This is a genomic window from Marichromatium sp. AB31 (genome assembly GCF_003718685.1).
GTDB lineage: Bacteria > Pseudomonadota > Gammaproteobacteria > Chromatiales > Chromatiaceae > Marichromatium > Marichromatium gracile.
In genome coordinates this window covers 1-111,693 of record NZ_RHFI01000010.1, presented here as the reverse complement: position 1 = coordinate 111,693, position 111,693 = coordinate 1, and the positions used below count along the sequence as shown (strand labels likewise).

113 protein-coding genes, 5 tRNA genes and 3 pseudogenes (1 of these 121 only partly in view) are annotated in these 111,693 nt (G+C 68.9%); 37 read left to right on the top strand and 84 right to left on the bottom strand.

Going from position 1 to position 111,693, the window contains the following annotated elements; translation table 11 throughout:
- From EBL84_RS09670 to bfr (EBL84_RS09615), 12 genes are all read right to left on the bottom strand, one after another.
- Positions 1–798 carry the 5' portion of a BCD family MFS transporter gene (locus tag EBL84_RS09670; protein WP_123140626.1) on the bottom strand. Its footprint begins 633 nt before the window's first position, so only the first 798 of its 1,431 coding nucleotides appear in the window; the start codon lies at positions 796–798; its stop codon lies off the left edge, out of view.
- A gap of 512 nt (positions 799–1,310) precedes the next feature.
- Complete coding sequence (pufA, locus tag EBL84_RS09665; protein WP_082806268.1) at positions 1,311–1,466, bottom strand: light-harvesting antenna LH1, alpha subunit; 156 nt, start codon at positions 1,464–1,466, stop codon at positions 1,311–1,313.
- A gap of 52 nt (positions 1,467–1,518) precedes the next feature.
- Positions 1,519–1,644, bottom strand: a complete 126-nt coding sequence (gene pufB, locus EBL84_RS09660) for a light-harvesting antenna LH1, beta subunit (protein ID WP_062277669.1) — start codon at positions 1,642–1,644, stop codon at positions 1,519–1,521.
- 100 nt (positions 1,645–1,744) lie between these two features.
- Positions 1,745–1,960, bottom strand: coding sequence for a light-harvesting antenna LH1, alpha subunit (pufA, locus tag EBL84_RS09655; protein WP_062277663.1), 216 nt, complete (start codon positions 1,958–1,960; stop codon positions 1,745–1,747).
- 24 nt (positions 1,961–1,984) lie between these two features.
- Positions 1,985–2,128: a light-harvesting antenna LH1, beta subunit gene (pufB, locus tag EBL84_RS09650; protein ID WP_062277660.1), complete on the bottom strand. Its 144-nt coding sequence runs from the start codon at positions 2,126–2,128 to the stop codon at positions 1,985–1,987.
- 544 nt (positions 2,129–2,672) lie between these two features.
- Complete coding sequence (gene pufA / locus EBL84_RS09645; protein WP_082806268.1) at positions 2,673–2,828, bottom strand: light-harvesting antenna LH1, alpha subunit; 156 nt, start codon at positions 2,826–2,828, stop codon at positions 2,673–2,675.
- A gap of 49 nt (positions 2,829–2,877) precedes the next feature.
- Positions 2,878–3,003 (bottom strand): light-harvesting antenna LH1, beta subunit, encoded by a 126-nt coding sequence (pufB, locus tag EBL84_RS09640; RefSeq protein ID WP_062277666.1) that lies wholly within the window; start codon positions 3,001–3,003, stop codon positions 2,878–2,880.
- 103 nt (positions 3,004–3,106) lie between these two features.
- Positions 3,107–3,322: a light-harvesting antenna LH1, alpha subunit gene (gene pufA / locus EBL84_RS09635; protein ID WP_062277663.1), complete on the bottom strand. Its 216-nt coding sequence runs from the start codon at positions 3,320–3,322 to the stop codon at positions 3,107–3,109.
- Between the two features lie 24 nt (positions 3,323–3,346).
- A complete protein-coding gene (gene pufB, locus EBL84_RS09630; protein WP_062277660.1) occupies positions 3,347–3,490 on the bottom strand; it encodes a light-harvesting antenna LH1, beta subunit in 144 nt (47 codons plus the stop codon).
- A 300-nt stretch (positions 3,491–3,790) separates the two neighbouring features.
- Complete coding sequence (locus tag EBL84_RS09625) at positions 3,791–4,204, bottom strand: hypothetical protein (RefSeq protein ID WP_123140625.1); 414 nt, start codon at positions 4,202–4,204, stop codon at positions 3,791–3,793.
- A gap of 357 nt (positions 4,205–4,561) precedes the next feature.
- The gene (gene bfr, locus EBL84_RS09620) at positions 4,562–5,053 is read right to left on the bottom strand and encodes a bacterioferritin (RefSeq protein WP_062277655.1); all 492 of its coding nucleotides are present in this window, start codon (positions 5,051–5,053) and stop codon (positions 4,562–4,564) included.
- A 27-nt stretch (positions 5,054–5,080) separates the two neighbouring features.
- Entirely contained in the window at positions 5,081–5,545 is a 465-nt protein-coding gene (gene bfr / locus EBL84_RS09615) for a bacterioferritin (RefSeq protein WP_123140624.1), read from the bottom strand.
- 154 nt (positions 5,546–5,699) lie between these two features.
- Here bfr (EBL84_RS09615) and EBL84_RS09610 point away from each other — a divergent pair, with 154 nt between their 5' ends.
- The 6 genes from EBL84_RS09610 (at position 5,700) to EBL84_RS09585 (ending at position 13,490) form a co-directional block, all read left to right on the top strand.
- Positions 5,700–5,906 carry a (2Fe-2S)-binding protein gene (locus tag EBL84_RS09610; RefSeq protein WP_123140623.1) on the top strand — a complete coding sequence of 69 codons (207 nt, stop codon included), beginning with the start codon at positions 5,700–5,702 and terminating at the stop codon, positions 5,904–5,906.
- Between the two features lie 241 nt (positions 5,907–6,147).
- On the top strand, positions 6,148–7,605 hold the full coding sequence (locus tag EBL84_RS09605; protein WP_123140622.1) for an ATP-binding protein: 1,458 nt from the start codon (positions 6,148–6,150) through the stop codon (positions 7,603–7,605).
- Positions 7,602–8,312: a response regulator gene (locus tag EBL84_RS09600; protein WP_123140621.1), complete on the top strand. Its 711-nt coding sequence runs from the start codon at positions 7,602–7,604 to the stop codon at positions 8,310–8,312. Before EBL84_RS09605 ends, EBL84_RS09600 begins: the two co-directional genes overlap by 4 nt.
- 399 nt (positions 8,313–8,711) lie before the next feature.
- On the top strand, positions 8,712–10,283 hold the full coding sequence (locus EBL84_RS09595; protein ID WP_148040288.1) for a glycosyltransferase family 39 protein: 1,572 nt from the start codon (positions 8,712–8,714) through the stop codon (positions 10,281–10,283).
- Positions 10,280–12,910: a glycosyltransferase gene (locus EBL84_RS09590; RefSeq protein WP_123140619.1), complete on the top strand. Its 2,631-nt coding sequence runs from the start codon at positions 10,280–10,282 to the stop codon at positions 12,908–12,910. Before EBL84_RS09595 ends, EBL84_RS09590 begins: the two co-directional genes overlap by 4 nt.
- A 175-nt stretch (positions 12,911–13,085) precedes the next feature.
- Positions 13,086–13,490 carry a septal ring lytic transglycosylase RlpA family protein gene (locus EBL84_RS09585; protein ID WP_123140618.1) on the top strand — a complete coding sequence of 135 codons (405 nt, stop codon included), beginning with the start codon at positions 13,086–13,088 and terminating at the stop codon, positions 13,488–13,490.
- Positions 13,491–13,761: 271 nt separating this feature from the next.
- On the opposite strand, the gene EBL84_RS09580 is transcribed toward EBL84_RS09585, so the two are convergent.
- The 5 genes from EBL84_RS09580 to efp form a co-directional block, all read right to left on the bottom strand.
- Complete coding sequence (locus EBL84_RS09580) at positions 13,762–14,793, bottom strand: ABC transporter permease (RefSeq protein WP_123140648.1); 1,032 nt, start codon at positions 14,791–14,793, stop codon at positions 13,762–13,764.
- 5 nt (positions 14,794–14,798) lie between these two features.
- Positions 14,799–15,686: an ABC transporter ATP-binding protein gene (locus EBL84_RS09575; protein WP_123140617.1), complete on the bottom strand. Its 888-nt coding sequence runs from the start codon at positions 15,684–15,686 to the stop codon at positions 14,799–14,801.
- A 37-nt stretch (positions 15,687–15,723) separates the two neighbouring features.
- Positions 15,724–19,662 carry an ATP-dependent RNA helicase HrpA gene (gene hrpA / locus EBL84_RS09570; protein ID WP_123140616.1) on the bottom strand — a complete coding sequence of 1,313 codons (3,939 nt, stop codon included), beginning with the start codon at positions 19,660–19,662 and terminating at the stop codon, positions 15,724–15,726.
- A 68-nt stretch (positions 19,663–19,730) separates the two neighbouring features.
- Positions 19,731–20,726, bottom strand: coding sequence for an EF-P lysine aminoacylase EpmA (epmA, locus tag EBL84_RS09565; RefSeq protein ID WP_123140615.1), 996 nt, complete (start codon positions 20,724–20,726; stop codon positions 19,731–19,733).
- The gene (efp, locus tag EBL84_RS09560) at positions 20,723–21,295 is read right to left on the bottom strand and encodes an elongation factor P (RefSeq protein ID WP_025275289.1); all 573 of its coding nucleotides are present in this window, start codon (positions 21,293–21,295) and stop codon (positions 20,723–20,725) included. Before efp ends, epmA begins: the two co-directional genes overlap by 4 nt.
- Between efp and epmB the strand changes: the two genes are divergently transcribed.
- Positions 21,294–22,352, top strand: coding sequence for an EF-P beta-lysylation protein EpmB (epmB, locus tag EBL84_RS09555; protein ID WP_123140614.1), 1,059 nt, complete (start codon positions 21,294–21,296; stop codon positions 22,350–22,352). The two genes, efp and epmB, sit on opposite strands and share 2 nt — an antisense overlap.
- Before the next feature lie 104 nt (positions 22,353–22,456).
- Positions 22,457–24,550, top strand: coding sequence for an EAL domain-containing protein (locus EBL84_RS09550; protein ID WP_123140613.1), 2,094 nt, complete (start codon positions 22,457–22,459; stop codon positions 24,548–24,550).
- Here EBL84_RS09550 and EBL84_RS09545 read toward each other — a convergent pair.
- Positions 24,547–25,275, bottom strand: a complete 729-nt coding sequence (locus EBL84_RS09545; protein WP_123140612.1) for a lytic transglycosylase domain-containing protein — start codon at positions 25,273–25,275, stop codon at positions 24,547–24,549. The genes EBL84_RS09550 and EBL84_RS09545 overlap by 4 nt on opposite strands.
- A gap of 284 nt (positions 25,276–25,559) precedes the next feature.
- On the opposite strand from EBL84_RS09545, the gene EBL84_RS09540 reads away from it, so the two are divergent.
- Positions 25,560–26,315 (top strand): hypothetical protein, encoded by a 756-nt coding sequence (locus EBL84_RS09540; RefSeq protein WP_148040287.1) that lies wholly within the window; start codon positions 25,560–25,562, stop codon positions 26,313–26,315.
- Positions 26,316–26,320: 5 nt separating this feature from the next.
- Here EBL84_RS09540 and EBL84_RS09535 read toward each other — a convergent pair whose 3' ends face one another.
- The 7 genes from EBL84_RS09535 to EBL84_RS09505 all read right to left on the bottom strand — a co-directional run bounded on the left by EBL84_RS09535 (position 26,321) and on the right by EBL84_RS09505 (position 35,176).
- On the bottom strand, positions 26,321–27,217 hold the full coding sequence (locus EBL84_RS09535; protein ID WP_123140610.1) for a 5'-nucleotidase: 897 nt from the start codon (positions 27,215–27,217) through the stop codon (positions 26,321–26,323).
- A gap of 24 nt (positions 27,218–27,241) precedes the next feature.
- Entirely contained in the window at positions 27,242–27,772 is a 531-nt protein-coding gene (locus tag EBL84_RS09530) for a hypothetical protein (protein WP_123140609.1), read from the bottom strand.
- Between the two features lie 154 nt (positions 27,773–27,926).
- Complete coding sequence (locus tag EBL84_RS09525) at positions 27,927–28,556, bottom strand: ParA family protein (protein WP_123140608.1); 630 nt, start codon at positions 28,554–28,556, stop codon at positions 27,927–27,929.
- Between the two features lie 77 nt (positions 28,557–28,633).
- A complete protein-coding gene (locus tag EBL84_RS09520) occupies positions 28,634–29,398 on the bottom strand; it encodes a hypothetical protein (protein WP_123140607.1) in 765 nt (254 codons plus the stop codon).
- 56 nt (positions 29,399–29,454) lie between these two features.
- Entirely contained in the window at positions 29,455–29,907 is a 453-nt protein-coding gene (locus EBL84_RS09515; protein WP_123140606.1) for a hypothetical protein, read from the bottom strand.
- A gap of 89 nt (positions 29,908–29,996) precedes the next feature.
- Positions 29,997–33,884: an efflux RND transporter permease subunit gene (locus tag EBL84_RS09510; RefSeq protein ID WP_123140605.1), complete on the bottom strand. Its 3,888-nt coding sequence runs from the start codon at positions 33,882–33,884 to the stop codon at positions 29,997–29,999.
- A 143-nt stretch (positions 33,885–34,027) separates the two neighbouring features.
- Positions 34,028–35,176 (bottom strand): efflux RND transporter periplasmic adaptor subunit, encoded by a 1,149-nt coding sequence (locus tag EBL84_RS09505; protein WP_223806043.1) that lies wholly within the window; start codon positions 35,174–35,176, stop codon positions 34,028–34,030.
- A gap of 452 nt (positions 35,177–35,628) precedes the next feature.
- Here EBL84_RS09505 and EBL84_RS09500 point away from each other — a divergent pair, with 452 nt between their 5' ends.
- Together EBL84_RS09500 and nadA are read left to right on the top strand one after the other, a co-directional pair.
- The gene (locus tag EBL84_RS09500; protein ID WP_123140603.1) at positions 35,629–37,134 is read left to right on the top strand and encodes a dynamin family protein; all 1,506 of its coding nucleotides are present in this window, start codon (positions 35,629–35,631) and stop codon (positions 37,132–37,134) included.
- Between the two features lie 251 nt (positions 37,135–37,385).
- Positions 37,386–38,429 carry a quinolinate synthase NadA gene (nadA, locus tag EBL84_RS09495; RefSeq protein WP_123140602.1) on the top strand — a complete coding sequence of 348 codons (1,044 nt, stop codon included), beginning with the start codon at positions 37,386–37,388 and terminating at the stop codon, positions 38,427–38,429.
- A 282-nt stretch (positions 38,430–38,711) separates the two neighbouring features.
- Here nadA and EBL84_RS09490 read toward each other — a convergent pair whose 3' ends face one another.
- Positions 38,712–39,413, bottom strand: a complete 702-nt coding sequence (locus EBL84_RS09490; protein ID WP_123140647.1) for a glutamine amidotransferase — start codon at positions 39,411–39,413, stop codon at positions 38,712–38,714.
- Positions 39,414–39,451: 38 nt separating this feature from the next.
- A complete protein-coding gene (locus EBL84_RS09485) occupies positions 39,452–39,850 on the bottom strand; it encodes a hypothetical protein (protein ID WP_123140601.1) in 399 nt (132 codons plus the stop codon).
- Between the two features lie 242 nt (positions 39,851–40,092).
- On the opposite strand from EBL84_RS09485, the gene EBL84_RS09480 reads away from it, so the two are divergent.
- The 6 genes from EBL84_RS09480 to EBL84_RS09455 all read left to right on the top strand — a co-directional run bounded on the left by EBL84_RS09480 (position 40,093) and on the right by EBL84_RS09455 (position 45,622).
- Positions 40,093–40,656 (top strand): NapC/NirT family cytochrome c, encoded by a 564-nt coding sequence (locus EBL84_RS09480; protein WP_123140600.1) that lies wholly within the window; start codon positions 40,093–40,095, stop codon positions 40,654–40,656.
- 31 nt (positions 40,657–40,687) lie between these two features.
- Positions 40,688–41,647, top strand: coding sequence for an ankyrin repeat domain-containing protein (locus EBL84_RS09475; RefSeq protein WP_123140599.1), 960 nt, complete (start codon positions 40,688–40,690; stop codon positions 41,645–41,647).
- Positions 41,648–41,785: 138 nt separating this feature from the next.
- Positions 41,786–42,391, top strand: a complete 606-nt coding sequence (locus EBL84_RS09470) for a cytochrome c4 (protein ID WP_123140598.1) — start codon at positions 41,786–41,788, stop codon at positions 42,389–42,391.
- 23 nt (positions 42,392–42,414) lie between these two features.
- The gene (locus EBL84_RS09465) at positions 42,415–43,710 is read left to right on the top strand and encodes an NAD(P)/FAD-dependent oxidoreductase (protein WP_123140597.1); all 1,296 of its coding nucleotides are present in this window, start codon (positions 42,415–42,417) and stop codon (positions 43,708–43,710) included.
- A 162-nt stretch (positions 43,711–43,872) separates the two neighbouring features.
- The gene (locus EBL84_RS09460; RefSeq protein WP_123140596.1) at positions 43,873–44,169 is read left to right on the top strand and encodes a hypothetical protein; all 297 of its coding nucleotides are present in this window, start codon (positions 43,873–43,875) and stop codon (positions 44,167–44,169) included.
- A gap of 94 nt (positions 44,170–44,263) precedes the next feature.
- Positions 44,264–45,622: an HDOD domain-containing protein gene (locus tag EBL84_RS09455; protein WP_123140595.1), complete on the top strand. Its 1,359-nt coding sequence runs from the start codon at positions 44,264–44,266 to the stop codon at positions 45,620–45,622.
- A gap of 6 nt (positions 45,623–45,628) precedes the next feature.
- Here the strand turns inward: EBL84_RS09455 and EBL84_RS09450 are convergent, their stop codons facing one another.
- A complete protein-coding gene (locus EBL84_RS09450; protein WP_123140594.1) occupies positions 45,629–46,753 on the bottom strand; it encodes a glycosyltransferase family 2 protein in 1,125 nt (374 codons plus the stop codon).
- 148 nt (positions 46,754–46,901) lie between these two features.
- On the opposite strand from EBL84_RS09450, the gene EBL84_RS09445 reads away from it, so the two are divergent.
- The gene (locus EBL84_RS09445) at positions 46,902–48,446 is read left to right on the top strand and encodes a glycosyltransferase family 39 protein (RefSeq protein WP_223806990.1); all 1,545 of its coding nucleotides are present in this window, start codon (positions 46,902–46,904) and stop codon (positions 48,444–48,446) included.
- A 7-nt stretch (positions 48,447–48,453) separates the two neighbouring features.
- Here EBL84_RS09445 and EBL84_RS09440 read toward each other — a convergent pair whose 3' ends face one another.
- From EBL84_RS09440 to EBL84_RS09415, 6 genes are all read right to left on the bottom strand, one after another.
- Entirely contained in the window at positions 48,454–49,704 is a 1,251-nt protein-coding gene (locus EBL84_RS09440; RefSeq protein WP_123140592.1) for a bifunctional alpha/beta hydrolase/OsmC family protein, read from the bottom strand.
- A 250-nt stretch (positions 49,705–49,954) separates the two neighbouring features.
- Positions 49,955–50,755, bottom strand: a complete 801-nt coding sequence (locus tag EBL84_RS09435; RefSeq protein ID WP_123140591.1) for a hypothetical protein — start codon at positions 50,753–50,755, stop codon at positions 49,955–49,957.
- A 96-nt stretch (positions 50,756–50,851) separates the two neighbouring features.
- Positions 50,852–50,927 (bottom strand) — tRNA-Glu (locus tag EBL84_RS09430).
- Positions 50,928–50,989: 62 nt separating this feature from the next.
- A tRNA-Ala gene (locus tag EBL84_RS09425) sits at positions 50,990–51,065 on the bottom strand.
- A gap of 54 nt (positions 51,066–51,119) precedes the next feature.
- Positions 51,120–51,195: transfer RNA gene (locus EBL84_RS09420), tRNA-Glu, on the bottom strand.
- A 63-nt stretch (positions 51,196–51,258) separates the two neighbouring features.
- A tRNA-Ala gene (locus EBL84_RS09415) sits at positions 51,259–51,334 on the bottom strand.
- 161 nt (positions 51,335–51,495) lie between these two features.
- On the opposite strand from EBL84_RS09415, the gene htpX reads away from it, so the two are divergent.
- Positions 51,496–52,365 (top strand): protease HtpX, encoded by an 870-nt coding sequence (htpX, locus tag EBL84_RS09410; protein WP_062277569.1) that lies wholly within the window; start codon positions 51,496–51,498, stop codon positions 52,363–52,365.
- A 45-nt stretch (positions 52,366–52,410) separates the two neighbouring features.
- Here htpX and EBL84_RS09405 read toward each other — a convergent pair whose 3' ends face one another.
- Positions 52,411–52,953, bottom strand: a complete 543-nt coding sequence (locus tag EBL84_RS09405) for a glutathione peroxidase (protein WP_062277565.1) — start codon at positions 52,951–52,953, stop codon at positions 52,411–52,413.
- Positions 52,954–53,140: 187 nt separating this feature from the next.
- On the opposite strand from EBL84_RS09405, the gene EBL84_RS09400 reads away from it, so the two are divergent.
- On the top strand, positions 53,141–53,884 hold the full coding sequence (locus EBL84_RS09400; RefSeq protein WP_123140590.1) for a ferredoxin--NADP reductase: 744 nt from the start codon (positions 53,141–53,143) through the stop codon (positions 53,882–53,884).
- Between the two features lie 359 nt (positions 53,885–54,243).
- Here EBL84_RS09400 and EBL84_RS09395 read toward each other — a convergent pair whose 3' ends face one another.
- From EBL84_RS09395 to EBL84_RS09360, 8 genes are all read right to left on the bottom strand, one after another.
- Positions 54,244–55,092 carry a phosphatase PAP2 family protein gene (locus tag EBL84_RS09395; RefSeq protein WP_123140589.1) on the bottom strand — a complete coding sequence of 283 codons (849 nt, stop codon included), beginning with the start codon at positions 55,090–55,092 and terminating at the stop codon, positions 54,244–54,246.
- Positions 55,089–56,705, bottom strand: coding sequence for a glycosyltransferase family 39 protein (locus tag EBL84_RS09390; protein ID WP_123140588.1), 1,617 nt, complete (start codon positions 56,703–56,705; stop codon positions 55,089–55,091). Before EBL84_RS09390 ends, EBL84_RS09395 begins: the two co-directional genes overlap by 4 nt.
- Positions 56,702–57,715, bottom strand: coding sequence for a glycosyltransferase family 2 protein (locus EBL84_RS09385; protein ID WP_123140587.1), 1,014 nt, complete (start codon positions 57,713–57,715; stop codon positions 56,702–56,704). Before EBL84_RS09385 ends, EBL84_RS09390 begins: the two co-directional genes overlap by 4 nt.
- Positions 57,716–57,796: 81 nt before the next feature.
- Positions 57,797–58,327, bottom strand: a complete 531-nt coding sequence (gene yjgA, locus EBL84_RS09380; RefSeq protein WP_123140586.1) for a ribosome biogenesis factor YjgA — start codon at positions 58,325–58,327, stop codon at positions 57,797–57,799.
- A complete protein-coding gene (gene recJ / locus EBL84_RS09375) occupies positions 58,324–60,030 on the bottom strand; it encodes a single-stranded-DNA-specific exonuclease RecJ (protein ID WP_123140585.1) in 1,707 nt (568 codons plus the stop codon). Before recJ ends, yjgA begins: the two co-directional genes overlap by 4 nt.
- A 126-nt stretch (positions 60,031–60,156) precedes the next feature.
- Positions 60,157–61,362, bottom strand: a complete 1,206-nt coding sequence (locus tag EBL84_RS09370; RefSeq protein ID WP_123140584.1) for a 4Fe-4S binding protein — start codon at positions 61,360–61,362, stop codon at positions 60,157–60,159.
- A 402-nt stretch (positions 61,363–61,764) separates the two neighbouring features.
- A complete protein-coding gene (locus tag EBL84_RS09365) occupies positions 61,765–63,717 on the bottom strand; it encodes an HDOD domain-containing protein (RefSeq protein ID WP_123140583.1) in 1,953 nt (650 codons plus the stop codon).
- A 688-nt stretch (positions 63,718–64,405) separates the two neighbouring features.
- Positions 64,406–66,664, bottom strand: a complete 2,259-nt coding sequence (locus EBL84_RS09360; RefSeq protein WP_123140582.1) for a tetratricopeptide repeat protein — start codon at positions 66,662–66,664, stop codon at positions 64,406–64,408.
- A gap of 792 nt (positions 66,665–67,456) precedes the next feature.
- On the opposite strand from EBL84_RS09360, the gene EBL84_RS17310 reads away from it, so the two are divergent.
- Positions 67,457–68,161, top strand: a complete 705-nt coding sequence (locus tag EBL84_RS17310) for an IS4 family transposase (protein ID WP_123140581.1) — start codon at positions 67,457–67,459, stop codon at positions 68,159–68,161.
- A gap of 49 nt (positions 68,162–68,210) precedes the next feature.
- Here the strand turns inward: EBL84_RS17310 and EBL84_RS09350 are convergent, their stop codons facing one another.
- The 31 genes from EBL84_RS09350 to EBL84_RS09205 form a co-directional block, all read right to left on the bottom strand.
- A complete protein-coding gene (locus tag EBL84_RS09350; protein ID WP_062273850.1) occupies positions 68,211–68,438 on the bottom strand; it encodes a hypothetical protein in 228 nt (75 codons plus the stop codon).
- Positions 68,435–70,519 carry a hypothetical protein gene (locus EBL84_RS09345; protein ID WP_148040286.1) on the bottom strand — a complete coding sequence of 695 codons (2,085 nt, stop codon included), beginning with the start codon at positions 70,517–70,519 and terminating at the stop codon, positions 68,435–68,437. The genes EBL84_RS09350 and EBL84_RS09345 overlap by 4 nt, the downstream gene beginning before the upstream one ends.
- Complete coding sequence (locus tag EBL84_RS09340; protein WP_190287928.1) at positions 70,516–71,424, bottom strand: LamG domain-containing protein; 909 nt, start codon at positions 71,422–71,424, stop codon at positions 70,516–70,518. Before EBL84_RS09340 ends, EBL84_RS09345 begins: the two co-directional genes overlap by 4 nt.
- 2 nt (positions 71,425–71,426) lie before the next feature.
- Positions 71,427–71,864, bottom strand: a complete 438-nt coding sequence (locus EBL84_RS16905; RefSeq protein ID WP_148040285.1) for a hypothetical protein — start codon at positions 71,862–71,864, stop codon at positions 71,427–71,429.
- Between the two features lie 7 nt (positions 71,865–71,871).
- Entirely contained in the window at positions 71,872–73,539 is a 1,668-nt protein-coding gene (locus tag EBL84_RS09330; protein WP_223806989.1) for a hypothetical protein, read from the bottom strand.
- Positions 73,540–73,548: 9 nt separating this feature from the next.
- The gene (locus EBL84_RS17305) at positions 73,549–75,318 is read right to left on the bottom strand and encodes a hypothetical protein (RefSeq protein ID WP_223806988.1); all 1,770 of its coding nucleotides are present in this window, start codon (positions 75,316–75,318) and stop codon (positions 73,549–73,551) included.
- Positions 75,319–75,328: 10 nt separating this feature from the next.
- Positions 75,329–78,337, bottom strand: coding sequence for a phage tail tape measure protein (locus tag EBL84_RS09325; protein ID WP_148040284.1), 3,009 nt, complete (start codon positions 78,335–78,337; stop codon positions 75,329–75,331).
- 93 nt (positions 78,338–78,430) lie between these two features.
- Entirely contained in the window at positions 78,431–79,744 is a 1,314-nt protein-coding gene (locus tag EBL84_RS09320; protein ID WP_223806987.1) for a KilA-N domain-containing protein, read from the bottom strand.
- A gap of 40 nt (positions 79,745–79,784) precedes the next feature.
- Positions 79,785–80,288 (bottom strand): superinfection immunity protein, encoded by a 504-nt coding sequence (locus EBL84_RS09315; RefSeq protein WP_223806986.1) that lies wholly within the window; start codon positions 80,286–80,288, stop codon positions 79,785–79,787.
- A gap of 47 nt (positions 80,289–80,335) precedes the next feature.
- Positions 80,336–80,728, bottom strand: a complete 393-nt coding sequence (locus EBL84_RS09310; protein WP_123140575.1) for a hypothetical protein — start codon at positions 80,726–80,728, stop codon at positions 80,336–80,338.
- An 8-nt stretch (positions 80,729–80,736) separates the two neighbouring features.
- The gene (locus EBL84_RS09305) at positions 80,737–81,480 is read right to left on the bottom strand and encodes a hypothetical protein (RefSeq protein ID WP_123140574.1); all 744 of its coding nucleotides are present in this window, start codon (positions 81,478–81,480) and stop codon (positions 80,737–80,739) included.
- Between the two features lie 12 nt (positions 81,481–81,492).
- Complete coding sequence (locus EBL84_RS09300) at positions 81,493–81,933, bottom strand: hypothetical protein (protein ID WP_123140573.1); 441 nt, start codon at positions 81,931–81,933, stop codon at positions 81,493–81,495.
- Positions 81,933–82,421, bottom strand: a complete 489-nt coding sequence (locus tag EBL84_RS09295) for a phage protein Gp36 family protein (RefSeq protein ID WP_123140572.1) — start codon at positions 82,419–82,421, stop codon at positions 81,933–81,935. Before EBL84_RS09295 ends, EBL84_RS09300 begins: the two co-directional genes overlap by 1 nt.
- Positions 82,422–82,434: 13 nt before the next feature.
- Positions 82,435–83,406 (bottom strand): hypothetical protein, encoded by a 972-nt coding sequence (locus EBL84_RS09290; protein WP_123140571.1) that lies wholly within the window; start codon positions 83,404–83,406, stop codon positions 82,435–82,437.
- Positions 83,407–83,419: 13 nt separating this feature from the next.
- On the bottom strand, positions 83,420–84,055 hold the full coding sequence (locus tag EBL84_RS09285) for a capsid cement protein (RefSeq protein ID WP_123140570.1): 636 nt from the start codon (positions 84,053–84,055) through the stop codon (positions 83,420–83,422).
- A 1-nt stretch (position 84,056) separates the two neighbouring features.
- On the bottom strand, positions 84,057–85,046 hold the full coding sequence (locus EBL84_RS09280) for a peptidase (RefSeq protein WP_123140569.1): 990 nt from the start codon (positions 85,044–85,046) through the stop codon (positions 84,057–84,059).
- 46 nt (positions 85,047–85,092) lie between these two features.
- The gene (locus EBL84_RS09275) at positions 85,093–85,563 is read right to left on the bottom strand and encodes a phage virion morphogenesis protein (RefSeq protein ID WP_123140568.1); all 471 of its coding nucleotides are present in this window, start codon (positions 85,561–85,563) and stop codon (positions 85,093–85,095) included.
- Positions 85,564–85,677: 114 nt separating this feature from the next.
- Positions 85,678–86,967, bottom strand: coding sequence for a phage minor head protein (locus EBL84_RS09270; protein ID WP_123140567.1), 1,290 nt, complete (start codon positions 86,965–86,967; stop codon positions 85,678–85,680).
- Positions 86,964–88,517, bottom strand: coding sequence for a DUF935 domain-containing protein (locus EBL84_RS09265; RefSeq protein ID WP_123140566.1), 1,554 nt, complete (start codon positions 88,515–88,517; stop codon positions 86,964–86,966). The genes EBL84_RS09270 and EBL84_RS09265 overlap by 4 nt, the downstream gene beginning before the upstream one ends.
- Positions 88,518–88,519: 2 nt before the next feature.
- The gene (gene terL / locus EBL84_RS09260) at positions 88,520–89,983 is read right to left on the bottom strand and encodes a phage terminase large subunit (protein WP_123140565.1); all 1,464 of its coding nucleotides are present in this window, start codon (positions 89,981–89,983) and stop codon (positions 88,520–88,522) included.
- Positions 89,973–90,452, bottom strand: a complete 480-nt coding sequence (locus EBL84_RS09255) for a hypothetical protein (protein WP_123140564.1) — start codon at positions 90,450–90,452, stop codon at positions 89,973–89,975. Before EBL84_RS09255 ends, terL begins: the two co-directional genes overlap by 11 nt.
- Positions 90,453–90,459: 7 nt before the next feature.
- Positions 90,460–90,801, bottom strand: a complete 342-nt coding sequence (locus tag EBL84_RS09250) for a hypothetical protein (protein WP_123140563.1) — start codon at positions 90,799–90,801, stop codon at positions 90,460–90,462.
- On the bottom strand, positions 90,798–91,181 hold the full coding sequence (locus tag EBL84_RS09245; RefSeq protein ID WP_123140562.1) for a M15 family metallopeptidase: 384 nt from the start codon (positions 91,179–91,181) through the stop codon (positions 90,798–90,800). The genes EBL84_RS09250 and EBL84_RS09245 overlap by 4 nt, the downstream gene beginning before the upstream one ends.
- Position 91,182: 1 nt before the next feature.
- Complete coding sequence (locus tag EBL84_RS09240) at positions 91,183–91,386, bottom strand: hypothetical protein (protein WP_123140561.1); 204 nt, start codon at positions 91,384–91,386, stop codon at positions 91,183–91,185.
- 71 nt (positions 91,387–91,457) lie between these two features.
- Positions 91,458–91,772, bottom strand: a complete 315-nt coding sequence (locus tag EBL84_RS09235) for a Mor transcription activator family protein (RefSeq protein ID WP_160330990.1) — start codon at positions 91,770–91,772, stop codon at positions 91,458–91,460.
- 11 nt (positions 91,773–91,783) lie between these two features.
- On the bottom strand, positions 91,784–92,146 hold the full coding sequence (locus EBL84_RS09230; RefSeq protein ID WP_148040283.1) for a RusA family crossover junction endodeoxyribonuclease: 363 nt from the start codon (positions 92,144–92,146) through the stop codon (positions 91,784–91,786).
- Positions 92,143–92,466, bottom strand: a complete 324-nt coding sequence (locus tag EBL84_RS09225) for a single-stranded DNA-binding protein (RefSeq protein WP_123140559.1) — start codon at positions 92,464–92,466, stop codon at positions 92,143–92,145. Before EBL84_RS09225 ends, EBL84_RS09230 begins: the two co-directional genes overlap by 4 nt.
- A complete protein-coding gene (locus EBL84_RS09220; protein WP_123140558.1) occupies positions 92,463–93,041 on the bottom strand; it encodes a hypothetical protein in 579 nt (192 codons plus the stop codon). Before EBL84_RS09220 ends, EBL84_RS09225 begins: the two co-directional genes overlap by 4 nt.
- Before the next feature lie 13 nt (positions 93,042–93,054).
- The gene (locus EBL84_RS09215) at positions 93,055–93,924 is read right to left on the bottom strand and encodes a hypothetical protein (RefSeq protein ID WP_123140557.1); all 870 of its coding nucleotides are present in this window, start codon (positions 93,922–93,924) and stop codon (positions 93,055–93,057) included.
- Positions 93,902–94,117 (bottom strand): hypothetical protein, encoded by a 216-nt coding sequence (locus tag EBL84_RS09210; RefSeq protein ID WP_123140556.1) that lies wholly within the window; start codon positions 94,115–94,117, stop codon positions 93,902–93,904. Before EBL84_RS09210 ends, EBL84_RS09215 begins: the two co-directional genes overlap by 23 nt.
- Positions 94,117–94,620, bottom strand: a complete 504-nt coding sequence (locus tag EBL84_RS09205) for a phage regulatory CII family protein (protein ID WP_123140555.1) — start codon at positions 94,618–94,620, stop codon at positions 94,117–94,119. The genes EBL84_RS09210 and EBL84_RS09205 overlap by 1 nt, the downstream gene beginning before the upstream one ends.
- A 357-nt stretch (positions 94,621–94,977) precedes the next feature.
- Here EBL84_RS09205 and EBL84_RS09195 point away from each other — a divergent pair, with 357 nt between their 5' ends.
- From EBL84_RS09195 to EBL84_RS09130, 15 genes and pseudogenes are all read left to right on the top strand, one after another.
- Positions 94,978–95,610, top strand: coding sequence for a helix-turn-helix domain-containing protein (locus EBL84_RS09195; RefSeq protein WP_190287927.1), 633 nt, complete (start codon positions 94,978–94,980; stop codon positions 95,608–95,610).
- Between the two features lie 125 nt (positions 95,611–95,735).
- On the top strand, positions 95,736–96,179 hold the full coding sequence (locus EBL84_RS09190) for a hypothetical protein (RefSeq protein WP_123140552.1): 444 nt from the start codon (positions 95,736–95,738) through the stop codon (positions 96,177–96,179).
- The gene (locus EBL84_RS09185) at positions 96,176–96,367 is read left to right on the top strand and encodes a hypothetical protein (protein WP_123140551.1); all 192 of its coding nucleotides are present in this window, start codon (positions 96,176–96,178) and stop codon (positions 96,365–96,367) included. Before EBL84_RS09190 ends, EBL84_RS09185 begins: the two co-directional genes overlap by 4 nt.
- Entirely contained in the window at positions 96,364–96,765 is a 402-nt protein-coding gene (locus EBL84_RS09180; RefSeq protein WP_123140550.1) for a helix-turn-helix domain-containing protein, read from the top strand. Before EBL84_RS09185 ends, EBL84_RS09180 begins: the two co-directional genes overlap by 4 nt.
- A gap of 2 nt (positions 96,766–96,767) precedes the next feature.
- Complete coding sequence (locus EBL84_RS09175; RefSeq protein ID WP_123140549.1) at positions 96,768–97,034, top strand: hypothetical protein; 267 nt, start codon at positions 96,768–96,770, stop codon at positions 97,032–97,034.
- On the top strand, positions 97,031–97,291 hold the full coding sequence (locus EBL84_RS09170) for a hypothetical protein (protein WP_123140548.1): 261 nt from the start codon (positions 97,031–97,033) through the stop codon (positions 97,289–97,291). The genes EBL84_RS09175 and EBL84_RS09170 overlap by 4 nt, the downstream gene beginning before the upstream one ends.
- A gap of 94 nt (positions 97,292–97,385) precedes the next feature.
- Positions 97,386–97,595, top strand: a complete 210-nt coding sequence (locus EBL84_RS09165; protein ID WP_148040282.1) for a hypothetical protein — start codon at positions 97,386–97,388, stop codon at positions 97,593–97,595.
- A gap of 1 nt (position 97,596) precedes the next feature.
- Positions 97,597–97,911 carry a hypothetical protein gene (locus tag EBL84_RS09160; RefSeq protein ID WP_123140546.1) on the top strand — a complete coding sequence of 105 codons (315 nt, stop codon included), beginning with the start codon at positions 97,597–97,599 and terminating at the stop codon, positions 97,909–97,911.
- Between the two features lie 105 nt (positions 97,912–98,016).
- On the top strand, positions 98,017–98,838 hold the full coding sequence (locus EBL84_RS09155; RefSeq protein WP_200189339.1) for a PD-(D/E)XK nuclease-like domain-containing protein: 822 nt from the start codon (positions 98,017–98,019) through the stop codon (positions 98,836–98,838).
- Between the two features lie 9 nt (positions 98,839–98,847).
- On the top strand, positions 98,848–100,071 hold the full coding sequence (gene bet / locus EBL84_RS09150; RefSeq protein WP_123140545.1) for a phage recombination protein Bet: 1,224 nt from the start codon (positions 98,848–98,850) through the stop codon (positions 100,069–100,071).
- Positions 100,072–100,117: 46 nt separating this feature from the next.
- Positions 100,118–100,942 (top strand): annotated as a pseudogene (locus EBL84_RS09145) (recombination-associated protein RdgC); the annotation flags it as partial.
- A gap of 78 nt (positions 100,943–101,020) precedes the next feature.
- Positions 101,021–101,236 (top strand): annotated as a pseudogene (locus EBL84_RS17570) (DNA translocase FtsK); the annotation flags it as partial.
- On the top strand, positions 101,233–101,604 hold the full coding sequence (locus tag EBL84_RS09140) for a hypothetical protein (protein WP_123140543.1): 372 nt from the start codon (positions 101,233–101,235) through the stop codon (positions 101,602–101,604). The pseudogene EBL84_RS17570 and the gene EBL84_RS09140, both read left to right, overlap by 4 nt.
- Before the next feature lie 205 nt (positions 101,605–101,809).
- Positions 101,810–101,953: pseudogene (locus EBL84_RS17565) on the top strand (helix-turn-helix domain-containing protein); the annotation flags it as partial.
- Between the two features lie 50 nt (positions 101,954–102,003).
- On the top strand, positions 102,004–103,065 hold the full coding sequence (locus tag EBL84_RS09130) for a site-specific integrase (RefSeq protein ID WP_123140541.1): 1,062 nt from the start codon (positions 102,004–102,006) through the stop codon (positions 103,063–103,065).
- 51 nt (positions 103,066–103,116) lie between these two features.
- Here EBL84_RS09130 and EBL84_RS09125 read toward each other — a convergent pair.
- From EBL84_RS09125 to ybgC, 8 genes are all read right to left on the bottom strand, one after another.
- Positions 103,117–103,192 (bottom strand) — tRNA-Lys (locus EBL84_RS09125).
- Positions 103,193–103,236: 44 nt separating this feature from the next.
- Positions 103,237–104,079: a tol-pal system protein YbgF gene (ybgF, locus tag EBL84_RS09120; protein WP_123140540.1), complete on the bottom strand. Its 843-nt coding sequence runs from the start codon at positions 104,077–104,079 to the stop codon at positions 103,237–103,239.
- Positions 104,080–104,089: 10 nt separating this feature from the next.
- Positions 104,090–104,626 carry a peptidoglycan-associated lipoprotein Pal gene (pal, locus tag EBL84_RS09115; RefSeq protein ID WP_123140539.1) on the bottom strand — a complete coding sequence of 179 codons (537 nt, stop codon included), beginning with the start codon at positions 104,624–104,626 and terminating at the stop codon, positions 104,090–104,092.
- Positions 104,627–104,638: 12 nt separating this feature from the next.
- Positions 104,639–105,940, bottom strand: coding sequence for a Tol-Pal system beta propeller repeat protein TolB (gene tolB, locus EBL84_RS09110; protein WP_123140538.1), 1,302 nt, complete (start codon positions 105,938–105,940; stop codon positions 104,639–104,641).
- 15 nt (positions 105,941–105,955) lie between these two features.
- Positions 105,956–106,963 carry a cell envelope integrity protein TolA gene (gene tolA, locus EBL84_RS09105; protein WP_123140537.1) on the bottom strand — a complete coding sequence of 336 codons (1,008 nt, stop codon included), beginning with the start codon at positions 106,961–106,963 and terminating at the stop codon, positions 105,956–105,958.
- A 2-nt stretch (positions 106,964–106,965) separates the two neighbouring features.
- Positions 106,966–107,409 (bottom strand): protein TolR, encoded by a 444-nt coding sequence (gene tolR, locus EBL84_RS09100; RefSeq protein WP_005223674.1) that lies wholly within the window; start codon positions 107,407–107,409, stop codon positions 106,966–106,968.
- 20 nt (positions 107,410–107,429) lie between these two features.
- Positions 107,430–108,104 carry a protein TolQ gene (gene tolQ, locus EBL84_RS09095; RefSeq protein ID WP_123140536.1) on the bottom strand — a complete coding sequence of 225 codons (675 nt, stop codon included), beginning with the start codon at positions 108,102–108,104 and terminating at the stop codon, positions 107,430–107,432.
- A gap of 6 nt (positions 108,105–108,110) precedes the next feature.
- Complete coding sequence (ybgC, locus tag EBL84_RS09090) at positions 108,111–108,557, bottom strand: tol-pal system-associated acyl-CoA thioesterase (RefSeq protein ID WP_123140535.1); 447 nt, start codon at positions 108,555–108,557, stop codon at positions 108,111–108,113.
- A gap of 142 nt (positions 108,558–108,699) precedes the next feature.
- On the opposite strand from ybgC, the gene EBL84_RS09085 reads away from it, so the two are divergent.
- Positions 108,700–109,191 carry an isoprenylcysteine carboxylmethyltransferase family protein gene (locus tag EBL84_RS09085; RefSeq protein ID WP_062277524.1) on the top strand — a complete coding sequence of 164 codons (492 nt, stop codon included), beginning with the start codon at positions 108,700–108,702 and terminating at the stop codon, positions 109,189–109,191.
- On the opposite strand, the gene EBL84_RS09080 is transcribed toward EBL84_RS09085, so the two are convergent.
- Together EBL84_RS09080 and EBL84_RS09075 are read right to left on the bottom strand one after the other, a co-directional pair.
- A complete protein-coding gene (locus EBL84_RS09080; RefSeq protein ID WP_123140534.1) occupies positions 109,185–110,075 on the bottom strand; it encodes a cyclopropane-fatty-acyl-phospholipid synthase family protein in 891 nt (296 codons plus the stop codon). The two genes, EBL84_RS09085 and EBL84_RS09080, sit on opposite strands and share 7 nt — an antisense overlap.
- An 86-nt stretch (positions 110,076–110,161) precedes the next feature.
- The coding region (locus EBL84_RS09075; RefSeq protein ID WP_148040281.1) for a thioredoxin domain-containing protein at positions 110,162–111,693 on the bottom strand (1,532 nt) is incomplete at its 5' end.

The following is a 111,693-nucleotide window of genomic DNA, read 5'->3' as shown; positions in this document are numbered from 1 at the left end:
GGCCACCAGCAGGCGACTGGCCCGACCGCCGGAGACGAATTGCTTCCACGAGTCGGCAAAGGGCGGGCGTTCGATCTTCGCCGCGGCGCGCTCCGGATCAACCGCCTCCTGCTTCCACAGAGCGATCACGTTGAGCACCAGGGTCGCAACCGCCGCCCCCTGGATCAACTGGATCAGCAACTGCTGCGAGAAGTTGGTCAGCAACTGACCGAACAGCAGCGCGCTACCGCCCATCCCCACCAGCAGGGTCACATAAAGCAGCGCCACCACGCGCGGGCGCTTGTCCTCGGGCGCGAGGTCGGTGGCCAGCGCGAGCCCGGCGGTCTGCACCGTGTGCAGGCCCGCCCCCACCAACAGGAAGGCCAGGGCACCGCCGATCTGACCCATGACATTGAGACTGTTCTCGGCGTCGGCGAGTAGCAGCAGTGCGAACGGCATGATCGCGAAACCACCGAACTGCAGCATGGTCCCCATCCACATATAGGGGATACGGCGTAGCCCGAAGGCGGAGTGATGATAGTCCGAGCGGTATCCGATCAGCGCGCGCAGCGGTGCGAACACCAGCGGGAGGGCCACCATGGTCGCCACCAGCCAGGTCGAGACGCCGAGTTCGACGACCATCACCCGGTTGAGGGTACCGGTGAGCAGGACCATCGCCATGCCCACGGACACCTGGAACAACGACAGGCGCAGCAGGCGGCGCAGCGGAAGATCCGCCGTCGCCACATCGGCGAAGGGCAGGATCTTGGGCAGCAACTCGCGGAACGCGGCTGCCAAAGGATCATCAGGGCGACTCATGCCAGAATCAGCTCCAAACAGGGGTTGATACAGAGAAACGCGCGGCTCGGCGCAGAAGCGTCATCGCCTCTCCCCCGCTCACCACGCGAAGATGCGACCCGTGCGCGAGACGTGGCATCGCGCCGCTGGGGTCGACACGGTGGAGGCGATGGTACGCTCCTGGCAAGCACGAAGGAAGCCGGCGATTGCGTCGGCCAGCATGCACCGAGGCCTCTTCCGACCGGCCATGAACGCTTGCCAGGCATACGATCGAACCAAGAGGCAGGGGCAAATTCGACGCGCGAGGAAGCCATGCCTGCGTGCGACCGGGACGCGGTGGCGACGACAACATAGCGGCGGTCAAGGAAACGGACGGGAAGGAACACCGATGTGGCGTGGCTCAGTGCGCACCGGGATGGACATCGGTTATCGCTGCGACAGGTGTGGGACCACCTGCGCAAACGCCCGGACATGCGGAGCACATCCGGGCGTCATGGCAACCACCGTGGGCGGTCGCCATCAGGAACTGGTGCTTACCAGCCCAGGCCGATCGAGAACACGACCGCGTGCACGGCCAGTGCGACGACCAGCACGGAGAACAGGATCGGCATCAGCCAAGTGGCAGGATTGACGACCATCCAGATCTTCCAATCGTCTTCCGGGTTCTTCGGCTTTGCGATGTCGCTCATTGTTTTGACCTCGTTGGACTAGGTTAAAGTGCGTTGAACCGGGGCGGTTCGATTACCACCAGGGGTTCGCGGCGATGACGAACAGGTGCGCAAGTGCCGCCAGACCGACGAATGCGGTGTAGGTCACCTTGAACTGCTCGTGAAACTCTTTTGCCTGCTGCTCAGTCAATCCAGACATTGGAATACCCTCTAGCTTAAGGGGTTATAAACATTGCCGCACTCATCGATGTGCGCGACAAACCAGACGGACGCGACCGGATCGGTCGCGACGCCATAAATCACTCTGCCGGAGCAGCCTCTTCGGCCGCGACCGCCTCGACGGCCTCAGGAGCCGGAGCGGACCAGCCCTGATCGGGGAGCGAGAAGGCGTAGACGTGAACAGCCAGTGCCACCACCAGGACGGCAACCAGCGTCGGGATCAGCCAGGTAGCCGGATTCACCACCAGCCAAAAGCGGTAGTCCTGCTCCAGCGGTTTGTAGCCCATGATCTGCATATTCTTATCCTCGACGACGACCGATTACCACCAGGGGTTGGCAGCGATGACGAACAGGTGCGCAAGTGCCGCCAGACCGACGAATGCGGTGTAGGTCACCTTGAACTGCTCGTGGAATTCCTTCGCCTGCTGCTCGGTCAGACCCGACAGACTTTTCTGATCAGCCATGTTGGCCTCCTAATGAAATCGCGCCGTTACAAACGACTTGAATCTTTTCGCGACCCTCTGGCCGCGAAACCAGTGGTTCATGCGCTGCGCGGGACTCCGGTGGATCCAGGGGTCAGCGCAGATCTTGGGTGTCATCTTAGCTTTACATAGGTGAATGTCAAGACTAATAGACAACAGATCGCCGCAGGTTCCTGACAGCCTTTCCGAACAGGCCGCTTCTGAGGCGAAAAGCCGATAAAAAACGGCAAATTGCAGCGAAAGGAGAAAATACCGGATCGCAGAAGGCCGCGACCAGAACGCGCGCGCAGCGGCGATCGGCTGAAGAGCGACCGGTCAGCGATGGAGGAAAGGTTGGGAGGGCGAGGTGTCGAGAGACGTCTCTTCGTCCGAGCCAGGACTCCGCGTGGCTCGGACTCAGTGCTCTACAGTGGCGTTGCACCACTGGGCGACGGCAGACGAGGACAACCTCGTCTGCCGTGTACCGTGCTGTACGAGACAGCCGGTGAGACAGTCGGTTGCGCCGGGCGCAACCGCCGTCAGGCTGTTACCAGCCCAGACCGATCGAGAACACGACCGCGTGCACGGCCAGTGCGACGACCAGCACGGAGAACAGGATGGGCATCAGCCAGGTGGCAGGATTGACAACCATCCAGATCTTCCAATCGTCTTCCGGGTTCTTCGGCTTTGCGATGTCGCTCATTGTTTTGACCTCGTTGAATTAGGTTAGGGTGCGTTGAACCGAGGTTCGATTAGAACCAGGGGTTCGCAGCGATGATGAACAGGTGAACGACCGCCGCCAGGCCGACGAAAGCGGTGTAGGTCACCTTGAACTGCTCGTGGAATTCTTTTGCCTGCTGTTCAGTCAGTCCAGTCATGGAACTACCCTCTCTATGGGGTTTAAAACATTACCGCACTCAACTCATGAGATGCGCGCGGCAAACCAGACGGACGCGATCGACATGATCGCGACGCCATCAATCACTCAGCCGGAGCAGCCTCTTCAGCTGCGACCGCCTCGACGGCCTCAGGAGCCGGAGCGGACCAGCCCTGATCGGGGAGCGAGAAGGCGTAGACGTGAACAGCCAGTGCCACCACCAGGACGGCAACCAGCGTCGGGATCAGCCAAGTAGCCGGATTCACCACCAGCCAAAAGCGGTAGTCCTGCTCCAGCGGCTTGTAGCCCATGATCTGCATGTTCTTATCCTCGACGACGACCGATTACCACCAGGGGTTGGCAGCGATGACGAACAGGTGCGCCAGCGCAGCCAGACCGACGAATGCGGTGTAGGTCACCTTGAACTGCTCGTGGAATTCCTTCGCCTGCTGCTCGGTCAGACCCGACAGACTCTTCTGATCAGCCATTATTAGCCTCCTGTAGAAATCAACGAATACCGTATGCGGCACTCGCAACCTTAGGGATCGGACGAGATCGACCTCGACGATGCATCGCGAGCGATGCGGGGCCGGTCATGTCCTCGTCCTGGACTCTAGGACCCTGCGTGGATCCCGTGTGTCATCTTAGCTTGACATGACCGGATGTCAAGAAGGTTTTACATGACGAGAACAGACTTTTTGCTGCCCCAAAAAAACCAATAAAAACAGACTTCTGACAAAAAACCACTGCGATCGCAAAAGGGCATCGTCGAGGACCGAAACACGACTTTATGCAAGTAAATCCTTGATGTAGCCGATTCCGAAGGCCGCGATGGTGATCACCGCAACGGCGATCACCGCAACCTTGCCCATGTAGACGAGCATCGAGATGGCCGGACGCAGCGCGGAGCTGTAATCCTGCTCCGCGGCCGGCTGCGCGCCCTCGCTCTGACCAGCCTCCGGCGCCGGGGCGCTGCTGCGCGGCTCGGTCTCCTCGACCTGATAGGGGGCGATGGTGACGACGCGGAAGAAGCGCGACTCGGCCTCATCGCTCGACTTATCGATGACGACGAACTCTCCGTCCGCACCCAGCCGCTCGACGGCCGCAAACTCGGTCGCGAACGCCTTGAAACTCTCCGCCTCACCCTCGTGCTCCCAGGACGGGGAGCGCAGGGGCCAGGTTCTCTTTGCCGCATACTTCACGCGCGTTTCCTCTCGACAAGATGGATTGACAACGACGCCCCCGCACCCTGGTGTTCTGGATCCGTCCACTGTGGCGCGGGGCCGGGCGCATCCACTGCACCGACCGGCACGAGCGGACACGCATCGCAGGGCAAGACCGCCTGACGGCGGCCGGCGTCGATCCGGACCGACCAATTGCCCACAAGATTCGAGGGATTGTATTGACGCGACCCGCGCTTGTCATTGACGCGGCACGCCCCTGGCCGACCCGGGAGCGCGAGAAGTCGAGAGCAGAGCAGAAAGGATCGGGTGCGCCCTGAGGCGCACTCCTGAAGCAAGACCGGCACACCCGCTCCCGCGCGGGAGCGGGAGAAGGACTCAGGCGCCCGGGGCCGAGTCGGCGTGGACCTGGGTCTGGAGATAGTTCTCCAGACCCAGGGTATCGATCAGCCCGAGCTGCTGCTCGAGCCAGTAGGCGTGATCCTCCTCGGTATCGGCAAGGATCGAGAGCAGCACCTGGCGCGTCTGGTAATCGCGCTCTTGCTCGCAACAGGCGATGGCCTCCTTGAGCGCGGCGACCACCGCGTACTCGAGCTGCAGATCGTTGGCGAGCATCTCGGGCACGTCGCGCCCCACCCGCAGACCATCACGCTGACTCATGTCCGGGATGGCATCGAGGAACAGCATCCGCTGGATCAGCAACGCCGCGTGACCACGTTCGTCCTCGCTCTCGTGAAGGATGCGCGCCTGCAGCCGCGCATAACCCCAGTCCTCGTACATGTGGCCATGGATGAAGTACTGATCGATCGCCGCCAGCTCGTTGGCGAGCAGCCGCTGCAGGTGCTCGATCACCTTGGGATTGCCTTGCATGGGAAATACCTCGCCTGGATCCGTGGTTCAGACCTGGGTCTCGAGATAACGCTCGAGTCCGAGTTCATCGATCAGGGCGTGCTGGGTCTCGAGCCAGTCGATCTGCTCCTCCACCTCGCCGTTGAGGGACTCACACAGCGCCCGACTGACATAGTCGCCGAGCTGCTCGGCACGGGCCGCGCACTCCCCCAGCGCGGTGCGATAGCGCTGGCCGAGCTCCAGCTCCGCGGCGAGCTGCTCGGGCACGTCCTCGCCGACATGCAGCTTGCCGAGATCCTGCAGGTTGGGCAGCCCCTCGAGAAAGAGCACCCGTTCGATCAGACGGTCGGCCTGACGCATCGCCAGGATCGAGTAGTCATAGAGTCGCTTCTCGATCCCGGGGAATCCCCAGTGACCGAGCATGCGGGCGTGGAGGAAGGACTGGTTGATCGCGGTCAACGCCTCCTTGATGACCGCATTGAGCTGACGGTTCATCGCTGGATCGATCTTCATGCCTGGGCAGCCTCCTTGGATTAAGACACGGCGGTGCCGGGACACCCGCCTCGCCCTGAATTGAGCCTACGAACAGAGGGGTTGCAGGAATCGCGAATAATTCCTATTTTTCTTCTCAACCGCAATTCTCCTCGATCACGGGTCCGATTCCACCATGTACGTCTGCGTCTGCAATGCCGTCACCGACCGCCAGATCCGCGATGCCGCCACCAACGGCATCTCCTCGCTCTCGGAACTGCGCCGAGCCCTGGCCGTCCCGGGCCCGTGCGGACGTTGCGCGCGCTGCGCCCACGAGTTGCTGCGCGCCACGCGTCTCGACGCACCCGACGGCGCAGCCGCGTCACCCTGTGCCTGCGAATGAGCCTGAGGAGAGAGGTATGACCAAACAGCGCCGATTTCACCCCGCTCCCCCCTCCCGGCTACTGAGCCTGGTGCTCGCGCTGGTCCGCTCCCGTCCCCGCAGCCGCCTGCAACAACGCCGCTGGCTGCTGCGACGCCACCTCAAAGAGCACCCTCTCCTCCAGCCCGTCGCCCCGACGGAGTCCTCGCCACACTGAACCTGCGTCCATATTTCTTGCACCCTGGGGCGCGATCATGACGGCATGAGGCTCTCGATCCGCGCCAAACTCTTCCTCACCCTGCTGCTCGCCTGCGTGCTGGTACTGGTCGGCACCCAGGCGTTCATGCACTGGTCGCTCGAGCGCGGTCTGGTCGAGCTGGTCGACGCGCGCGAGCAGGCGCGGCTCGAGCAGGTCGGCGAACGTCTGATCGACAGCTATCGTGAGCACGGCGACTGGCAGGTACTGCGCGACGAGCCCTGGCTGTGGTTCAACGCCATCAGCGGCCGCGGCACGGCACCTGCCGGGCGCCGTCCTCCGATGCACGGCGGCCTCGGCAGCGGTGCCTGGCCGCCACCGCACGCGCTCGAGCGGCTGCGTCATCACGACCGCCCGACCCCACTGGAGCTGCGCCTGATGCTGCTCGACGCCGAGGGCAGCATCGTCTATGGCCGCAGCGAACTGCTCGCCGAGGCCCGCCGCCAGCCACTGCGCCTCGATGGCGAGATCATCGGGACGCTCGCCATCCTCCCCGGGCGCCCGGTGACCGAGGTCGCCGAGCTGCGCTTTCGCGCCCGTCAGGGCGATCGGCTGTGGCTGATCGCGGTGGCGATGCTCGCCCTCTCGGCCGCCCTCGCCTATCCGCTCTCGCGACGTCTGGTGCGCCCGGTGCGCGAGCTGCAGGAGACGGCCCGCCGACTCGCCGCGGGGGATTTCGCCGCACGCGCCGAGCCCCGAGGTGACGACGAACTCGCCCGGCTCGGGCGCGACGTCAACGCCCTGGCCGCCGCGCTCGAGAGCAACGAACAGGCGCGTCGGCGCTGGGTGGCCGACATCTCGCACGAACTGCGCACCCCGATCGCGCTGCTGCGCGCCCAGCTCGAGGCGGTCCAGGACGGGGTCAGACCAATCGATGCCGACACCGTCGATCAACTCCACGCCGACGCGCTGCGACTCGGCCGATTGGTCGACGATCTCTACGAACTCACCACCACCGATCTCGGCGCGCTCGGCTACCGCTTCGAGCCGACCGATCCGGTTGCGCTGCTGCGCGCCGACTGCGAGGCCTTCGCCGAGCGCTACGAACATGCCGGGCTGAGCCTCGCGCTCGTCGCCACGCCGCCGGGCGAGACCATCCTGATGGCCGATGCCCAGCGTCTCTCTCAGCTCTTTCGCAACCTGCTCGCCAACAGCCTGCAGTACACTGACCCCGGTGGACGGCTGGAGATCCGGATCGCACGCACCGCCGCCGGGCTGACCCTCGACCTCCAGGACACCGCCCCCGGCGTCCCCGAGGCGCAGTGCGCACGTCTGTTCGAACGACTCTACCGGGTCGAGGACTCGCGCAACCGCCACACCGGCGGCGCCGGGCTGGGATTGGCGATCGCCGACAACGTGGCGCGCGCGCACGGCGGCACCATCAGCGCCCGCCCCTCGCCGCTCGGCGGGTTGTGGATCCGTCTCGAACTCCCATCCGCCCCCGGACAACGCAGCGACCGATGACCGACAACACCAACGCCCCGCTGATCCTGATCGTCGAGGACGAGCAGCGTCTCGCCGCACTGCTCGCGGACTACCTGCACGCCGGCGGCTATCGCAGCGCCCATCTCGCCGAAGGCACCGAGGTGCTCGAATGGATCCGTGACCACCGGCCCGCACTGGTCCTGCTCGACCTGATGCTGCCGGGACGCGACGGGCTGACCCTGTGCCGCGAGATCCGCGCCGAGAGCCAGATACCGATCATCATCACCACCGCGCGCGTCGAGGAGATCGACCGCCTGCTCGGACTCGAACTCGGCGCCGACGACTATGTCTGCAAGCCCTACAGCCCGCGCGAACTGGTCGCCCGGGTCAAGGCCGTGCTCAGGCGCCAGCAGGTGAGCGCGGAGCCGGTCCGCGCGCTGCCCGGCGCCATCGACCTCGATTCGGCACGTCTGCGGGTCAGCGACGGCGAGCGCACCGTCGAACTCACCGCGGTCGAGTTCGCGCTGCTCGAGACCCTGCACCGCGCGCCAGGACGGATCTACTCGCGCGAACAGCTGATGGAGCGCATCTATCGCGACCGCCGGGTGGTCTCCGACCGCACCATCGACAGTCACGTCAAGAAGCTCCGGCGCAAGCTCGCCGAACTCCTCCCCGACCGAGAACTCATCCACGCCGTCTACGGCGTCGGCTACCGCTACGAGGACCAGCCCGACACGCCTGCCTGACAGGCAGCGGCCGGGGGGATTGAACCGCCAAGAGAAGAAAAGCCTCCAGCCGTCAGCCTCCAGTGAGGGAGGCGCGGTTGGTCTCGCCGCAGTTGAGTGCAAACCAACACTGGAGGCTGGTTGCTGAAGGCTGGTCGCTTTCTTCGCGTCCTTTGAGTCTTTGCGGTTCAATCTCCTGGCGGTTGGCGGTTGGCGGTTGGCGGCTGGCGGCTGGCGGCTGGCGGCTGGCGGCTGGCGGCTGGCGGCTGGCGGCTGGCGGCTGGCGGCTGGGCACAGCCTGACCCGAATCATCGGCGCCGGCGCGCGAACGCGTTATCATTCACCGGCGCACCCGGTGGCAGCCTCGTGCCACGCGCGCCGACCCCTGGCCCGACGAGGCGTCATCAGGACGATCAAGCCTTGCCCCTGCCATCCGCTTCCAGCCCGATGTCCCGCGCCACCCTGCTACGCCTGACCCTGTTGGTCGTGATCCTGCTCGGCAGCGGCGCGCGCGCGCTCGATCTCGCCGGGCTGCCGGTCTGGCACGACGAGACCTTCTCCCTGCTGCGGATCTTCGGTCATCCGTTCGAGGCGCTGCAGGCGGCACTCGAGGCCGCCGAACCGATCAGCGCCGCCGAGCTGCTGCGCTTCCAGCGCCCCGACCCCGCGCTCGGCTGGACGGCGACACTGCGGGCACTGGCCTCGCACCCCGAACACGCCCCGCTTTACTACCTGCTCGGACGCGTCGCCGGCGGCCTCGCCTCCGACCCGGTGGTGGGCCTGCGCGGGCTCGCCGCACTCTTCGGCGTGCTGCTGGTCCCGGCGGTGTTCTGGTTGACACGCGAACTCGGCGGTCGCGGGCTCACGCCCTGGGTCGCCGCGGCCCTGGTCGCCGTCTCCCCGGTGCAACTGCTCTATGCCCAGGAGGCGCGCCAGTACGCGCTCTGGCTGCTGCTCGTCGTCGCCGCCAGCGCGGCCCTGCTGCATGCCTGCCGACACGACCGGCGCGGCGACTGGTGGGGCTACGGTGCGCTGCTCACCCTCGGGCTCTATACCCATCTGCTGTTCGTACTGATGCTGCCGGTACACGCCCTGGTGGTTCTGGCGCGACGCGAGCGGTGGCGACGCTGGTTCATCGCAGTGGTGACGGCAGGCGTGCTGTTCCTGCCCTGGGTGGCGGTGATGGCCTTCGCCCCGGAGCGCATCGATGAGTTCACCGCCTGGATGCAGCGTCCGATCGACGGCGCACGCATCCTCGCCGCCTGGCGCGATCACCTGATGCACACCTTCGTCGATCTCGGCCCGACGCGGCTGCCGGGCTGGGCGGTGGGGCTGTTGCTCATGACCCTCGTCTGGGCGCTGTGGCGCTTCGTCGTCACCGCCCCCGGCGCGGCGGTGAGGCTCCTGCTCGCGACCATCCTGGTCCATCTGGGCATCGTGCTCGGGCCCGACCTGGTCCTCGGCGGCAGCCGCTCGCTGCACCTGCGCTACGCGCTGCCGGCGCTGCTCGCGCTCAGCCTGATCCTCGCCTGGTCGCTGGGACGGGCGCTCGAGGCCGCAGGACCGACAGCTCACGTCGCCGCCCTGGCGCTGCTCCTGCTGCTCGCGCTCGGGCTCGGCTCGCAGCACGCCATCCTCGAGGCCGAGACCTGGCGGACCAAGCAGTTCAGCGCCGACAACGCCGCCATCGCCGAGCGGATCAACCGCCAGGCGACAGGCGTCGAGGTGCTGGCCAGTCCCAGCGGGGTGAGCGCCGGCGAGCTGCTCTCGCTCGCCCACCAGCTCGCCCCCGAGACCCGACTGCGACAGCTCGCCGACCCGGCCGCGATCACGCCCGCGCCGGAGCGCACCTACTACCTGCTCACCCCCTCCGAGTCGCTGCGCGCGCAGCTCGCACCGACCCACCGGATCACCCCGATCGCGCCGACCTGGCAGTGGTTCGTTGCCACGCCCGAGGCCGGCCCAACCCCAGACAGCGGAGCCAGCCGATGAGACGCGCCGGCAACTTCCTCATCCCGATCCTGATCGCCCTGCTCACCATCGCCGCCTGGGCGCTGCTCAACCAGCCCGACGACGAGCCACCCTGGCCCTCTCGCATCCAGGGCTTCTCGTTCGCGCCGATGCACGCCGACGACGACCCCAGCGAGCACATCTACCCCTCGGTCGAGGAGATCGACGCCGATCTGGCGCTGCTCCAGGGCGATGCCTATGCGGTGCGCACCTATACCGTCGAGGACACCCTGGCGGCAGTGCCCCGGCTGGCCGCCGCGCACGATCTCAACGTCACCCTCGGCGCCTGGGTCGGCCCGGACACCGAGGTCAACGAGCGCGAACTCGAACGCCTGCACCAGGTGCTCGCCGAGGGCTATCGCAACGTGGTGCGGGTGATCGTCGGCAACGAGGCAATCCTGCGCCGCGACGTCTCGGTGGCGACGCTGATGGACTATCTCGACCAGGTGCGCAAGACCACCTGGCTGCCGGTGAGCACCGCCGAGCCCTGGCACGTCTGGTTGAAATATCCCAAGCTCGCCGAACACGTCGACTTCATCACCATTCACCTGCTGCCCTACTGGGAGGGCGTGCCCTACGACGAGGCGGTGGATTACGCCATCTCGCGCTACGAACAGGTCAAGGCCGCCTTCCCCGACAAGCAGGTGATCATCGGCGAGGTCGGTTGGCCGAGCAACGGCCGGCGCAACCGCGGCGCCGAGCCCTCGCCGGCCAACCAGACCCGCTTTCTGCGACGTTTCCTCGCCCACGCCGAGGCCGAGGGCTATGTCTATTACGTGATGGAGGCCTTCGATCAACCCTGGAAGATGAAGATCGAGGGCTCGATCGGCACCTACTGGGGCGTCTACGACGTCGAGCGCCAGCCCAAGTTCACCCTCACCCAGCCGGTGGTGCGCATCCCCGACTGGCAGGAGCTGGCCGCGCTCTCGGTGCTGATGGCGGTGCTGTTGCTCGCCTTCCTCTATCGCGACAGCGCCACGCTGTCGAGCAAGGGCAAGGGGTTCCTGGCGATCGTCACCTACGCCATCTCCACCGCCGCGGTGTGGATCGTCTACGACTACACCCGTCAGTACATGACCCCGGCGACTGCGGTCGTCGGCATCCTGCTGCTGCTCGGCGGCGTCGGGGTGATCGTGCTGGTCTCGGCCGAGGCGCACGAGTGGGCCGAATCGCTGTGGCTGCGCCGCTGGCGCCGCGCCTTCCCGCGCCACCAACTGCCCGATGACGCACTGCCGCTGGTCTCGGTCCAGGTCCCGGCCTACAACGAGCCCCCGGAGCTGCTGATCGAGACCCTCGATGCCCTGGCCGCGCTCGACTATCCGCGCTTCGAGGTCCTGGTGATCGACAACAACACCAAGGACGAGGCGGTGTGGCGCCCGGTCGAGGCACACTGCGCACGGCTCGGCGCGCGCTTCCGCTTCTTCCACGTCGCGCCACTCGAGGGCTACAAGGCCGGTGCGCTCAACTTCGCGCTGCGCCACACCCATCCCGACGCCGAGGTGGTGGCGGTGATCGACGCCGACTACATCGTCTCGCCGAACTGGCTGCGCGACCTGGTGCCGGCCTTCGCCGATCCCGAGGTCGGCATCGTCCAGGCCCCGCAGGACTATCGCGACGCCGACCAGAACGCCTTCAAGGCGATGTGCATGGCCGAGTATCGCGGCTTCTTCCACATCGGCATGGTCACCCGCAACGAGCGCAACGCCATCATCCAGCACGGCACCATGACGATGATCCGGCGCGGACCGCTCGAGGACGGCGGCTGGTCGGAGTGGTGCATCACCGAGGACGCCGAGCTCGGGCTGCGGGTGTTCGAGGCCGGCCACAAGGCCCTCTACATCCCCTGCACCTATGGCCGCGGGCTGATGCCCGACACCTTCTCCGACTTCAAGAAACAGCGCTATCGCTGGGCCTACGGCGCGGTGCGCATCCTCATCCACCACTGGCGCGAGCTGTTCGGGCTGCGCAAGACCGCGCTCACCGCCGGGCAGCGCTATCACTTCCTCGCCGGCTGGCTGCCGTGGTTCGCCGACGGCATCAACCTGCTGTTCAACCTCGCCGCGCTCGGCTGGACGGTGGCGATGGTGATGTTCCCGAGCGAGGTCACCCCGCCCTATATCACCGTCGCCCTGGTCCCATTGGTGATGTTCGGCTTCAAGATGTCGAAGAGCTTCTTCCTCTATCGCCGCCGCGTCACCGCCACCCTGCGCCAGAGCCTCGCCGCGGGCCTCGCCGGTCTGGCGCTCTCGCACACCATCTCGCGGGCGATGTTCGGCGCCCTGGCCAGCGGCAGGCTCGGTTTCTTCCGTACCCCCAAGCTCGCCAGCGCGCCGGCCGCGGTGCGCGCCCTGCTCGACGCCCGCGAGGAGGCGCTGTTCGTGGTCGCGCTATGGCTCGGCGCGGTGCTGGTGCTGCTGCGTGACGATGGCTACATGCTCGACGTGCGTATCTGGGCGGCGGTGCTGCTGGTGCAGTCGATCCCCTATCTCGCCTCGGTGGTGGTCTCGCTGATCAGCGCCGCACCGCGACTGCCGGCACGCCTGGTCGGCCCGATGGGGACGATGGAGTGCGAACGACTGCAGCCCTCCGACGACACCTCGGCGACCTGATGGACGGCCCCAGGGACACGGCGGAAGCATCCGCCCGAGCGGATTAAGGGTTTACCCCTAGGTGGTTTCCCTATAGACTCGCGCCAACCTCTGAATCACGGCGCTCACCCGTCCCGCACACCAGCGCGGGACGGGGTGTCCATGCGCCGCAATACAACAGAATCAGGTTGGCCTCATGCACAGAATCCCCGGCATCCTCCGTAGCGGCGCGCTCGCCGCGCTGCTCGTCCTCCCCGCGGCCCAGGTCTCGGCCAAGGTCACCCCCGGCGACGTCCAGAAAGGCATCGCCTCCTACTATCACGACAGCCTCCACGGGCTACCGACGGCCAGCGGCACCCCGTACGACAAGAACCGACTGAGCGCCGCGCACAAGACCCTGCCGCTCGGCACCAAGGTGCGCGTCACCGACACCGCCACCGGCAAGAGCATCGTGGTGCGGATCAACGATCGCGGCCCCTTCATCAAGGGCCGCATCATCGACCTCTCGCGCGCCGCCGCCGCCAAGCTCGACATGCTCCACAAGGGACTGGCGCGGGTCCGCGTCGAGATCCTCAGCGTGCCCGGCCGACGCGGGTCGTAAGAGCGACCAGCGATCAAGGGATTGAACCGCCAAGCCGCGAAGAGCGCGAAGGGGAAAATAGCCTCCAGCGACCAGCCTTCAGCCGCCAGCGGCGCTGCGCTCAACGACCGCTGTCTGGATCATGCGCCACGGCTGACAGCGGGCGGTGCCGTGGTCGAAGGCGCACACCCGCTGGCGACTGAAGGCCGATCGCCCGAAACTTGAATCTTCGCGCTCTTTGCGGCTTTGCGGTTCAAACTTCCTGGCGGCTGGCGGCTGGCGGCTGGCGTCCCTACTCCCAGCGAAACAGCCGGGCGGCGATCGCCAGCAGCGCGGCGGCGAAGGCGAGCAGGATGCCCAGCTCGGGCAGCACCGTGACGACCCCGGCGCCGTCGATCATCACCGCGCGGGCGGCGTCGACCACGTGGGTCAGCGGCAGCAGTGGCGCCACCGCCTGGGCGAGCGCGCTGGTGCCCTCCAGCGAGAACCACACCCCCGAGAGCAGCATCATCGGCCACACCAGCAGGTTGAGCACGCCGTCGGCCAGCTCCTCGGTGCGCAGCCGCGCGGCGACGATCAGCCCCAGGCTGATCATCGCCAACGCGCCACAGGCGAACACCAGCGCCAGGGCGAGATAGGAGCCGTGCATCGGCACGTCGATCAACGCCGACGCGCCGAGATAGACCACCAGGGTCGAGCCGAGCACCACCAGCAGCCGCGACAGCACCTGGGCGACGAGGAACTCGGCGGCGCGCAGCGGGGTCGCGCTGAGTCGGCGCAGCACCCCGTTCTTGCGATAGCGCACGATCACCCAGCCGACACCCCACAGGCTGGAGAACATCAGGTTGAGCGCCAGCACCCCGGGCAGCACCCAGTCGATATAGCGCACCGCCGCGCCGCTGACCGCGCGGCGCTCGACCTCGAGCGCCGGGCCCGCCTCGGCGGGCGCGTCGCCCTGCCCGCCGAGCAGCAGTCGTTCGGCGAGATAGCCGTTCGGCGAGTCGTCGTTGACCCAGTAGCCGGGCGGCTCGCTGGTGAGGTCGACCACCAGGTCGAGCTGATGGCGCTCGACCTTGGCGCGCGCCGCCGCCGGGTCGCTCACCGCCACCTGCTCGACGTGTTCGAGGGTGAGCAGCGGCAGCGACGCGGCGCCCCCCTCGCCCAGCACCCCGACCTTGAACACCGGCTCGGGGCCGGCGCGGAAGATCGCCGCCAGCGCCACCACGATCACCAGCGGCATCACCACGTTCCACCCCAGGCCGGCGCGATCGCGGTAGAACTCGCGATTGCGCGCCACCAGCACGGCAAGGATCCGGTGCCACATCGTCATCACCCCCGCAGTGCGTGACCGGTCAGTTTCAGAAACAGGTCCTCGAGCGTCGGCGCCTTGACCCGCAGCGCATCGAGGTCGGCGCCGCTGGCAGCCAGCTCGGCGAGCACCGGGGCCAGTTGCGCGGTGGCGATCTCCAGGGTCTCGTCGACCCGGCGCGCGCCCTCGGGCAGCGCCAGCCCCGCCGGCCAATCCGCCGCCGGCAGCCGCACCACCGCCGCCGGCAGGTGCGCGCGCAGCAGCGCCGCCGGCGTACCCTCGGCGATCACCCGACCGTGGTCGACGATGGCGATGCGATCACACAGCCGCTCGGCCTCTTCCATGTAGTGGGTGGTCAGCACGATGGTGGTGCCGCGCACGCGCACCCGCTCGATCAGCCGCCAGAAGTTGCGGCGCGCCTGCGGATCGAGCCCGGTGGTGGGCTCGTCGAGGAAGATCAGCTCGGGGTCGTTGACCAGGGCGATGGCGAGCAGCAGGCGCTGACGCTGACCGCCGGAGAGGCGTCGGGTGTCGCGCCCGAGGATGGGCTCGAGGTCGCAGAGTGCGATCAGCTCGTCGCGATCGGCGCTGCGCCGATAGAGCCGCGCGAACATCTCCAGCGCCTCGCCGACGCGCTGGAAGTCCTGCAGCGCGGTGGCCTGGAACTGGATGCCGACCACCTCGCGATAACCGGCGTCGAGCGCCCGGCCACGATAACGCACCTCGCCACCACTCGGTGCCAGCACCCCCTCGAGCATCTCCAGGGTGGTGGTCTTGCCGGCGCCGTTGGGACCGAGCAGGCCGAAGCACTCACCGGCGCCGACGGCGAAGCCGATACCCGCGACGGCGCGCACGCCACCGGGATAGACCTTGACCAGCTCGCACGCCTCGAGTAGTGGCGTCGTCATTGCTCACGCTCCTTCATCGCATCCACGCCCGTCTGTTTCACAACCCGAGTTCGCGCCAGCGCGCGCGGATGCGCTTGACCGAGACCGGGCCGTCGGTGCCGAGCTGCTGGGCGAACAGCGACACCCGCAACTCCTCGAGCAGCCAGCGGATCTCGTCGAGGCGCGGGTCGTCGCGACCGGCGGCGCGCGCCGCCTCCATCCGCTCGCGCCACTGGGACTGCAGCGGGGCCATTTCGTTCATCCACTGGCGATCGCGCGCAGCGCCCAGCGGCAGCTTGTCGAGACGCTGCTCGATCGCCTTGAGATAGCGCGGGTAGTGGCGCAGCCGCTCCGGCGCCACGGCATCGAGGAAACCGCGGAAGACCAGGGCGTCGAGCTGGGCGCGGATGTCGAGCACCGCATGCATCCAGTTGATCTGATTGATCCCGGCGAGCGTCTTGCGCACCCGCTGGTAGACGTCGAGGATCTCGCCGGCGAGCGCGCACACCGCGCGCGTCTCGGCGGCGAGCGCGCCGCGGCGCTCGGCCAGGCGCGCCTCGAAGGCGGCGCGGGTGCGGATCGGCGCGTCGTCCTCGGCGAGGAAGGTACGATCGAGCGCGCGCGCGATCAGCGCCTCGGCGAGATCGGCCTCGCGCAGTCGTCGCGCGCCCTCCTCGCCGTCGGCCGACTCGGGCTGCGGCGCCTTGGCGTACTGCAGCCGCATCCGATCGAGCTGCGGCAACTGACGACGCAACTGGCGCAGCTCCTGGCCGAGATGCAGCGCGAACAACCGTCGCACCCCGTGACGATGCGCCGCGGCGGCGCGCGCCTCGGCGTCGAGCACCCGCACCGCCACCGACTCGCCCTGATCGACCAGCGCCGGGAAACCGCTCAGACGGATCCCGCCGCGCTCCAGCTCGACGCGCTCGGGCAGCGCCTCGAAATCCCAGCGGGTGAGGCCGTCGCGCTCCAGCCCGGGGTCGGGGAGATCGGCGAAGCCCTGCTCGGCGTGCGCGGCAAAGCGTCGGCGCAACCGCGCCAGATCGCTGTCGACGGCCAGGGTCGCGCCCTCGTCGCCGAGCACCCGGATCTTCATCCGCAGGTGCTCGGGGACCGCCGTCGGGTCCCAGGCGTCCTCGGCGACGTGCACCCCCTTGACCGCGCGGATCGCCTCGCCGAGCGCCTGGAGCAGCGGCCGGTCGCCGGGCTGGAGCCGCGCGACCAGTTGCGCGGCGGTGTCCGGGATCGGCACCAGCGAGCGGCGGATGGACTTCGGCAACGCGCGCAGCAGCGCCTCGATGCGCTCACCGAGCAGCCCCGGCACCAGCCACTCCAGGCACTCGGCCGAGACCTGGTTGAGCAGCGCCACCGGTACCGACAGGGTCAGCCCGTCGTCATCGCTGCCGGGCTCGAAGTGATAGGCCAGCGGCAGCCGCGCGGCGCCGACGGCGAGCGCGTCGGGGAAGCGCGCCGCGTCGACCCCGGCGGCATCGTGACACATCAGATCGGCGCGCCCCATGTGCAGCAGCTTGGGGTTGTCGCGGCTGGCCTCGCGCAGCCAGCGCTCGAACTGCGGGCGCGAGTAGATGCCCGAGGGCACGCGCTCGGCATAGAAGGCGTAGATCGCCTCCTCGTCGACGAGGATGTCGCGGCGGCGCGACTTGGCCTCGAGCGCGCGGATCTCCTCGATCAGCGCCTGATTGTGCCGCCAGAAGGGCGCGCGGGTGCTGAAGTCGCCCTCGACCAGCGCAAAGCGCAGGAAGATCTCGCGCGCCTCGCCGGGGTTGATCGGGCCGTAGTTGACGCGCCGGCGCGCCACCAGGGTGACGCCGAACAGGGTGACGCGCTCGAAGGCCGCCACCTGACCGGCGCGCGACTGCCAGTGCGGCTCGCTGTAGCTGCGCTGCAGCAGATGCCGCCCGGCCTCCTCGATCCAGGCCGGCTGCACCCGCGCCACGGTGCGCCCGTACTGGCGCGTGGTCTCGACCCGCTCGGCGACGACGACCCACTTCGGCGGCTGGGCGAAGAGCCCCGAGCTGGGGTGGAGGTGGAAACGGCTGTTGCGCGCGCCGAGATACTCGCGCTGACCATCGCGAAAGCCGATGTTGCCGAGCAGCCCGCTGAGCAGGGCGCGATGGATCTGCTCCTCGCCGCCCTCGGTGCTGTCCTCCTTGTCGCCCATCTCCAGCATCTGCTCGCGCAGCTGGGCGTGAACATCGCGCCACTCCTGCACCCGGGTCGGCGAGAGGAAGTGACGCTGGCAGAGCTTGGTGAACTTGTTGCGCGAGAGCGCATGGCGCTCGCGCTCGAGAAAGGTCCAGAGATTGACGAAGCCGAGGAAGTCGGAATGCTCGTGGGCGAAGGTGGCGTGGATCTCGTCGGCGGCCTGCTGCTGATCGTGGGGGCGCTCGCGCGGGTCCTGCACGCTCAGCGCCGCGGCGATGATCAGCACCTCGCGCAGACAGCGCCGCTCGGCCCCGGCGAGCAGCATCCGGCCGATGCGCGGATCGACCGGCAGCCGCGCCAGCCGTCGTCCCAGCTCGGTGAGTTCGCCCGCAGCGTCGATCGCCGCCAGCTCCTCGAGGGTGCGGTAGCCGTCGCGCACCAGTCGCCCGTCGGGCGGATCGATGAAGGGGAAGCGCTCGATCGCGCCGAAACCGAGCAGCTTCATCTGCAGGATGACCGCAGCGAGGTTGGTGCGCACGATCTCCGGCTCGGTGAAGGCGGCGCGCTCGGCGAAGCTCTCCTCCTCGTAGAGCCGGATACAGATGCCCTCGGCGACACGCCCACAGCGCCCCTTGCGCTGGTCGGCCGAGGCGCGCGAGATGCGCTCGACCGGCAGCCGCTGCACCTTGGTGCGGTGGCTGTAGCGGCTGATACGGGCGAAGCCGGGGTCGATCACATAGCGGATGCCCGGTACCGTCAGCGAGGTCTCGGCGACATTGGTGGCGAGCACCACCCGACGGGTGCTGTGGGGCTGGAACACCCGTGCCTGCTCGCGCGGCCCCTGACGGGCGAACAGCGGCAGGATCTCGGTCGAGGGCGGATGGTGCTTGCGCAGGGTCTCGGCGGTCTCGCGGATCTCGCGCTCGCCAGAGAGGAACACCAGCACGTCGCCCGGACCCTGGGCGGCAAGCTCGCCGACGGCGTCCGAGATCGCCCGTTGCATCGACTCGTCGCGCTCGCCGGCATGCGGCGACTCGGGCGGACGGTAGCGCACCTCGACCGGGTAGGTGCGCCCGGAGATCTCGATCACCGGCGCCGGATTTCCAGCGGCGTCGGCGAAGTGATCGGCGAAGCGCTGCGGGTCGATGGTCGCCGAGGTGACGATCAGCTTGAACTCAGGGCGCCGCGCCAGCACCCCGCGCAGATAGCCGAGCAGGAAGTCGATGTTGAGGCTGCGCTCGTGGGCCTCGTCGATGATCAGGGTGTCGTACTCGCGCAGATCGCGATCCTGCTGCACCTCGGCGAGCAACATGCCGTCGGTCATCAGCTTGATCGCGGTCTCGGGGCGCACGCGGTCGTGGAAACGCACCTTGTAGCCGACCAGGGCGCCGACCTCGCCGCCGAGCTCCTGCGCCACCCGCGCGGCCAGACTGCGCGCGGCGATGCGCCGCGGCTGGGTATGACCGATGCGCCCGAACCGGCCGCGACCGAGATCGAGACAGAGCTTGGGGAGCTGGGTCGACTTGCCCGAACCGGTCTCGCCACAGACCACCACCACCTGATGCTCGCGGATCAGCGCGGCGAGTTCCTCGCGCCGCTCGCTGACCGGCAGGGCCGGCGGATAGTCGATCGCGGGGACCAGCGCGCCACGGCGCTCGCACAGCGCCTGCGAGGCGCGCAGGCGCTGCCACAGCGCGTGCAGACCGCGCTCGAAGGGCTGACCGGCGCGGGCACGGCGGCGCAGCCCCTTGAGACGGCGCCCGAGGGTCGGGCGGTCCTGGAGCAGACAGCGCTCCAGTTCGGAATCGGCGGGGAACGATTGCTCGGTCAAGGCGTTGATGTCGACGGACTTGGCAAGGAAGATGAGGATAACAGCACCGGACGAGCGCCCGGTGCGGCTCAGGCGCGCTCGACCGGGAAGGCGAGCACGGCGTCGATGTCGGGCGCGCCGGTGGCGATCATCAGCAACCGATCGAGCCCGAGGGCGACCCCGGCGCTCTCCGGCAGCCCAGCCTCGAGCGCGGCGAGGAAGTGCACATCGGTCGGCACCTCGGCCTGCCCGTTGGCACGGCGCCAGTCGAGGTCGGCGTCGAAGCGGGCGCGCTGCTCGGCGGCATCGGTCAGCTCCTGGAAGCCGTTGGCCAGCTCCACGCCCTCGACATAGAGCTCGAAGCGCTCGGCCACCGGGGCCGCGCCCGGGCGCACCCGCGCCAGCGCCGCCTGGCTCGGCGGATAATCGTGGACGAAGCTCAACCGACCGCGCCCCAGCCCCGACTCCAGCCGATGACTGAGCAGCAGGTCGAGCCAGCCGTCGCGGTCGAGTTCCAGCCCCTCGACCCCGCCGATCCCGACGCGGCGCGCACAGTCGCGCAGCGCCGCCACCGAGGTCTCCCAAGGGTCGATGCCGAGCCCGTCGCGAAACAGCGCGCGATAGCTCACCCGCTCGACGGCGAGCGCCGGGCGGTCGAGCGCGGCGCGCACCAGCGCGGCGACCTCGTCGATCAGGCGCTGATAGTCCCAGCCCGGGCGATACCATTCGAGCAGGCTGAACTCGGGGTGGTGCCAGCGCCCGCGCTCGTCGTCGCGGAACACCTTGCAGATCTGGTAGATCGGCCCCGAGCCCGCGGCCAGCAGGCGCTTCATCGCGAACTCGGGCGAGGTGTGCAGATAGCCCCCGGCGACCCCGGTACCGGGGCGCACCGCCAGGCTGGTCAGCGCCGGATCGGTGACCGCCGCGCGCGAGAGCAGCGGGGTCTCGACCTCGAGCACCCCGGCGGCGGCGAAGAAGGCGCGGATGCGCGCGAACATCGCCGCGCGCGCCTCGAGCATCTCGCGAGTCGCGCACGGGCGCCACGGCAGCCCTGTCGCGGCCGTGTCCCGGGCGGCGGGGCTCATGCCTCCTTGGCGCGCGAGACGTACTCGCCGGTGCGGGTGTCGACCTTGATCAGCTCGCCGGTCTGCACGAACAGCGGCACGCGCACCACGGCGCCGGTCTCAAGGGTCGCCGGCTTGCCGCCGCCGCCCGAGGTGTCGCCCTTGAGGCCGGGATCGGTCTCGGTGATCTCGAGCACCACGAAGTTCGGCGGCTCGATCGACAGCGGCACGCCGTTCCACAGCGTGACCTTGCAGAGGTCCTGCTCCTTGATCCACTTCGCCGCCTCGCCGACCGCCTGCTCGCTGGCGATCAGCTGCTCGAAGGTGTCGGGGTCCATGAAGTTCCACTCGATGCCATCGTTGTAGAGATACTGCATCTCCGTATCATGGACATCGGCCGCCTCGACCGACTCACCGGACTTGAAGGTCTTCTCCACCACGCGACCGGTCTTGAGATTGCGCACCCGGACGCGGTTGAAGGCCTGCCCCTTGCCGGGCTTGACGAACTCGTTCTCGACGATGGTGTATGGATCACCGTCGAGCATGATCTTGAGCCCGCCCTTGAATTCATTCGTGCTGTAAGTCGCCATGTCATCCTCAATTAATCGAGAGTTAAACCCTACGATCTTACCGCGAAGCGATAGCGGTTGTCAGACCCGCGACTGGAAGCAGGCGCTGCGTCAGGCGATCACCGAGACCGACGTCCTGCTCGACGCGCTCGGCCTCGAGCGCGACCGACTGCCGCCGCTCGATCCCGACCCGCGCCCCTTCGGCCTGCGGGTGCCGCGTGCGTTCGTCGCGCTGATGCGTCCCGGCGACCCCGACGACCCGCTGCTGCGTCAGGTACTGCCGCTCGCCCGCGAGCGCGTGGTGGTGCCCGGCTTCAGCGCCGACCCGGTCGATGACGCCGCCGCCGACCAGGGCGACGGGCTGTTGATGAAGTATCACGGTCGCGCCCTGCTGATCGCCACCGGCGCCTGCGCCCTGCACTGCCGCCACTGCTTCCGCCGTCACTACCCGCACGCCGCCGCGGAGACCGGCCAAACCCGCCTGCGCGCCGCGCTCGCGCGATTGGCGGCCGACGGGTCGATCAACGAGGTGATCCTCAGCGGCGGCGACCCGCTGATGCTCGACGATGATCGTCTCGACGCCCTGCTCGACGGGCTCGAGGCGATCGGCCAGCTACGGCGGGTACGGTTGCACACCCGGATGCCGGTGGTGCTGCCGGCACGGATCACCGAGGCGCTCTGCGCCCGCCTGGCGAGGAGCCGGCTGGAGACGGTGGTGGTGATCCATGCCAACCACGCCAACGAGCTCGGCGAGGCGGCCGCCGCCGCGCTCGCGCGACTGCGCGAGACCGGGACGATGCTGCTCAACCAGGCGGTGTTGCTGCGCGGGGTCAACGACGGCGTCGCGGCACAGTGCGCGCTCAGCGAGCGGCTGCTCGGCTGTGGCGTCCTGCCCTACTATCTGCACCAGCTCGACCGGGTCCAGGGCGGCGCCCATTTCCAGGTCGACGACACCGAGGCGCGCGCCCTGGTCGCGACGCTGCGCGCCCGGCTGCCGGGTTATCTGGTGCCGCGTCTGGTACGCGAGCGCCCCGGCGCCGTCGCCAAGCTGCCGCTGGCCGTCGGCGACGAGATCTGAGGCCGCCGAAGCCATCACTGGGTCGACGGTCGTTTTCATCGGCGGCGCAAACCCCGATAATCGATGCAAGCCTTTTCTTGCGTTCCTGAAACCGGTCGCCCAGCATGCCTGCCCCGAATCCAGCCGTCACACTGCTCATCCTGACCGCCGAGTCCAGCGAGGCCGAGCGCCTCGTCGCCACCCTGCGCGAGGCGGGCATCGCGGCGCGCGGCATGGTCAGCGCCCAGGTGGAGCGACTCGGCGAGTTGCTCGCACGCACCCCCTGCGATCTGGTGCTGTGCTGCGCCCACGACCGCGACATCGATCTCGAAGCGGCCCTCGCCGCCCACCGCAGGCTCGACAGCGACACCCCGCTGATCGTCATCACCGGCCCCGAGAGCGACGCGACCGAATCGCTTCGCGCCCGTCGCGGCGGCGCCCGCGATCTGGTCCGGCGCGACGACCCCGAGCACCTCCAGCTGGTGGCCAAGCGCGAGCTGGCCGATCTCTACCAGCGCCGCGAGGCACGCGCGCTCGCCACCCGGCTGCGCCAGTGCGAGCGCCGCGCGCGCGAGTTCATCGAGGGCAGCCTGGACGCCATCGCCTTCGTCCAGGAGGGGCTGCACCTGCACGCCAATGCCGCCTATCTGTCGCTGTTCGGCTATGCCGACGCCGACGCGCTGGCCGGCGCCACCTTCCTCGACCTGATCCCCGCCGAGCAACGCCCCCGGGTGCGCGAGTTCCTGCGCGCGGTCGAGTACTCCGATCGCGAGGACGGCGCCGAGCTCGACACCCAGTGCCAGGGCGCCGACCGTCGGCCCTTCGCCGCGCGGCTGCGCGCGGCCAGCTCGGAGATCGACGAAGAGCCCTGTCTGCGCATCCTGGTGCGACCGGCGGCGGGCGCGGCGGCGCCGCTCATCGAGAGCGACAACCACAGCGCCGAGGCGATGCCGGGGCGCGCGCAGATGATCGCCGCCATCGCCGCGCGACTCGATGCCGAGCACCGCCCCAGGCATCCCTTCGCGCTCTTCTTCATCCAGATCAAGGGCCGCGCCGAACTGCTGCGCGACCTCGGCCTGACCACCGCACTGACGCTGATCGAGGGCCTGCGCGAACCACTCCAGGGCATCCTCGCCGATCATGCCGGAGGCATGCTGGCGCAGGTCAGCGACGACGGTTTCATGCTGCTGATCGACGGACTCGACACCACCACGGTCGAGCAGATCACCGCCCGGATCGAGCACGAGGCCCGTCTCCAGCGCGGGCGCAATGGCGAGCGTGAGGACGAGGCCGCCGACTGTGTCGTCGCCCACGTGCTGGTGGAGCTACGCGCACGCGAACCCAGCGACATCGTCAACCTCGCTCATCAGCGCTGTCTGCGCCTGCTCGCCGGCGGCCCGGGTCAGGGCGGGATGGGCAAGCCGACCTCGCTCGCCTCGCGCACCAAGCAGAGCGCCGAGGAGGGCGATGAGCAGATCGCCGAACGCATCGAGTACGCCCTCGAGCACGACCAGTTCCGTCTGGTCTATCAGCCGATCATCAGTCTGATGGGCGACAACCAGGAGCACTACAGTGTCCTGGTGCGGCTGTTCGACGAGGACGAGGACATGCTCGAGGCCAAGGACTTCATCGGTCCGGCGATCCGTCGCGGGCTGATCGAGCGCATCGACAAGTGGGCCATCCGCGCCGCCATCCAGTCACTCAGCGAACAGCGCCGCGCCGGTCACAACATCAGCTTCTTCATCAACCTCTCCGAGGATACCTTCCGCGACCCCAGCATCGTGCTGTGGATCTGCGACTGCATGCGCGAGTTCGACGTGCGCGGCAACTGGCTGACCTTCCAGTTCCAGGAGGCGCTGGTCGCGGCCAACCTCGCCGGCCTGAGCAAGCTGGTCGAGGCGCTGCGCAAGATCAAGTGCCGGGTGGCGATCAATCGCTTCGGCATGGCCGAACGCCCGGAGATGCTGCTGCAGGGGCTGGCACTCGACTTCGTGCTGCTGATGCCCGACTTCTCCCAGCGTCTGGCCGACGATCAGCAGAAGCAGAAACGGGTGATGGAGCTGGCCAACCTCGCGCGCGAGTTCAACATCAAGAGCGTGGTCACCGGGGTGGAGGATGCGCGCACCCTGACGGTGCTGTGGACCGCCGGGGTCGATTATGTGCAGGGCAACTTCCTGCAGCGCCCCTCACCGACGCTGGAGGTCTCCAGCGGCGGCTAGCGCGCCGTCGGCGGCGCCCGCAGATAGCCCGGCGGCGCGCGTCTCAGGCGTGGCGCGGAGAGCCGTTGCGCACCGTCCCGACGAGCGGCGAGCGTGGCGCTCGCGGCCGCATGCCGCGCCGCCATCTCGGGACGCAACGCGGTACGCGCGAGCACCGGGCGCAGCGCGCCGCTCGCCCCGCTCCGCTCGCCCCCGGCCCGGGCCATCGCCGGGGACAGCTCGATCCCGAGCAGCGCGCGCGCTGCCTCCGAGTAGGGTGCAACGCCCTTGCGTCCGAGATAGTCGGTGAGCACCCGATGGGTGTAGCGCTGGGTCTCGGGGTAGTCGACCCGCCCGCCGCCTCGCGCCAGGGCCCCCTCGCCGGCGTTGTAGGCCATCACCGCCTGGCCGATGTTGTCGTACTTCTCGAGCAGCCGCTTGAGATGACGCATCCCGGTCGCCAGGTTGGTCGCAGGCTCGGCGAGACGGGCCTGACCCTCGACGCCATAGTCCCGCGCCGTCTCCGGCATCACCTGCATCAAGCCGACCGCACCGACCGGCGAGACCGCGCCCGGGTCATAGGCCGACTCGGCGGCGATCACCGCCTGCACCAGATCCCGGTCGAGTCCGATGCCATCGGCGATGCGCCCGGCCAGCTCGGCATAGCGCGCCGTCTCGTCGGCCACCACGGGCAGCGGCGCCTGGAGCAGCAGGATCAGCAGCACGGCATGGGGGCAGCGGTACATGACACGGGACCTCGTTCGCTAGCGCAGGACGGGGTTCTCGAGCATAGACAGGGCGACAGTGGGGTGTCCAGACAAACGCGGACAAAACTGACAAGAAACGTCAGGATTCTTGTCAAGCGATCATGCCGCCCCGATCATCAAACAATGAAAACAACGACATAAAAACTGGTCCAGTTCATGCTTTGTTGTTTCCGGAGACGCACCGACCAACACCGCATCGCGCCACCGACGACGACATGGCGCGGGCACCCAACGGGCAGGTTGACCTGTCGGAGAGGGCCGAGATGATGCACAACACCACCCTGCTGCTCGCGCTGACCCTGCTGTTCGGCGGAATCGCTCCGGCCACCGCCGGGAGCATCACCACCAGGATCGAGGACTTCACCAACGGCGGCGGCTTCTTCGCCGAGGTACGGGTCAGCGATCTCGGCCCCGACCGCATCCGCATCACCCTCGATGTCTCCGATCCGGTCAATCCGGGGCTGACCCAGGCCGACCTGCTCGCCCTCTGGTTCGATCTCGCCGATCCCGCGCTGGTGCCCACGTTCACCCGTCTCGACACCAGCGGTGTGACCGCGAGCCTCGCCGACGATGCCAGCCAGGTGTTCCCGAGCGGAGGCGTACTCGATGCCTGGTTCGACGCCGACGCGATCGGCAGCCTCGGCGGCGGCAACAACCTCAATGGCGGTGGCGGCGTGGCGACGGGCTTCGATATCGGCCTGCTGCTCGGGCTCAACGGCGGTCGCGACGGCTTCCAGCAGCAGCGTACCTTCGACCTGGTGCTGCCCGGACTGAGCAGCGCGGCGCTGATCGATCAACGCATCGGGCTGCGGGTCCAGAGCATCGCCGGCGGGGTCTTCGACGGTATCGGCTCGTCGAAGCTGCTCGGCGAGCTGACCGGCACCACGCCGCCGCTGATCGCTACCGGTTTCGCGACCTTTGCAGCGCCATCGGGCAGCATCCCGACCCCTGCCCCCTGGGTGCTGATCGGGCTCGGTCTCGCCGCACTGACCCCCTGGTCACGGCGGCGCACCGGCTGAGCAGCTCAACCGTTGGCCACGCCGTGCGGGACGTGCCCGGTGGCCACCCGCAACCGCGCCGCCTCGCAGTGCTCGGCCTGATCGTCGAAGAAGATGTCGGCGTCGAAGGCCTCGAGGAAGGGTGACTTGCCGAGCCCACCGAGGAACAGCGACTCGTCGAGCCGAATCCCCCAGGCGCGCAGGGTGCGGATCACCCGCTCGTGCGAGGGCGCGCCGCGCGAGGTCACCAGGGCGGTACGCAGCGGCGCTGCAGCGGCCGGGAAAAGCCGCTGCAGCCGATGCAGCGCGACCAGAAACCCCTTGAAGGGCCCGCCCGGCAGCGGATCGTGGGCGGCGGCCGACTCGCTGGCGTTGAACACCGCCAGCCCCTGCTGGCGATAGAGTCGCTCGGCCTCGTCGGAGAACAGTACGGCGTCGCCGTCGAAGGCGATGCGCAACTGGGCGTCGTCGTCGCCGTGCGCGGGTGCGCTGCTCGGCAGCACGGTCGCGGCGGCGCAACCGGCATCGAGCGCCAGACGCACATCGGTGGGATCGGCCGAGAGGAACAGATGGGCGCCGAAGGCGGCGACATAGCGATAGGGGCTCTCGCCCCCGGTGAAGGCGGCGCGCTCGATATCGAGCCCATGCTGGTGAGCGGAGGTGAGCACCCGCAGCCCGGTATCGGAGCTGTTGCGCGAGAGCAGGATCACCTCCACCCGGCCACGATCACCGAGCAGGTCGTTGAGGCTCATCAGCTTGCGCACCAGGGTGAAGGCCACGCCGGGCTCGAGGATCTCCTGCTCGTGGGCAATCTGGTAGGCATGGTAGGCGTCAACGCCCTCCTCCTCGAAGACCCGGTGCGAGGCGCTGAGATCGAACAGCGCGCGCGAGGAGATCGCCACCACCAGCCGCACCTCATCCATCTCCGTCATCATCCCGACAGCCCGCTACCAGGGCATGAACCAGTTCATGAACTGCATCGGTCGGCTGATGCTCTGGTTCATCACCGCCATGTCGTTGCGCATCGACGAGGTCGAGTAGGTCATGTGCTGCATCGCGCGGTCCATCGACTGCAGGCTGTCGAGCATCGGCTCGAGGGTGTTGACGTCATGGGCGAGCGAGTCGACGCCGATGCCCATGTTGCGCATGGTGGCGGTCATCTGGCCCATGTTGTCGGAGATCGACTGCATGTTGCTGGCCAGTACCGTCATGTTGGTGTCGACGCTGATCGCCAGATAGTGCACGTCCTTGGCAAGGCTGAACACCAGATAGAAGCCGTAGGCGGCGAGGATGATGAAGGCGAAGAGGGTCGGGTAGACGATCAGCTCCCAGCGCTTGGCGCTGGTCTCGAAGGCCTGGGAGAGGCGCTCGATCGCGTAGGCGTTGAGGTGCGACTCGGCGGCGACCTCGTCGATGGTCTCGTTGCCGGCGCGTCCCCGCGCCTCCTCCTCGCCCGCTGGGTTCTGATGATCGGCCATGATGAGACAGACTGCTCGTTGTGATTGTCCACCGGCCAGGGCCGGACGACCGGCTCGGAACGCTGATCTTCGAGATTAACAGAATTGCCGCGACGGGCAACACGGACGATCCCAGTGGAAACGGCCAAGTACCGTACGAAGCCGGTCGGCTGGCTCAGACGAGCTCGGGGTAGAGCGCCGCGGCCAGCGCCAGGAACTCGCGCGCGCCCTTGCCCCGGGGCTCGAGCTCGAACACCGCCAGCCCCTCGCTGAAGGAGCGTCGGAACAGGGTGCGCTGCGACAGGCGCGGGCGGATGAAACGGAGACCGGGGAGCGCGACCAGCGCGGCGGCGGCCTCGGCGGTCTCGCGCACCGCGTGATGGGTATCACCGCGGTTGATGAAACCGAGGATCTCGGGCGTGCGCGCGAGCCCCTCCTCGGCGATCAGCCGAATGTAGCGCTGTGCCGACCAGATGTCGGCCTGCGACGGCTGCACCGGCACCAGCACCCGGTCGCACACCGCCAGCGCCCGGCGCATCGCCGCCATGTCGGCGGTGCCGACATCGATCAGCACCTCATCGGCCTCGCCCAGCGCGGGATCATCGAGCGCGGCCAGCGGCTCGACCGCCAGCGCCGGATCGAACCCCTCCTCCCGGCGCACCTCGAGCACGTCGCTGAGGGTGGCCTGGGGGTCGGCATCGATCAGCCGCACCCGGCGCTCGGCCATGGCCAGCCACACCGCAAGATTGAAGGTGACGGTGCTCTTGCCCGAGCCACCCTTGAGACTGCCGACGATGGTGATCATGCTGCACAACTCCTCAACGACTGCTCCCCGGGCGGACCGGGCGGGGCTGCGCCGCCACGCCCGGCGGCGCCTCCTCCCTAGCGCTGCTGCTGTGGCTCGGCGCGGCTATAGCCCTCGGGGACGCTGAACAGGTGATCGGGCTGCGGACCGACGCGGATGGCGTCGAGTTCGCGTACGTAACCCCCGGGGAACTCCTCGCGCACCGCCAGCCCCAGCTCGGGATCGAACCACTGGAAGGTCCGGGTCGGCTGCTGGTTCGGTGCGCTGGCGGTCACCTCCCATTTCTCGACCTGCCGCCCGTCGAGCCGCTCCTCGCCGACCAGATGCAGCTCCATGCGCCGACCATCGGGCATCTCGTACTTCAGCGGCAGTCCGCGCTCGACATCGAGCCACTGGGCGCCGGTGAGGGTCTGGCCGTCGCGGCTGATCGTCATCTCCCACTTGACCGCGGCACGACCGCCGACGGTCTCCTCGCCGGCGCGCCGGCAGTTCATCTCCGGCAGCCCGGCACAGGGATTGCGCTCGGCCGAGGGCGCGGGCAGCGGATCATTGCCCGCCTGGGGCGGGAGGCTGCGCTCCATGTAGACGCGCTGCGCCGGCAGCAGCAACCACTCGCGCCCCTGGTCACGATCGACGATGCGCACCATCTCCCGCCCCTCGCGGGTCATCTCGACGCGCATCCGTCCGTCGCCGACATACATCCGCCCCGAGGTCGTCTGCCCGTCCGGGGCGCGACTGAGCATCTCGGCGGAGAACTCGGTCGCCGCCGAGGCCCCCTGGGCCATCGCGGCCAGACCGGCGCCGAGGGCGACGGCCGTCTGCATCCATTGTTTCAACCGCATGACGTCAGCTCCTCCTGATGGTGTGTGGGATGGTGATCGGGACCACGCCGCCGAGGTCAGTCCACGGACCAGGGTGCGGGCCAACCGAGGGGTGGCGGCGCCTGGCCGTCACTCGAACGCTGTGGTCGCGGCCGCCAGTCGCGATTCCTTGTCTCATCACGCTGCATGCGTTCGCGCTCGGTCAGCGGTCGGAAGCGATACTCGATCCCCTCCCCCGGCACCACCAATGGCGCATCGGCGCGACGCCCGGGCTCACGGAAGCGATAGCCCGGAACCTCATCCGTCCTCGCCTCCTCAGCGCCCCAGGGGCGGAAGCGATAGCCGTCGTCGCGAGCGCGCGGCGGCGCTGACCAGACAGGCGGTGCGGCCTGCTGCTCGAGCCCCTGCTCGAAGCCCTGGCGATAGGGTGAATCCGCCCCATCGGGGGCCGACCACAGCGATTGGGCGGCCCCGGGGGCCGCGCACCAGAGCGCGCACACCAGGGTGGCGGCCGACAACCGACGCATCATGAACGTGACTCCTTGCGCACGCTCATGCGGCGACGTGCAACGCAGCGACCTTAGCAGACCGCCCCGGCAGGCGACCAGACGGAGACGACTCAGTCATCGCTCGGCGGCTCCTGGGCGTCATCCTTCAACTGGATGCCACGCCGCCCGCTGCGCTTGGCGGTCTTGCGCGTCGTGGTCGACTTCGCGGTGGTCTTGCGCGCCGTCGTCTTCTTCGCGGTGGCCTTCTTCGCCGTCGTCTTCTTCGCGGTCGTCCTCTTCGCCGGCGACTCGGACTCGGACTCAGGCTCAGGTTTCGGTTCCGGTTCCGGTTCCGGTTCGGCGGCACGCGTCGTGGGCGAGGTATCCGCTGCCGGAGTGTCGCTCGGCGTCGGCGCCGTGGTCCGCGTCGGCGCCGGGCGCTGCGGACGGCGCCGCTCGCGCCAACGCCCGAGCATCCCCTTGAGCGCCTCGAACAGCAGCACGAAGATCGCGCGCACCGCATAGAACACCATCACCAGGATCTCACCGGCCTGGGCGGCGATCCGGCGCATCCGCCCCGCGCCTGGCGCGGCATCGGGACGCGCGCGCTCTGCGGCCTCGGCGGCCTCCTCGCGCTCGGCGAGACAGGGCACCCGCACCCCGGGCGGCGCGCTCGCCGCCGCGACCTCGCACATGGCCTCGCTCGCGGCGACACAGCCGAGCGGGATCACGATCAGGGTGAGCAGGGTCGAGACCACCACGCCCGAGAGCAGCGAGATCGCCATGCCCTGGAAGATCGGGTCGGTGATGATCACGCTGGAGCCGGCGACCAGCGCCAGCGCGGTGATGAGGATCGGGCGCGTGCGGATCTTGCAGGCGCGGATCATCGCCTCGGCCACCGGCACGCCCTTCTGGATCTCGTGGATGGCGAAATCCACCAGCAGGATGGAGTTGCGCACGATGATCCCGGCCAGGGCGATCCAGCCGATCATCGAGGTGGCGGTGAACTCGCCGCCCATGCCCATCGCGAACACCAGCGCGTGGGTGGGGATGATGCCGAGCAGGGTCAGCGGGATCGGCGCCATGATCACCAGCGGGATGCGGAAGTTGCCGAACTCCCACACCACCAGGATGTAGATCAGCACCAGGGCGACGGCGAAGGCCGCGCCCATGTCGCGGAAGGTCTCGAAGGTGACCGTCCACTCACCGGCCCACTGCCAGGCGAGACGCCCGTCGTTGGGCGGCGCGCCGAGCCAGTGGAAGGCATCGCCGAAACCGCCGCCGGCGTTCGGACGCGAGCCGTCCGGGGCGAGGTAGTCCTGCTCGGCCATCAGGTCCTGGACCTGGAACATGGCATAGACCGGCGCGGCCAGACGCCCGCCGACGTCGGCGACGACGTATTCGACCGGGCGCAGATCCTTGTGATAGATCAGATCCTCCTCGGGGGTCAGCACAAAGCGCCCGAGCTCGCTCAACGGCACCGTGAAGCCCTGGTTGGAGAGGATTGGCAGATCGCCCAGACGCTCGATCTGCGAGCGCTCGGCCAGCGGCACCTGGATGACGATCCGGGTCGGCTCGTGACCGCTCTGACGCCCGCTCTGCTGCTTGATGTCGCCCATGGTGGCGCCACCGAGGGCCATCTCGAGGTTGCGGTTGATGGTGTCGACCGAGATGCCGCGACGCACCGCCTTCTCGGTATCGACCTCGAAGCGCCAGTAGTCGAAGTCGTCGCGCAGATAGTTGTCGACATCGCGCGCGCTCGGCGCCTGCCCGAAGAAGGCGGTGACGTCACGCGCGAACTCGCGGCGCAGCTCCGGGGTCGGGCCGTAGATCTCGGCGACCACCGATTGCAGCACCGGCGGTCCCGGCGGCATCTCCACCACCGCGATCCGCGCCCCGGCCTGGTGCGCGGTGGCGGTGATCAGCTCGCGCGCGGCGACCGCGATCTCGTGGCTGCTGCGCTCGCGCGCGTGCTTGTCGGTGAGCTGCACCTGCAGCTCGCCCTGCCAGGGGTCGGAGCGCAGATAGTAGTGGCGCACCATGCCGTTGAAGTCGAACGGTCGCGCGGTGCCGGCATAGAGCTGGATCGCGGTCACCTCGGGCAGGGTGCGCAGCTGCTCGGCGAGCCGGTGGGCGAGATTCGCCGTCACCGGCAGCGCCGTGCCCTCGGGCATGTCGATCACCACCGAGAACTCGGGCTTGTTGTCGAGCGGCATCATCTTCACCGCCACCCACTTGAAGTAGAAGAAGGAGCAGGCGAAGAGGAAGGTGCCCCAGAGCACCAGGCGGAAGATGCGCCGCTTGGCGCGGCTCTCCATCAGCGGGGTGAGCACGCGGCGGAAGAAGCGCTCGAGTCGCTCGGCGTCGCGATGCTCGCGCCGCTCGGCGGCGGCGAGATAGCCCATCGAGGGGCGCAGCCACTTGGAGATCGCCAGATAGGGGGTGAAGACGAAGGCGGCGAACAGCGAGACGAACATCGCCACCGAGCCGAGCACCGGGATCGGCGCCATGTAGGGCCCCATCATGCCGCTGACGAAGCCCATCGGCAGCAGCGCCGCGATCACCGTGAAGGTGGCGAGGATGGTCGGGTTGCCGACCTCGCGCACCGCGTCGACCGCGGTGGCCTCGTCGGTGCGGCCCTCGGCCAGCCAGCGTCGGTAGATGTTCTCGACCACCACGATGGCATCGTCGACGAGGATGCCGATGGAGAAGATCAGCGCAAACAGGCTCACCCGGTCGATGGTGAACTCGCCCACCCAGGCGATGAACACCGTCATGAACAGCACCACCGGGATCACCAGCATCACCACCAGCGCCGGGCGCACCGCGCGGAAGGCGATGAGCACCAGCACCACCACGAACAGGGTGGCCTTGATCAGCTTCCAGATCAGCTCCGAGACCTTCTGATCGGCCGACTCACCGTAGTTGCGGGTGACGCTGACCTCGACGTTGTCGGGGATGCGCGTGCCGCGCAGCTCCTCGACCCGCTCGAGGATGGCATCGGCCACGGTCACGCCGTTGCTCAGCTCCTTCTTGGCGATGGCGAGGGTGACGGCGGGACGACCGTCGGCGCGGGTCTCGATCTCGGCGGCAGGTCCGGTGTAATAGGTGACGAGCTGGCTGGCGTCCTCGGGTCCGAGCCGGATCTCGGCCACATCGTGCATGTAGACCGGGATGTCGTTGTAGGTGCCGACCACCAGCCGGTTGATGTCCTCGACCCCGGTGAGGAAGGCGCCGGTGGTGACGGTGAAGTGCGCGCCGCGCGACTCGACGTCGCCGGCGGTGGTCTCGGCGTTGGCGCTCCTCAGCGTCTGCGCCACCTGGTCGAGACTGATGCGATAGCCCGAGAGCCGCTCGGGCGAGACGTCGATGGTGACCTGCTCGCGCCGCCCGCCGACGATGAAGGCGTTGCCGGTGTCCTCGACCTGCTTGAGCGCCTGCAGCAGGTCCTGGGCGAGCAGGCGCAGCTGGCCGTCGTCGACGTCGGCGATGCCGTTGTCGTCGAGATCCTTCGACCACAGCGTCAGGGTGACGATGGGCACATCGTTGATCCCCTTGCTCTTGACCAGGGGCGGCAGCACACCCGGCGGGATCAGGTCCATGTTGGAGGCGAGCTTGTCGTTGACCTTGACCAACGAGGGGCCCATCTCCTCGCCGACGTCGAACTCGACGGTCACCAGCCCCTCGCCGCGCCGCGAGGCCGAGTAGACGTGCTTGACCCCGGGGATCTCGCTGATCAGCCGCTCCAGCGGCTGGGTGGCAAGGTTGGCCACCTGCTGCGCCGAGGCGCCCGGGTACTGCACCATGATGTCGATCATGGGCACCGAGATCTGCGGATCCTCCTGGCGCGGGGTCATCATCAACCCGAGCAGCCCCATCATCAGCATCGCCGCGTAGAACAGCAGCGAGAGCGGCGAGCGGATGAAGAAGCGGGCGGTGCGCCCGGCGATGCCGAGATGCGCGTCGTCGGCGAGACGGGTGTCTTGATCCGAGGTCATGGGGGTTACGTCTTGGCTCATGTCGAATCCAGCTTGTACGGGCCAGCGCGGCGTGGCGGCGATCGGCGGACGCCCGCAGCGGGCGTCGCTGCCCAGCGGCGCGACGGTCGCAGGCCGTCACGCCGGGTCGCGGGCGGTCCTGCGCGCCGCGACCGGTTGATCCGTCAGTGCCCGGCGTCCTCGCCTCGGGCCCAGCCGGCACTCACCCCGGGACCGGGGTCGGCGAGCACTCGCTCGCCCGGGCGCAGCCCGCTGAGCACGGTGATGAAACCGCCCTCGAGCGACTCGCCGACACGGATCAGGCGCAGCTTGGCTGCGCCCTCGGTGTCGAGCACATAGACCCCGGGCAGGCTGCCGTTGTAGCGCACCGCCGAGCGCGGCACGACCGGGTTGGCACGCGCCGGGGCGTTGTGATCGGGCACCAGCACCTTGGCGTACATCCCCGGCTCGGAGACGCCCTGGGGCAGGTCGAACTTGATCTTGATGGTGTGACGCTGGGGGTCGGCCATGGGGAAGATCTGCGCCACCCGGACCGGCACGCGCTGGTTCGAGGGGTCGATCTCGGCCTGCAGCATCATCCCCTCGCGCAGCCCCGCACGCAGTCGCGCCGGGACGTCGACCTCGACCTGGAGATACTCGATGTCGGCATAGTTGAGCAGCGGCTGCCCCGGCTGCACGGTGTCGCCGACCTCGACGAACTTCTTCACGATCACACCGTCGAAGGGCGCAATGCCGCGGGCATCGCGGATCTTGGCGTCGAGCGCCTGCAGCTCGGCCTGCAGACGCAGCATCAGGTTCTGCGCCTCCTGGATCTGCACGCCGGAGGCGAACAGGTCGGCCGAGCGCTCGGCGCTGCGATCACGCTCGCCGATGAAGGACTCGACCGGACGGGTGAACATCTGATCGAACAGGTTGGGCAGACCCATGCCGCCGGGCACCGCGCGCGACTGCGGCGAGAAGATCTCGCGGGTGTACTGCACCCCGGCGTTGCGCAGCTGGGCGTCGGCGCTGGCCATCTGCGCGAGCAGCGCACGGCGCTTGGCCAGCAACTCGGCGTCGCCGATGGCCACCAGCAGCTCGGCGTCATCGAAGGCGTCGCCCTCGCGCCCGGCGATGAAGGTCACGCGCCCGGGGAGCTGGGCGGCGAGCATCACCTCCTTGTAGGGGACCACGGTCCCGCCGATGGAGACCGTCGGCGCACCCTGCGCCTGCTGGACGACGAAGGTCTCGTCCGGACCGCCCTGCCCCTGCGCCGTGTTTGCGGCGCCCACCAGGGCGAGGGCGAACAGCCACGCGGCTGAGGCCTTTCTCATCTGTATTGCCATCGGATCGCACACCAAACGCTGTGTGTTGAGTCGGAAGCCCGAAGGGCGCGATTGCGGTTCGGAGCGGAACTCGGACACCGTCGGGGGGGAGGGTCGTTGAGCCCGGCGCGCGTCCGTCTTTTCATGGACCAGGCGATCTTCGGCCGGGTACTGCGAGACATGCCAGGTGCCGCATCCCTGTGCTCCGGACGGCGCAGTTGTCCAGTATGCCTGTGTCGCCGCGAGACATTCAACCCAGGCCACGGGCCCGTTCCCGGGGACATGCAGACCGCCGCGCGGTCGACTATCACTGGCCTGGGGGTTCGTTGTAACATCGCGGGCCATCGCGCGCCGGGAAACCGCAGGTGAGCCCGATACTGAAGTGCGCGTCCGCCGCGACGTGCCCGGCACACACCCGCAAGCGACAAGCGCACGGACCATCGCAGAGAGGAACCCAATCCATGCCGTCTACCGCTGACGCTGTGCAGCAGCGCCTGAAGGAACTGGAGTCCCACCTGGAGCAGGAGAACCCGGTCCTGCTCAGTGCCGTGCAGAGCTTCCGGGAGATCGACGAGGTCGCCTACGCCACCGGCGTTCTGCAGACCAATCAGACCTTCTCCAGTCAGATCCCCTGGTGGCCGCTGATCTCGGTGCTCGGCACCTTCTCGGCGGGCAAGTCGACCTTCATCAACCATTATCTCGGCGAGAAGCTCCAGCGCACCGGCAACCAGGCCGTCGACGACCGCTTCACCGTCGTCGTCTACAGCGCCGACCCGATCAGCCACTCGCTGCCCGGGGTCTCGCTCGACTCCGACCCGCGCTTCCCCTTCTACCAGATGTCGCGCGACATCGCCCATGTCGACACCGCCGAGGACAGCGGCGACGGCAACCGCATCGATACCTATCTGCAGCTCAAGACCTGTCACAGCGACCGGCTGCGCGGCAAGATCCTGATCGACTCCCCGGGCTTCGACGCCGATGCCCAGCGCACCACCATCCTGCGCCTGACCGATCACATGATCGACCTCTCCGACCTGGTGCTGGTGATGTTCGACGCCCGTCACCCCGAGCCCGGGGCGATGCGCGACACCCTCAAGCACCTGGTGCGCGACACCATCAACCGGGCCGACTCGGGCAAGTTCCTCTATATCCTCAACCAGATGGACTCGGCGGCCACCGAGGATAACCCCGAGGACGTGGTCGCCGCCTGGTTGCGCGCGCTCGGCGAGGCCGGACTCACCGCCGGGCGCTTCTACACCGTCTACAGCCCGGACGCCGGCACCACCATCGCCGACGAGCACCGGCGCGCGCGCTTCGAGAAGAAGCGCGACGAGGATCTCGCCGAGATCTATCTGCGCATGGAGCGCGTCGAGATCGAGCGCGCCTACCGCATCGTCGCCGCGCTGCGCAAGACCGCCACCGACTTCACCGACGGCTCGATGGCGCTGCTGCAACAGGCCAAGCGTCGCTGGCGTCGTCGCACCCTGGTCACCGAGACCATCCTGCTCGCGCTGCTGGCCGGCGCCTTCATGGTCTGGAGCCTGCGGGCCGGACACTGGCACGGGCTGGTCTACGACCCGCAGTGGCTCGACCTCTTCACCACCGTCTCCTGGGGGCTGTGGGGGCTCGAGGGCGTGATCGCGGTGCTGGTGATCGGCGGGCACTTCACCATCCGCCGACTGGCGGCGCTGAGCGTGATGCCCTGGCTGCGCAAGCAGGTCGAGAAGCACAACCCGCCGGGCGACGTGATCGGCGCCTTCCAGCGCAACACCCGCTTCTGGCGCACCGTGCTCTCGGGCTCGCCGATCGGCTGGAGTCGCAGGAGCCGCAACACCATCGACGAGGTGCTGCAGAACTGCGAGAACTATATCCAGACCCTCAACGAGCGCTTCACCAACCCGCGCGGCCTGCCCGACAAGCCGCGCCGGGGGCAGTCCGCAACCGAAAGCGACTCCGCCTCGGCCTGACCTGACCGCTCCGGGTTCGCCCGGAGGAGAGCTTGCCACCGGCCGACCCCGGCCGGTGGCGACACGGCGCTGCGGCGCCACCATGCACCCCCCGTCCACCAGCCCACGGATGGCGCTGCTCGCCACGGCGCGGCGACACGCCTGGACGGGAGCATTCATACCCGAGACCGGTCCAATGCCATGACATCGGCCCGCGACGAACCCGTCTGCGGCGCCAGGCCGGACCCCAGACGAACCACTAGAGAACGACCATGCCAAACGCGACCACGGGGGGTGGCTCCCGCCCCACTGTCCAGGTACCGCCCCAGCCCCAATGGCCCATCCTCAGCGCCGACGAGAAGCGCGCCACCAAGGAGCGCATCGCCAAACTGCTCAAGGCGCAGGACGCGGTACTGGTCGCCCATTACTACACCGACGGCGACCTCCAGGAACTGGCCGAGGAAACCGGCGGCCGGGTCGCCGATTCGCTCGAGATGGCGCGCTTCGGTACCCAGACCGAGGCCAGCACCCTGGTCGTCTGCGGGGTGCGCTTCATGGGCGAGACGGCCAAGATCCTCAACCCCGAGAAGCGGGTGCTGATGCCCGATCTGAGCGCCACCTGCTCGCTCGACGAGGGTTGCCCGCCAGCAGACTTCGCCGCCTTCTGCGCCGCCCATCCGGATCACACCGTGGTGGTCTACGCCAACACCAGCGCCGAGGTGAAGGCACACGCCGACTGGATGGTGACCTCGAGCATCGCGCTCCCGGTGGTGCGCCACCTTGCAGAGCGCGGCGAAAAGATCCTGTGGGCGCCTGACCGCCATCTCGGCCACTATGTCCAGCGCATGACCGGCGCCGAGATGCTGATGTGGGACGGCGCCTGCGTGGTCCACGAGGAGTTCAAGTCGTACGCCCTCGAACGCGTGCGCGCGCTACACCCCGACGCGGCGGTGCTGGTCCACCCCGAATCACCCGATGCGGTGGTCGAGCAGGCCGACGTGGTCGGCTCGACCACCCAGCTGATCCGCGCGGTCACCGAGCTGCCCAACCCCGAGTTCATCGTCGCCACCGACACCGGCATCTTCTGGAAGATGCGTCAGCTCGCCCCCCACAAGACGCTGATCCCGGCCCCCACCGCCGGCGAGGGCGCGACCTGCGAGAGCTGCGCGCACTGTCCGTGGATGGCGATGAACGCGCTGCAGAACCTCGAGCGCGTGCTGCGCGAGGGCGACCAGGAGATCCAGGTCGAGGACGCCATCCGCGAGCGCGCGGTACGCCCGATCCAGCGCATGCTCGATTTCTCCGCGCAGCGCTAGAGGCCATCACGCCAGCGACCAGCGACCAGCGACCAGCCTTCAGCCACCAGCCACCAGTGGCTGACTACCCTCAAGCGCTGGTGCCAAAGACCTGCACCACGGATGCGGGCAAGACGTGCCCTCGTCGAGGGTGCGCTCCCACTGGCTGCTGGAGACTGGCCGCTTACGACTTGAGGCTCTTTGCGCCCTTCGCGCCTTCGCGGTTCAATCTCCCCGGCTGGGCGCTGGCGACTGGCGACTGGCGACTGGCGACTGGCGACTGGCGGCTGGCGGCTGGGCACCCTACCGCCCGCTCACCAAAGCGGCGAAGCGTTGGAGCAGGCCGGCCGCCTCGGGAGTGTCGACGACCTCGACCTCGGACCCGCGCGCGCCCAGGGCGTCGATCTGGCGATCGACATAGACCTGGGTCGCCTCGCGATCGAACTCGGGATGGAACTGTACGCCCCAGGCCGACGCACCCAGGCGCAATGCCTGATGGGGATCGTGGTCGTTGGCTGCCAGCACCCGGGCACCGGGCGGGGGGCGCAAGACCGACTGGGCATGGGTGACCGGCGCCACGAAGCGATCGGGCAGCCCACCGAACAGCGGATCGTCGTGCGCCGCCGCGCTCAGCCGAACCTCGACACAGCCGAGTTCGAGTCCGCGCGGATTGAAGCCGACCTCGCCGCCGCAGGCGCGGGCGAGCAACTGGTGCCCGTAGCAGATCCCGAGTACCGGCACCCGGCGCGCCAACACCCCCGAGAGCCACCGCTCGATGCCCAGACTCCAGGGCGCGGCCTCGCTGACCATGGCGTGCGAGCCGGTGATCACCACCGCGGCGAGTTCATCGGGCGCGGGCAAGGATGCGCCCGCCGCAGCGTCGACCACCCGCCAGGCGCGATCGCTGCCGAGACCGGCGCGGATCCAGTCCTCGAAGTCACCTCGACGCACGACCAGCTCGCCGAAGGTCCGGCCGACCTTGATGATGCAACAACGTCCTTGCATGCACCCCATCCCCCGAGAGATCCGCCGTCGCTAACGACTCAACGCCCGGCGGCCAGCCAGGCACATGCCGCGGCGACGTCGAAGAAGTACGTGAAACACACCCCGGTGTTGGCTGCGGTCGTGCGATGGAATTCAGCATGGGCACGCAGCGCCTCACGCTCCAGGATCGCGACCTCACGCGGCGGGTGCTGGCGCAGCGGCAACTCGCGCATCAGGAAGTAGACCGAGGCCAGCGAGGGACGGCCGTGCAGCCGGCGCACATCGACCAGCACCCGCCCCGAGACCCTGCACAGACGATCCAGCAGCAGCCCGGCCATCAGCATGGCGTTCTGGTCGTCGGAGACACCGGAGACACGGATCGTGACGGCGTCACCGAGCAGTCCATCGTCGATCGCGAAGGCGGTGGCGAGCACCTGCCGCACGACATCGGGGCTCACTGAGACCCCATGAGCGGGGATCAACTGCGATAGCACCACTCCACCTCCGACCAGTGATTCACGGCGGCGTTCCCGGCACACGTCCACGTCCGGAATACGCCCGCCAACCTCGGACACGGGCGCCGGCCTTGGCAACCACAGACCAATTCACTTAAGATCAATGACAATTATCAAGAAGGCGGAGCGACCTCCTGGGCGTGCTCGGGACCGGTCACCAACCGCCGTCGGGGAGGATGGTTCGTATGCCCCAGCGCAAGACGTCTCGGCGCAGATTCTCCATGGCAGTCCTGGTTCTGATGTTCTTTGCCGGCATCGGCTTCGTCGCCGCGCTCGACTTCGGCATCCGCTCCACCAACACCATGGAGTTCTGCACCTCCTGTCACACGATGCATACCAACTTCGAGGAGTACAAGGAGACACTCCACTACAAAAACCCCTCGGGCGTACAGGCGACTTGCGCCGACTGCCATGTCCCCAAGGCGCTGTGGCCAAAGCTGGTCACCAAGGTCATCGCCGTCAAGGACGTCTACCACGAGCTGGTCGGCACCATCGACACCCCCGAGAAGTTCGAGGCGCGTCGCTGGGAGATGGCCTCGCGGGTCTGGGCGAAGATGGAGCGCAGCGACTCGCGCGAGTGCCGCACCTGCCACGACTTCTCCAGCATGGACCTCTCCGAACAGGGGCGCTCGGCGCGTAGCCGTCACGCCGCCGCCGAGGACAAGGGACAGACCTGCATCGACTGTCACAAGGGCATCGTCCACGAAGAGCCCTACGAGCCGCTGCCCGAAACGGCCGCCGCCGATTGAGGTCGGCGCCCGCGCAACGACGAGGCCGGAGATGATGACCAGCAACAGGACCTGCCGCCGCGCCCCGAGGATCTCCCTGCTCGCCGCCTTGCTGCTCGGCGCGGGCGGCGCCGGGGCGGCCGACCTTGCCACCGAGCTCAGGCTCAATGCCATGGTCGGAGACACCGAGACCATGGCCGAACTGCTCGACCGCGGCGCCCCCGTCGATGCCGCCAACGCCTTCGGCAAGACCGCGCTGATGTTCGCCGTCGAGGCCGACGAGCTGGAGACGGTGGCGCTGCTGCTGACCCGTGGCGCAACGGTCAACGCCCGCACCGTCGCCGGCTGCACCCCGCTGACCTTTGCCGCCGAGGGCGGACACATCGGCATCTCGGCGCTGCTGATCGCACGCGGCGCCCATGTCCACGACCGCACCCGCGCCGGCTGGGACGCGCTGATGATCGCCGCGCGTCACGGCATCCTCGAGATGGTCGAACAGCTGCTGTTCCGCGGCGCCGATCCCAAGGCCGCCGATCGCGACGGTCGCACCGCGCTGATGCAGGCGGCCGAACGCGGCCATGTCGCCCTGGTCGCACCGCTGCTCGGGGCCGGCGCCGAGCTCGAGTCGCGCGACCGCGACGGCGCCACCGCGCTGCTGATCGCCGCCGACCGCGGCCAGCTCGAGATGGCCCGCGCCCTGCTCGAGGCCGGCGCCGAGGTCAACGCCCGCGACGCGCTCGGCGCCACCGCGCTGATCCTCGCCGCCAGCCAGGGCCACCACGAGCTGGCGCGATTGCTGCTGGAACAGGGCGCCAACCCCAATCTGCAAGACAGCGACGGCACCACGGCGTTGATGGAGGCCATCTCGACCGATCACAACGCCCTGATCGATCTCCTGATCGACTATCGCGCAAACCCCGCTCTCGAGGATGCGCAGGGACGCACCGCGGCGGACCGCGCCCGCCAGCTCGACAATCGCGAGGCGATCGAGCTGCTGGCCCGCGGTCACTGATCCCGCTCGCCGCCGGGCGACGACACGACTCCGCGCACCGCGCACTTGCTCAAGAGGCAGTGGCCCAGGCCGCTACCCCTCAGCCGCCGACGCCCCGGAGGGCGTCGGTCTACCGCAAAGATGCAACAGGAGGAAGGAATGGCCGACTCGATCCGCAACAGACTGTCCCTGACCGCGGGACTCCTCGCGCTCGGACTCGTCTCCGCCGCACAGGCCGGAGACGCCACCCCGGAGATGCTCGCCAACGCCTGTGCCGGCTGTCACGGCACCGAGGGCAACAGCATGGGGCCGGCGGCGCCCAGCATCTCGGCGATGGACCCGCTGGTATTCGTCGACACCATGGAGGCGTTCAAGAGCGGAGACACCTACTCGACCGTGATGGGCCGCATCGCCAAGGGCTATGACACCGCCGAGTTCGAGGCGATGGCCGAATACTTCCATGCCCAGCCCTATCGCCCAGCCCCCCAGGACTACGACGCGGCACTGGTCGACACCGGCGCCGAGCTCCACGACCGCTTCTGCGAGAAGTGCCACGCCGAGGGCGGCATCCCGCTGGTCGACGAGGAGGACTACAACATCCTCGCCGGACAGTGGATGCCCTATCTGCGCTACGCCATGGAGGACTTCCGCGCCGATCGTCGCGAGCTGCCGAAGAAGATGCGCAGCAAGCTCGAGGACCTGCTCGAGCGCCACGGCGAGGACGGTCTCGAAGCCCTGTACGCCTTCTACGCCAGCCAACAATAAGGACATCGGAGGATCAGCACGCGATGAAGCTCAGCAGACGCGATTTCGTCAAGACCGGCGCCACTGCCACCGCCGCCCTCGGCCTGCTCTCGGCCCCCTATCTCGCCCGCGCCGCCAGCCACCGGGTGGTGGTGGTCGGCGGCGGCACCGGCGGGGCCACCGCCGCCAAGTACCTCAAGCGCGCCGACCCGGCGATCGAGGTGACCCTGATCGAGCCCAACCAGACCTACTACACCTGCTATCTCAGCAACGAGGTGATTGGCGGCGACCGCCAGCTCGACACCCTCGAGCACGGCTATGACGGGCTGCGCGCGCACGGTATCCGCGTGGTCCACGACACCGTCACCGCGATCGACCCCGAGGCGCGCGCAGTCGACACCGCCGGCGGCGAGCGCTTCGAGTACGACCGCTGCGTCGTCGCCCCGGGCATCGAGCTGCTCTACGACCGCATCGAGGGCTACAGCGAGACCGCCGCCGAGACCCTGCCGCACGCCTGGAAGGCCGGCGCCCAGACCGCGTTGCTGCGCCGCCAGCTCGAGGAGATGGCCGACGGCGGCACCGTGGTGCTGGTCGCCCCGCCCAACCCCTTCCGCTGTCCGCCCGGTCCCTACGAGCGCGCCAGCCAGATCGCCCACTACCTCAAGGGCCACAAGCCCAAGTCCAAGGTCATCATCCTCGACAGCAAGCAGGCCTTCTCCAAGCAGGGACTGTTCACCCAGGGCTGGGAGCGGCTCTACGGCTTCGGCACCGAGGACAGCCTGATCGAGTGGCATCCCGGCCCGGACGCCGCCGTGGTCAGGGTCGACGCCGAGGGCATGGTCGCCGAGACCAGCTTCGGCGACGAGATCCGGGCCGACGTGATGAACGTCATCCCGCCGCAGCGCGCCGGCAAGATCGCCCAGGTGGCGGGCCTGGCCGACGACAGCGGCTGGTGCCCGGTCGACAAGCGCACCTTCGAGTCGAGCATCCATCCCGGCATCCATGTCATCGGTGACGCCTGTATCGCCACCAAGATGCCCAAGTCCGGCTACTCGGCCAACAGCCAGGGCAAGGTCGCCGCCGCGGCGATCGCCGCGCTGCTCAAGGGCGAGGAGCCGGGCACGCCCTCCTACATCAACACCTGCTACTCGATCATCGGCACCGACTACGGCATCTCGATCGCCGCCGTCTACCGCCTCAGCGAGGACGGCGCCACCATCGCCCCGGTCGAGGGCGCCGGCGGCCTGACCCCGAGCGACGCACCCGACTGGGCACTGGCCCGCGAGGTGCAGTACGCCTACAGCTGGTACAACAACATCACCCACGACACCTTCGGCTGACCCGCCACGAGGCGGGCGCCCGCGAGAGGGACCAAAGGAGGAGGAGTCTTCGGGGGCCGCACGGCCCCCTTTTTTCGTCGTCGCGAAGCACCGGAGCGAGCGCTAGAATTGCGTGCACCGACCAGCCACGGAGCGGGGCCTGGCGCCCCGGACCTCGCCATCATGACAGACCCCAGCCTCGGCAACTGCTGGCACTGCGGCAGTCCCCTGACCCGTCTCGACTACGCCCGCGAGGGCCGCTGCCCGAACTGCGAGCGCGCCACCCACTGCTGCCGCAACTGCCGGCACCACGCCCCGGGACGCGCCAACGACTGCATCGAGCCGATCGCCGAACCGGTAACGGACAAGGTCCGCGCCAACTTCTGCGAGCTGTTCGAGCCGCGCCACCAGACCGGCGCCGCCGCGCCCGCCGACCAGGCCGAGACGCTGCGTCAGGCCGCCGAGGCGCTGTTCCACTGAGTCCCGGGCAGGGTCGTCGACGAGCGGTCGACGGCGTTTTCGGCTAGCCTCTCTGCCACGGCCAGCCGTGCGGGACCGCCCCGGGATCGAGTCGATGCGCAACCTCTGGAAACACCTCACCGCCCCCAGGAGCGAGACCCGCTCCGGCCCGCCCGCCCTTCACGCCGAACAGACAACCGCCTTTCCCGATCTCTCCGAAGCAGAGGTGGTGCGACTGCACAATCGCGCCCTCCCGCTGCGTCTCGCCCCGGGTGATGTGCTGTTTCGCGCCGACAGCCGCGCCGAGCGGCTCTATGTGATCAGCACCGGCGAGATCGTCATCGGCGACACCGCCGCCTCGGACGCCGAGCGTTTCGGCCCGGGCGACTGGATCTGCGAGTTCGACCTGACGCAACCCGGCATCCACGCCGCTACCGCCACCGCCCTCACCCACAGCCAGGTGCTGGCGCTCGAACGCAGCGCCATCGCCGACCTCGAACCCGCGCTGCTGGACTATCTCCGGCACCGCGCGCACCAGTTCGGTCTCCAGCGACTGTACCGCGCACAGCGACGCCAGGCGGCGCTCGCGCGTCACAGCCAGGCGCTCACCGATGCGCTGATCGCCGCGCGCACCGCCGGCGGCGCAGGCTTTGCCGAGACCGAGACCGCACGTCAGCTCTTCGCCAAGGTCCCGGCGCTGCCGATCTCGACCACCGCGCTGCTCAACAAGATGCTCGACGAGCGCACCACCAAGGGCGAGATCGTCGAGCTGGTGACCATGGACCCGGCGCTCACCAGCACCCTGCTCAAGTCGATCAACTCGCCCTACTACGGGCTGCAGCACCAGGTCACCAGCGTCAGCCACGCCATCGCCCTGCTCGGTCACAACGCCGTCTACCAGGTGATCATGACCGAGAGCATGCGCCGCAGCCTGCCCAACACCGAGCTGTTCACGGACATCCACCAGCGTGCCGTCGAGCTCTCGCGCCTCGCCTTCACCCTCGCCCAGACGCTTGCCGTCGGGCGCCCAGCGGAGGTCGCCACCCTCGGCATCCTCGCCGACATCGGGTTGGTGATCAACGCGCTGCTCAAGAGCGCCAACCCCCGGCTCAAGCCCCTGTTCGACCTGCTCGATCCCGCCGAGATGGGCGCCGCGCTACTGCGCAGCTGGCACCTGCCGGCGATGGTGTGCGACAGCCTGCACCACCAGCATCACCCCGAGTTCGCGCCCCCGGCGCGGCTCCCCGAGACGGTGCGCGACAACGTCGCCGTGCTCTATCTCGCGCGCCGACTGCTCGCGCGGCTACACGGTCACATCCCGGGCGACCCCGGACTCTTCCTCGATGCCTATCTGGCGCTACTCGGACGCGCCGGGATCAGCGAGGTCGAGCTGCTCTACGAACAGCTCGTCCCCCGGCTGCGCGCCCAGCTGCGCCAGCTCCCGCGCTCGCTGGCCGAACGGCTCGACGGCTGAGCCGGCTCAGGCCGGCTGCGGGCGGCGCCAGGTGTAGACCGCGGTCACCGCATAGTTCCACACCGCGCCGACGAGGATCCCGGCGAGCGCCGAGAGGAACCAGCCCGAGAGCCCCTCGACGAACAGATAGTTGGCGATGCCGACATTGGCCAGGGCACCGACGCTGCAGACCACCACGAAGGAGAGCCAGCCGCGCAGCAGCGCGCGACCGCGCAGACGCATGTCGCGATAGGTGAGCAGGTTGTTGAGGAAGAAGTTGCTGGTCATCGCCACCAGGGTGGCGGTGGCCTGACCGGCGAGGAAGGCGCCCTCGCCGAGCACCGCCAGCAGCGGCCACAGCACCGCCATGTGGACGAACACGCCGAACCCGCCGATCAGCGAGAAGGCGAGGAAGCGCACCGGGATCGCCGAGCCCAGGGTCTTTTGCGCGAGCATCAGCAGATACTCCCAGAGCACCGCGTTGTCGAGCTTGCTCGTCCCGGCGTGACGCTCGCGGAAGGTGAAGGGCAGCTCGCGACAGCGCAGCGGCCGCTCGCTCGAGGAGACGATGTCGAGCAGGATCTTGAAACCGACCCCGCTGAGCCGGTGCACGCAGCCCTGGAAGGCGGCGGCGCGGACCATGAAGAAGCCGCTCATCGGGTCGGCCAGCTCGACCCCGAGCAGTCGCTGCCCGACGCGCGTGGCGAAGCGACTCATCGCCTGGCGCCGCGCGTTCCACTCACCGACCCCGCCACCGCCGACATAGCGGCTGCCGACCACCAGGTCGAGTTCGGGCTCGGCGTCGAGGGTGTCGTACATCTGGCGCAACAGCGACTCGTCGTGCTGCAGGTCACCGTCCATCACCGCCACGCAGGGCGCGGTGGTGGCGAGCATCCCCTCGATACAGGCCGAGGACAGCCCGCGCCGCCCGACGCGCCGGATCAGCCGCACCCGCGGATCCTGCTGGGCCTGCTCGCGCACCCGCTCGGCGGTGCCGTCGGGCGAGTCGTCGTCGACGAAGATCAGCTCCCAGGCGAGCCCGTCGAGCACCCGACGGACACGTTCGACAAGCTCGGGGACCGATCCCGCCTCCTTGTAGGTAGGCACGACGACGGCGAGCTGGGGCGGCTGGTGGGGGGGTCTGTGTGGCATGGATCCGAACAACCTGAAACAAGGGGTTTGGCGCCTCGGCGGTACCGGACGCGGCATGACTGAGCGGCGATCGCGCACGCGGGTCGGTTGCGCGGCGACCCTGGTGGGCGGCATTCTAACGCGTTCGTCCACCGAACCCGTGCCCGCCATGTCCACCGCCGCCCCGAGTCGTCCCGCTGCCGAGTCCATCGACTGGCGCCCGATCGCGCTGCTGATCCTCGCGCTGAGCGCACTGCGCCTGGCCATCGCCGCGCTCCTGCCGGTCACCCAGGACGAGGCCTACTATTTCGACTGGGCGCGGACGCTCGGCTGGGGCTATTTCGATCACCCGCCCGGGGTCGCCGCGCTCGGGCTCGGCACCCTGCTCGAGCCCGGCTCGGCGCTCGCCGCACGGCTCGGCACCCTGCTCGCCGGCGTCCTCACCCTGGTGGTGCTCGCCCGGCTCTACTGGCGCGCCGGGCTGACCACCACCGCCACCCTGGCGAGCGCGCTGCTGCTCGCCTGCGCCACCCTGCCGGGGTTGATCGGCGGCGTCGTCACCACCCCGGACACCGTGCTCGCGCTGGCCTGGGCACTGGCCCTGCACGAGTCCGAGCGCGCCCTCGGCGGTGAGCGCCGGCGCTGGATCACGGCGGGCATCGCGGTCGGTATCGGGCTGCTCGGCAAGTACACCATGGTGCTGATCGGACCGGTGCTGCTGTGGGCGATCCTCTGGGTCGATCCGCGCGCGCTGCGCACCCGCTGGCCCTATCTCGGCGCGTTGGCCGCGCTGCTGGTGTTCGCCCCCAACCTGTGGTGGAACGCCAGCCACGACTGGCTCAGCCTCGGCTTCCAGCTCGGTCACGGGCTCTCCACCGAGCTGGCCGCACCCGAGACCCTGGGCGCCGGCACCATGGCCCACAGCGGCCCGCAGACGCTCGTCGAGCGCCTGGCGAGCCTCGGCGGCTATCTCGGCGCCCAGCTCGCCTTCTGGGGGCTGCTGGTCCCGGTGCTGGTGATGGCGCTGCGCGGCGGTGGCGGCACGCCACCGCGCCCGCGACTCACCCGTCACGCCCGCGCCCTGCTGATCGCCGCGACCCTGTTCCCGCTCGGTTTCTTCGCCGTCATCGCCAGCTTCAGCGAGGTCGAGGCCAACTGGCCGGTGGTCTATCTGCTCGCCGCCCCGGCGCTGCTCGCACCGCGACTGCTGCAACGACCGCGCTGGCTGCTCGGCGGCGCCGGGGCCAACCTCGTCCTGGTCACGCTCTATGCGGTGCACGCGGCGAGCGCCGCGCTGCCGCTGCCCGACAGCGCCAACCGGGTGCTGCGCGAGACCCACGGCTTCGCCGCGCTGGCCGAGGTCGCCGCCGGACTCGACGCCCCGGTCCATGCCGACCGCTATCAGCTCGTCGCGATGCTGCGCTTCCACGCCCCGAGGCTTGCGGCCACCACCAGCCAGTGGCCGGGACTGCACCGCCCCTCGGAGTATCTGCACGGGCGCATCGCGCCACGGCTCGACCCGGCGCGCATCGACCAGCCCTTCTGGCTGGTCTCGCGCGCCGGTCATCCGCCCGCGCTCCCCGGCTTCCGGGTGACCGAGCGGCGCGTCCTCCAGGATTGCGCGGGACAGCCGCTCCACCAGGGGGCGAGCGCGCCCTGCGCGCGCCCGCTCCACATCTGGCGGCTCTATCGCTACGCCCCGCTCGGCGACTGAGCCGGGCTCAGTCGAGGCGCTCGTCGTCGAGTTCGCTGTGGATCAGCATCAGTGATTCGAGCGAGCGGTTGACCGGGGCACGCTCGGCGATCTCCAGCAGTCGCGCCCGCTGCCCGGCGGTGAGATGGCCGAGCAGGTTGATGCGCTGCTGCACCCGATCGACACGCACCTCCTCGCGCTCGCAGGCGGTGCAGTCGGCGGCGTGACTGCGATCGAAGGCGAGACGCACCTCGACGTCGTCGAGATCCCAGCCCTTGGCGGTGGCGTATTCGCGCAGCGTCATCGAGGTACAGGCGCCGAGCGCCATCAGCATCAGCTCATAGGGATCAGGACCCAGCCCGCTGCCGCCGACGGCCGAGGGCTGATCGGCGAGCAACTGATGGCGACCGGTATAGAGCCCGCGCAGGAAGCGGGCGTGCAGCTCGGTGACCAGCACCTCGCCCGCGCCCACCTTGGGCGCGGTGCCCAGGCTCTGCTCGAAGCGATGACCGCCGAGGCCGAGATAGCGGCTGGCCCAGGCCACCAGGGTCTCGGCGACGTACTCGGCGTCCTCGCGATCGCTGAGCATATGATCGGCGTTGTCGAGCGAGATGAAGCTCTTGGGGTGACGCGCGGCCTGATAGATCTTGGCCGCCTCGTCGATCGAGACGATGGTGTCGAGCGGCGAGTGGAACACCAGCAGCGGCCGGTCGAGGTCGCGGATGTGATCGGCCGCACCGTACTGCGCGAGGTCCTCCAGCAACTGCTTGCGGATGCGGAAACGGCGCAGCCCGATCTTGACCTCGGCCTCGCCGCGCGCCTCGAGCTCGTCGCGGGCGTCGCTCAACAGATGCTGGACGTGCGAGGCGGTGGCAGGCGCGGCGATGGTCACCACCGCCTCGACCGAAGGCAGCTGGGGCGCGGCGGCGAGCACCGCCGCGCCGCCGAGGCTGTGACCGATGAGCAGCGCCGGGGCCTGGAAGTCCTCCTCGAGCTTGCGCGCCGCCGCCAGCAGGTCCTCGACGTTGGAGGAGAAATTGGTGTTGGCGAAATCGCCGTCGCTGTTGCCCAGCCCGGTGAAGTCGAAGCGCAGCACGGCGATCCCGCGATCGGCCAGGGCGCGACTGATCCGGCTCGCCGCGGCGATGTCCTTGCTGCAGGTGAAGCAGTGGGCGAAGAGCGCATAACGTCGCGTCGGCACCCGTTCCGGCGGCATCTCCAGCAGCCCCGCCAGTCGGTGCCCTGCGGCGTTCGGAAACTCGAGCTTGATACGTGGCATTCCGATCTCCTCGGTGTCTTCTCGTGCGAATCGCGACCAAAACAGACCGCCCGCGCAGACTGCGTGCGCGGGCGGCACGAAACGAAGTGATGAACCGCCGTGACCAGGCCACGGCAAGCCCTCCATCCTCTCGCATCCGCGAGCGCGGTTCCAGTCGAGCGCACACGTTGCGCGCGCCGCCCCCGAGCCCCGCCGTCAGCGACCGTGACGACACCGATTGGTCTCCGCCGCGACTCGTTGGTTCAGCTCTTCAGTCCCGGCGGGCGCCGACGCCGATGATCCAACCCTCGATGGCGGCATGGGCGCGGGCGTCGGCATCGAGCGGAGGCGTGAACAGCTCATCGAGTCGCCCGGCGCGATCCGCGCGCATCAGCCACAAGGCCACGGCACGGGCATCGCACTGATCCGGGGTGAGCCCGATGCAATCGCCATCGTCGCGATAGAGTGCGGGATAGGCCTCGACCAGCACCGACCGGCCCGGCGCCGGGGTCCAGCCGTCGAACGGCCAGCAGTGCAGCCGCCCACCGAGCCGCGCGCGCAACAGACGCACCCAGGGCAGCCCGGCATGGGTCGACTTGGCCACCGAGCCGGGCACGTCGAAATGGAACACCGACTTGGCGCCCCTGGCGCGACGGTCGGTGAGGCGCCGCCAGCGCGCATCACCACTGCGCGCAGCCCCGGCCCCGACGCGCCCGCGGCGCACATCCTCGACCCTGACACCGACGCCATCGGTCGGCCAGTGACACTGGAAGTCGTCGAGGAAGACCGGCCAGTCGTGCCTCAGCCCATGCGCGACGAAGTAGTCGAGCGGAAAGGACAGCGCATGATCGACCCCGAGCAGGGTCGGCACCGGCTCGCGCAGCACCGTTTCGAGCCACTCGGCCAGGGCACGGCGACTCCAGCGTTGCGCACAACCCTCAGGGAACACCTCGGACGGCAGGTCGTCGTCAGCGTCGAGTCGGTAGGCACGGATTCCGGGCAATCGCTGCTCCGGGGTGCCGGCCCCGGAATAGTCGATCCCCAGATAGCGCGAGAAGAGGGGCGCGGGCACGGAAGGCTCCTGCGGCAGGGTCACGGAGCGGGCCGCCTTGCCCGCCCCCAAACGCAAAACGGGCCAGCCGCTTTCGCGACTGGCCCGTATGCTTGTTGGCGTCCCCACGGGGGTTCGAACCCCGGTTACCGCCGTGAGAGGGCGGTGTCCTAGGCCGCTAGACGATGGGGACTGAAACTCGGTCTCAGTCAAGACAGGGCCTGCCTAGGCGATCCTGTCTTTCTTGGCTGAATTTGGTGGAGCCAGGCGGGATCGAACCGCCGACCTCAACACTGCCAGTGTTGCGCTCTCCCAGCTGAGCTATGGCCCCGGCTTTGTACTTCCAACGGACTAGCCAGCCGAATCGCTAACCCGTTATGCTTGTTGGCGTCCCCACGGGGGTTCGAACCCCGGTTACCGCCGTGAAAGGGCGGTGTCCTAGGCCACTAGACGATGGGGACTGAAACGTTTTCAGTCTTGCAGACCGGGCCTGCCTAGGCGATCCGATCCGAACTACCGAATTTTGGTGGAGCCAGGCGGGATCGAACCGCCGACCTCAACACTGCCAGTGTTGCGCTCTCCCAGCTGAGCTATGGCCCCAGCGACCTGAGACCACGTATGCTACGCACATCTTTTGACTTTGTCTACCCCTGTGCGGAAATTTTTTTCATCCCGCCTGTCCAAGGGAGCGCAACCCTACCCCATCGGTTCAACCAACCGGGTGGTAGCCCCCTTGTTCGACGATCCAGGAGCCTCGTTCCATGATGCGTATCTTCCTCTTCCTGGCGACCAACCTCGCGATACTGGTCGTCATCAGCGTGGCCTTCCGCCTGTTCGGCATCGACGGTGTGGTCCAGCAGGGCGGGCTCGACATGGGCGCGCTATTGCTGATGGCGGCGATCATCGGCTTCAGCGGCTCGCTGATCTCGCTGTTCCTCTCCAAGACGCTGGCCAAGCACGGCATGCGGGTGCAGATCATCGAGCAGCCGTCGACGCCCTTCGAGCAGTGGCTGCTCGAGACCGTCGCCCGCCAGTCCGAGCGCGCCGGCATCCGCATGCCCGAGGTCGGCATCTTCGACTCACCCCAGCCCAACGCCTTCGCCACCGGCTGGAACCGCAACGACGCCCTGGTCGCGGTCAGCACTGGGCTGCTGCAACACATGAACAAGCAGGAGGTCGAGGCGGTGGTCGGCCACGAGATCAGCCACGTGGCCAATGGCGACATGGTCACCCTGGCACTGATCCAGGGGGTGGTGAACACCTTCGTGGTGTTCCTCGCGCGGATCATCGGCCATACCGTCGACCGGGTGATCTTCAAGAATGAGGAGGGACCGGGAATCGGCTACTTCGTCGTCTCGATCATCGCCGAGATCCTGCTCTCGGTGCTCGCCACCATGATCGTGATGTGGTTCTCGCGCTATCGCGAGTTCCGCGCCGACGCCGGCGGTGCCGCGCTCACCAGCCGCCGCCAGATGGCCGACGCGCTGCGCGCGCTGCAGCGGGTCCACGAGCCGCAGGACCTTCAGGCCAAGGAGTTCGCCGCCTTCGGCATCTCCGGCAAGATCGGCAGCCTGTTCAGCAGCCACCCGCCGCTCGAACGGCGTATCGCCGCGCTCGAACAGGCGGGCTGATCCCCACGTGCCCCGGCCCGTGCGCCGGGGCGCGCCCTCCCCGGCTCACAGCAAACGCTCGATCGCCCGCACCAGCCGACCGCTCTGCGGCTTGGTGATGCTCGAATAGCTCTCGACCAGATTGCCCTCGCGATCGATCAGATACTTGTAGAAGTTCCACTTCGGATAGGGCGCCCCGGCGGCGGCCAGGCGCTCGAACAGGGGCGCGGCACGACCACGCTTGACGCTCACCTTCTCGAACATCGGGAACTCCACCGAGTAGGTCAGACGACAGAAGTCGCGGATCTCGGCCTCGTCGCCCGGCTCCTGGTTGGCGAAATCGTTGGAGGGGAAGCCGAGCACCACCAGACCACGATCGGCGTAATCGCGATAGAGCGCCTCCAGCCCCTCGTATTGCGGGGTGAAACCGCACTTGCTGGCGGTGTTGACCACCAGGATCACCTTACCCTGATAGGCCTCGCAGAGATTGACCCGCTCGTCCCCGGCGAGCCGACGGACTTCCAGGTCGAGCAAAGACGAACAGGCGGGGGACTCGGCCGCGACCTGGGTCGCCGCGGCCAGACCGAGGGCGAACAGTGGCAATCTCATGGTGGATCTCTCCTGAGGTATCGACGGACATGGAGCGAGACATGGCGCCCGTGCGCGTCATTGCAATAATTTCCTACCAAATTGGTTGGAAAATCTCGAGGGCGCGCCCACATCCCCTACTCCGAACCCATCAACACGCCCGCGTCGCTTTGCGGGTCATGAGCAGCACAGCATTCGAGGAGCCAAGATGAGCGACTGGGTCAAAGGCAGGGTAACGGCCAAGCAGCGATGGGCCGAGGGGCTCTACAGCATGCGCTTCGAGGCGACGCTCGAGCCCTTCAGCGCCGGACAGTACATCAAGGTGGCGATGGACATCGATGGCGAGCGCGTCGGTCGCCCCTACTCGCTGGTCAATCCACCCGGGCAGACCGAACCCGAGATCTATTTCAACGCCATCCCCGAGGGGCCGCTCACCCCCCGGCTCTCCGACCTCGAGCCGGGCGATACCGTGTGGCTCACCACGCGCGCCAGCGGCATCTTCACCCTCGACACCGTGCAACCGGCCAAGACCCTGTGGCTGCTCGCCACCGGCACCGCGCTCGGGGTCTATCTGTCGATCCTGCGCACCGCCACGCCCTGGGAGCGCTTCGAGCGCGTGGTCCTGGTCCACGGCGTGCGCCAGCCGAGCGACCTCACCTATGGCGACACCCTCGCCGAGATCGCCGCGCACCATGGCGAGCGCTTCACCTTCATCCCCGCGATCAGCCGTGCCGAGGCCCCGGACGCGCTCTATGGCCGCATCACCGACCTGCTGGTCTCGGGCACCCTGGAGTCACGCGCCGGTGCCACCATCACCCCCGAGGACAGCCACGTCATGCTCTGCGGCAACTCGGCGATGATCAAGGAATCCAAGGCGATCCTCGAATCACGCGGACTCGAACGCCACCGCCGCCACGCCCCGGGGCAGTACACCACCGAGCAGTATCATTGAGGGCAGCGAGCAGCCACCAGCTTCCAGTCACTCGGCGGCTGGCGGCTGCTTTGAACCGCAAAGACGCGAAGGACACGAAGGCTTTTTCAGCCATCAGCGACCAGCCGTCGGCCTCCAACGCAACACCTTGCTCACAGGCAGCGCCGACTGGCGACTGGCGACTGGCGACTGATTTGAACCACAAAGACGCGAAGAACACGAAGATTTTTCGAGCCATCAGCGACCAGCCGACGGCCGCCAGCACAATACCTTGCTCACAGGCAGCGCCGACTGGCGACTGGCGGCTGATAGCTGGCGGCTGACGACTAGCCGCTGAAAAGTAGCTGGCAGCTTACAACCGACCGCATCCTTCCCTCATCTCACTTCGCGTCCTTCGCGCCTTCGTGGTTGACCTCTCCCCCCCGCCACACCGGCAGATAGCCGACGACCGCGCTGAAGAGCGCCGCCACGGCGATCAGTCGCAGCGGCCAGGTCGCGGCGGCGTAGCCGCCGTTGTCGAGCAGCAGCGAGACGGCGAGCAGCGCGGCCACGCCGACCAGCAGCAGGTGCGGCAGCGGGCGCGTCGCGCCGCCCGGCCAGCGCGCGGCCAGCCAACTCCCGAGCAACGCCGCCAGCCCACCACCGGCGAGGCCGAAGGCGACGTCGACCGGCCAGTGCACCCCCAACGCCACCCGGCTTGCGCCGACCAGCAGGGCGCAACCGAGCCACACCCAGCCCCAGGCGCGGGCGTGCACCGCCAGCACCCCGAAAAAGACCCCGGCGGTGACACTGTGCCCGGAGGGGAAGCTGTGCCGGGTGTGTCCCGGTCCGATCAGGTTGAAGACATCGGCGCCGAACACCGCCGGCGGGCGTGCCGCATCGACCAACGGCTTGAGCCCACGGGCGTAGAGGATCGCCAGCAGCGCCGCCAGCACCAGCGCCCAGAACAACCGGGGCCGCCGCCACGAGAAGAGCAGCGCCAGCGCGAAGGCGACACGCTCGTCGCCGAACAGCGTCAACCACTGCCACAGCCAGTCCGGGGCCAGGGCCGCCGCGGCATTGAGCCGCAGGAAGCCGGCGTGATAGCCGCAGACCAGATAGAGCAACACCCCCACCGCCAGCCAGCCGAGCGCCCAGCGCCACTGCCGCCGCGCCCCCGGCAGCGCCGCCGATTCGGCCCCGGCCCGCGCGGCGAGCCGCATGCTCAGGCGTGTACGCCAATCGCTCATCCCTCACCTCCCGGCACCCGTGCCTGCTCGCGCGGGTGCATCAACACCAGCGCCACCGGGCCGCGCCGGTAGAGCTGCTCGCCGCGCAGCAGCGGATAGTCCTCGGCGAGCCGATCGAGCTTGTCGACGCGGAGGAACACCAGATCACCAGCGCGCGGCGGACGGTGCGGGGTGATGGCGTCGCGATAGACGCTGAAGCTCGGCATCGAGGTGCGATAGACCACGGTCGGACGATCCAGCTCGCGCGCCAGCAGCCCGGCCTCCTTCACCGGCGCCTGCATCACCGCGAACACCCGCGGCACCACCGTGCCATAGACCACCGCCGTCTGGATCAGCCCGACCAGCACCAGACGCTGCCACAGCGCCGGGCGCGACCACAGCGCCAGCGCCACCACCAGCGCGGTGGCGAGCGCGATCTGCGCCAGATAGGCCGGGCCGAGCAGCGGCAGCGCCAGCTCGAACTGGGCGATCTCGTGGGCGCGCCCGCCCTGCCCGGCGGCGACCTGCACCACCAGCGGCAGCGCCAGCAGCAGCGCGAGGAAGACCAGCGGCGGGACCATCGCCAGCGCGCGGCTGGTCAAGGCGTCACGGTGGCGCGCCATGAGGATGAACAGCGGCGCGGCGCCATAGAGCAGATAGTGCGGCAGCTTGGTCCCGGAGAAGGAGAAGAACAGGAACACGGTGGCGAACCACAGCCACAGGAAGCGATCGAGCGGATCGGCCCAGCTCGCGCGCAACCGCGGCAACAGGCTGAGGAACCAGCCGGTGAAGGGCAACAGGATCAGCGGCAGCACCACCAGATAATAGCCGGGGAAGCCCGAGTGGCCGTGCATGGTGCCGCCGAAGCGCCCGGCGTTGTGTTCGAGAAAGAAGCTGCGGAAGAACCCGGCGCCGTCATCGAGATAGACCGCCAGATACCAGGGACCGGCCACCAGCACGAACACCAGCCAGCCGAGCGGCGCGAAGGCCGCGCGCAGCCAGCGTTCGAGCCGCCCCTGCGACCAGAAGAACAGGAAGCTCACCACGACCGGGAAGAACACCGCCACCGGCCCCTTGGTGAGGAAGCCGAGCCCCATCCACAGATAGGCGCGCAGCAGCGCGTTGCGGCTCCGCCGTTCGCCGGGATCGAGGAAATAGCGATAGATCTCGAAGAAGGCGAGCGCGATGAAGAGGTTGAGCACCGCATCGGCCACCGCCGCCTTGGCGATCAGCGAGACCTGCAGCGAGAGCGTCATCACCAGCGCGGCGACGGTCGCCGTGGGCGCATCGAGCCGGGCGCGCACGAAGCCCCACAGCGCCATCACCCAGAGTGTGGCGGCCAGCGCCGAGGGCAGGCGCAGCGAGAACTCGTCGAACCCCAGGCTGGAGGCCGAGAGCGCCTGCAGCCAGTAGATCAGCACCGGCTTGTCGTAGCGCGGCTCGCCGTCCTTGTGCGGGGTGATGAAGTTGCCGCTGGCGAGCATCTCGCGGGTCGCCTCGGTGAAGGCGCCCTCGTCGAGGTCGTAGAGCGGCACCGCGCCGAGCTGCCAGTAGAAGGCGAACAGCACCACCGCGGCGAGCAGCCACGGCGAGGTCAGCGCCCGCGTCAGCGGGGAGGTCTCCGGCCGGCTCATGCCTCGGGCTCCTTCCACCCGGCGGTCTCGACGGGCGAACTCCAGCGGATACGGAAGTGGCTGCGATCACCCGAGGCGAAGAAGGTGCGGGTGAGCATCTCGGCCAGCACCCCGGTGGTGAGCAACTGCACCGAGGCGAGCAGCATGAGGATGGCGACGATCAGCAGCGGGCGGCCGCCGATGTCCTCGCCGAGCCAGAACTTCACCCACAGCAGGTTGGTCATCAGCAGCCCGCCGATCACCCCGAAGGCGATCCCGATCAAGCCGAAGAAGTGCCCCGGGCGCGCCCCGAAGCGCAGGAAGAAGAAGGCCGAGAGCAGGTCGACCAGCACCCGGAAGGTGCGCGAGATGCCGTACTTGGAGGTGCCGAACTGGCGCGCCTGGTGCGCGACCTCGATCTCGCCGATACGCTGCGGCGCGGTCACCCCCGCCACCCATACCGGGATGAAGCGGTGCATCTCGCCGAGCAGGGCCACCTCCTGGATGACCTCGGCGCGATAGACCTTGAGGCTGCAGCCGTAGTCGTGCAGCGCCACCCCGGTGACCTTGCCGATCAGCTTGTTGGCGATGCGCGAGGGGATCTTGCGCATCACCAGCGCGTCCTGGCGCCGCCGCCGCCAGCCCTGCAACAGATCGAGATCGCGTTCGAGCAACGCGTCGACCATCCGCGGGATATCGGCCGGGTCGTTCTGCAGGTCGCCGTCGAGGGTGGCGATCAGCTCGCCGCGCGCGCTCTCGAATCCGGCCTGCATCGCCGCGGTCTGGCCGAAGTTGCGCCGCAGCCGGATCACCCGCACGTGCCCGCCCCGGCGCTCGGCGCAGGCGCGCAGCCGCTCGCCGGTGCCGTCGCGGCTGCCGTCGTCGACACAGATCAGCTCCCAGGGCGCGCCATAATCCGCCAGCCCCTGGTGGACGCGTTCGAGCATCGGCTCGACGTTGTCGAGCTCCTGGTACATCGGGATGACGACCGACAGCGACGGCCGGGAGGGGGTTCGATCTGGGGTGCTCATCGCAGACAGGGATCCATTCGGTTGAGTTCGAAGACCGGGCAGCGACTGCCGGGACCTGGTGGTCCGCGCGCAGTATCCCGCTCAGTCGGCGGCGGCGTCCATGACCTCGCGCAGATAGCGAAACAGCTTGCGCGGCGCCTCGGGACGCCCTTGCTCGGCGTCGCGCCGCGCCGCACGCACCAGATGACGCAGGTGCTGACGATCGACCTGGGGGCAGGCGTCGATGAACTCGCCGAGCGCCGCCTCCTCGGCGATCAGGCGCTCGCGCCAGCGTTCGAGTTGGTGATGGCGCGCGGAGGCGGCGCGCTCGCGCGCATCGGCCTCGTCGAGCAGGGCGTGGACGGCATCCATGTCCTCGCGTTCGAGCAGGTTGGCGATCCGCTTCCAGTGACGCTTGCGCGCGCGCAGATCCTTGATCCGCGGCGTCTCGTCGATCGCCGCCCAGGTCGCCTCGCTCAGCGACAGCCGCAACAGCTCGGCGCGCGGCATCCCCACCATGCGCTCGGCGAGCGCCTGCAGCGCCTGGCGCTCGCGCTTGATCTGGCTCCTGCTCGGGCCGAGATCCTGTTCGAGCTCGTCCTCGGTCACGGTGGGATCGTGGTCTGTGGTCATATCGGTTGTACTGATTCCAGGATGAGTTGTGGGCTCCGACGGCCCCGATAATCGTTGACGTCGAGCCGGTAGGCCAAACGCACCCGCCCGTGCGCGAGCGTGAGCTGCTCGGCCAGATCGAAGCCGATGGCCTCGATCGAGCCGCCCTCGGGCGGCGCCACGCGCAGCTTGAGATGACGTTCGCCGACCAGACGCGCCTGCAACACCTCGAACTCGCCGTCGAAGCGCGGCTCCGGGAAGCCCTTGCCCCAGGGACCGCCGAGACGCAACGTCTCGGCCGTCTCCAGGGTCAGCAGCCGCGCCGGCAACGGGCCGTCGGAGACCAGCTCGGGGCCGCTCGCCACGCCCTCGAGCATCTCCTCGACCACCGCCGCGAAACGCGCACGAAAGGGCTCGAAGGCCTCGGCGCGCAGGCTCAGCCCGGCGGCCATGGCATGACCGCCGAAACGCGCGATCAGCCCCGGCTCGGCCCGGTCGAGGCGATCGATGGCGTCGCGCACGTGCAGCCCGTCGATCGAGCGCGCCGAGCCGCGCAGCAGCCCGTCGCCGCCGTCGGCGAAGGCGATCACCGGGCGATGATAGCGTTCGCGGATGCGCGCGGCGACGATCCCCGAGACCCCCTGGTGCCAGTCCGCACCGTACAGACAGAGCGCCGCGGGCAGCCCCGCCTCGGCGAGATCGAGCGCCTGCACCGCCGTCTCGGCCTGGGCCTTCATCTCGCCCTCGATCTCGCGCCGGCGGCGATTGATCGCATCGAGCTGCTGGGCCAGCGCATTGGCCCGCTCGGCATCGTCGCTGAGCAGACACTCGACCCCCACCGACATGTCCTCGAGCCGACCGGCGGCGTTGAGCCTGGGCGCTGCGGCGAAGGCCAGATCGGTGGCGCTCGCGCGCATCGGGTCGCGCCCGGCCACCCGCAGCAGCGCGCGCACCCCAGGACCGCAGTGCCCGGCGCGGATGCGCCTGAGCCCCTGCTCGACGAGGATGCGGTTGTTGCGATCGAGGGTGACCACATCGGCGACGGTACCGAGCGCGACCAGATCGAGCAGCGTCGCCAGGTTCGGCTCGGCGCGCCCGGCGCCGAACCAGCCGCGCTCGCGCAGACGCGCGCGCAGCGCCATCAGCAGATAGAAGACCACCCCGACCCCGGCGAGATCCTTGCTCGGGAAATCGCAGCCGGGCTGGTTGGGATTGACGATCGCCGCCGCCTCCGGCAATCGCTCGCCCGGCAGGTGATGATCGGTGACCAGCACCGCCAGCCCCAGCTCGCGCGCCCGCGCCACCCCGGCGACGCTGGAGATGCCGTTGTCGACGGTGATCAGCAGATCCGGGCCGAGCGCGTGCGCGGCCTCGGCCACCGCCGGACTCAGCCCGTAGCCGAAGTCGAAACGGCTGGGGATCAGATAGGAGACCCGCGCCGCGCCGAGCGCGCGCAGCCCGCGCACCGCCACCGCGGTGCCGGTGGCGCCGTCGGCGTCGTAGTCGCCCACCACCAGCAGGTGCGCGCCATCGCGCAGCGCCGCCTCCAGGGTGTCGAGCGCGGCATCCAACCCGCGCAACGCGGCGAAGGCCGCCAGCGCCCCGAGCCCGGGCGGCGCCTCGCCCGAGCGCAACGCATAGAGCCGGGCGAGCAGCTCGGCGGGCGAGTGGACATCGACGAAGGGGGCGTCGCCACCACGGCGACGGATCTGCGGCTGGGTCATGGACACGGGACAAGACAGCAAGGGACGCGGGGCTCGGCCATCAGCACTCGTTCGCGCAAGACGCGTTGGTTCGACGGCTGATGACGCGACCGCCCCGAGGACCGGGATTCGGGCGAACGCCATAGCCTAGCCGGATCGACGCCCCGGGTCGAGCAGCCGACGTACGCCCTGCCCCACCCGGTCGCGCACGAAGGGCCACAGCCGCCCCTTCTCCCAGAGGATGCGGGCGAACATCCGCCCCTTGTCGCGCGGCGGGGTCGCCGGCGCGGAGCGCGCCACCAGGGTGATCGCACCCTGCGGACAGGCATCGAGACAGGCCGCGCAGCCGAGACAGACCGCCGGGTCGATCGCCGCATGCCGCTGCGCGCGCGCCACCCCGCGCAACCCTTCGGCCAGACCGATGCACTTGACGTTGCACACCGGGAAGCAGGCCCCGCAGTAGTCGCAGCGCTCGGGGTCGATCTCGGCGAGGAAGGGCGTCTTGGCGATACCGTCGCTGAAGCCCATCTGCACCCCGGCCATCAGCTCGCAGCAGCAGCGACAGCAGTTGCAGAGGAAGGAGGGCTGCTCGCGCACGTTGTCGGTGACATGGGTCAGCCCCAGCGAGCGCGCCAGCTCCAGCTTCTCCAGCATGGTCGGCAGGTCGCACTCGCGGGCGAAGCCACGGCGCACCAGGAAGCGCGCGCCCTCGCCGAGCACCATGCAGATGTCCTCGACCGGCGCGCCCTTGCGACAGTGCTCGCCGAGGTGCTCCTTCTTGTGGCGGCAGTAACAGAGGGTGACAGCGAGATAGTCGGCCTGCTCGAGGATGGCGCGCGCGTCCTCGTAGGCGGTGATGCGCGAGTTCACCGGCACGTGTTCGTCGTAGACCAGGGCGCGGGTGAGCTGGGTGGGACTGCCGAAGAACTCGGCGGGCTGACCCCCGCGCCCCTGCTCGTGCAGATACTCCGACATCAGCTGCGCCAGACGTTCGAGCGGCAGCTCGGTGTCGGCGCGTCGACGCATGAAGGTGAACTCCATGAAGCCGATCAGCCCGGGCACCAGCAGATAATAGGTGTGACCGGCGTAATCCATGTCCATCACCAGCCCCTTGTCGGCCATCGACTCGAGCACCGGCGCGAGCGCCTCGGCGGGCGTCCCGGTGCGCTCGACCAGCTCGTCGAGCGTAGCCTCGTGCAGCGGGAAGGCGGCGCCGACCCGCGCCTCCTCGGGCGAGAACAGGATCGACAGGATCTCGCGCAGATGGGCGTTATCGACCAACCCGATCGGGTACTGGTTGAGACGATCGATCAACGGGATCAGCGAGGACTTGCTACCGGCCAGATGGCCCATGGCGGGCTCCAGAGTCGAGGGTGACGGAGCGGCTATTGGAGCACGCCGCAGCACGCCGGCTCAAAGGGCCGGAGCGGACGACGAGAGTACCCACGACGAGATACCGTCTTGCCCGTCAATCGCCGATCATGACACCAGCCTCCCCGACTGGAGGCTGGAAGCTGATCGCTGGAAGCTGGTTTGAACCACGAAGGCGCCAAGGGCGCGAAGCTGGAAAGGGCTTCCAGCCGCCAGCCTCCGGCGAGGGAGCAGGGTTGTCTCGTACCGCCGCAGTTGACCGCACACCGACACCAGGGGCTGTTTGCTGAAGGCTGGTCGCTTTCTTCGCGTCCTTTGGGTCTTTGCGGTTCAATCTCCCGGCGGCTGGCGGCTGGCGGCTGGCGGCTGGCGGCTGGGGCGTCCCTACTCCATCCAGGCCGCGACCACGCGGTTGCGGCCCGTCTCCTTGGCGCGATAGAGGGCGCGGTCGGCGGTGGCGATCAACGTCTTCGGGTCGGGCTGCGAGGGATCATAGAGCGCCACGCCGATGCTGGCGGTCAGGGCATGACCGGGGAAGCGTTCACCGAGGAGCTGACCGCGGCGCTCGATTTGGTGGCGGATGCGCTCGGCATAGTTGAGCGCCCCACTCCCGCCGGTGTCGTGGAGCAGGAAGAGGAACTCCTCGCCGCCGTAGCGGGCGAGGAAATCGCTCGGTCGGGTCAGGCCGCGCATGGTGTCGGCGACGATCCGCAACACGTCATCGCCGGTCTGGTGGCCGAAACGATCGTTGAACGCCTTGAAGCGGTCGATATCGAGCAGCCCCAGGGCGAAGCCGCGCCCCGATTCGGCACTCTGGGCGAAGGTACTGTCGAGATACTCGTCGATCACGCTGCGGTTGTGCAGCCGGGTGAGCGCATCGATCTGCGCCCGGGTCCGCTCGCGGGCGAAGGTCTGGCTGCGTTCGATCGCGATCCCCAGCTCGCCGGCGACCACCCCCACCTCCTCGAGCAGGCGCAGGGTGAAGGGCTGTTCACCGCCGCCGAGCCACAGCACCCCGAGGATGCGTCCATTGCTCAACACCGGCACCGCCGCGGCCTGCTGCAACCCGAGCCGGTCGAGTAGCCGCAGGTTCTCCGGCGTATCCGGCACCAGCACCGGCTGACGCGCACGCAGCGCGCGCACCAGATCGCCGGTGAGCGCCGGGATGCTCAGCTCGATCGGTGCCGTCTCGCGCATCAGCAACGCCCGCGGCAGGGCGTGGGTGGTCACCAGGCTGCGACGGCGCGACTCGATCTGCATCATCAGCAGCTGCTCTATGCCGAACTCGGCGCGCAACGCCTCCAGGGTGGTGGGGATGAACTCGTCGGGTTCCAGGCTATGGTGCGGCGCGGTATGGCTGCTGCGCCCACCGTACGGCAACGGCGGCGCATCGTGGCGACACAGCCCGATGGCGGTATTGATCATGTTCGCGCGCAGCTGCATCACCGAGGGGAAGCGGACACCGTAGAAGCCGCCGATCTCGCTCACCTCGCGATCGGCCTGGGCGAGCAGCTCGGCCAGGTCGAGCTGATCGAGCGCGATCAGCGCCGGCACCTCGGGGGCGAGCAGCGGGCAGCCGACCAGATCGACCGAGCCGATCCCCTGGGTCCAGGCGATGAAGTCGGCCAGCGAGACGATCGCCACCTCGCGGGCGCGCTCGGCGTCGAGCCCGCTGTCGGCGATCGCGCAATGGTGCAGCGACTGCACCCGACAGATCAGCTCCGGCAGATCCCAGTCCCCGCACACCACCGCACCGACCTGATCGTGCGAGACGCCGAAGAAGGTCTGCTCGTCGTCGCGGATGGGGTTGCCGGAGTTGGTCGCGGCGGCGAGAAAGTCGCTGTAGCGCACCCGGCCGTGCGATTCGAGGATCACCTTGCCGAGATCGTGCAGCAGCCCGGCGGCATAGAGCGCGTCCGGATCGGGATGGCCGACGCGCTCACCGATGCTGCGGCTGAGGATGGCGACCAGCAGACAGTGCTGCCAGAAGTAGATGCGATCGAAACCGCCCTGCCCGCCGCGCCCGACCATGCCCTCGAAGAACAACGCGTGCAGCGCCGCCTGACGGACCGCCGAAAAGCCCAGCAGGGTGACCGCCCGCGAGATCGAGCGGATACGTCGGGGAAAACCGTAGAAGGCGGAGTTGACGACCTGCAGCACCTTGGCGGTGAGCGCGGGCTCGGTCTCGATCACCCGCGAGATGGCGGCGATATCGCTGCTCTCGTCGTTGGTCAGACGCAGCAGCTTGACCGCCGCCGCCGGTGCCGGCGGCAGCTCGCCGACATCGCCGCGCAGGGCCGTCCGTACCGCCCGCGCGGTCCACTCGGGATCATCCATGCAGCGCCGGCCCCGTATCGCAAAATCGGCTGGAGACATTGAATCATCTCTATCCTTGTGCGCCCACCGCCTGCCGCAGGCCCGGTAGACACGATGTCCTGCTCAACCAAAACATAATCACGCGCCGGACTCCATCCATGACAGACCAGCGCCGCATGACTGGCAACGAAGCGGCCCAGTATACCGGGCGTTGACGCCCGAGAAACGCCGCAGTTTGACAGAAGCGCCGCAAACGCCCGCCGGGCGGCGCCACACCGGCCCACCTTACCGTGGTCTAGCCGAGATGCGAATGGCTGACAACCTTGTCGAACGTGCCCCAAAAGATCGGCTTGCGACGGACGAGCGGTCCGCCGACGGAGCATCGACCCGACGACCACTCCAGCCGACCGAGACCGCAACGCAGCCCTCCCGAAGGAGGGACGACAACGCCACACATCGTGCCTAACGGCAATCCGGCATCCTGCAACGGGGCCATCTAGAGGAGGAATGAACGTCTAGCTGACCTGTCTTTTCATCAGAGAGTCGCGGTCATGGCCAAAGAGACGGCGACCGAGCGCCGCAGCCCACTCCGGGAGCGACGCTCATAACGAGCCGGGTGGGCTGCTGATGGTCGGGCGGTGCGGCGCGGCGATGCGCACGGCGGCCGCGCCCCGACGGGCCAGACGTGACCACAGCGAGGCGCGACGCGTTACGCCTGGATATAGGTGAAGCTCGGCTGCGAGGTGCGGATGTCCTCCACCCCGAGTGCGGCGACCTCGGGCCGGGCCGTATCCGTCTCGCTCTGGATCAGGCCCAACCGCTGTCTGGCGACCTCGCTGCCGGCCTCGGCCCCGCGCCGATACCAGCACTCGGCCATCCGCAGATCCAGCGGCACACCCTGGCCGGTGTGATAACAGACCCCGAGACTGACCATCGCGCCGCAGTCGCCGGCCTCGGCGCCACGTCGGAACCAGTCGAGCGCCACGTCGATGTCGCGCGCCACGCCCTGCCCGCCTTGATAGCAGATGCCCAGCAGCGCCATCGCTCGACCGTCTCCCGCCCGCGCGCCCCGGAGGTACCAGCGCACCGCTTCCTCGACGCTTTGCGGCACGCCCTGGCCGGTGGAGTAATGCACCCCGAGATGGACCATGGCCCGACCGTGACCGACCTCGGCGCCCCGGCGATACCAGCGCACCGCCTCGGCCGGATCGGCGACGACACCGTCGCCGCGCTCGTGACAGAGCCCGAGGTTGGTCATCGCCCGACCGACACCGGCCTCGGCCGCCCGACGATACCAGCGAACCGCCTCGCGCAGATTCACCGGCAGGCCCTGACCGGTGTGATAGCACACCCCGAGGTTCGACATCGCTCGCCCATCGCCGGTCTCGGCGGCGGCGATCAGCGCCCGCGTCATCTGCTCGGGGAAGGGACGGCGCGCCCGGTGGAGATGGGCGAGGATCGTCGACGCGGCCTCGACCAGGGCCTCCCAGGCCAGCGACTCCGGTGGGGCCAGCTCCAGCAGCCGGGCGGTCACCGGGTGCTCGGGAAAGTCTTGGACGATGCGCTGCAGGAAGCCTGCGGTCGCTCGGGGCGCCAGACGCCAGGCCCGGTCCATCAACTCCTCGGGGGCGACCCCCTTGTCGAAGGCGCTCAACACGAACCACTCGCCGAGCAGGTCGGGCAGCACCGGCGGAATCTGGTGCGAGGGGCCGGTGGCGCACTGATCGAGACAACCGTCGACCAACACCAGTACCTGACGCCGGAGGGTCGAACTCAACGGCGAGAGCAACCCCCGACGCACCGCGTCGACACAGTCGAGCCCCCCGGTGATGGTCGCCAGCACCGCCATGCGCTCGGCGCCGCTGCCATCGCCGAGACAGGGCAAATCGCCCTCCCCCAGACAACGCCGCCAGCGCGCGCCCTGCTCGCGATTGAGGGTCGCGGCCAGCAGGTCATCGCGCTGCCAGCCAGTGTTCTTGCCCCCGTCGGCGAGCATCTGCCCAAGAAAATAGGCATAGAGCGGGCGCCCCTCGCCATCGATCCGCGCCAGTTGCTCGGCGATCAGCGCCGCATCGGGCAGCATCGGCTCGGGCGCCGGCGCGGCCTGACGCGCGACCGCGCGGACGATCTCGACGAGCGCGGCCTGGTCGAGCTTGCACAGCTCGATCACCCCACGCTCGAAACGACTCTCCATCAGCACCGCATCGCTACCGTCGTGATGCTCGGCGAGACGGATGAACCACTCGGCCCGCGCCTCGCCGGCGATCGCCGGCGCAGAGTCGGCTCCGCCGACGGCATGACGCGCGCCTCCGATCCCGCCGCGGTCCCAACGTTGACGCTCGAGCAACAGCACGCGTACCCGACCGCGCCGTCGCCTGCGGATCAGCCGCGCACGGCGCGCCAGCCCCTGCAGCACCGGCTTGATCTCGGCCTCCCTGCCGATGATGTAGTCGATGACGATCAGGTGCGGCCGGTCCGGCCACCACTTGGTCCAACCGTCCCCGAACCGGCGAATGTCCTCGACATCGAGAAACCCGGCCACCCAGCCCTTGCCCTGCGCCTGATCGATCAGCTCCAACGCCAGGCGGCTCTTGCCCTGTCCGCCAGAACCGGCGAGCTGTAACCAGCAGAAGGCGCTCTCGGCCTTGAGAAAGCGCAGCAGCTCGCCCCACTCGCGGTCACGCCCGAGCACCGTCACCGCCCGCGCGCTATAGCGATTGAGGGTGGCCGAGTCGGTCGGCGTCGAGAGCAGCAGCCGCGCCTCGGCACCGCGCGCCACGGCGAGCCGCCGCCTCAACCAGGACAACACCGTGGCGACCGCCATCAGCACGGTGATGACGGCGGAGAGGGTTGCGAGCGGCTTGGACTGCTGGTCGAAGAAGGTCGCGATCCACCGGATCGCATGATCAGACCACTCACCCAGCCCACGCAGGACGTCGCGGGCGAGCAGATCGTGAAGCCAGTCCATGGCAGGCACTCCATCGCGCAATATCGTGTATGAAAACCCAAAGCGAGCCGGATCGACCGGACATCGGGGGCTGGAGATCAAGCCCAGCCCCGCCCCCGCCTTGGTCGACACCCTCGATCGCTAACCATAGCTAGAAACGATCGAAACACAAAGACAGGCCTGAGGACGAAGCGGCGTTGCTCAACGGCAGGCAATGCGCAAGGGACGAGAGCATCGACTCGATGGCCCTGCCCGAGAGCTGACGGTATCAGCGTTGGAGGCGGACGATGCAGCGGCTCGCCACACGCATCTCAAGGCATCAGGTGCGCGCCAGCGAACGAGCACGGTCGCGGGGAGAGTGATCATGAACGGCCCCGAGACCGCCGCAAGCAGGCCGGAAAGGCCCAACCCTCGGGCTCGGGGCGGAGAGAGGGACGCCCCTCTCGCTCAAGCAGGCCGGAAAGCCCTGGACACAACGAAAAACGGCCCGGACGCTGAACGTCCGGGCCGTTGCATTTTCTGGTGCGCCCTGTTGGGTTCGAACCAACGACCACCTGATTAAAAGTCAGAAGCAAGACGACCAAGGCTTTTAAATTCAATCGTTTATCGTCCCGCGCCGTGTCAATTCCTGCCGTGCGCTGCCTTCCCCGGGAGAGCGCGGCGGGAGTGTGGCACGATTTCGGCACGCCTCTACACCGCCTAAGAGACTTACCACCACCACCACCCCCGAGACAGATCGAGCGAACCAGGACAAGCTCGGCGCCTGCGGCGCGCCGGCGCTCAGCTATCGCTCCCCCGTCGAGTTCGTGCAACATGGAAAGGCTCAAGCACCTACTGCTCCCTTCCAGCAGTAGGGCTGTCTCCAGGATCACTGAACTCAGGAATTATCATGAAAAGGACAATGCTGACGCTTGCCGTCACACTCTTAGGGGCGGCTCCCGCCTACCCTGCTTTCGACGATCGCTGCGGCGGCACGCTCGCGGTGACCTGCCTGGTCGCCACCGAGATCGGCGCCCCGAGCGGGGTCCGTCCGATCGTCTGGCTCTGCTGACCAACCGCGAGGTGAACGACGCCGAAAGCGCCGCCGAACTCATCGACTGGTATCGCGCCCGCTGGGAGATCGAGCTGTTCTTCCGCGTGCTCAAGGAAGGCTGCCGCGTCGAGGCGCTGCAGCTGTCCGAGGTCGAGCGTATCGAGAAGGCCCTGGTCCTGTTTCTGATCATCGCCTGGCGCATCACCCGATTGATGCGCCTCGGGCGCACCCTCCCCGAACTCGATGCCGAGCTGCTCTTCGATCGCCAGGAGTGGCAGGCCGCCTACATCCTCAACCGCAAGAAGCCACCCAAGCGCGCCCCGACGCTCAACACCGTCATCCGCCTCATCGCGACTCTCGGCGGATTCCTCGGGCGCAAGCGCGACGGGGAACCCGGCGTCAAAACCCTCTGGATCGGCCTCCAGCAGGTCAGGGAGTTCTGCGAGGCGATGCAGTTCGTTCAAGAGCTTGGAGGCTTGGAGTGAGTTGTGTGTAAGGAGATGCCTTAAGACTATCACCCCTCATCTCTTCCCCCTACACCTCAATCTCCACCGTCTGCAACACCGGCGCCGGCCCCTGGATCACCCCGTCTCTGATGTAGACCGGATCGCCGATGCTGCCGCGCCCCCGTACCTGGGTCTGCTCGCCGCTGAGCAGGGTGACGGTGCAGCCGTCGCTGCTGGTGGCGGTGATGGTGCCGACGTCGGTGGGCGGCTCGGGGAGGAGTTGGAGCAGGCGGCGGTAGGCGTTCCAGGTGTTCATGTCGGGTGGCTCTCGATGCGGATGGATTGCCACACCTCGGGCAGGCGGCAGTCGAGCTCGACCGCGCGCGAGAGCCCGAGGCGGGTGGTGCCGCCCTCGGTGTAGCGGATGAGCTGGCCGGGGTGGATGATGCCGGTCTCGGGGTGGACCGGGGCGCGCAGGGTGATGTGGGCCTGGCGGCCGGTGTCGGCGAGCAGGCGCAGGCCGCGCTGGCGGGTCATGACGACATCGGTGGCGAGCGCGTCGACGCAGGTCGGGGCCTGGGTGTCGCCGGCGCGTCCGGCGCGGCGCACGCGGTCGCGCCGACCGCCCTCGCCGCCGCTGATCCACACCGCGTCGTAGTCCGGGCGCGCGATCCACTCGATGCGCTCGGTGTGACAGGCGTCCTCGGGCAGCGCGATGTCGGGGGTGGTCTCGGCCCAGGCCCAGGGCGGGCGCGGATACCAGGGCAGCAGGCGCAGCACCGGCTCGGTGTCGTGACCCTGGACATAGCCGCCGCCGGCCTCGGCGATGCGCGCGGCGGCCTCGATGAAGGTGCCGGTGTGGCTCCAGGCGCCGGCCGGGACGGTCCAGTCCTCCAGTTGCCAGTCGAGCGTCCAGCCGATCGGCACGCCGTTGTCGGTGAGTGCCGCGTCGAGCAGTTGGCGGGCGCTGCGCGACTCGGTGTTGGTGCGCGCGCGCGGCGCGGCGGTTGGTGCGCCGAGCACGGCGGCGCGGCCACGGCCGCCGAGGTCGAGCCAGTTGGAGCCGAAGCTCCGCGCGCGGGCGATGCTGTCGAGGCGCAGCCGGATCGGGTGGGCGTTGATGGTGGCGATCAGCTCGACGGCGGGCGCCTCGGGCTCGGCCTGGAGCCGCGCGAGCGCCGCGCCCGGCACCCGCGCCGACCAGCTCCACGCCCAGGCGTCGGCCTCGAGCGCGAGGCGCAGCGACTCGGCGGGGATCTCGGTGCCGTCGAGCAGGGTCAGGGTGACGGTGTTCCTCACGATATAGAGCCTCCGGATGGGGACGATGCGGGTTGCGGTCGGCGGCTCGGGCACCCAGGGTGGGCGCGGTCGCCCGTCGCAGCAGCCGGGTAGCTCGACATCAGTGCCGAGCGACGGGGTCGCGCCACAGGACACCCGGGTGCGCAGCAGTACCGCCGGCATGTAGCACGGCGTCCAGCGCCCTGGGAGCGGCCACATCGCCTCGGTGTGTGGGGTGCCGAGCGCGGTCTCGACGGGCTGCGCGACGTGGTGCCCGGCATCGATCCGGAGACCGATCGGTCGCGCCTCCTGTTGATCGAGACGCAGCCGGTCGCGGGTGCGCTCTCGATCGCGGTGCCCTGCCCTGGCGGCGGCCTGGATCGGGGCGGCCTCGGTGTGCGGAGCCCGGGTCGCCCGCCGCAGCCGACGGGTGTCGGCATGGGGCGCGGTGCGCGCGGCGCGGATCGGGCGCGCCTCGGCATGCGGGACCTGGGCGACCCGGCGCAGCCGTCGGGTCTCGCTGTGGCGCAGCCCGAGCGCCGGCCCCGGACGCGCCCGCGCCTGCCGGTGGCCGAGCGCTGCCGCGTGGCGGGTCGCGCGCATCTCGGTGCCGATGAGCCGCCAACCGCGGGCGGTGGCGCGCTGGTCACGCGCCGGGGCCTCGGCGCTGGGTCCGGTGGCGGCGGGGAGGGCCTGGTCCCGCGCCAATGTGGCGCGACCGCCGAGCCCGAACGAACCCGCCGGCGACGGCAGCACACTGGCGAGACGCGCCCGCTGGACCGTAGCGACCCGGGCGGCGAGCCCGAGGCTCGGCGCGGGGGGCGGTAGCGTGGCAGTGACACGGATCGGGATCGAGCGCTCGCGCGCTCGCAGCCGCAGACTCGGCGCCGACGCCGGCAGTAACACGCGCAGCCAGGAGCGATCCCGGGCGCCGCGCGCGACCATCTCCAACCTCGGACGTGCCGACGCCGGCACCACGGCCCGTAGCGTGGCGCGCACCACGTCCCCATCGGCGCACAGCCACACCCGGTCATCGAGCGCCGGTGGCTCATACCCCGCGAACAGGGTGACCAGTTGGCCGGGGGCGGGCGGCGCATAGACCACGACCGCCCCCGTCAACCCGATGCGGGAACGGTATAGGGACCGTGACAGACCGGGGCGCACCCGGTGGCGAGATAGGTGATGTCGTACTGCCCCGGCACCAGACGCACCGACCAATCGCCGGCGGCATCCGGGGTGGCGATGGCGACCGGCTCATGGCTGATCCAGTCGCGAACCAGCACCGAGTCGGCCGGGGTGCCGTCGCCACGACGCGCGCTGCCGTTGATCGGCTCGCTCGCCTCGCTATAGGCCTCGGCGCGATATCCGCCGTCGGTCAGCGTCAACAGCCGCCCCGGCGGCTCGAAGCCCGCCTCGTAACGCACGCCCAGGGTGACGCGCAGGTCCTCGACATAGCCGTGCCAGAAGTCACTGGGCGAGGCCCCGTCCCACTCCTGGCCGACGGAGAAGCGATCGGTCACCTCAAGGGTGTTGGGTGCGGCCGCCAGGTCGAGGATCCGCGTGCCATCGAGATAGACCTGCCAGGCCGAGGGACGACGCACCACGGCGAAGTGGAACCAGACGCCGATCGGCATCGCGGAGGGATATGACGTCGTCGCGGCGGCCTCGTCGCCGAAGTACTTGCTCGCATCGAACACCGCGCGGTTGGCACCCAGCGAGGAGTGGAAGCCGAACAGCACGTCCTGCCCGGCATTGTCCGAGGCACGGAAGAACCAGCCCTCGATGGTGAAGGCAGGCACCCCCGCCAGACACCTCGACAAGTCGTTGATCGTCACATAGGCACCACTGCCATCGAGATAGAGTGCGCCGGCCTCGGAGCGCGCGCCATCGACCGAGACCATCGCGCCACCGCGCAGGGACACCGGCAACCTCGCCCCGGAGTAGTCGACCAACTGCTGGGCGCCATCGCCGCCCCAACACGGCAGCAGCAAGACCACGTCGCGCCACATCGGATCGATCGCCATGCTCAGCCCTCCAGGATCGCGCTGGTCAGTCGGCAAAAGGCACCGTTGTAGAGCAGCGTGTCGATCAACCGGATCTCGCCGGCACCGGCCTCGTCCGAAACCGTGGCATCGGCCCACCATTGCCCTGCCCCATCGGTGATCCGCGCCCAGGTGACGGAGGTTCCGACGGCGGGGTCTGCGCCGTCGATCTGCCCCTCGAGCGGGACATCAAGGACGATCCAATGGGCACCTTCGTCGACTTGGCCGGCGGCGGCGGTCAAGGTCAGGACGACCACCGGCGGCTCGGCGGGCGGGTCTCCCGGGCTGGCCGGCGGCGGGTCGCCATAGAGCCCGAGGGTGGCGCGTTGCGAAGACTCGACGAGCAGCGCGAGCGAGGCGTGCAGGGCCGGGAGCCGGCAGGCGGCCTCGCGGGTTGCGAGATGGCTGGGCGATAGCTCCATGATGTCCTCAGGGTCGGTCGATGTTGCCGAGCGCATGGATCTCGCAGCCATCGGCGGCGGCGGGGTCGGCGGGCTCGTCGGATTGCTGGATCGAGCGCGCGACCCAGAACTCGGCGATGGCGCCGACGGTGTCGATGCGCACCACGTTGCCGGTGCTCCAGCCGCCGCCGTTGGCCGCGGCGGGGATCGTCATGTAGGGGGCGCCGGTGCTGTAGGCGCCGCCGCCGAGGTCGATCCGGGTGCGCGGGTTGATCGGCGCGATGTCTTCGCCGCCGGGGACGTAGACGCCCTGCCAGACGAGCCCGCGGTTTTCCGAGATCAACTCCCATTGGTCGCTGGCCGCGTTGGCGCAGCGCAGCACCCAGCGGTCGGTGTCGCAGCCCTCGTTGGTGACCTGGATGGGGTGGTCGATCAGGTTGAGGGTGGCGGTGGCGGCGCTGCCGCTGGGGGCGTCGGCCCACGCCCCGCTCCAGCTCGCCTGATCCCAGGTCGCCGAGACCCGGGCGCGGCGATCGCCGATGATCAGGCAGCCGGCGACGATGGTCTCCCCGGCCGGGTAGTCGTGGGTGAGCGGGCGCGAGAGCGCGAGCCAGCCGCTGATCTGGGCGTCGGTGACCTGGCGCAGGTCGCCGACGGTGTGGCGCACGGTGAGCGGCAGGGTGAGGCCGTCGAGGTCGGGGAACATGATCTGCCCGGAGGCGCGGTCGAGCTGGTAGCGCTCACCGCTGACCACCGCGCCCGTGGCGTCGGTCACCCGCACCCAGGCGAGCCGGGTGCGACCGAGCGCGGCGGCGACCCCGGCGCTGGGGCTGAGGGCGGTCTCGGCGGCGTGGAGGATCATCACCAGATCGCCAGGGCGGTAGATCGGCACCCGGCCATCGGCGGGCAGCCGGGTGCCGTCGATGCCGAGGATGTCGGCGTCCAGCGGCAGGTAGCTGTAGGCGACGGCGTTGTAGCGCAGGGTGGTGGGGTCGACCGCCAGCGGCTGCCAGACGTCCTCGGCATCGCGGGTGCCGAAGTGGACGGCGGCGACGCCGACGGCATAGTCGACCTGCCCTTCCATGCCCGCGCCCTGGATGCGCCCGTCGGCATCCGCGGTGGCGATCAGCTGGGTGCCGTCAAGGGTGGTGGCGATCACCTGCAGCGCCTCGGGCTTCAAGGGCGCGGTCGCGGTGCGGAAGCTCGCGGCGATCTGCCCCCACTGGCCGTAGCTGGTGAGGCAGCTCTCGACCGTGGGCGGCACGCTCGCCCCGCCCGGCCAGCGGCGCAGCGCGACCCGGCCGGCGGCATAGTCGAGGTCGGCGATCGCCGCGCCGGCGTCGTCGTAAAGCTTGCCGTCGCCGCGGTCGCGATAGAGCCAGCCGCCGAGACGCAGCCGCACCGAACCGGGCACGATCGGCGCCGACAGCGAGCGGGTGAGATCGACCCCGAGCACGCCGTCGGTGAGGGTCAGGGTCGCGCTCGCAGCGTCGGTGGTCGCCGCCCCGGTGAGCACGGCGGTGCCGCGGATCGGCTGGCCGAGGGCCGGGGTGTAGATGGCCTGCTGGGTGACCCACTCGCCGGTGGTGGGCGTGGCGGGCAACTCGTAATCGCTCGGCCCCAGACAGCCGATGCCGGGGTAGTAGCGCTCATCGCTGCCGCAGGTCGGAGTGCCGCCGGTGCGAATCTCGGTCATGCGCATGTCTCACCCCTCCGAGGTGGTCGTGACATAGACCTGTTCCGGCACCGCGAGGGTGCCGTCGATGGTGCACAGGCCGGTGGCATAGTCGACGCTACCGAGGGTCTGGCCGCTGACCGCCGTCGGCGGGTCGCCGACCAGGGTCGCATCGCCCGAGACCAGCGCGCCGGCGCCGTCGTCGTAGAGGGTGATCTCGACCACGGTGGTGGCATCCGGGGCGATGAAGGGCACCACCAGCGACACCCCGCCCGGGGTGAGCGCCTGGCCGAAGTCGAAGGTCTGGGCGGCGGTGACCGGCGCGCTCCGCTCGAGCTGCACCGGGTCGAGCTGGGCGTCCTCGGGGAGCTGATGGTCCCAGCGCAGGGTGAGTTCGGTCTCGGGGTCGGGCAGCTCGGTGAAGAACAGCCGCAGCCGCCCGGCGCGATCGATGCTGCCGCTGACGCCGGCACCGGTGATGCTGCCGTCGGGGGCGGCGCTCAGGGTGAGGGGGGTGGCGGCGCGCACATAGTCGACGCGCAGCGAGCCGGGGACATAGGGCCGCTCGGCCTCGGGCAGTTGGCGTTCGAGCAACGCGCCCCGGGGATCGACCGTCGCACTGGCCCCGGCGCGGATGCTGTAGTGCACCGGGCTCGCCCAGGTCCAGATCAGCTGCGAGCCGGCATCGGGCAGCGCCCCCAGGGTGACCGCCGCGGTGGCGGTGGCGGCGGTATAGGTGCCGGCGCCGAGGCTGGGATCGGTGCCGCCGAGGGTGCCGGCGCCGTCCTCGGCCAGCTCGTACCACACCCCTTGGGCCATGAAGGCGACGCGCAGCGTGCCCGGCGCCGGCGGCGGCGACAGGGTCTCGATCCAGTTGAGGCGGCGGTTCTCGGCGGTGACCGGGCGCGAGCGGGTGTGCGCCGGTTGCGCGACCTCGACCGCGTGACCGCCGCCGGCATCGACGTGCAGGGTCAGCGAGTCGGCCAGACGCTGATCGGGCAGCGGCGTCTCGGTCTGGCTGGCCGGGACGAGCTGGCTGTAGAGGCTCGCCGCGCGCACCCGCAGGTCGCCCGACTGGGCGGGCTCGGCCAGCGGCTGGGCGCCGCTGTAGCGCGCGGCGTCGGCCACCGTGGTGTCGCGCAGCCGCGCGCCCTGGTCGTAGTCGTAGAGGTCGTCGCGGCGCGGGGTGTGGCCGGCGAAGTCGTGGCGCAGCGCGTCCTTGAGGGTCAGGGTGACGACCCAGCGGGTGTAGTCGCCGTTGGCGTCGGTGAAGGTGGTCTCGACGGTCTCGACGTCGATCACGCGCACGTACTGCTCGACGGCATCGGCCGCGCCCTCGTGGTGGATCAGCACCAGGGTCTTTCCGATCGGCGGTAGCGCGGCGCCGGCGCGCTGGATGATGCGGATGGCGCGCATCCCGGCGATGTGGTCGTCGAAGAGCACGCCCGGCCACATCGGCCCCTTGTAGAGATAGGCCTGGACGCGGTCGGCGGCCTGGGCGCGGGTATCGAAGGGGTCGGCGGTGCGAAACAGGGTGTAGCCGACGGCGGGGTCGCGCGGCAGCGCGGTGAGGGCGAGCTTGGCGCCGCCGTAGAGGCTGGTGTCGAGGCTGCGCACCGCCAGCGCGAGCTTCCTCAGGTTGAAGCGGCCGTAGGCGCGGTCGAGGTCAGAGATATCCTCGAAGACGTTGTTGAGCGCGCCGTCGACGATCTCGCGCCCGGTGGCGGCGCCGCCGCCCTCGGGGACGTCGTCCATCACCTGGCTCTCGACGAAGACGATGTTTGCTTCCTGGATGGGCATCGGTAGGGTCTCAGGCCGCCACGGCGGCGGCGGTTTCGAGTGACGCGAGGAAGGCCTCGAGGGTGTCGGCGCTGGCCGCGTCGGCGACGCTGACGGTGCCGCCGGATGCGCCGTTGACGCTCAGACGCACGTCGATCGTGCGGCTCGCGCTCGCCGTGCCAGTGCTCCCCGTCGCACCCGAGGTCGTGCCGACGGTGCTCGCCGCATCGGTGCTCGCGCGCGCCGCGGACTCGGCCTCGAGGTTGGCCAGGGTCTCCTCGTGGCGCTGTCGCTCGGCGGCGATCTGCGCGGCCAGGGCGTCCTCGAGCGCCTGGTCCTGGGCGCGCACCGCCTCGAGCAGCCGCGCCTCGAGCGTGGCGATGCTGTCTTCATGGGCGCGATCGGCATCGCTCAGCGCGGCGCGCCGCGCGGCCTCCTCGGCCTCGGCCTCCGCCGCCTCGATCGCGGCCTGGGCCTCGGCCTCGGCGGCGCGCTCGCGCTCGACGGCCTGGATCTGCTCGAGCACCTCGAGCTGGTCCTCGAGCGCGCGGATCGCCTCGGTGTTGCCGTCGCGCTTGGCCTCGGCGAGCGCCATCTCGATCTCGAGGCGTTGCGCCTCCTGCTCGAGGAGCAGCGCCTGGAGTTGCTGGCCGTTGAGCTCGGCCCACTCGGCCTGCAGGTCGCGCAGCCCGGCTTGGGCTGACTCGGTGAAGTCGGCCATCTTGCGCCGCGCATCGTCGAGCGCCGCGCGCAACGGCTCCAGCTCCTCCTCGCCGAGGCGGTAGTTGGCATCGATCAGGCGGTCGAGCTTATCGGCATACTCGCTCAGGCCGATCGAGCCGGCGTCGAGCGCCTCGCCGAGCTTGCCGAACTCGGTCTGCAGCCGCTCGCCGCGCTGCGCCAGACGTTCGGCGGCGATCTCGGCCTCGATGACCTCCTGCTTGAGCTGGGTGATCGCGAGCACCACGGCATCGGTGTCGCGCAGCACGTTGAAGGCCATGTCGACGCGCTCGGCAAGCGCATCAGCCGTGGCGCCGGTCGCTTCCAGCTCGGCCTCGAGCTGGGCGATGCGCGCCGAGGCCTCGTCCACCGCGCCGTCGCCGACGAAGTCGCTCGCCTCCAGCGCCTGGATCGCACGGATCTTGTTGTCCCAGCGATCGAGGCCGCTGACGATCTCCTCGACGGCATCAGCCGCCGCCGAGGAGTAGCCGCGCAGATCAGCAATGGCGTTGCGGATCTGCTCGCGACTGTTCAGAAAGGCGATGTTGAGGTCGTTGCTCGACCCGACGACCCGCTGCACACCGTCGCTTGCATCCTTGGCGCTATTGCCGAGGTCGCGCTGGCTGTCGGAGAGGTTGCGGGTGGTGTCGGTGACGTTGTTGTTGATGTCGTTGAGCATCTGACGATGGCGCATCTCCTCGCGCATCGTCTCGATCTCGCGCAGGCGCGCCTCGATGCCGGCGTCGAGGTCACCCTTGAGCGCGGCGATCTGTTGCGCCTCCATGCCGGCGGCCTCGGCGTCGTCGAGCCGGGCAGTCGCTGAGGCGCGCGCTGCGGCCAGCTCCCGTTCCTTGGCTGCGATCAGCTGACCGATGCCATTGATTGCCGTGTCGCGCGCCTGCGCCTCCAGGCGCAGCGCCTCAGTCTCATCGCCGCGGGCGCGGGCCTCGTCGGCGAGGTGCTGGAGGTGATCGACGCGCAGGTCGATCTCGGATTGGAGTTGCTCGGTGGCGCGCTCGGCGGCGGCGAGTTCGAGCTGACGCTCGGCAGCCAGATCGCTGAGCGCCTTGGCGTATGCCTTGGCGACATCCTCGGCGCTCATCAGGGCGTCAGTGTTGCCGTCTACGGCATCGCCGTGCTCTTTGAGCGCGTCGGTGCTTTCCCCAGCCGCCTCCTCGAGACCCTTGGCGTCGCGCACCAGCCAAGCTATGGCCTTTGTCGCGCCCTCAGCGTTGACCCCCATGCTGTCAAGCTGGCCGATCAACGCGCCGACGGGGTTGCTGGCTACCTTGAGTGCGGTATCCATCACCCCCAGGGTGCTGGACATCTGCTCGGCGCGCTGGTTGGGCGCCTCGATCGCGTTGGCCAGCTCGGTGAGCGCCCCGGCCAAGCTGGTGGTTCGCCCGAGCAGCCCGGAGTCCTCGGCAAGGCTTGCGGTCAATCGGCCCACGGACTCGTTAAGCGCGTCCAGTGCCGTGCTCGCGTTGCCCGCGCGCGCCTCCAGCGCGCCGGCGAACTCGGTCTCGCCGATCTTGCGCAGGGCGTCCTGGATGGCCTTGGCGTCGTTCTCGATCTCGACCGTCGTGCCCTTGAAGGACAGTGCGACGCGTTCGCCCTCGACGGTCGCCTTGATGCCGAACTCCTTGAGGCGCTCGAACTCCCCCACGGAGGCGTCGGCCACGGCCTCGATGAAGTCCATGATGGACTTGCCCGAGTTGCCGGCAGCGACGTTGGCGTAGGCTTCCAATGCCTCCCGCGAGGGGTCGAGGCCGAGGTTCTTGAGGCGAATCCAAGCCTGGGCCAGCTCGTCGGCGCGCACCCCCAGGTCGTCAGCGGTGACCCTGAGCGCCCGCATGACCTCGTCAGCCTCTTCGACGCCTCCGGCGGCGAAGGCGAGATCGCTGCGCAGGTCCTGGGCGCGCATGCCGGCGTCGAGTAGCGTGGTAGCCAGGTCCTTGATGGCGTCTAAAGTGACAGCGCCGGCAGCGATTCCAGCCGCCGCCTTGGCCAAGCCACCAAGGGCGGCGCCAGCCCCGTTGGTAGCGTCAGTGGCGTCTCTAGCCTCGTCGGCAATGCGATCCAGACCGTCACCTGCCTGCTTCCCCGCTCGCCCACCCGCAGCGCCGACGCGATCCAGGCCGCGCTCAGCCGCAGACGCCGCCTCGCCGCCGAGCGTTTCCAGCGGCGAGGCGGCGTCTGCGTCGGCCTGACGGGCGGCGTCGCCAACACCACCGAGTGAGGACTTGACGCCATCGAGCGCGGCCTCGGCCTCGCTGCTGTCGGCGTCGATGCGGAGTTTGAGCTTGAGATCGTCTGCCATGCTGGCAGCATCGCTGCCAGACGGGCACCTGTCAGTGAAAACGGGTTAGCGGGGCGGGCGCTGCGCGGCGCCTTCCCTGGCGCCGGTCTGGCCTCAGTGCCGGCGCTGCTCGGTCGGTTCGGCGACCTCGGGATAGTCCCGTCCGGCCTGGGCGCGCGCCGCCAGCTCTTCGAGGTCGCGCTCCATCCAGCCCGAGAGCGTGTGTGCGATCTCGCCGCGATCCTCCTTGGCCGATCGCATCAGGCGTGCGCGCCAGTCCTCGATCAGCGGCTCGGCCTGTTCGCGCCGGCGCACCACGCGGCGCAGCACCTCCAGCTCGGCCTCGTTGCGCATCTGGACCAGCGGTTCGACGGCCTGCAGGATGCGCCGCATCTCCTGGGTGAGCACCGGGAGGTTGTCCACCGTGAAGCGGTTGGGCGAGCGCACCCCGGTCGCATCGCGCAGCGCGTACCACACGCCCTGGGTCCACGCCTGCTCGTAGTGGAAGCGATGGCTGATGAGCCAGATCACCCGCCGCAGGTTGGCCATGTCGTTGTTGGTCAGCGGCTCGGAGGCGGGGCGCCGGGGCGCGTGATCGGCGTTGGGGACGCCGCGCAGTTCCATGCTGGCCATGTACACGATGGCGTCGGCGAGCCGGGTCCGTGGCAGCTGGCTGTACTTGGCGATGCGGAACTTGTTGTGCAGCCGCGACCAGATCTCGGCCAAGCCCTTGCCTTGGAGTGCGGGCGCGAGGTGGGCGACCTTGCGTTGAGCGAGTTCGGAGAGGGTTTGCTGCTCGGAGGGGAGCAGGGTCTCGATCGCGGCGGCGTGCCCGGTCATCACCGCGTCGAAGGTGCGGATGACCTTGAGGTGGAAGCTCGGGCTGATCCACATGGCGTAGCTGTAGACCAGCTCGCGGACGACGTAGGTGCCTTGTTTCTCGGGGTCTCCACCTCGGATGACTATAACTGGTTGTTTTTGTTCCGTTCCTCGAATCTGAGGAACGGTCAGCTCGGCGATCAAAGCCTGTGTCTGCTGTCCTCTCAGCCAGTTTGCCGGCTGGTTTTTGGCGTCTCCACCTGACGCTAAATGCAGATCCTTGAGGCTATAGCGCCCTTCGGCGTCTTGGCGGATGGTGATGTCGCCGATCGAGATGGATGGGGAGTTTTGGATAGCGGCCATGATGACCTCCGTTGATTGCTTCCACGCGAAACGCCCCGAGGGGCGGCCAGGAGGGTGGAACGGCTCAACGAGACCGCGCAGGTATTTCCGGTTTCCCGGTCTTGTATTTCCCGCACTCCCGGCCAGCGAAATCTGGCGCGGGCGCACAAACAAAAATACCGCATGTCTGACGGGTGCGGTGTCCGCGTTGAAGAGGTTTCCACGCCTCTGGCGGAAAGCATAGGAGGGTCTGCGGGAGGGTGTCAAGCGGCTGCGTCGTCAGACGCCGCTTGCCCTCCCTCAAAGATTAACCAGCGCCTGAGTTGCTGGATGCGGCGCGAGGCTGGTTATCTTCCATGAAAGCCCAGACTAGCGCTGCAGCCCAGCCAAAGAAGGTCCAGCCGAGAAGAAGGTTGAGCGCGATGAGCGCCTCGATTTTGCTGTGACGCCGTATCTTCGCGACTATTGCGGGCAGGAAATATACGGCAAAAGCAGCAGCACCAAACGCCAGTATGTAGGCGACTCCCGCGATAGCGGTGAAGATGGGTGCATCTGCCGGCTGAGCCGAGGAAACAACTACCGACAGCGCTACGACGCCCGCAATCGACAGCCAGACGACGTGCCCAGGGGGTAGCTTGCTGGTGCTTTTCTTGGGGCCCTGCCTGCGCACCGGTTTAGGCGTGTACTTGGGCCGCCCCGTATTCTCCGCCCCGCAACTCTGGCACACCCAGGTCACCGCATCCTTGCTCGTCATCGTCTGGTAGCCGCACTTCCGGCAGTGCCGCCACTCCATGTCAGTTACGCCGCCCATGGCCCCTCCCTTGCGACTCCTTGGATTGATCGCTCTGGAGTATCGCCCTACACCACCAACAGCATCAAGGTCACCCGCCAGTACGGCGTCTGATCCGCGGCATAGAGCACGGGCTCGGCGAGGATGGCGCGTCCGTCACTGTCGTAGCGCCACCGGACTTGGTGGCTGTGGCCGTGGCGCTCAAGCGTCATCTCGAGGTCGGGGAACGCGGCCCAGGCGCTGAGGGTGTCGAGCTGGGCGCGGTCGATCCAGGCGGCGTCCTCAGCCCAGGGGCGGAGGGTGAGGGCGCGATATTGCAGGGTGGCGACCTGGACCAGGGCTGCGCCACTGAGGCTGGGGGTGATGCTCTGGCGCACGCCGGTGCGGGCGTGCTCGTCCTCCCAGTAGAGATCATCCGGGAGGTCGAGCGCGGCGCCGGTATCGAGCCGGGTGAGGCGCATCAGGGGTGTCAGACCATCTGCACGCGGAAGTACTTGGACTTGCCGGCACCGGTCTTGGTGGGGTCGAGCAGCACCTTGCCGGTGACCTCGAGGGCGGCGAAGTCGTCGCCGAGCATGGAGAGGTTGGTGGCCGCGCCGATCTTGAGGCGGAAGATGTCGAGCACCACCGGGCTGTTGGAGTTGGCCTCGTTGAGGCCACCGAAGGACAGCTCGTAGACCGCGCTGCCGCCGGCGAGCGCCTCGATGGCGTTGTAGCCGGCGTGGGTGTAGTCGACGAGGATGGCGGTACCGTCGGCGATGGCGCCGTCGAGGATCAGGATGCCTTCAGGGCGGACTTCGTAGTCGGCGCCGGCGACATAGGTGGTGCCGGCGGGGTCGGAGGTGACGGTGACCTCGGCGGGCCCCGGGTGGGCGAGCCGGATCAGCCCGCCGGGGTGGGCGGTGTGGGCCTCACCGGTGACGCTTGCCCCGGTGACGGCGTTGGTGGTGCCGTAGACGGCGCGGGCGAGGTTGTCGGGGTCGAGGTCGTGGAGGGTCATCTTGGCGTTGATGCCGGTGATGCGCGAGACCGAGGCCCACTGCCCGCCGCCGGGCTGGGTGTAGTCGGTGAGGGTCTTCTCGTCCTCGCTGATCTCCAAGTCGAGCGCCGAGACGTTGCCGATGGCCTTGAGCGGGGCGTCGCTGCCGGCCAGGCGCAGGTAGACCTGGCCGGCGTTGAGGGTGGGTCGGTAGGCTTGGGTGGTGATGGGCATGAAGGGTCTCCGTTAAGCGGCGGTCGTCTTGCGGACGAGTTCTGTGGTGAACGCAAGCGGCACCATCTGGTAGCCGGTGTCGTATCGCGGGGTTGGCAGATCGGTGAGCGTCAGCGGTTGGCTGGTGCCCTCGGGCTGCCAACCCATCAGCGCCTCGAGCACGCCATCGGCGAGCGCGCCGGCGTCATTCAGCGCGGCGGCACCGCTGGCCAGCTCGCGGAGGTTGCGCGCCACGCACACGCACAGCCAGCGCTGGGTGATGCGCGCGGCACGGGCGTCAGGGCGCGACTGGGCAATGGCGCCACCGTCGTAAATGACGTAGATGGCGGGGGCGATCTGGGTGGGCCGCGCGAAGTCCTCGGCGCTACGCCCCTCCAGAACCTGCACGGTCGCGGGGAGGTGCGCGGCGAGGCGCTCGACGATCTCGGGGCCGAGGGCGAGCAGCGAGGGCATCAGTAGTCCTTCAGGGTGTCGTGCCTGAACTGCCGCTCAGGCGCCCAAGCGACAGGTGCACCAGCACCGCCAAGCGGCGCGACGCCAAGAGTTTCGGTGCCGGCACCGACGCGCTCGAGGAAGCGAACGGCGGCCTCGGCACGACGATTGACCGGATCGTCGTCGGCCAGCACGCCTTCGTCGTAGAGGCGGTAACGGGCGATGTCCGTGGCGTAGGCGGCCAGCAGGCGCGATTCGTCCTCGCTGAGTACGCGCCCGGCGCTCACGCGCCCGATCATGGCGTTGGCGGTATCGACCGCCGCCTGGATGGTCGCCGCCGCGGCGTCGGCCGCTGCCTGCTCCTCAGGCGTCCAGCCCGCGCGATCCTCGCCGCGCAAGGTAGCGAGGAGCAGGTCGTCAGGCGGCGGCGCAAACCCCGGTGGCGCGGTGATCTGCGCCAGGCCATGGATGCCGTGAATGCGCGCGAGGTCGAGCGGCGTGATGGTCATGGCGGCGCGAGGGTTACGGCGTCTTCAGGTCCATCACGTTGGAGAACAGGAATCCCGCGTCCATCGCAGTGAGGACGTGCTGATACTCGTCGATGACGTCATAGACCCAGGTCTTGGTGTCGGCGTCCCAGCGCCCCGGCTCGACCATCGGGTGACCCTGCAGGTAGTACTCGTAGCCATAGCTCGGCACCTCGATGTCGCCATCGCCGGTAACCGTTGGCACATAGGCCAGGATGGCGACGTTGCCCCAGATATCCTTGAAGTCGCCGCCATCGGCATCCTTACCCTCCACCACGGTATCGGTCCCCTCGACGAAGCGGGCGACGCCGAAGAACTCGGCGATCTGGGCGTCGGTGACGCGATCCGGGCGGGTGTTGCCGGTGAAGAAGTTGCTGATGATCGCCTCGCTGCGGCGCAGTCGGCGCGCCACGGCGGGGCCGACCGCGAGCACGTTGGCGCGACGCCCGGTCTTGGAGCGGATCATGTCCTGGGCGGCGTCAGCATCGGCGCTGATCGCCGCCGAGGAGCCGTTCCAGCGCGAGACACCGGTCAGAGCGGAGTGGTTGGAGGCGGCGTAGCTCGTGGGGTTGGAGGCGATGGTGGCGGCCTTGATCTCCTTCTCGCGCTCGATGACCTCTGCGGGGAGCGCCATGGCACGCATCTGGAGGTTGACCGACGGCACGCCTTCAGCCTCCTGCAGCAGCTCGCGCGGCACCTCGCCAGCAAGCGCGTGCTGGAAGAGATTGACCGAGTCGCCGGTGTAACCGACCCGGACCCGACGGATGCGATCTCCCGGGGCGCGCTCGGTCGGGTGACGCCGGAACGCCTCCTTGCCAAAGCGCACGATCTTGGCGCCGCGCTTGGCGATCGGGGCGCGCGGGAAGAGCACCGAGCCGATGCGTTGCACATCGGGGTTCTTGTAGCCGCGCACATGGTTGGTCAGGACCGGATCGACGATGCGGGCGTTCTGGGTGTTGAGAGGCATGGAGGGCTCCTGATCAGACCGCGCTCAGAGCGACGGCGCCGGTGTTCTTGATGACCTTCCAGGTCACATCATCGAGGGCGCGCAAGACCAGCTCCTCACCGATGGCGTCGAAGGTTGCGGTGTTGCTGGTCAGATCGTCGAAGGTGGCGCCCTCAGCAAGGGTCAGCACCACGCTACCGCTATCGAGGGTGTCGACGCGGATGGTGACCTGCTGTCCTGGCTGCGGCGCGGCGAGCGTGAGGCCACCGATACCGGTGCCGCCGGTGATGAGGGCGACACCCTTGGGGGCGATGGCGCCGTCGCTGTCGTAGTAGACCGGGCGCACACTGCCCGGCTGGAGCAGCATCACGGACACCAGGTCGCCAGCAGCGGTGGCGTCATCTGTCGCCAGCGCATACCCGGTCGAGGCGCGGATGCCGCGGCCCTCGGCGTCCGGGGCGAGCAGCTCGCCGGCGCTGAACGCCTCGCCGGCCTCGAGGATCTCGTCGCCGAGCAGAGTGACGGCATAGACCTCCTGGATATCCGGCGGCGTGATGCCGAGCGGGATGTCGCCGGCTCCGGCCTGGGCGCCGTCGGCACGAGCAAAGCGGTGCGGGTTGACGGTGCCGACGGCCGTCAGGGTGCGGGTGAAGAGGGGAAAGCGTTGCATGTCAGGCTCCTTGAACAGTCAGGACGGCGTCGGCGTAGGACACGCCAGGGTGGGCCTCCTGGTAGGCCAGCGCCCGGCCGTGCAGCGCGAGACGCTCGGGGTCGACCTGGGCCTCGGCGGGCGCGGCAAAGCGGCCCTTGCTGGACGGCGACCCCTGCTCGGGCGCGGCACGCTCGGCAAAGTCGACCTGCTGCGGGAGGGTGGAGAGGAAGCCTGTGAGCCAATCGAGCGCGGCACCCTTGAAGGCGCTATCACCCTCGCCGAACTCGATCGCGGTCTCGGCAGGTTGGGCGGCGAGAAATTCGATCAAGCCGTCGCGGTCCTTGGGGAGTAGTCGACCCTCGGTGATGAGGCGCTCGGCGAACTCGACATGAGCGCGACGGCGGGCGGAGGCTTCCTGCTCGGCCAAGGCCTTCTCGCGGGCGTCGAGTTTGGCTTGGCGAGCCGCCAGCGCAGCCTCGCGCTCGGCGAAGTCGACGGCGTCCGGCTTGAGGGGTTCGCGCTTGGGCGGGGTGTTGGATGGCTTGTCCATGGGCTCCTCTGGGGGGTGGGGGTCGGCGAACTCGAGCGTCACCACGCCCGCCTCTTCCTCGCCGAACTGGGCATCGCGCAACCCCTTGACTGCTGGCGGCTGCGCACCAAGGAAGCCGACATGGCGCAGGTAGTAGGTGCCGGGCGCCGGGTTGGCCTCAGCGTCGGGGTGGTAGAAGGAGGCGGAGATCTTCTTGTAGCGCCCGGCGGCGACCAGCTCGGCGAAGGCCGGATCGATCTGGTCGGGGACGGCGCGCAGGGTGGCCCCATCGCGCACCAGGGTGCGGACCCAGCCGTAGGCCGGGGCATCGTGCTTGGGATGGCCGACGACGATGGGCGCTTCGTGGAGGGCTGGATCGTAGGCGCTGACGGTGGCCTCGAGGTCGGCCTCGGAGAAGGACAACTTGACCCCACTCATCGCGGTGTGCGCGCCGGCGCTGAAGATGTCGATAGCGTTCATGTGGCCGAGTGTGGTCACGCGCACGCGTCAGGTCAGTTAATTTGGGTTAGCGCAGGTACTCGTCGAGGATGTCGAGCACCTCGCGCTTGAGGGATTCCGGCAGATCGCCGGCTTGGTCGATGGGCAGGAAGGGGCGCGCGGGGACAGCGGCCGGGCCAGGGGGCATGCCGGCGCGCCCGCCGAACTGATGGATGGCGGCGTACTCCTTGCCGGCTCCGACCTCGGCGAAATTCGCGCCGGCGCGGCGGCTGATGCTGCCGGCCAGCCCCCCGGTATCGCTCAGAATGGCGCCCGGCCAGTGCCCACGCCGCGCGCGGCGCGCCTTGGTGGCGGGCTTGAGGTCCCGCCAGGGCTCGCCGAAGGGGGAGCGCTCGGCTTGGAATGCGTCCTCGGCGTGGTTCTGGAGCGCGCGAGCGATGTCCTCCATCGCTGGGGATGCATCCTCGAGGCGACGGGTCAGTCGGTCGAGCGCCTCACGCAACGGACGGTCTTGCACCTCGATCGTGAAATTTGGCATGGGCTATACTCCGTCGGGGACGAGTGACGCCAGAAACTTTCTGCGCGCTGGCGCGGGGGCCGCGGTCGCGGTCGCCGGATGGAGGGACGGCAGGCCTCCCACTCGTCCACCCCTCTATAGCGACCCGCGCAGCACCTCGTACTGCCTGCTGCGCAGGTCACTAGCCTGCACCTTGAACGCCGTGCGCACCGACTCATAGGCCGCACGCTTGCGCTCGATCCGCCCGCCTTCGATGACGACCTTGGCCTTGCGCCCGTCTTGGCTTGGCAGCACGTAGAGCAGCGTCTTGTTGATGGTGTCGTACAACACCGCCTCGGGTTCAGCGAGTAGTCGCGGCACGGCCTTCCACTCGTCGGCAGACAGCGCGTTGCCGGCTGACTCATGCCGCCGCGCCTTGGGGCCGACCAGTAGCCGATCCGCGAGGACGATGCTGCCATTGGCCACCACCCCGCCGCGATCGGTCAGTGCCGCAACATCCGCTGCGCCCAGATACCCGATGACCCACTCCAAGCCGCGCGCGGCGCCCTGCGCGAGGCGGGCATCGACCCAGTCGTCGTAGGCGGCGAGCCGGGCCGGGTGCAGCGCGTGCTCACGCAACGCTTGAGCGGCCAGCTCATCAGGTAGCGTGGCGCGCACCCGACTCCAGAGTTCGATGTCGACCCAGGGGGCCGATCGCCCCGGGTTGGCATCCCACCCCGCGTCGACCCATAGGGTGCGACGGCCGCCCTCGGGGCCCGGCACGGAGACGCCGCGCCGCAGATCCAGACCCGGCGGCGCATCAGGTGCTTGGCGCGCCTCGATGCGGGCGTCACCCTCGACCTTGAGGCCGCGCGCATCGAGTTCACGCTGACTGAGATTGCGCGCGCGGCAGCGGCAATTGAATCCGTTGGGCGGCGCGACGACGTCCCACGCCGGGTCGTCGAGACGGAAGACCTTGCCGTGCAGCGCGGCGTGCGCTGGCCGGGTACTACTGTCGCGCACGGCCAGGTACTGCACATAGGGCGCACGGTCGCGCTCGATGTCGAACTGGCGCTGACGCCCGGCCATGTAAGCGCTCTGAAGGTTGGTGCGATAGATGGTCTGGAGCCGACGAGGGCTGCCGGCCTGATACGGGCGACCGTCGGCGTCGAGCCGCTGCCCCCACCATCCTTTCTTGCGGAGCGCCTCTTCGAGCTCGCTTCGAAACCAACGCTCCGTGCGCCCCTCCTGGAGCGCAGTCTCGACGGCGGAGCGGATATCCTGAAGGATGTCGAGTCGCGCGACCTTGGCCACGGTAAAGGCGCGAGCATGCGCCCCGCGCACCATCTCCCACCAGTCCCAGGTGAGCGCGTAACCTTTCGCCTCCAGATAGCGCGCTGCTTGCTCCGGTGGGAGCTGGAAGAGCGCGGCGAGCTCTGCGCTCATGCCCGCCCCCCGACCTCCAGGCGGCCGCTCGCCTCGGCGGCGGCAATGGCGCGGGTCAGTAGATCGACGAGCGCACCGTCATCCATGGCTGGATACCACTCGTCCATGCGCGCGAGGATCTGCTCAGGCGCTTGCCCCTCGGCGAGCGCCGAGAAGAGCGGCGCGAGCAGCTCATCCATCACCTGCCCCCAACCCGGGTCGCGCTCGCCCTCGGCATCGATGAGAGCCTGGGCGCCCTCACCATCACTCTCGGCGAAGGCTGGTGGATCGGCATCGAGCGACCCAGACTGGAGCCCGCCCGCCTGGGTCGGTGCCGTCGGCGGGGTGAGCAGCGCCTCCTCGCCGCTCGGCTCGGGGATCTTGGTGATCTCGTAGATGTGTCGAGCGGGAATGGGCATGAGCCTGGCCAGGCGCTCAACACCCATAGCGTACGCATTGAGGGCGTCGGGCGGGATGTCGTTGTCGTCGTCAACCCGGCGCCAGACCTTGGGGTAGGCGGCGCCGGGGTAGTTGAAGTCGACGAGCCAGCGCACCGGGCCGCGATTGAAGCTGTCGCACAGCAGGTCCGCGTCGCTCTTGACGAGGTCATCCTTGACGCCGTCTTGCACCTCGGCCTTGTACTGTCCGCCGACAGCCTCGCTGGTCATCACCTGCCCCAGGGTCAGCTTGGCGATGGCGGCATCCATGTAGTCGCAGAGCGCGGCATAGTCGGCGCCGCCGGTGCGCTTGGTCTCCAGTAGATCGATCGTCATGCCCTCGGGCAGGATGACCCCGGCGTCGGTCTGGATGGCCTGGAGGGTGGTCAGGAGCTTCTGTTGCTCAGTCGCCGTGGCGCCGGGCGGAAAGACACCGAGCGCGGTCGGGCTGCCGAACTTCTCGGCGGCGATCAACCAGAACTTGATGTTGGCGCGCTTGAAAAGGACCGGCCAGTAGAGCCAGTGGGCGAGCCCGAGACCATAGGGCTCGTCGTCATGATCGGCGCCAGTGGCGAACGTCCAGAACTTGCGCTCAGGGAGGATCTCACCCTCGGCGTTCGCCAGCGTCTTGAGTCGCAGCCGCCCCCCTCCATCGAAGACGAAACGAGTGCGGTCGCGCACGCGCACGGCATCGAGGACCACGCGCTCACCCTCGCGCGACCACAGACACTCGGCGACCGCCCAGCCGTAGAACACGCCCCAGTGCATCGCGGCGGTCACGGCGTCCCAGCGGATGCGGTCGAGCGTCTGCTTGAGCAGCTCGGCAGCCCGCTGATCGATGCGGCGCGTGCCGCCCGGGGTCACCTCCCACTCGGTCTTGGTGACGGCGAGGCGGCGCTGCTGCAGTGTGGCGCCGACCTGGGGGTCGCTCTTGACCTGCTGGTAGATCGCCCAGTCTCCGCCGCCGCGCGCCTGCAGAATGGTGTCTTGGGGAGCGAGCTGAGCCATCGGCGTGACATAGCCGCGAGTGATATCGCGCCCATCGCGCGTGCTGGCGATCTCACGCAGATCGGGGGCTGGCTCGGCGAAGTCGGCGGGGAGCAGCAGACCGCTGGAGTGGAGGCGATGCGTCATGATCAGAGTCCGTAGGCCTTCGATGCGCCGGCAACCGTGCCCCAGCCGGCGGCGGTGAGAGTGGGCGCGGCATCATCAAGGTGGTGCGCGGCGCGCTGGCCGGCGCTGCGAGCGAGCGAGTAGTCGGTCACGCCGCGCGCAAGCGCAGCGAAAGCGTCAGCGGCAGCATCGACCTGGTCATCGTGGCCGACGGGGAACGACTCCATCTCTGCCAAGAACGCCTCCGCCCATGGGCCGCGCAATACGTCGACATTCCCAGCCTGCCATTGCGCTGAAAGAGGCTCGGCACGGGTGATTTTGTCGCTGCTAGGGCGGCGAGCGGATACCGAGTACCCGGCCAGCCCAGCGATAATCGAGGCGGCTTGGTCTTTCCCGGCCTGCCCGGGGTCTTGTGGGATAGTTATTTTCGTGGCATGCCCGTCCTGCTGAGCAACGGCAGATAGCGTCTGGCGCACGCGGTGCGCGCGAGCGCGCAGATGCGCCACGTCCAACACAACGTAGCGCCCGTTTTTCTGCAGCCCCATCAATACGCCAGCTGTTGCGTCGGGGCTGGGGCTGTCCTGCGTCGGCTCAGTCCCCGCCAGATCCCAACTGCGCACCCGCTCAACGATGTCGGTCGGCGCAACATCCAGCAGGGTGACGGCGTGGCGAGGGAAATAGAGCCCGGCGGCGGGGCGCACGCGCCAGTTACCCTCAAGCAGGCGCGCACGCTCAACGCGCCCCAGTGCCTTCAGGTTGGCCAGATACCCCGGGTCGCGCTCGAGCAGTGCCTGGTTGTCGAACACGCTGGCCGGGATGAATGTCACACTCTTGGCGTCCTCAGGGCTCACGCCGTGCGCCTGTGCCAGCGCCTCGCGCGAGTCAGCCCAGTGCACCGCGTCGTCAACGCGGACGAAGTAGCGCAGCGCGCCGGCGCGCTCCGGGATGGGGAGGCCGCTCTCGTCGTCGATCCACCAGCCAATGAACTCGGCAACCCAGGAGTCGGCATCCGGGTTCGTGGTGGCGCGAACGTAGGGGCGCACGCCGCAGGTCGAGCGGTTGCGGCTAAGCATGTAGAAGAACTGGGCGCGCGAGAAGTGGGTCAGCTCATCGAAGCAGATCAGCGGAATCTGGGCGCCCTGCCAGTTCAGGACGTCAGCCTCCTGATTGAGATGCCCGAAGGTCACCCGCGCGCCGGCCGGGAACGCGAACCCGAGCTTGGGCGACTTGAACGGGCGAGCACCGGCCTGAGGGTAGAGCTGCATGGCGCTATCCCAGAGTCCACCCTCGTTGGTGATCTGCGTCGACTCGCGACGGAAGATGACGGCACCAAACTCGGCCAACCCGCTATGGCGCATCCCCTCGAGCAGCAAAGCGAACGTCTTGCCGCCGCCGGCGCTGCCCCCGTAGATGACGATATCCGCCGGGCTCGACAGGAACTGCTCCTGTGGGCCGGGCTGCGGACGGATGATGGTGTCAGCGGTCATTGTCTGGGAGGTAGAAGACGACCGGGGAGGCACGGTCTTTTGGTTTCTCTGATTCCTCCAGCCCCCATGCTGCGCGCTCGCCCTTCTGTCTGATCGCCAGCATCTCGGCGCTGATCTTGGCGAGCTTGCCCGCATCAAAGTCGACCGGGACGGAGCCGAAGCGCTCTCGGTGCGCGTCCCAGTCGTCTTGCTGGCGACGCACGACAGCGGCAGCACGATCCGCCGCGGCATCCAGGGCGGCGGCCTTTTTTTGCGGGTCACCGACGGTCACCACGCCGGTCACCTTCTCGGTCACCTTGCGGCGCACCACCTCGCCGACGTCCGTGCCGTCCCCCCACGACTCCTTCTTGGCGCGCTTGACGATTGCGGCCTTGCTTACGCCGTGGCGCGCAGCGAGCTCACCAAAGCTCGCGCCCGCCTCACGATCTGCGCGCACACTCTCCCACTGGTCTGCCGTCAGTCTTGGCATCGCCCGCTCACACCCCGCTGCGCGTCACTTCCCACAGCAGCACAGCCAACGTGCCCGTCGTCCCAGCGATAGCTGCAACCTGGGCTGAAAACTGCCTCCTCCGATCACGCGCCTCGTCGACCATGTGCTGCTGCAACGCGAGCTGGACCTGATGAACATCGGCGCGCGTCGCGCCAAGCTCTGCGCGCACATCGTCGACGAGCTCGGTGAAGATGCGCACCGACTCGCGGGTGATGGCATGCTCCTTGGAGAGCGTCGTCAGCCCATCACGCAGCTCGCGCGCCTCAGCCTCGACGCGCTCGACGCGCAACCGCAGCTCGCCGACCTGATGCTCCAGCGATGCAGTCACGGATACACCGCCCGATCGAGCTCGAAGTGCGGGCCGTCACGAAACCGCGGCCAGTCCCCACCCCAGCGGATCGCCACCCCCAACTCGACGGCGGCGGCCTTGAAGGCGGCGGCGATGCGCGGATAGAGCGGCCAGTCCCAGCGCACGCCGCCATCGACCCAGGCGGCGACATCGAGCGCGTGCCCGGTGAGATGGCGCGAGCGCAGGGTGCGCGATGCCCCGGCGGCGACCAGCGCGCGCTGACGCGCCTCGGTGCGTCGCCCCTCGGTGACGACGAAGTCGACCTCGGTCAGCTCCAGCGCGCGCTCGGCCACGCGCACCAGATCGGGATGCACGCTCCTCAGGGCGCGACGCGAGCGCTGACTGAATCGGAACGCCATCTCAGTCTCCCCGGCGGATCTCACGGATTTTCGAGACGACAGCCGCGACCGTTGCGACCAGGGCCAGGACGGCGTTCGCGGCAACCGTCAGCTCATCGACGGTGTCGGTCACGGTAGCGGCCACGGACGAGCCGGCAGCCGCGCCAGCGGACGCGGCGGCGAGCAAGCGCCCGCGCAACAGGGATGTCAGTAGGCTATCGCTCATACGAGCGTCTCCGGTTGGTTGTTGACATCCACAGCATCGCCGCCTGCTGGGCACCTGTCAGTGAATCCGGGTTAGCGCGCCCGCCGATCCGCCCGCTCCCGCCCCTTGGCGCGCGCGACGATGCGGTAGACGGACATCTCATGGATGTCGTACCGGCGCGCCAGGGCGCGAGCGCTGGCGACGGTGCCGTCGTACTCGTCGGCGATCGCCCGATCTCGGCGGCGACGCTCGATCGCCGCCGCCGAGCCCACATAGACCTGCGAGCCGCGATACCGATCAAGCAGCGCCGCGGCGATCTGCTCGGCGGCGAGCAGCGCCTGCTCGCGCTCGAGCAGCGGCGCCAGGGTCTGGAGTGCTACGCCCTCCAGCGTGTCGGCGAGATCCATCCAGTGCCTCCTCATGCTGCGCTGATCCGTATCGTGAGGCCGCCACCCGGCAGCCCCTCGCCAACCTCCGCGCCAATCCGCACCACCTGCCGGTCGTTGTCGTAGGCGGTGCCCTGCAGTGCGTCGAGCGTCGGCTTGATGATGTTGTCGAGATCGAGGCGCTGTCGGCTCGGGCGCCCCTTGGTGGTGAGCCGCGGATGCAGCACCAGCGCCACCGCGACATCGCCACTGGTCGATCTGATCCCAGCGGCCTTGGCTCGCCATGCAGCTTCACGCTGCCAGCGCTCCGCGTCCGCCGACGGCACGACCCGCCCACGGACGTGACGCCACATCCGGTTGGCGCTGGGCGGGTAAGGGAGTAGCACCTCAGTCACCCTCGGCCTCCTGCGCCGCCCTGGAGGTCGATGTCCCTGACGACGAGGCCCTGCGCTATGCGCGGCTCCCCGTCTCGCCCCTGGTACTGCCGCGGCGGCTCCAGCTCGCCGGATACCGTCACCTGCAACCCTTTCGCCAGGTGCTGCAGCAGCGCTTTGCCGCGCGAGCCGAACAGCACGCAGTCCAGCCAGTGCGTCTGGCGGCGATCGCCCCAGCCGATATCGCTGGCCACCCGAAACCGGACCAACTCAGTCCCCGACGGGGTTGTGCGCGATTCAGCGTCAGCGACCAGGCGCCCCGTGAAGGTGCAAATGTTCATGCTGCCTCTTGCTCCTGTGATCTGCGCTTGGCCTCGGCGACCAGGTCTCCAAGCGGGACGGCATCCGAGTCGACGCGCGACCCGAACACCGGTGCGCGCCGAGGCTGCGCGGTCCGCTCGGTCTCGCGCGCCTTAAGCGCCGCGAGCTGCTCGGCGCGTCTGCGCTCACGGTCTGCGATCTCGTCATCCGAGGGCGCATCTTGGCGCTGCTCGCCACCGAGCGCTGCTCGCAGCCCTGCCAGATGCTGCCGCCCTCGCTCGCGCTGCTCGGCCCACGTGCCGTTGGGCAGGGCGGCCTGCTCGGCGCGCTGGCGGGCCATCAGTGCCTCCCGGGCTCGCTGCTCTGGAGTCGAGTCGCCCTCAAGGCAAGCGCGCCGGAACTTCGCGATGCTCGGCGCCCAGTCGTAGTGCTCCCGGGCGTAGCGGATACCGCGGTCGAGCTGCTCGGGCTTGAGGCCCGCAAGGCCCTCGCCCCACTCTCCGGCGAGGCGATCAGCGCCGGCCAGCGCAACGCGGTCATGCCAGTCGCGAGGCCAGCAAATGGCGAACTTGGCGAATAGCCCGTCGATCCACATGCGCGGCAGCGGCTCAGTGCCAGGGCATGTGCTCGATCGCATCTCGCGAGCCTGAGTCGTCCGTGGGGGCTGGGTCGTGCCAGGGGTCGGGCCGTGTCCAGTCGTGGCGCTCGAAGTTGCGTTTGAGTTCGTCTGCTGCATGCTGCCTCCGGTCTGCGGTGGTTTGGCGTGCGGGCTTTGGCGGGAACAACCCCGTCCAGCGGTTCGAGATGGTGGCCTCGACGACCTGTCGCTGCTGCTCGGTGGTGAGTGGCGCGAGGATCTTGGCGTTCGTCTTGCGGGCTCGATCGGTCAGCGGCTTTCGGATCTCGCGGCGGTGCGCCTCGAACTCGCGCCAGATGTCCGGGTCCACCGAATCGGGTAGCGCGAACGACGGGGGGGTATGGGGGGTAGTTTCTTCCGGTATACCGGTATCCGGATGTGTGCCCCTCTTCCCCGCCTCCGGGTCTGCCTCACGTCTGCCCCGCATCTCCGGCGAGGCCGCGTCATTGCTGGGTTTCTGCCTGCCCCGCTTGCTCTGCCCCACGTCTGCCACACGTCTGCCCCACTTCTCGGAGGCAGACGAATCCGTATCGGCCAAGGGGAGTCGAAAAACAAGCCGCCGATCAGCCGGGATCTTCTCGATCAGCCCCGCCTTCTCCAGCAGCTCCAGGGCGTGACGGATGGCCTTCTGACTGGGATCGCCAGCATCGCGCCGCCCCTGCCCGTGCTCGACGTGCAGCGTCTCGGCGAGCCCTCGCAGCGAGATCCCGCGCCGCTGCCCGACGATGCCGCTGGCGTAGTCCATGTGTGGGCGCAGCGCGCGCAGGTAGATCAGCTGGGCGCTCCACGGCAGTCCATGGAGCGCGTCATCCTCGGACTCATTCCACGCTGTGCGCCGCACTGGACACCTCCCGCGCCTCGCGCGCAAACCGCTCGCCAGAGGCCAGCATCCGCCGCTCCAGGCGCCGCATCGCAACAGCCTCAGCCCAGTCGCCCCGATACTCCAGCGCACGCCACCGCGCTTCGGCACGCCGCGCCACGGCGCGGGCATGCTCGGCGAGGCGCAGCATCTCCGCAGAGATCGTCCGATCCATCACGCGCCCCCTACGGCGCGCAGCGCCCGTCGCTCCTCGGCCTGAGTCTCGGCCTCGGCCAGGGCATCCAACCGCGACAGCAGCTCCAGATTGGCACGGACGGCGGCCTCCACTCGCTGGCGGATCTGGCCCGCCTCGGCCCGGGTGATCTTGCGGTCCTCGAACGCCTGATGGATCTCGTGATCGACGGCCCCGCGTGCGGCGCCAAGCGTGGTGATCCGATCGAGCAGATCCGCATCGGAGCAATCAGAGAAGTCGCCCAACGTGTAGCAGCCCTGCCCCAGCTCCGCGGCCATCGCATAGAGGATGCGCAGATCCCCGGACAGCAGCTGCATCGCCAGCGCCTCGTAGACGTTGAGGCGGTGCCCCTCGTGCGTCGTCGATACCTTGTTGAAGAGCGTGCCGGGGTTGGCGGCCATCAGCCGCGCCATCGCAGGCACACCACCAGGGAAGTCGTGAGCGGTGTCGTAGATGGCGCGGTTCAGCGCCTCGGATGAGCACATGTCAGTCTCCTGTCGGCGTTAACGGTGTGGTGGGGCGACGGCGTGGATATGCTGCAAGGGCATCGGGTGCCCCGCGCCGTTAATCGCGATCGTCGCCGTGCGGGCGGTCCGCGGGGCGCGAGCCCTCGGGACAAGCCAAAGCCTTCAGGATCGCCACCAAGGTGGGGCGCAAGTCGTCGGGCGCCCTGGGCGCGACAGAGACCTCTCTGGTCGGAGTTGAGTCGTTGTTGGGCATGCCGGGTCTCCTTGGTGGGTTAGGCGGCGGCGCGGGGTGTTTGGGCGGGGTCGTCCAAGTTGCGGAACACTTCCGGGCGTGCGAGCCGCAGGAAGTCCAAGCGGTACTCAGGGATACCGTTCTTGCGCCACCCAGAAACGGACGGCGGGCGGATCTTGCAGAGCTTGGCCGTTGCGGTTGTGCCGCCGATACCGTCAATCACGGCGTTTGCGTCGATAGCAGCGTTTTTGTCCATATCGAAAATGTTAGGCAAAACTAATCGCGCGGTCAAGGATCGCTTAAGCCCACCTATTTTTCAAGGTGTTAGGCTTCCCTACATGAAAACGACTTGGAATGACCGCCTCCGAGACGCCCTGACTGCGCGCGAAAAGTCGCCGGCAGAGCTCTCACGCGCTGTCGGCGTGAAGCCGCCAACGGTGCACGGCTGGTTGCATGGCGGCATCAAGAACCTGAAGGGGGAGAACCTTGTTCGGGTGTGCAGCTATCTGCACATACGCCAGGAGTGGCTGCTATATGGGCGCGGAGAGATGGAGGAGCAGCCGCGACACGAGCAACCACCAGCAACCCCCGCGAACGACCCGGGGGATGACCCGCGACTATCGGAGCTGCCGGCGAAATACCAAGCGATCATCAGACTGCTGGAGGGCTTCCCGCAAAGTGAAGTCGATCAGCTCGTGCATGATCTTGGTGAGAAAAAATCGTACTACGACCGGCTCTTGAAGGAGCTTCTGGAGAACCGTAGGGCAGCCGGTTGATCGCTCGCTAATCCATCGAAGTTAGGCGTGATTCGTCCCGCCTAACTTTTTTCTTGACCTGATTGTTAGGCATGGCTAACATCTGTCTCGAAGCCGCAACTAATGCGCAACCGAGGGAGACCACCATGCACCCCGACATCGACACCGCCTACGCCGAGCACGACTACCGAGCTGACCAGCTCGCCAGCTGCGAGACGCGAGCCGACATGCTCGCGAAATTCCCCGGCGCCGACGGCCCGCAGGACCGCGCCGGCATCGACTACGAGGTCTGGGATCTGGGCCACGGCCTGTATGCCGGCATCTGCGAGTGCGGCCACGTCTGGGAGCACTCCTGGCAGACCGAGACGCACAAGTGCCCGCGCTGCGCCGCTGAGCTGGCTGAGGCCGTCGATGCGGTCCAGGTGCTGATCGAGGACCACCGCAATCTCGATGACGCCGAACTGGCTCAGCTCGCCCGAGATGTTGATGCGTTGAGGCAAGCGCTGCGCGCCGAGGTGCATCAGCGGGTCGAGCGGCGGTATGCCTCGCGGCAGGGCTGCCTGCCGCTGGAGCGGAGGGCCGCAGCATGAACGCATCCACACCAGCGGACAGTCTCTCGGCACTGATCGAACAGCTCACCGTCGCCGAGATCGAGCGCCTGTCCGCCGAGCAGCTCCAGCAGCTCGACACCCTGCTCTACTCCGCGCACACCCGCGTCGTCGAGGCGCGTTATGTGCGGGCGTTCGAGGATCTGCACTTGGCGGGGGTCGCAGCATGAGCATCCACCCAACCCACACACCCTGGCGCCCGCTGCGCCCACGCCTGCCGGACGCGAGCAGTGGCTGGCGTCCGTCTCACACGGCGCGCATCACCTGCCTGTCCGTGCGCCCGCAACCCGAGGCCACCGGCCCGGCATCGCTCACGCTGGCCGATCGACTGCTCGGGCGGCTGGCCGACGGATCCGCGATGAGCGTCGCCGAGTTGGCCAACGCCGCCGACACGACGGCAGCCCGCGCCAAGCACGCGCTCCGTGCGCTGCGCGAGGCCGGGCGGGTCGAGGTCGTCGATAGCCGATCCGGGCGAGAGCGCCGGTATCGGCGCACTGACTCCGTGGCGCGCCGCGCCGAATTTCGCGGGCCGATTGCACCGATCGCTCCGAAGACCCCGTGGAGGTAGCTATGCACACGATCACGATTCACGTCGCCGACAGCCGCAACGCCGCCGAGATCGCCGCGTGGCTGCGCGAGGTCTGCGCCGGCGTCCACCAGGACGGCGCAGGCGGCATCGTCGCCGTCGATCGCACGCTGAGCGACGCCGAGCGCGCTGCGCTCCCGCCGCTGCCGCGCACTCGGGCGCAGGCCATCGGCGGCAACGTTCTGCCGTTGCGCCCGGTGCGTCGCTGGCCGCCGTCGCGCCCGGGGCGGACGGGGGGGGATGCGGCATGAGTAATCAACTGAGGGCGTATCGCGTGTCGGCGGTGGACTCCGATGACGGCATCTACTTCGCCAATAACGCGAGCGGCGCCAAGATCAAGGCACTACTGCAGGCACGAGAGGCCGGATTCAACATCAATTTCAGTGACCTACGCGTCCGCCGCGCCCCCGAGTTCGACGGCGCCACCTGCCACGGCACAACGCCAACGTGCGGCGTTTTGCCGGAATACCTGGACGTGCCAAGCGAAAAGCCTGGAGGTGGCCAGTGACTCGCACACGCCTGATCTCCACCTGGACGCTCCTGCTCGGCGCCTCGATCGCCCTGCAGGTAGCCATCGCTCTCATCACATGGAGGCTCACGTCATGAGCGCTCGGAGCGACGCCTATACCGCCATCGCGCTCTGCGGGCTCGCTGCTCGCTGCGGCTGCCGCGTCATCGCAGCCACGGCGCACGCGGGGCGCCCCATGGTGCGCGTCGATCGCGCCCCTGATCCGCGGCGGCTGCGGCTGCGCCGCCGGGTCGACATCAACGCCGCCCGCGTCTCCGGCGTGCGGCTCACGTGGAGGGCCTGAGATGGCTATCGACGATCTCCGGCGGATGATCGCCGGGCAAGGGTTCGAGGATGATGTCGAGGCGTGTCTCGACCGGGCTGGCTGCAGCGAGGGTGCTGACGAATTTGCCCGCTCCTCCTGGCCGATCCCGGGCATCCGCGACGAGCTGGTCAGCGCGACTGACGGACTGATCCAGATCCATCGAGCGATCGGCGTCGCGCCGAGCGAGGCGCTGCGGGCGGCGCTCGAGGAGCACGTCGCCGCACTCCGCGGGCTGACCGATGAGCTGATCGACCGGGTGCAGGCGCCCGGCGAGGGGGTGCGTGATGCGGCCTGATCTGATGGAGCTGCTCGCCCGGGCTGATCGGGCGTTGGGCATTGGCGTCGCTGCGACGCTGGTGGGGGCACTGCTGCTGGTCGCGTTGGTGGCGGGAGGTGGGGCGTGAGTGCGGTAGCGATCGCTGCCAATGAGGCCACCGGTGTCTACGACATCCCGAACGAGGCTTACCACTCCGGGCCCGGTATCTCGAAGAGCCAGCTCGATCTCGCGCACCAGGCGCCGGCACTGCTGCAGTGGGCGCGGCAGGCGCCGCGCTCATACAGCGGCGCGGCTCACGCGGGCAGCGCGATCCATACCCTACTGCTCGAACCGACCGAGTTCGACCAGCGCTATGCGGTCGGGCCGGATTGCGGGCGGCGCTCGAACGCAGACAAGGCGCGCTGGGCCGAGTTCGAGGCCCAGCTCGACGGGCGTATCGCGCTGACGCTGGAGGAGCGCGAGACCCTGGAGGAGATGCGCCAGTCCGTGCTGGCACACCCTGAGGCTGCCGCACTGTTGCAGTTGCGCTCCGGGGTGGCTGAGCGCTCGGTGTACTGGCGTGACGTCGAGACCGGGCTGCTGTGCCGGTGCCGCCCAGACTGGTGGGCGCCCATGTACCGGGTCGTCGCCGACGTCAAGACCACTGACGACATCAGCAAATTCCATTGGTCCGTACGCGACTACCGCTACGACGTCCAGGAGGCGTTCTACTCCGACGGCCTCGCCGAGGTGACCGGTGAGCCCCTCGACGCCTTCCTTTTCTTGGTTGTCGGCAAGCGCCGAGAGATGGGGCGCTACCCGGTCAGGGTCTTCGAGCTGGACCGCGACGCCATTGAGCGTGCCCGAGCCGAGTACCGCGCCGATCTCGCCATGATCGCCTCCTGTGAGCGCACCGGCGATTGGCCCGGCGTCCAGAAGCTATCCGTACCCGCCCGTTACAACTGAGGATCTGACATGACCACTGAACTCGCAACCACCACCAACCGCCCGCAGCGCGTGTCGCTGATCGCGGCAATGGCCAACCGCTACCAGATGGACCCCGAGGCATTCACCAAGACGATCCGCGCGACGGTCATGCCCTCCGGCGCAACCAACGAGCAGATGGCTGCGTTCCTGCTCGTCGCTCACGAGCACGACCTCAATCCGATCACCAAGGAGATCTACGCATTCCCCGCCAAGGGCGGCGGGGTCACGCCGGTCGTTGGCATTGACGGCTGGATCAATCTCGCGCAGCGCCGCCCCGAGTTCGACGGCCTCGAGCACGAGTGGGAACACGGCGAGCGCGGCGAGGTGATCTCCTGCACCTGCCGGATCTACCGCAAAGACCGCTCGCGCCCGATCGTCGTGACCGAGTTCATGGATGAGTGCCGCTGCGGCACCGCCCCGTGGAAATCACACCCGCGCCGGATGCTGCGGCACAAGGCCACGATCCAGGCTATCAGGTATGCGTTCGGATTCGCCGGCATTCGCGACGAGGACGACGCCGAGGTCATCTATGCCAATGCGACGGTGGTCGACCCCAAGCCCAGCAACGTGACCAACCTGAACGCCCGGCTCGCGGCCAGCGTCGAGCGTGAGAGCCCCGCCGCAGGCAGCCAGCCGCCACCGGTGGCGCCCCAGAGCCCGGAGGTGGGCGACCCCGAGCCGACCACCGATCACCGCTCCAGCGCTGGCCCCAGCACCAGCGCTGACGCGGCCTCGTCGCCGAGCGATGCCGCATCGGTCACCGCTCACGAGCAGGCGCCGGAGGAGGTCGACGGCAACCTCGACGACGGAGATAGTGGCGTCGACGCCCGCGGCATCCCGTGGGATGGGCGCGTCCACTCATCGAGCCGGGCTCGCACGGCCGACGGGGCGCGGCGCCGCAAGCGCGGCGTCGACCCGGCGCTGGTCGAGCGGATCGAGCGGGAGCTGATGACTGATGGCGACCCGACCGCCAATCCGCCGTCAGACGAGAGCGGCCAGGACCAGGCTCAGACCCAGGGCCAACCGGACGCGCCGCCGCTCACCATCGACCGCATCCTGACCGGCATCGCGTCCGCCGAGGATCTGGACACGATCGACGAGTGGCTCGACCTGTCGCGCGACATCAACCCTAGCGTCGCGCGAGGCGACCAGATCAGGCGCGCAGCAAACGAGCGGTGCGCGTACCTGGAGGCGCGCGCGGCGCGGACCTGACCCCACTCACCAGTGTGCCCGGCTTGGCGCCGGGCGGGAGAATCGCATGTTCAAAAACGCCAGACTCTATCGCCTCGAACAGCCGGTCCGCATCGACGGACAGGAACTCGAGGCCCAGCTCGACGGGCGCAGGTTCCGTCCCTGCGGTCCGCTCGAGACCGCGACCATGGGCTGGAGTGCGCCGCTCGGCGAGGACGGCGGCGCCTTGGTCCATCCCCTCGAGGGTTGTCTGCTGATCTGCGCGCGCAAGCAGGAGCGTCTGCTGCCGACGGCGGCGGTGAGGGAGGCGCTGGAGGAGCGTATCGGCGAGATCGAGGCCGGCGAGTCGCGTGAGGTCGGTCGTACCGAGCGGCGCCGGCTGCGCGAGCAAATCGTCGACGAGATGCTGCCGCGCGCCTTCACCCGTTCGCGTCGCACCCTCGCCTACCTCGACACCAAGAGTGGCTGGATGGTGATCGACGCGGCCACCGAGAAGCAGGCCGAGGAGGTCGTCTCGCTGCTGCGCGAGACCCTGGGTGGCCTGCCGGCGCTGCTGCCGGCGCCGGGCGAGCACCCCGCCGAGGCGCTCTCGCGCTGGCTGCTCGAGGACAGCGCCCCGGCTGACTTCACCGTCGGCGACGCCTGCGAGCTGCGCGATGCTCGCGACGAAGCCGACGTGGTACGGATCAGCGGCGGCGACCCCACCAGCGACGAGGCGCTCGCCCACCTGCGCGCCGGCAAGCGGGCAGTCAAGCTCGCGCTGACCTGGGACGAGCGCTTCAGCTTTACCCTCGCCGACGACCTGTCTCTGAGGCGTCTGCGCATGACCGAGGGGCTGCTCGACACCCTCGACGACGAGATCGAGGACCCGGCGGCACGCTTTGAGGCCGAGTTCGCGCTGTTCGCGCTGCAGCTGCGCAACCTGCTCGCGCGGCTTGAGATGGTGTTCGGGCTCGGCGAGGTGCGTGCCGGAGACTCCGAGGCCGCCGACCCACTGCTCGACGAGGCGGTGCAGATCGTCACGGAGACCCGCCACGCCTCCATCTCTGGGGTGCAGCGCCGGCTTAAGATCGGTTACAACCGCGCCGCGCGCCTGATCGAGGAGATGGAGCGTATCGGCATCGTCAGCCCGGCCGAGACCAACGGCAACCGCGAGGTCTTGGTGCAAGAGGTCGCGCGACGATGAGCGAGATTAAATGGCAGGAGTTCAACCACGATCAGTGGCTGAACGGCATTTACTGGGTAGCCGGGGTGAGCCCCGAGGATGCGGATGTTGACTGGCGCCTTGTCGGCTGGCCGACTCACCCTGTCTGCTTGCCGATTGGAGGGCCTGTGCGGCGCGTGGCTATGGTTTACGCTCGTTTCGACCCGGACGATCCAGAGGCGGAGCTAGAGGTCTCCCCTGTTGATCGCTGGCACCTCGGTTACTGGCCCGATGACGCCACCCTGACGCATTTTGCGAAGGTAGTGGCGCCTGTCCATCCCGGTGGAGCGAGCGAGGATGCGCGGGATACCGAGACGGACGTGAATTGGCCTGACGGGGTGGAGCGATGAGCGCCTCACACCCGGAATCCACCCGCCGTCGCGCCTGCGAGCTGATCGAGCACGGCTCGAGCATCAGCGCCGCAGCCGATGCGGTCGACGCCGATCGCCATACTGTCGCGCGCTGGATTGGCCGGCGGCGGGCGCGGCGGGCTGGAGTGCGGTCGGTGACTGTGCGAGCGGGGCGGCATGAGTGGCGCAGCCTGGAGTGGTCGCGATGAGGACGCTAGACCTGCACGAGGCCGCAGAGTTCCTGCGGATGCACCCAGAGACGCTGCGCCGGCGCGCTGTCGCTGGCGAGATCCCGAGCGCGAAGCCCGGCAAGTGCTGGGTGTTCATAGAAGCTGACTTGGTCGACTGGCTGCGCAGCCGCTACGATGTCCGGGCGCGGGCGCCTGGAGAGGAAAACCGATGCTCTACAAACGCCCAGATAGTTCCGTTTGGTGGGTCCGCTTCACGACACCAGACGGCAAAAGAGTACGCCGCTCTACTGGAACGGAAAACAAGAGCGCCGCGGAGGAGTACGAGGCAAAGCTGAAGCAGGATCTCTGGCGCGTCAGCCGCCTGGGGGAGCGGCCGACGCGGACTTGGCAGGAGGCTATCGTGCGATGGGCGCGAGAGACCGAGCACAAGGCCAGCCACGCGGATGATCTTTGCCACTTGCGCTGGCTGGATCAGCATCTATCAGGCGCTACGCTCGATCAAATCGACGTAGACCGGATCGACGCCCTGATCGATGCAAGGAAGTCGGGCGGCGCAAGCAATGCCACGATCAACCGGATGCTGGCTCTCGTACGCGCCATCCTGCGGCGAGCCGAACGCAGGTGGCGATGGATCGACCGAGCGCCCTCTATAGCACTACTACCCGAGCCGCGGCAACGCATCCGCTGGCTGACCAGGGAGGAGGCTGACCGACTGCTCGCCGAGCTACCCGAACACCTGGAAGCCATGGCTCGGTTCAGTCTCGCGACCGGACTGCGTGAGGCGAATGTGACGGGGCTGGAGTGGGCCCAGGTAGATCTCGCGCGCCGCGTCGCCTGGATCCACCCAGACCAGGCGAAGACGCGACGCGCGATCGGGGTGCCGCTCAACAACGACGCGGTGCTGGTGCTGCGCCAATGGCAGGGGCGACATCCTCGCCGAGTCTTCGTCTATCGCCGGCGGGACCCGGCGGGCGACGACACCAAGTGGATGCCGATCAGCAAAGCGGGGAAAGGCGCTTGGCACAAGGCGCTTAAGCGTGCCGGGATCGAGAACTTCCGCTGGCACGATCTGCGTCATACATGGGCGAGTTGGCACGTGCAGTCAGGGACACCGCTACATGTCCTGCAAGAGCTGGGAGGGTGGCAGTCCATCGCAATGGTGCAGCGCTACGCGCATTTGGCACCAGAACATCTGGCCGAGCACGCATCTCGGATCGAGAGCGGCATCAGACCCGTTGACACGATTCTGGCACGGTCGCGCCACAGGTAAAAAGAAAGGCGGCACGGATGAACCGTAACCGCCTGTTCTTTAAGAGTTATATGGTGCGCCCTGTTGGGTTCGAACCAACGACCACCTGATTAAAAGTCAGATGCTCTACCAACTGAGCTAAGGGCGCCGAAGACCGAGAATTATACGTAAACCATCGGCGCAATGTAAACCCTAGCGTCCGCCAGCGCCCTCGACCTCGTCGAGCCGCGCCAGACGCGCGCGGGCCAGGCGCGACTCGGTGCTGTTGGGGTAGTTGTCGATAACCTGTTCGAGGCGCGCGCGCGACTGCTCGAAATCGCGCTGCTCGAAGTGGATGTAGCCCATCTTCAGCAACGCACCGGGGACCTTGGGGCTGGCCGGGTGACGGCGCACCAGATCCTCGAAGGCGGTCAGCGCGGCGTCGTAGTCGCGCTGACCATAGAAGGTCTCGCCGAGCCAGTAGCGGGCGTTGTCGGCATAGCGGCCCTGCGGATAGCGCCCGAGCAGCGACTCGAAGGCGGCACGGGCCTGGTCGTACTTGCGCGCCTTGAGCAGATCGAAGGCCTTGCCGTAGGCGTCGCGTTCGTCGCCGGCGGCGGTCTCCGGGCTCGGCAGCGAGGGGACGCCGGCACCGGGACCACCGGCGGGCGTGGCCGGTCGAACCGGCGCGGGCTCGGGCTGGTTGATATCGACCGGGGCCTCGAGCGCGGCCGGCGGCTCCGGGGTCTCGGGGCGCGCGCGGGCGCCGTTGAGCCGGGCGTCGATGTCGATCGACTGCTGGCGCAACTGACGCTCGAGACGCTGGATCTCGAACTGCTGGACCTCGACCTGACCGCGCAGCGCCTGCATCTCGCTCTGCAGTTGCTGGAGCTGGAGCTCGATGTCCGAGCCACGCTGGTGTTCGATGACGCGCTCGAGCCGCGCCACCCGGTCCTCGAGCCGGGCGTCGACGGCGAGTACCGGCGCGGCGGCGGCGCTCAGCACCAGGGTGACGACGACCCCGAGGCCGCCACGAACTCTCTGCGGGACTCGCATTCGCGCCTCCTCAGTACTCGATGACCACACGCCGGTTCAGCCGCCAGGACGACTCGCTCTGTCCCGGCGAGGCCGGACGCTCCTCGCCATAACCGATCACCTCGAGCTGATCGGCGCGCACCCCCTCGGCGAGCATCACCCGGCGCACCGAATCGGCGCGCTGATCGGAGAGCGCGAGGTTGTACTCGCGGGTACCGCGCTCGTCGGTGTGACCCTCGAGGGTGACGCGCACCTGCGGATGGGTGCCGAGATAACGGGCGTGGGTGCGGATCAGCGCCACGTACTCGGGGGCGATCTCGGCGTTGTCATAGCCGAAATAGATGACGCGTTTGGAGAGCGGGTTGGCCGGGTCCTCCCAGGGACCGGCGTAACGGGCGTCCTCGCCGTCGATGCCGGCGGTCGAGATCTCCGCGCCGGCGCCGCCGCCGGGCGTCCCGGCCGCGCCGTCCACCGCGGCGCCGTCCGCGCCCTGACGTGGCGTGGTCGAGCACCCGGCGAGCACCAGCAGGAGGACGCCGGGCAACAGGGACCAAGGGTGGATGCGCATGAGTCTGACTCCTTACTGCACCATGGGTGACCAGGCCGGCTCGCGCACCTGGTCGGTTCCCTGGGTGAGACGCTGATTGGCACCGCCGTCGACGGCGGCGGCGGCGAGCACCGCGCGACCGCCATGGGTGGTGGCGTAAATTACCATGCTCGAATTCGGCGCGAAACTCGGCGACTCGTCGAGCGGCCCGCGGCTGAGCAGACGCGAGAAGCCGCGCTCGACGTCGAGCAAGGCGATGCGGAAGGCGCCGTTGATCCGGCGCGCCATGGCGATCGAGCGACCATCGGGGGCATAGACCGGGGAAGCGTTGTAGTCACCCTCGAAGCTCACCCGGGAGACCGCCCCGCCGCTGGCCGGGACGCGATAGATCTGCGGATTGCCGCCCCGCCCGGAGGTGAACACCAGGTGCGAGCCATCGGGCGACCAGGCCGGTTCGGTGTCGATGGCGAAGTGATCGGTGAGCCGGGTGAGCGCGCGCGAGTCGAGATCGAGCACATAGATCTCGGGATTGCCGTCCTTCGACAGGGTCATTGCCAGACGCCGGCCATCGGGCGAGAAGGCCGGCGAGCTGTTGATGCCGGGGTAGCTCGCCACCCGCTCGCGCCGACCGCTGGCCAGCTCCTGCACATAGATCGCCGGACGGCGGCTCTCGAAGGAGACATAGGCGATGCGGCGCCCATCCGGCGACCAGGCCGGGGACATGATCGGCTCGGTCGAGGAGACGATCACCTGCGGGTTGTAGCCGTCGGCGTCGGCCACCTGCAGGGTGACGCGGGCGTTCTCGCCGTGGCCGGTGGCGCTGATATAGGCGATGCGGGTGGCGGCCACGCCGGGGATGCCGGTCAGCGTCTCGTGGATCTGGTCGGCGATGCGGTGCGCGGCGTTGCGCAGCCCGGCGGCGGTGGCCGTCAGGGTGGCGCCGGCCAGACGCTCGCCGCGGAAGACGTCGTAGAGGATGAAGCTGATGCGGTAGCGCGCGCCCTCGCGCACGACCTGCCCGATCACCAGGTTGTTCATGTCGAGCAGGCGCCAGTCGCGCAGGTCGACCTCCTCGTGGGTGGTTGGCTGGTCGAGCATGTCGCGTGTCGGCATCGGCGCGAAGCGACCGGTGCGGGCGAGATCGGCGGCGATCACCGCGCCGGGATCGACCGAGGCGCTCCCGCCTCCCGCGAACCCGAAGGGCACCACGGCGATCGGTTGCGCGGCCTCGACCCCGCCGGTGATCTCGATGTTCAGCCGCGCCAGCGCGGTGCCGGGCAGCAAGACCGCCAGGAAGGCGCAGAGGATGAGCAACGATGAGATGGATCGGGTCATGACACGCCCCCCTGATCAGGGTCGGAAGGTAAAGGTGAATTCACGGAACTGGTCGAAGAGCGCCCCGCTGGGCACCGGTAGCGGCTCGGCGCGCCACAGCGCGGCGAGCGCTGCCTGATCGAAGGCCGGGGTGCCGCTGGAGCGCTGCATCGCCACGCTCCCCGGGACGATGTAACCCGCCGAGGTCACCCGCACCTCGAACTCCACGCTCAGCCCCTCGGACATACCGGGCGGATAGGCGAAGTGCTGGCGGACACGGTCCCCGATCACGCCCTTGTAGTAGTCGACCTGGCGCTGCTCGGCGCTGCTCAGCCCGCCACCACCGCCGCCGGCGACGACCGGCGGCGATCGGCGCGCGGTCTCGGTCTCGGCCGCCTCGGCCTCGAGTCGCTCGGCCTCGCGCGCGATCTCGTCCTCGAATCGCTGCCGCTCGAGTTCGGCCATCTGCTCGGCCTCGCGCTCGATGCGCTCCTGGCGCGCCGCAGCGGCTTGGCGTTCGGCCTCGCGGCGGGCTGCCTCTTCCGCAGCTCGGCGTTCCGCCTCACGGCGTGCGGCCTCTTCGGCAGCGCGACGCTCGGCCTCGGCACGGGCTGCGGCGGCCTGACGCTCGGCCTCGCGACGGGCGGCCTCCTCGGCGGCACGGCGTTCCGCTTCACGGCGCGCGGCCTCTTCAGCGGCACGGCGCTCGGCCTCGGCGCGAGCCGCAGCGGCCTGACGTTCGGCCTCGCGACGGGCGGCCTCCGCGGCGGCGCGGCGCTCCGCCTCAAGACGTGCGGCCTCTTCGGCGGCGCGACGCTCGGCCTCGGCGCGCGCCTCGGGATCGAGCCGTTCGCGCACCTCCTGGACACGGGCGCTCAGTGCCGGGTCGCCGAGCACGCTGGCCTGGACCACGCGCGGGCGATCGCCGCCGTTGCTCGCGTCCTGGGTGAAGCGCACGCCGACGAACAGCAGCAGCGCGAACAGCAGATGCAGCCCCAGCGACCAGTAGAGCGCCCCGGGGTCACGCCGCAGGATCTGCAACATGGTCAGGGTCCGTCATGCTCCGGCGGCAGGGTGATGAGTCCGACCTCGGCGGCCCCGGCGGCCTGGGCGATCACCATCGCGTTGACCACCCGACCATAGTCGACGGCGCTGTCGCCCTTGACCAGCACCGGTGTCTGCGGGGCGTAGTCGAGGACCTTGCCGATGCGCTCGAACAGCGCCTCCTCGCCCACCGGTTGGTCGCGGTCCTCGCCGATGTCGATGTAGTAGTCACCGAACTGATCGACGCTGATCACCACGGAGTCACCACTCTCGGAGGTGACCGCCCCGGCCTGGGCACGCGGCAGGTTGACCTTGACCCCCATGGTAATCATGGGGGCGGTCACCATGAAGATGACCAGCAACACCAGCATCACGTCGATATAGGGGACGACGTTGATCTCGGCCACCAAGCGGCGGCGATTGCGACTGCGCGCGCGTCTGCTCAAGGCTCGGATACTCCCGGGGCTCAGCCCCGCCCCTGACGTTGCAGCAAGGTCGAGAACTCTTCCATGAACTCCTCGTAGCGGTTGCTGAGGCGCTCGACCTGATCGGTATAGCGGTTGTAGGCGACCACCGCGGGGATGGCGGCGAACAAGCCGATGGCGGTGGCGATCAACGCCTCGGAGATACCCGGCGCGACCAGCGCCAGGGTCGCCTGTTCGACGTTACCGAGGGCGTGGAAGGCCTGCATGATGCCCCAGACGGTGCCGAACAGTCCGACATAGGGGCTGATCGAGCCGACCGTGGCGAGGAAGGCGAGGTTGTTCTCAAGCCGGTCGAGCTCGCGACTCAGCGCCACCCGCATCGCCCGCTCGGAGGCCTGCAGCACGGTCATCGGGTCGACGCCGGCGGCCTTGCGCATGCGCACGTATTCCTTGAAGCCGGCGCGGAAGATCGCCGCCAGCCCGCGCGCACTGCGCCCATCCTGTCCCAGCTCCTTGTAGAGTGCGCTGAGATCGCCGCCGCTCCAGAAGCGTTCCTCGAAGGCGTCGGCGAGCTTGCGCGCCCGACCGAGCACCCGCGCGCGATCGATGATCATGGTCCAGGAGACGACCGAGGCGAGCACCAGGATCAGCAGCACCAGCTGCACCACCAGGCTTGCCTGCATCACCAGGGCCAACAACGACAGATCAGAGGTCATGATGGGTCACTCCGCGACCGTGCGGCGAATGTCGGCGAGCAGCCGGGGCGGGATGCGCGTCGGGCGCAGCGCCTCGCCCGCGGCATCGATACAGCCCACCTTGACCGTGCCCCGGCAACAGAGTTCGCCGTCGGCCTCGCGCACCAGCTCCTGGTCGAAGGCCATGCTCGCCCCGCCGATCCGGGTCAGCCGGGTATGGACGTTCAACCGCTCGTTGAAGCGCGCTGCGGCGAGATAGTCGATCTCGACACGACGGACCACGAACATCACCCCCTCGCGTGCGCGCAGCTCGTCCTGCTCGTAGCCAAGCTCACGCAACCATTCGGTGCGCGCACGCTCGAAGAAGCGGAGATAATTGGCGTAGAAGACCACGCCGGCGGCGTCGGTATCCTCGTAATAGACACGGATCGGCCAGATGAAGCCGGACTGGGCGGGTTGGCTGGATGTGGGCACGGAACTCGAAATCACCGGATGGCTTGATTCTCAAGGACCGGCAGTGTATCGAAAACCGCCGCATCCGGCATCCCGCAGCCGGCGCCGACGACCGACCGGCGGCCACCCCGACCACCCATCACCCATCGCGCAAGGAGTCATCATGTCCCTCTTATCCCGTCTCCAGGGCCGACGCGGCGAGCACCTCGTCGTCCTCCAGTTCGTGCTCTTCTTCGGCTTCGTCCTCACCCCGAGCTGGAACCCCTGGCTCACCCCCGGCATCCTCGAGGCGATGGCGCCACTGCGCTGGGCGGTGCTGATCGCGCTCGGCACCTTCGCCATGGTGCTCGGCGCGGTCGGCTCGATGCACATCCGCGACTATCTCACCCCGCTGCCCTACCCGGTCGAGCACAACCAGCTGGTCCAGCACGGGATCTATGCCCTGGTGCGCCATCCGCTCTACAGCAGCCAGCTGTTCGCCGCGCTCGCCTGGGTGCTGTTCAGCCTCAGCCTGACGCATCTGGCGATCCTGGTGATCGGCTTCCTGTTCTTCGACTACAAGGCCGGCAAGGAAGAGGGGTGGCTGCGCGAGCGCCACCCCGAGTATGCCGACTATGCCCGCCGGGTGAGCAAGTTCATCCCCTGGATCTACTGATCGGTCGCCGGACGCTCGGCGCTGGCGAGCACGTAGTCGAGTCCGGCGAACACGGTGTCGGGCTCGAGCCACAGCCCGAAGCGCACCGCCGTGCGCAGCGCCGGCGGCAGGGTCGAGAGCCGCTCGGGATTGGCGCGCAGATAGGCGTGCAGCGGGGCATAGACCCGGTCGCGGATCGACTCGACCTCGACCCCGGTGAAGCCGCAGGCACGCAGCCGCTCGGCGTACTCGGCGCGCGGATAGGCGTTCTCTGCCGGGATCGCGAACTTGGTGGCGACCTCGCGCCACGACCACCGCTGCGCCAGCCGCCGCGGCCAGCCTTCGGCCGGCGCCAGCGGCAGGATGTCGGCGAGCACCAGCCGCCCGCCCGGACGCAACAGCCGCAGCGCCTCGGCGAAGAAGCGCTCGCGGGTACGGAAATGGAAGGCGCACTCGAGCGCGACGACGATATCGAACGACCCCGGCTCGAGTCCCGGCTCGGTGGCCGAGCCCTGGCGCAGGTCGATGCGCGCCGACTCGCCGGCGGCGGCCACCCGTTCGCGCGCCAGCGCCACCTGCGAGCCGGTGACATTGAGCCCGACGATGGCCTCGGGGCCGAGGGTGCGCATCCACTGCAGGTCCTGCTCGCCGAAACCGAAGCCGAGATCGAGCACCCGCTTGCCCGGCGCCATGCCGGCGCGCGCACCGACCAGATCGACCAGGGCGCGGCAGGCGGCATCGAGTTCGTCGGCCTCGGCCCAGTAGCCGAGGTTGAGATAGTGCCCGCCGGCGGCCGGGGAGTCGGTTCCGAGCAGGTCGTAGACGGCGCTCACCGACAGCCGGCGCAGCGGGTTGTAGATCCAGTCGAGCAGCGCGAGCGCGCGGCGCGGTGGGTTGCGGGTCATCCAGGGCTCCTCGATCGCAGCAGCGATCCATTGGTCTCGATACCGCGCCGCCGGGGGCGACGCATCAGGGACAGGCGGCGCGCGGCTCAGAGCTGCGCGCGCGGCGCCTCGCAGTGGGTGCCGATACAGCGATAGACCCGCGGACGCGGCCCGGGTGCCATGGCCGCGAGCACCGGCGGCAACGACTCGGCGTCCTCGGGGATGGCAAACACCAGTCGATCGGCGCGATAGCCGCGCTGCGCCTCGCGCCGCCAGCTCGCCAACAGCTCGTCACTGGCGCGGATCACCAACTGCTCGGGTGGGTCGAGCCATTCGTCGAGGGCGCAGAGCAGGGTGGCGTGGGCGTGGGGCAGCCGGCGCATCGCGGTCGCGGCCAGACGCAGCGTGCCCTCGGCGGCGGCGAGATAGCGCGGCTCGCCGACCAGATGGCCGAGACGCTGCAGCGCCAGCGCCGCGACCCCGTTGCCCGCGGGCAGGGTCTCGTCGGCGAGCGGCTTGGTGCGGTGGATCAGGCGTTCGTGATCGTGGGCGGTGAACCAGAAGCCGCCCGCCTCGGGGTCGTGGAAACGCGCGAGCAGGGTCTCGGCCAGCTCGATGGCGAACGCCAGATCAGCGCTCGACCAGCGCGTCTGCAACAGGTCGAGCACTGCGGCGAGCAGCAACGCGTGGTCGTCGAGATAGGCGTCGAAGGCCGCGCGACCGTCGCGATAGCTCGCCAGCAAGCGGCCATCGCGCCACAGTCGCTCACGCACGCAGCCGAGCGCCTGCTCGGCCGACTCCAGATAGTCGTCGCGCTCGAGCACCCGCGCGGCACGGGCCATGGCGCCGATCATCAGCGCGTTCCAGGCACCGAGCACCTTGTCGTCGCGGCCCGGGCGCACGCGCCGCTCGCGCTCGGCGAACAGGGTGGCGCGCGCCGCGCCGAGCAGCGACTGCACCTGTTCGAGGGTCAGCCCCTGGGCGGCGGCCACCGCCGCCGGGGTGAGATGGCCGTGCAGATGCCAGCGGCCCTCGAAGTTCGGCGGACGGTCGAGCCCGTAGACCGCGGCGAAGGGACGATACTCGGCCTCGGACAGCAGCGCCCGGACCTGCTCGCGCTCCCACAGATAGAAGCGCCCTTCCTCGCCCTCGCTGTCGGCATCCAGGCTCGAGTAATACCCCCCCTCGGGCGACTGCATCTCGCGCAGCACCCAGTCGGCGGTGGACTCGGCGGCGCTGCGAAACAGCTGCTCGCCGGTACAGGCGTGGAGGTCGCAGCAGAGCGCGAGCAGCGCGGCATTGTCGTAGAGCATCTTCTCGAAGTGGGGGATCATCCACTGGGCATCGACGGCGTAACGACAGAAACCGCCGCCGAGCTGGTCGTTGAGCCCGCTGCGGATCATCCGCTCGAGGCTGACGCGGGCCATCTCCAGCGGTCCGGGCGCATCCTCGCCGGGGCGATCACCGCGCGCCGCGCTACGCAGCAACAGCGCCAGCTCCGGGGCGTGCGGGAACTTGGGCGCGGCGCCGAAACCGCCGTGCCTGGGATCGAAACTCACCGCGAGCTGGTTCAGCGCCGCACCGATCAGGTTGCGCTCGGGGGGGCGTTCGCCGGGCTCGGGTTCGAGCCCGGCGAGAT

Bases quoted from the DNA above. Each gene is read 5' to 3' on its own strand.
- htpX (WP_062277569.1), top strand. From the start codon at position 51,496: ATGATGCGTATCTTCCTCTTCCTGGCGACCAACCTCGCGATACTGGTC.
- EBL84_RS09525 (WP_123140608.1), bottom strand. From the start codon at position 28,556: ATGATCACCATCGTCGGCAGTCTCAAGGGTGGCTCGGGCAAGAGCACC.
- EBL84_RS09245 (WP_123140562.1), bottom strand. From the start codon at position 91,181: ATGGCGTTCCGATTCAGTCAGCGCTCGCGTCGCGCCCTGAGGAGCGTG.
- EBL84_RS09480 (WP_123140600.1), top strand. From the start codon at position 40,093: ATGCCCCAGCGCAAGACGTCTCGGCGCAGATTCTCCATGGCAGTCCTG.
- EBL84_RS09440 (WP_123140592.1), bottom strand. From the start codon at position 49,704: ATGCCACGTATCAAGCTCGAGTTTCCGAACGCCGCAGGGCACCGACTG.
- EBL84_RS09220 (WP_123140558.1), bottom strand. From the start codon at position 93,041: ATGTGGATCGACGGGCTATTCGCCAAGTTCGCCATTTGCTGGCCTCGC.
- EBL84_RS09295 (WP_123140572.1), bottom strand. From the start codon at position 82,421: ATGACCATCACGCCGCTCGACCTCGCGCGCATTCACGGCATCCATGGC.
- epmB (WP_123140614.1), top strand. From the start codon at position 21,294: ATGTCATCCTCAATTAATCGAGAGTTAAACCCTACGATCTTACCGCGA.
- EBL84_RS09225 (WP_123140559.1), bottom strand. From the start codon at position 92,466: ATGAACATTTGCACCTTCACGGGGCGCCTGGTCGCTGACGCTGAATCG.
- EBL84_RS09205 (WP_123140555.1), bottom strand. From the start codon at position 94,620: ATGTGCTCATCCGAGGCGCTGAACCGCGCCATCTACGACACCGCTCAC.
- EBL84_RS09610 (WP_123140623.1), top strand. From the start codon at position 5,700: ATGTACGTCTGCGTCTGCAATGCCGTCACCGACCGCCAGATCCGCGAT.
- EBL84_RS09190 (WP_123140552.1), top strand. From the start codon at position 95,736: ATGCACCCCGACATCGACACCGCCTACGCCGAGCACGACTACCGAGCT.
- EBL84_RS09585 (WP_123140618.1), top strand. From the start codon at position 13,086: ATGCACAGAATCCCCGGCATCCTCCGTAGCGGCGCGCTCGCCGCGCTG.
- pufA (WP_062277663.1), bottom strand. From the start codon at position 1,960: ATGCAGATCATGGGCTACAAACCGCTGGAGCAGGACTACCGCTTTTGG.
- EBL84_RS09080 (WP_123140534.1), bottom strand. From the start codon at position 110,075: ATGACCCGCAACCCACCGCGCCGCGCGCTCGCGCTGCTCGACTGGATC.
- nadA (WP_123140602.1), top strand. From the start codon at position 37,386: ATGCCAAACGCGACCACGGGGGGTGGCTCCCGCCCCACTGTCCAGGTA.
- EBL84_RS09455 (WP_123140595.1), top strand. From the start codon at position 44,264: ATGCGCAACCTCTGGAAACACCTCACCGCCCCCAGGAGCGAGACCCGC.
- bfr (WP_123140624.1), bottom strand. From the start codon at position 5,545: ATGAAGATCGATCCAGCGATGAACCGTCAGCTCAATGCGGTCATCAAG.
- EBL84_RS09445 (WP_223806990.1), top strand. From the start codon at position 46,902: ATGTCCACCGCCGCCCCGAGTCGTCCCGCTGCCGAGTCCATCGACTGG.
- EBL84_RS09340 (WP_190287928.1), bottom strand. From the start codon at position 71,424: ATGGCGATCGATCCGATGTGGCGCGACGTGGTCTTGCTGCTGCCGTGT.
- EBL84_RS09350 (WP_062273850.1), bottom strand. From the start codon at position 68,438: ATGAACACCTGGAACGCCTACCGCCGCCTGCTCCAACTCCTCCCCGAG.
- EBL84_RS09315 (WP_223806986.1), bottom strand. From the start codon at position 80,288: ATGGGCGGCGTAACTGACATGGAGTGGCGGCACTGCCGGAAGTGCGGC.
- EBL84_RS09310 (WP_123140575.1), bottom strand. From the start codon at position 80,728: ATGCGCCTCACCCGGCTCGATACCGGCGCCGCGCTCGACCTCCCGGAT.
- EBL84_RS09540 (WP_148040287.1), top strand. From the start codon at position 25,560: ATGATGCACAACACCACCCTGCTGCTCGCGCTGACCCTGCTGTTCGGC.
- EBL84_RS09180 (WP_123140550.1), top strand. From the start codon at position 96,364: ATGAGCATCCACCCAACCCACACACCCTGGCGCCCGCTGCGCCCACGC.
- EBL84_RS09240 (WP_123140561.1), bottom strand. From the start codon at position 91,386: ATGAGCGATAGCCTACTGACATCCCTGTTGCGCGGGCGCTTGCTCGCC.
- EBL84_RS09510 (WP_123140605.1), bottom strand. From the start codon at position 33,884: ATGAGCCAAGACGTAACCCCCATGACCTCGGATCAAGACACCCGTCTC.
- EBL84_RS09130 (WP_123140541.1), top strand. From the start codon at position 102,004: ATGCTCTACAAACGCCCAGATAGTTCCGTTTGGTGGGTCCGCTTCACG.
- EBL84_RS09365 (WP_123140583.1), bottom strand. From the start codon at position 63,717: ATGGATGATCCCGAGTGGACCGCGCGGGCGGTACGGACGGCCCTGCGC.
- bfr (WP_062277655.1), bottom strand. From the start codon at position 5,053: ATGCAAGGCAATCCCAAGGTGATCGAGCACCTGCAGCGGCTGCTCGCC.
- EBL84_RS17310 (WP_123140581.1), top strand. From the start codon at position 67,457: ATGGAAAGGCTCAAGCACCTACTGCTCCCTTCCAGCAGTAGGGCTGTC.
- recJ (WP_123140585.1), bottom strand. From the start codon at position 60,030: ATGACCCAGCCGCAGATCCGTCGCCGTGGTGGCGACGCCCCCTTCGTC.
- yjgA (WP_123140586.1), bottom strand. From the start codon at position 58,327: ATGACCACAGACCACGATCCCACCGTGACCGAGGACGAGCTCGAACAG.
- EBL84_RS09235 (WP_160330990.1), bottom strand. From the start codon at position 91,772: ATGGATCTCGCCGACACGCTGGAGGGCGTAGCACTCCAGACCCTGGCG.
- EBL84_RS09500 (WP_123140603.1), top strand. From the start codon at position 35,629: ATGCCGTCTACCGCTGACGCTGTGCAGCAGCGCCTGAAGGAACTGGAG.
- EBL84_RS09460 (WP_123140596.1), top strand. From the start codon at position 43,873: ATGACAGACCCCAGCCTCGGCAACTGCTGGCACTGCGGCAGTCCCCTG.
- EBL84_RS09210 (WP_123140556.1), bottom strand. From the start codon at position 94,117: ATGGATCGGACGATCTCTGCGGAGATGCTGCGCCTCGCCGAGCATGCC.
- EBL84_RS09395 (WP_123140589.1), bottom strand. From the start codon at position 55,092: ATGAGCGATTGGCGTACACGCCTGAGCATGCGGCTCGCCGCGCGGGCC.
- pufA (WP_062277663.1), bottom strand. From the start codon at position 3,322: ATGCAGATCATGGGCTACAAGCCGCTGGAGCAGGACTACCGCTTTTGG.
- EBL84_RS09405 (WP_062277565.1), bottom strand. From the start codon at position 52,953: ATGAGATTGCCACTGTTCGCCCTCGGTCTGGCCGCGGCGACCCAGGTC.
- EBL84_RS16905 (WP_148040285.1), bottom strand. From the start codon at position 71,864: ATGGAGCTATCGCCCAGCCATCTCGCAACCCGCGAGGCCGCCTGCCGG.
- EBL84_RS09400 (WP_123140590.1), top strand. From the start codon at position 53,141: ATGAGCGACTGGGTCAAAGGCAGGGTAACGGCCAAGCAGCGATGGGCC.
- pufB (WP_062277666.1), bottom strand. From the start codon at position 3,003: ATGACTGGACTGACTGAACAGCAGGCAAAAGAATTCCACGAGCAGTTC.
- EBL84_RS09185 (WP_123140551.1), top strand. From the start codon at position 96,176: ATGAACGCATCCACACCAGCGGACAGTCTCTCGGCACTGATCGAACAG.
- EBL84_RS09490 (WP_123140647.1), bottom strand. From the start codon at position 39,413: ATGCAAGGACGTTGTTGCATCATCAAGGTCGGCCGGACCTTCGGCGAG.
- EBL84_RS09580 (WP_123140648.1), bottom strand. From the start codon at position 14,793: ATGTGGCACCGGATCCTTGCCGTGCTGGTGGCGCGCAATCGCGAGTTC.
- EBL84_RS09575 (WP_123140617.1), bottom strand. From the start codon at position 15,686: ATGACGACGCCACTACTCGAGGCGTGCGAGCTGGTCAAGGTCTATCCC.
- EBL84_RS09390 (WP_123140588.1), bottom strand. From the start codon at position 56,705: ATGAGCCGGCCGGAGACCTCCCCGCTGACGCGGGCGCTGACCTCGCCG.
- EBL84_RS09175 (WP_123140549.1), top strand. From the start codon at position 96,768: ATGCACACGATCACGATTCACGTCGCCGACAGCCGCAACGCCGCCGAG.
- terL (WP_123140565.1), bottom strand. From the start codon at position 89,983: ATGACCGCTGACACCATCATCCGTCCGCAGCCCGGCCCACAGGAGCAG.
- pufA (WP_082806268.1), bottom strand. From the start codon at position 2,828: ATGAGCGACATCGCAAAGCCGAAGAACCCGGAAGACGATTGGAAGATC.
- EBL84_RS09085 (WP_062277524.1), top strand. From the start codon at position 108,700: ATGTCCCTCTTATCCCGTCTCCAGGGCCGACGCGGCGAGCACCTCGTC.
- EBL84_RS09325 (WP_148040284.1), bottom strand. From the start codon at position 78,337: ATGGCAGACGATCTCAAGCTCAAACTCCGCATCGACGCCGACAGCAGC.
- EBL84_RS09550 (WP_123140613.1), top strand. From the start codon at position 22,457: ATGCCTGCCCCGAATCCAGCCGTCACACTGCTCATCCTGACCGCCGAG.
- EBL84_RS17305 (WP_223806988.1), bottom strand. From the start codon at position 75,318: ATGCCCATCCAGGAAGCAAACATCGTCTTCGTCGAGAGCCAGGTGATG.
- EBL84_RS09590 (WP_123140619.1), top strand. From the start codon at position 10,280: ATGAGACGCGCCGGCAACTTCCTCATCCCGATCCTGATCGCCCTGCTC.
- EBL84_RS09330 (WP_223806989.1), bottom strand. From the start codon at position 73,539: ATGACCGAGATTCGCACCGGCGGCACTCCGACCTGCGGCAGCGATGAG.
- EBL84_RS09370 (WP_123140584.1), bottom strand. From the start codon at position 61,362: ATGGGCCATCTGGCCGGTAGCAAGTCCTCGCTGATCCCGTTGATCGAT.
- efp (WP_025275289.1), bottom strand. From the start codon at position 21,295: ATGGCGACTTACAGCACGAATGAATTCAAGGGCGGGCTCAAGATCATG.
- pufA (WP_082806268.1), bottom strand. From the start codon at position 1,466: ATGAGCGACATCGCAAAGCCGAAGAACCCGGAAGACGATTGGAAGATC.
- bet (WP_123140545.1), top strand. From the start codon at position 98,848: ATGACCACTGAACTCGCAACCACCACCAACCGCCCGCAGCGCGTGTCG.
- EBL84_RS09450 (WP_123140594.1), bottom strand. From the start codon at position 46,753: ATGCCACACAGACCCCCCCACCAGCCGCCCCAGCTCGCCGTCGTCGTG.
- EBL84_RS09360 (WP_123140582.1), bottom strand. From the start codon at position 66,664: ATGGACTGGCTTCACGATCTGCTCGCCCGCGACGTCCTGCGTGGGCTG.
- EBL84_RS09545 (WP_123140612.1), bottom strand. From the start codon at position 25,275: ATGTACCGCTGCCCCCATGCCGTGCTGCTGATCCTGCTGCTCCAGGCG.
- pufB (WP_062277669.1), bottom strand. From the start codon at position 1,644: ATGTCTGGATTGACTGAGCAGCAGGCAAAAGAGTTTCACGAGCAGTTC.
- EBL84_RS09170 (WP_123140548.1), top strand. From the start codon at position 97,031: ATGAGTAATCAACTGAGGGCGTATCGCGTGTCGGCGGTGGACTCCGAT.
- epmA (WP_123140615.1), bottom strand. From the start codon at position 20,726: ATGAGCCCCGCCGCCCGGGACACGGCCGCGACAGGGCTGCCGTGGCGC.
- EBL84_RS09465 (WP_123140597.1), top strand. From the start codon at position 42,415: ATGAAGCTCAGCAGACGCGATTTCGTCAAGACCGGCGCCACTGCCACC.
- EBL84_RS09160 (WP_123140546.1), top strand. From the start codon at position 97,597: ATGGCTATCGACGATCTCCGGCGGATGATCGCCGGGCAAGGGTTCGAG.
- EBL84_RS09255 (WP_123140564.1), bottom strand. From the start codon at position 90,452: ATGCCAAGACTGACGGCAGACCAGTGGGAGAGTGTGCGCGCAGATCGT.
- EBL84_RS09505 (WP_223806043.1), bottom strand. From the start codon at position 35,176: ATGAGAAAGGCCTCAGCCGCGTGGCTGTTCGCCCTCGCCCTGGTGGGC.
- EBL84_RS09165 (WP_148040282.1), top strand. From the start codon at position 97,386: ATGAGCGCTCGGAGCGACGCCTATACCGCCATCGCGCTCTGCGGGCTC.
- tolQ (WP_123140536.1), bottom strand. From the start codon at position 108,104: ATGACCTCTGATCTGTCGTTGTTGGCCCTGGTGATGCAGGCAAGCCTG.
- EBL84_RS09285 (WP_123140570.1), bottom strand. From the start codon at position 84,055: ATGCAACGCTTTCCCCTCTTCACCCGCACCCTGACGGCCGTCGGCACC.
- EBL84_RS09515 (WP_123140606.1), bottom strand. From the start codon at position 29,907: ATGATGCGTCGGTTGTCGGCCGCCACCCTGGTGTGCGCGCTCTGGTGC.
- EBL84_RS09530 (WP_123140609.1), bottom strand. From the start codon at position 27,772: ATGGCCGATCATCAGAACCCAGCGGGCGAGGAGGAGGCGCGGGGACGC.
- EBL84_RS09265 (WP_123140566.1), bottom strand. From the start codon at position 88,517: ATGACGCATCGCCTCCACTCCAGCGGTCTGCTGCTCCCCGCCGACTTC.
- pufB (WP_062277660.1), bottom strand. From the start codon at position 3,490: ATGGCTGATCAGAAGAGTCTGTCGGGTCTGACCGAGCAGCAGGCGAAG.
- tolA (WP_123140537.1), bottom strand. From the start codon at position 106,963: ATGTTGCAGATCCTGCGGCGTGACCCCGGGGCGCTCTACTGGTCGCTG.
- EBL84_RS09305 (WP_123140574.1), bottom strand. From the start codon at position 81,480: ATGCCCATCACCACCCAAGCCTACCGACCCACCCTCAACGCCGGCCAG.
- EBL84_RS09300 (WP_123140573.1), bottom strand. From the start codon at position 81,933: ATGCCCTCGCTGCTCGCCCTCGGCCCCGAGATCGTCGAGCGCCTCGCC.
- EBL84_RS09290 (WP_123140571.1), bottom strand. From the start codon at position 83,406: ATGCCTCTCAACACCCAGAACGCCCGCATCGTCGATCCGGTCCTGACC.
- pal (WP_123140539.1), bottom strand. From the start codon at position 104,626: ATGCGCATCCACCCTTGGTCCCTGTTGCCCGGCGTCCTCCTGCTGGTG.
- pufB (WP_062277660.1), bottom strand. From the start codon at position 2,128: ATGGCTGATCAGAAAAGTCTGTCGGGTCTGACCGAGCAGCAGGCGAAG.
- EBL84_RS09385 (WP_123140587.1), bottom strand. From the start codon at position 57,715: ATGAGCACCCCAGATCGAACCCCCTCCCGGCCGTCGCTGTCGGTCGTC.
- tolB (WP_123140538.1), bottom strand. From the start codon at position 105,940: ATGACCCGATCCATCTCATCGTTGCTCATCCTCTGCGCCTTCCTGGCG.
- EBL84_RS09535 (WP_123140610.1), bottom strand. From the start codon at position 27,217: ATGGATGAGGTGCGGCTGGTGGTGGCGATCTCCTCGCGCGCGCTGTTC.
- EBL84_RS09140 (WP_123140543.1), top strand. From the start codon at position 101,233: ATGAGCGAGATTAAATGGCAGGAGTTCAACCACGATCAGTGGCTGAAC.
- EBL84_RS09280 (WP_123140569.1), bottom strand. From the start codon at position 85,046: ATGAACGCTATCGACATCTTCAGCGCCGGCGCGCACACCGCGATGAGT.
- EBL84_RS09600 (WP_123140621.1), top strand. From the start codon at position 7,602: ATGACCGACAACACCAACGCCCCGCTGATCCTGATCGTCGAGGACGAG.
- EBL84_RS09475 (WP_123140599.1), top strand. From the start codon at position 40,688: ATGATGACCAGCAACAGGACCTGCCGCCGCGCCCCGAGGATCTCCCTG.
- EBL84_RS09270 (WP_123140567.1), bottom strand. From the start codon at position 86,967: ATGAGCGCAGAGCTCGCCGCGCTCTTCCAGCTCCCACCGGAGCAAGCA.
- EBL84_RS09275 (WP_123140568.1), bottom strand. From the start codon at position 85,563: ATGCCAAATTTCACGATCGAGGTGCAAGACCGTCCGTTGCGTGAGGCG.
- EBL84_RS09520 (WP_123140607.1), bottom strand. From the start codon at position 29,398: ATGCGGTTGAAACAATGGATGCAGACGGCCGTCGCCCTCGGCGCCGGT.
- ybgF (WP_123140540.1), bottom strand. From the start codon at position 104,079: ATGCGAGTCCCGCAGAGAGTTCGTGGCGGCCTCGGGGTCGTCGTCACC.
- EBL84_RS09470 (WP_123140598.1), top strand. From the start codon at position 41,786: ATGGCCGACTCGATCCGCAACAGACTGTCCCTGACCGCGGGACTCCTC.
- EBL84_RS09605 (WP_123140622.1), top strand. From the start codon at position 6,148: ATGAGGCTCTCGATCCGCGCCAAACTCTTCCTCACCCTGCTGCTCGCC.